Source organism: Paenibacillus sp. FSL H8-0261 (assembly GCF_045040645.1).
In the GTDB taxonomy this organism is placed as follows: Bacteria; Bacillota; Bacilli; order Paenibacillales; family Paenibacillaceae; genus Paenibacillus_AQ.
This window is the reverse complement of sequence record NZ_CP150297.1, coordinates 3,517,955-3,633,297: the sequence shown is the minus strand read 5'-3', so window position 1 is coordinate 3,633,297 and position 115,343 is coordinate 3,517,955. Positions and strand designations below refer to the sequence as shown.

Annotated in this window: 90 protein-coding genes (2 of these 90 running past the window's edge); 11 read left to right on the top strand and 79 right to left on the bottom strand. The window is 43.2% G+C overall.

What is annotated here, in order from left to right; all coding sequences use genetic code 11:
- From MHI27_RS16050 to MHI27_RS16005, 10 genes are all read right to left on the bottom strand, one after another.
- Positions 1 to 939, bottom strand: the start of a protein-coding gene (locus tag MHI27_RS16050) for a stalk domain-containing protein (protein WP_405174173.1). It extends 5,835 nt beyond the left edge of the window; only the first 939 of its 6,774 coding nucleotides appear in the window; its start codon is at positions 937 to 939; its stop codon lies beyond the left edge, outside the window.
- Between the two features lie 108 nt (positions 940 to 1,047).
- On the bottom strand, positions 1,048 to 1,989 hold the full coding sequence (locus MHI27_RS16045; protein ID WP_405174172.1) for a hypothetical protein: 942 nt from the start codon (positions 1,987 to 1,989) through the stop codon (positions 1,048 to 1,050).
- A 423-nt stretch (positions 1,990 to 2,412) separates the two neighbouring features.
- Complete coding sequence (locus tag MHI27_RS16040; protein WP_405174171.1) at positions 2,413 to 3,369, bottom strand: alpha/beta fold hydrolase; 957 nt, start codon at positions 3,367 to 3,369, stop codon at positions 2,413 to 2,415.
- An 18-nt stretch (positions 3,370 to 3,387) separates the two neighbouring features.
- A complete protein-coding gene (locus tag MHI27_RS16035) occupies positions 3,388 to 6,687 on the bottom strand; it encodes a sugar-binding protein (protein WP_405174170.1) in 3,300 nt (1,099 codons plus the stop codon).
- Positions 6,688 to 6,796: 109 nt separating this feature from the next.
- The gene (locus MHI27_RS16030) at positions 6,797 to 7,645 is read right to left on the bottom strand and encodes a carbohydrate ABC transporter permease (RefSeq protein ID WP_076283675.1); all 849 of its coding nucleotides are present in this window, start codon (positions 7,643 to 7,645) and stop codon (positions 6,797 to 6,799) included.
- Positions 7,646 to 7,662: 17 nt separating this feature from the next.
- On the bottom strand, positions 7,663 to 8,532 hold the full coding sequence (locus MHI27_RS16025; protein WP_076283800.1) for a carbohydrate ABC transporter permease: 870 nt from the start codon (positions 8,530 to 8,532) through the stop codon (positions 7,663 to 7,665).
- 118 nt (positions 8,533 to 8,650) lie between these two features.
- Entirely contained in the window at positions 8,651 to 9,988 is a 1,338-nt protein-coding gene (locus MHI27_RS16020) for an ABC transporter substrate-binding protein (protein ID WP_405174169.1), read from the bottom strand.
- A gap of 105 nt (positions 9,989 to 10,093) precedes the next feature.
- Positions 10,094 to 11,530, bottom strand: coding sequence for a response regulator (locus tag MHI27_RS16015; protein ID WP_405174168.1), 1,437 nt, complete (start codon positions 11,528 to 11,530; stop codon positions 10,094 to 10,096).
- A complete protein-coding gene (locus MHI27_RS16010) occupies positions 11,502 to 13,298 on the bottom strand; it encodes a sensor histidine kinase (RefSeq protein WP_405174167.1) in 1,797 nt (598 codons plus the stop codon). The genes MHI27_RS16015 and MHI27_RS16010 overlap by 29 nt, the downstream gene beginning before the upstream one ends.
- Before the next feature lie 330 nt (positions 13,299 to 13,628).
- The gene (locus MHI27_RS16005; RefSeq protein ID WP_405174166.1) at positions 13,629 to 15,878 is read right to left on the bottom strand and encodes an FAD-dependent oxidoreductase; all 2,250 of its coding nucleotides are present in this window, start codon (positions 15,876 to 15,878) and stop codon (positions 13,629 to 13,631) included.
- A gap of 125 nt (positions 15,879 to 16,003) precedes the next feature.
- Between MHI27_RS16005 and MHI27_RS16000 the strand changes: the two genes are divergently transcribed.
- Positions 16,004 to 16,795: a helix-turn-helix domain-containing protein gene (locus tag MHI27_RS16000; RefSeq protein ID WP_405174165.1), complete on the top strand. Its 792-nt coding sequence runs from the start codon at positions 16,004 to 16,006 to the stop codon at positions 16,793 to 16,795.
- Between the two features lie 540 nt (positions 16,796 to 17,335).
- On the opposite strand, the gene MHI27_RS15995 is transcribed toward MHI27_RS16000, so the two are convergent.
- The 11 genes from MHI27_RS15995 to MHI27_RS15945 all read right to left on the bottom strand — a co-directional run bounded on the left by MHI27_RS15995 (position 17,336) and on the right by MHI27_RS15945 (position 36,119).
- The gene (locus MHI27_RS15995) at positions 17,336 to 22,942 is read right to left on the bottom strand and encodes a hypothetical protein (protein WP_405174164.1); all 5,607 of its coding nucleotides are present in this window, start codon (positions 22,940 to 22,942) and stop codon (positions 17,336 to 17,338) included.
- A 297-nt stretch (positions 22,943 to 23,239) separates the two neighbouring features.
- The gene (locus MHI27_RS15990; RefSeq protein WP_341128298.1) at positions 23,240 to 24,448 is read right to left on the bottom strand and encodes a GDSL-type esterase/lipase family protein; all 1,209 of its coding nucleotides are present in this window, start codon (positions 24,446 to 24,448) and stop codon (positions 23,240 to 23,242) included.
- 17 nt (positions 24,449 to 24,465) lie between these two features.
- On the bottom strand, positions 24,466 to 26,682 hold the full coding sequence (locus tag MHI27_RS15985) for an FAD-dependent oxidoreductase (protein WP_405174163.1): 2,217 nt from the start codon (positions 26,680 to 26,682) through the stop codon (positions 24,466 to 24,468).
- Between the two features lie 99 nt (positions 26,683 to 26,781).
- Entirely contained in the window at positions 26,782 to 28,407 is a 1,626-nt protein-coding gene (locus tag MHI27_RS15980) for a response regulator (protein WP_405174162.1), read from the bottom strand.
- A complete protein-coding gene (locus tag MHI27_RS15975; protein ID WP_405174161.1) occupies positions 28,404 to 30,143 on the bottom strand; it encodes a histidine kinase in 1,740 nt (579 codons plus the stop codon). Before MHI27_RS15975 ends, MHI27_RS15980 begins: the two co-directional genes overlap by 4 nt.
- A 288-nt stretch (positions 30,144 to 30,431) precedes the next feature.
- Positions 30,432 to 32,018 (bottom strand): extracellular solute-binding protein, encoded by a 1,587-nt coding sequence (locus MHI27_RS15970; protein ID WP_339795881.1) that lies wholly within the window; start codon positions 32,016 to 32,018, stop codon positions 30,432 to 30,434.
- Positions 32,019 to 32,084: 66 nt separating this feature from the next.
- The gene (locus tag MHI27_RS15965; RefSeq protein ID WP_042188438.1) at positions 32,085 to 32,954 is read right to left on the bottom strand and encodes a carbohydrate ABC transporter permease; all 870 of its coding nucleotides are present in this window, start codon (positions 32,952 to 32,954) and stop codon (positions 32,085 to 32,087) included.
- Positions 32,955 to 32,967: 13 nt separating this feature from the next.
- Positions 32,968 to 33,915, bottom strand: a complete 948-nt coding sequence (locus MHI27_RS15960) for a sugar ABC transporter permease (RefSeq protein WP_042188436.1) — start codon at positions 33,913 to 33,915, stop codon at positions 32,968 to 32,970.
- Between the two features lie 350 nt (positions 33,916 to 34,265).
- On the bottom strand, positions 34,266 to 34,415 hold the full coding sequence (locus tag MHI27_RS15955; RefSeq protein WP_231573272.1) for a hypothetical protein: 150 nt from the start codon (positions 34,413 to 34,415) through the stop codon (positions 34,266 to 34,268).
- 18 nt (positions 34,416 to 34,433) lie between these two features.
- Positions 34,434 to 35,015: a TetR/AcrR family transcriptional regulator gene (locus MHI27_RS15950; protein ID WP_076299839.1), complete on the bottom strand. Its 582-nt coding sequence runs from the start codon at positions 35,013 to 35,015 to the stop codon at positions 34,434 to 34,436.
- A gap of 93 nt (positions 35,016 to 35,108) precedes the next feature.
- A complete protein-coding gene (locus MHI27_RS15945; RefSeq protein WP_405174160.1) occupies positions 35,109 to 36,119 on the bottom strand; it encodes a fumarylacetoacetate hydrolase family protein in 1,011 nt (336 codons plus the stop codon).
- Positions 36,120 to 36,274: 155 nt separating this feature from the next.
- On the opposite strand from MHI27_RS15945, the gene MHI27_RS15940 reads away from it, so the two are divergent.
- Positions 36,275 to 37,297: an MBL fold metallo-hydrolase gene (locus MHI27_RS15940; RefSeq protein ID WP_405174159.1), complete on the top strand. Its 1,023-nt coding sequence runs from the start codon at positions 36,275 to 36,277 to the stop codon at positions 37,295 to 37,297.
- A 163-nt stretch (positions 37,298 to 37,460) separates the two neighbouring features.
- Here the strand turns inward: MHI27_RS15940 and MHI27_RS15935 are convergent, their stop codons facing one another.
- The 3 genes from MHI27_RS15935 to MHI27_RS15925 form a co-directional block, all read right to left on the bottom strand.
- Positions 37,461 to 38,285, bottom strand: a complete 825-nt coding sequence (locus MHI27_RS15935) for a hypothetical protein (protein ID WP_076283690.1) — start codon at positions 38,283 to 38,285, stop codon at positions 37,461 to 37,463.
- A gap of 85 nt (positions 38,286 to 38,370) precedes the next feature.
- Positions 38,371 to 38,964 (bottom strand): RNA polymerase sigma factor, encoded by a 594-nt coding sequence (locus MHI27_RS15930; protein WP_405174158.1) that lies wholly within the window; start codon positions 38,962 to 38,964, stop codon positions 38,371 to 38,373.
- Between the two features lie 351 nt (positions 38,965 to 39,315).
- A complete protein-coding gene (locus tag MHI27_RS15925; protein WP_179085726.1) occupies positions 39,316 to 39,462 on the bottom strand; it encodes a hypothetical protein in 147 nt (48 codons plus the stop codon).
- A 58-nt stretch (positions 39,463 to 39,520) separates the two neighbouring features.
- Between MHI27_RS15925 and MHI27_RS15920 the strand changes: the two genes are divergently transcribed.
- A complete protein-coding gene (locus tag MHI27_RS15920; protein WP_405174157.1) occupies positions 39,521 to 40,048 on the top strand; it encodes a DUF1036 domain-containing protein in 528 nt (175 codons plus the stop codon).
- Positions 40,049 to 40,116: 68 nt separating this feature from the next.
- On the opposite strand, the gene cydC is transcribed toward MHI27_RS15920, so the two are convergent.
- From cydC to MHI27_RS15890, 6 genes are all read right to left on the bottom strand, one after another.
- On the bottom strand, positions 40,117 to 41,844 hold the full coding sequence (gene cydC, locus MHI27_RS15915) for a thiol reductant ABC exporter subunit CydC (protein ID WP_405174156.1): 1,728 nt from the start codon (positions 41,842 to 41,844) through the stop codon (positions 40,117 to 40,119).
- Complete coding sequence (cydD, locus tag MHI27_RS15910) at positions 41,841 to 43,673, bottom strand: thiol reductant ABC exporter subunit CydD (RefSeq protein WP_405174155.1); 1,833 nt, start codon at positions 43,671 to 43,673, stop codon at positions 41,841 to 41,843. Before cydD ends, cydC begins: the two co-directional genes overlap by 4 nt.
- A 68-nt stretch (positions 43,674 to 43,741) precedes the next feature.
- Positions 43,742 to 44,758 carry a cytochrome d ubiquinol oxidase subunit II gene (locus MHI27_RS15905; protein ID WP_042188427.1) on the bottom strand — a complete coding sequence of 339 codons (1,017 nt, stop codon included), beginning with the start codon at positions 44,756 to 44,758 and terminating at the stop codon, positions 43,742 to 43,744.
- Positions 44,755 to 46,119, bottom strand: coding sequence for a cytochrome ubiquinol oxidase subunit I (locus tag MHI27_RS15900; protein ID WP_149645730.1), 1,365 nt, complete (start codon positions 46,117 to 46,119; stop codon positions 44,755 to 44,757). Before MHI27_RS15900 ends, MHI27_RS15905 begins: the two co-directional genes overlap by 4 nt.
- Before the next feature lie 540 nt (positions 46,120 to 46,659).
- Positions 46,660 to 47,511, bottom strand: coding sequence for a GNAT family N-acetyltransferase (locus MHI27_RS15895; protein WP_076283694.1), 852 nt, complete (start codon positions 47,509 to 47,511; stop codon positions 46,660 to 46,662).
- 62 nt (positions 47,512 to 47,573) lie between these two features.
- On the bottom strand, positions 47,574 to 49,421 hold the full coding sequence (locus MHI27_RS15890; RefSeq protein ID WP_405174154.1) for a hypothetical protein: 1,848 nt from the start codon (positions 49,419 to 49,421) through the stop codon (positions 47,574 to 47,576).
- Positions 49,422 to 49,500: 79 nt separating this feature from the next.
- On the opposite strand from MHI27_RS15890, the gene MHI27_RS15885 reads away from it, so the two are divergent.
- Positions 49,501 to 50,136, top strand: a complete 636-nt coding sequence (locus tag MHI27_RS15885; protein ID WP_405174153.1) for a TetR/AcrR family transcriptional regulator — start codon at positions 49,501 to 49,503, stop codon at positions 50,134 to 50,136.
- 82 nt (positions 50,137 to 50,218) lie between these two features.
- Here the strand turns inward: MHI27_RS15885 and MHI27_RS15880 are convergent, their stop codons facing one another.
- The 6 genes from MHI27_RS15880 to MHI27_RS15855 all read right to left on the bottom strand — a co-directional run bounded on the left by MHI27_RS15880 (position 50,219) and on the right by MHI27_RS15855 (position 60,901).
- Entirely contained in the window at positions 50,219 to 51,205 is a 987-nt protein-coding gene (locus tag MHI27_RS15880; protein ID WP_405174152.1) for an alpha/beta fold hydrolase, read from the bottom strand.
- 232 nt (positions 51,206 to 51,437) lie between these two features.
- Complete coding sequence (locus MHI27_RS15875; protein ID WP_405174151.1) at positions 51,438 to 54,734, bottom strand: chitinase N-terminal domain-containing protein; 3,297 nt, start codon at positions 54,732 to 54,734, stop codon at positions 51,438 to 51,440.
- A 409-nt stretch (positions 54,735 to 55,143) separates the two neighbouring features.
- The gene (locus MHI27_RS15870) at positions 55,144 to 55,632 is read right to left on the bottom strand and encodes a YfbM family protein (protein WP_076299813.1); all 489 of its coding nucleotides are present in this window, start codon (positions 55,630 to 55,632) and stop codon (positions 55,144 to 55,146) included.
- A gap of 333 nt (positions 55,633 to 55,965) precedes the next feature.
- Complete coding sequence (locus tag MHI27_RS15865; protein WP_042188420.1) at positions 55,966 to 57,234, bottom strand: cytosine deaminase; 1,269 nt, start codon at positions 57,232 to 57,234, stop codon at positions 55,966 to 55,968.
- Positions 57,203 to 58,480: a cytosine permease gene (gene codB / locus MHI27_RS15860; RefSeq protein ID WP_405174150.1), complete on the bottom strand. Its 1,278-nt coding sequence runs from the start codon at positions 58,478 to 58,480 to the stop codon at positions 57,203 to 57,205. Before codB ends, MHI27_RS15865 begins: the two co-directional genes overlap by 32 nt.
- A gap of 498 nt (positions 58,481 to 58,978) precedes the next feature.
- A complete protein-coding gene (locus MHI27_RS15855) occupies positions 58,979 to 60,901 on the bottom strand; it encodes an AraC family transcriptional regulator (RefSeq protein WP_405174149.1) in 1,923 nt (640 codons plus the stop codon).
- 159 nt (positions 60,902 to 61,060) lie between these two features.
- Here MHI27_RS15855 and MHI27_RS15850 point away from each other — a divergent pair, with 159 nt between their 5' ends.
- Positions 61,061 to 61,636: a dihydrofolate reductase family protein gene (locus MHI27_RS15850; RefSeq protein WP_405174148.1), complete on the top strand. Its 576-nt coding sequence runs from the start codon at positions 61,061 to 61,063 to the stop codon at positions 61,634 to 61,636.
- Between the two features lie 161 nt (positions 61,637 to 61,797).
- Here MHI27_RS15850 and MHI27_RS15845 read toward each other — a convergent pair whose 3' ends face one another.
- From MHI27_RS15845 to MHI27_RS15820, 6 genes are all read right to left on the bottom strand, one after another.
- Entirely contained in the window at positions 61,798 to 62,745 is a 948-nt protein-coding gene (locus MHI27_RS15845; protein ID WP_405174147.1) for an ABC transporter substrate-binding protein, read from the bottom strand.
- A gap of 28 nt (positions 62,746 to 62,773) precedes the next feature.
- Entirely contained in the window at positions 62,774 to 63,820 is a 1,047-nt protein-coding gene (locus tag MHI27_RS15840) for an NAD(P)/FAD-dependent oxidoreductase (protein ID WP_405174146.1), read from the bottom strand.
- Between the two features lie 26 nt (positions 63,821 to 63,846).
- On the bottom strand, positions 63,847 to 65,151 hold the full coding sequence (locus tag MHI27_RS15835) for an NtaA/DmoA family FMN-dependent monooxygenase (RefSeq protein WP_405174145.1): 1,305 nt from the start codon (positions 65,149 to 65,151) through the stop codon (positions 63,847 to 63,849).
- Positions 65,152 to 65,366: 215 nt separating this feature from the next.
- Positions 65,367 to 66,173 (bottom strand): AraC family transcriptional regulator, encoded by an 807-nt coding sequence (locus tag MHI27_RS15830; RefSeq protein ID WP_340969639.1) that lies wholly within the window; start codon positions 66,171 to 66,173, stop codon positions 65,367 to 65,369.
- 129 nt (positions 66,174 to 66,302) lie between these two features.
- A complete protein-coding gene (locus MHI27_RS15825; RefSeq protein WP_076299804.1) occupies positions 66,303 to 66,587 on the bottom strand; it encodes a HesB/YadR/YfhF family protein in 285 nt (94 codons plus the stop codon).
- 23 nt (positions 66,588 to 66,610) lie between these two features.
- Positions 66,611 to 66,970: an iron-sulfur cluster assembly accessory protein gene (locus tag MHI27_RS15820; protein WP_370510539.1), complete on the bottom strand. Its 360-nt coding sequence runs from the start codon at positions 66,968 to 66,970 to the stop codon at positions 66,611 to 66,613.
- Positions 66,971 to 67,264: 294 nt separating this feature from the next.
- Here MHI27_RS15820 and MHI27_RS15815 point away from each other — a divergent pair, with 294 nt between their 5' ends.
- On the top strand, positions 67,265 to 67,930 hold the full coding sequence (locus MHI27_RS15815; RefSeq protein ID WP_405174144.1) for a helix-turn-helix transcriptional regulator: 666 nt from the start codon (positions 67,265 to 67,267) through the stop codon (positions 67,928 to 67,930).
- Between the two features lie 488 nt (positions 67,931 to 68,418).
- Here MHI27_RS15815 and MHI27_RS15810 read toward each other — a convergent pair whose 3' ends face one another.
- From MHI27_RS15810 to MHI27_RS15740, 15 genes are all read right to left on the bottom strand, one after another.
- Positions 68,419 to 68,880, bottom strand: coding sequence for a hypothetical protein (locus tag MHI27_RS15810; protein WP_405176751.1), 462 nt, complete (start codon positions 68,878 to 68,880; stop codon positions 68,419 to 68,421).
- 390 nt (positions 68,881 to 69,270) lie between these two features.
- Positions 69,271 to 69,459, bottom strand: a complete 189-nt coding sequence (locus MHI27_RS15805) for a hypothetical protein (RefSeq protein ID WP_042188410.1) — start codon at positions 69,457 to 69,459, stop codon at positions 69,271 to 69,273.
- 71 nt (positions 69,460 to 69,530) lie between these two features.
- Complete coding sequence (locus MHI27_RS15800; RefSeq protein ID WP_149645694.1) at positions 69,531 to 69,800, bottom strand: hypothetical protein; 270 nt, start codon at positions 69,798 to 69,800, stop codon at positions 69,531 to 69,533.
- Positions 69,801 to 69,971: 171 nt separating this feature from the next.
- Positions 69,972 to 70,229: a glutaredoxin family protein gene (locus MHI27_RS15795; RefSeq protein WP_076283733.1), complete on the bottom strand. Its 258-nt coding sequence runs from the start codon at positions 70,227 to 70,229 to the stop codon at positions 69,972 to 69,974.
- Between the two features lie 233 nt (positions 70,230 to 70,462).
- Positions 70,463 to 71,386: a hypothetical protein gene (locus MHI27_RS15790; protein ID WP_405174143.1), complete on the bottom strand. Its 924-nt coding sequence runs from the start codon at positions 71,384 to 71,386 to the stop codon at positions 70,463 to 70,465.
- A gap of 135 nt (positions 71,387 to 71,521) precedes the next feature.
- The gene (locus MHI27_RS15785) at positions 71,522 to 71,872 is read right to left on the bottom strand and encodes a metal-sensitive transcriptional regulator (protein ID WP_405174142.1); all 351 of its coding nucleotides are present in this window, start codon (positions 71,870 to 71,872) and stop codon (positions 71,522 to 71,524) included.
- 116 nt (positions 71,873 to 71,988) lie between these two features.
- Entirely contained in the window at positions 71,989 to 73,434 is a 1,446-nt protein-coding gene (locus tag MHI27_RS15780; protein WP_405174141.1) for an MFS transporter, read from the bottom strand.
- Positions 73,435 to 74,020: 586 nt separating this feature from the next.
- The gene (treR, locus tag MHI27_RS15775; protein ID WP_339795816.1) at positions 74,021 to 74,740 is read right to left on the bottom strand and encodes a trehalose operon repressor; all 720 of its coding nucleotides are present in this window, start codon (positions 74,738 to 74,740) and stop codon (positions 74,021 to 74,023) included.
- A gap of 163 nt (positions 74,741 to 74,903) precedes the next feature.
- Positions 74,904 to 76,874 carry a PTS system trehalose-specific EIIBC component gene (gene treP, locus MHI27_RS15770; RefSeq protein WP_405174140.1) on the bottom strand — a complete coding sequence of 657 codons (1,971 nt, stop codon included), beginning with the start codon at positions 76,872 to 76,874 and terminating at the stop codon, positions 74,904 to 74,906.
- A 50-nt stretch (positions 76,875 to 76,924) separates the two neighbouring features.
- Positions 76,925 to 78,628 (bottom strand): alpha,alpha-phosphotrehalase, encoded by a 1,704-nt coding sequence (treC, locus tag MHI27_RS15765; RefSeq protein ID WP_405174139.1) that lies wholly within the window; start codon positions 78,626 to 78,628, stop codon positions 76,925 to 76,927.
- A 310-nt stretch (positions 78,629 to 78,938) separates the two neighbouring features.
- On the bottom strand, positions 78,939 to 80,120 hold the full coding sequence (locus tag MHI27_RS15760) for a NupC/NupG family nucleoside CNT transporter (RefSeq protein WP_042188403.1): 1,182 nt from the start codon (positions 80,118 to 80,120) through the stop codon (positions 78,939 to 78,941).
- Positions 80,121 to 80,135: 15 nt separating this feature from the next.
- Positions 80,136 to 81,482: a purine/pyrimidine permease gene (locus MHI27_RS15755; protein WP_405174138.1), complete on the bottom strand. Its 1,347-nt coding sequence runs from the start codon at positions 81,480 to 81,482 to the stop codon at positions 80,136 to 80,138.
- A gap of 3 nt (positions 81,483 to 81,485) precedes the next feature.
- Positions 81,486 to 82,193 carry a purine-nucleoside phosphorylase gene (deoD, locus tag MHI27_RS15750; protein WP_405174137.1) on the bottom strand — a complete coding sequence of 236 codons (708 nt, stop codon included), beginning with the start codon at positions 82,191 to 82,193 and terminating at the stop codon, positions 81,486 to 81,488.
- A gap of 161 nt (positions 82,194 to 82,354) precedes the next feature.
- A complete protein-coding gene (locus tag MHI27_RS15745) occupies positions 82,355 to 83,788 on the bottom strand; it encodes a helix-turn-helix domain-containing protein (RefSeq protein WP_405174136.1) in 1,434 nt (477 codons plus the stop codon).
- A 120-nt stretch (positions 83,789 to 83,908) separates the two neighbouring features.
- Complete coding sequence (locus MHI27_RS15740) at positions 83,909 to 84,460, bottom strand: biotin transporter BioY (RefSeq protein ID WP_076283743.1); 552 nt, start codon at positions 84,458 to 84,460, stop codon at positions 83,909 to 83,911.
- A 247-nt stretch (positions 84,461 to 84,707) separates the two neighbouring features.
- Between MHI27_RS15740 and MHI27_RS15735 the strand changes: the two genes are divergently transcribed.
- Positions 84,708 to 85,685, top strand: a complete 978-nt coding sequence (locus tag MHI27_RS15735; RefSeq protein ID WP_339264748.1) for a biotin--[acetyl-CoA-carboxylase] ligase — start codon at positions 84,708 to 84,710, stop codon at positions 85,683 to 85,685.
- A 138-nt stretch (positions 85,686 to 85,823) separates the two neighbouring features.
- Here MHI27_RS15735 and MHI27_RS15730 read toward each other — a convergent pair whose 3' ends face one another.
- The 4 genes from MHI27_RS15730 to MHI27_RS15715 all read right to left on the bottom strand — a co-directional run bounded on the left by MHI27_RS15730 (position 85,824) and on the right by MHI27_RS15715 (position 90,126).
- Positions 85,824 to 86,723, bottom strand: a complete 900-nt coding sequence (locus tag MHI27_RS15730; RefSeq protein ID WP_076283745.1) for an NAD-dependent epimerase/dehydratase family protein — start codon at positions 86,721 to 86,723, stop codon at positions 85,824 to 85,826.
- 169 nt (positions 86,724 to 86,892) lie between these two features.
- Positions 86,893 to 87,771, bottom strand: coding sequence for a LysR family transcriptional regulator (locus MHI27_RS15725; protein ID WP_341125114.1), 879 nt, complete (start codon positions 87,769 to 87,771; stop codon positions 86,893 to 86,895).
- Positions 87,772 to 87,847: 76 nt separating this feature from the next.
- On the bottom strand, positions 87,848 to 89,200 hold the full coding sequence (locus tag MHI27_RS15720; RefSeq protein WP_405174135.1) for an MATE family efflux transporter: 1,353 nt from the start codon (positions 89,198 to 89,200) through the stop codon (positions 87,848 to 87,850).
- A 242-nt stretch (positions 89,201 to 89,442) separates the two neighbouring features.
- Positions 89,443 to 90,126, bottom strand: coding sequence for a MarR family winged helix-turn-helix transcriptional regulator (locus MHI27_RS15715; RefSeq protein WP_081382919.1), 684 nt, complete (start codon positions 90,124 to 90,126; stop codon positions 89,443 to 89,445).
- Positions 90,127 to 90,411: 285 nt separating this feature from the next.
- On the opposite strand from MHI27_RS15715, the gene MHI27_RS15710 reads away from it, so the two are divergent.
- Entirely contained in the window at positions 90,412 to 91,254 is an 843-nt protein-coding gene (locus MHI27_RS15710; RefSeq protein ID WP_340969595.1) for a copper amine oxidase N-terminal domain-containing protein, read from the top strand.
- Between the two features lie 437 nt (positions 91,255 to 91,691).
- On the opposite strand, the gene MHI27_RS15705 is transcribed toward MHI27_RS15710, so the two are convergent.
- From MHI27_RS15705 to MHI27_RS15695, 3 genes are all read right to left on the bottom strand, one after another.
- Complete coding sequence (locus MHI27_RS15705) at positions 91,692 to 92,213, bottom strand: helix-turn-helix transcriptional regulator (RefSeq protein ID WP_341060846.1); 522 nt, start codon at positions 92,211 to 92,213, stop codon at positions 91,692 to 91,694.
- 30 nt (positions 92,214 to 92,243) lie between these two features.
- Positions 92,244 to 93,092: a sialate O-acetylesterase gene (locus tag MHI27_RS15700; protein ID WP_405174134.1), complete on the bottom strand. Its 849-nt coding sequence runs from the start codon at positions 93,090 to 93,092 to the stop codon at positions 92,244 to 92,246.
- Between the two features lie 177 nt (positions 93,093 to 93,269).
- Positions 93,270 to 94,784, bottom strand: a complete 1,515-nt coding sequence (locus tag MHI27_RS15695; RefSeq protein WP_405174133.1) for an NAD-dependent epimerase/dehydratase family protein — start codon at positions 94,782 to 94,784, stop codon at positions 93,270 to 93,272.
- A 171-nt stretch (positions 94,785 to 94,955) separates the two neighbouring features.
- Here MHI27_RS15695 and MHI27_RS15690 point away from each other — a divergent pair, with 171 nt between their 5' ends.
- On the top strand, positions 94,956 to 95,513 hold the full coding sequence (locus MHI27_RS15690; protein ID WP_405174132.1) for a TetR/AcrR family transcriptional regulator: 558 nt from the start codon (positions 94,956 to 94,958) through the stop codon (positions 95,511 to 95,513).
- On the opposite strand, the gene MHI27_RS15685 is transcribed toward MHI27_RS15690, so the two are convergent.
- Complete coding sequence (locus MHI27_RS15685) at positions 95,494 to 98,154, bottom strand: family 78 glycoside hydrolase catalytic domain (RefSeq protein WP_405174131.1); 2,661 nt, start codon at positions 98,152 to 98,154, stop codon at positions 95,494 to 95,496. The two genes, MHI27_RS15690 and MHI27_RS15685, sit on opposite strands and share 20 nt — an antisense overlap.
- Positions 98,155 to 98,364: 210 nt before the next feature.
- On the opposite strand from MHI27_RS15685, the gene MHI27_RS15680 reads away from it, so the two are divergent.
- Positions 98,365 to 99,243 carry a helix-turn-helix domain-containing protein gene (locus tag MHI27_RS15680; protein ID WP_405174130.1) on the top strand — a complete coding sequence of 293 codons (879 nt, stop codon included), beginning with the start codon at positions 98,365 to 98,367 and terminating at the stop codon, positions 99,241 to 99,243.
- A gap of 53 nt (positions 99,244 to 99,296) precedes the next feature.
- Here MHI27_RS15680 and MHI27_RS15675 read toward each other — a convergent pair whose 3' ends face one another.
- From MHI27_RS15675 to MHI27_RS15640, 8 genes are all read right to left on the bottom strand, one after another.
- Entirely contained in the window at positions 99,297 to 100,079 is a 783-nt protein-coding gene (locus MHI27_RS15675) for an ABC transporter ATP-binding protein (protein ID WP_149645671.1), read from the bottom strand.
- 38 nt (positions 100,080 to 100,117) lie between these two features.
- On the bottom strand, positions 100,118 to 100,804 hold the full coding sequence (locus MHI27_RS15670) for a FadR/GntR family transcriptional regulator (protein ID WP_149645670.1): 687 nt from the start codon (positions 100,802 to 100,804) through the stop codon (positions 100,118 to 100,120).
- Between the two features lie 164 nt (positions 100,805 to 100,968).
- Positions 100,969 to 101,346: a VOC family protein gene (locus MHI27_RS15665; RefSeq protein WP_042188380.1), complete on the bottom strand. Its 378-nt coding sequence runs from the start codon at positions 101,344 to 101,346 to the stop codon at positions 100,969 to 100,971.
- 231 nt (positions 101,347 to 101,577) lie between these two features.
- Entirely contained in the window at positions 101,578 to 104,190 is a 2,613-nt protein-coding gene (ppsA, locus tag MHI27_RS15660) for a phosphoenolpyruvate synthase (protein ID WP_405174129.1), read from the bottom strand.
- Between the two features lie 229 nt (positions 104,191 to 104,419).
- Positions 104,420 to 107,071, bottom strand: a complete 2,652-nt coding sequence (locus tag MHI27_RS15655; protein WP_405174128.1) for an endo-beta-N-acetylglucosaminidase — start codon at positions 107,069 to 107,071, stop codon at positions 104,420 to 104,422.
- Between the two features lie 247 nt (positions 107,072 to 107,318).
- Positions 107,319 to 108,245 carry an aminoglycoside phosphotransferase family protein gene (locus tag MHI27_RS15650; protein ID WP_405174127.1) on the bottom strand — a complete coding sequence of 309 codons (927 nt, stop codon included), beginning with the start codon at positions 108,243 to 108,245 and terminating at the stop codon, positions 107,319 to 107,321.
- A 243-nt stretch (positions 108,246 to 108,488) separates the two neighbouring features.
- On the bottom strand, positions 108,489 to 108,821 hold the full coding sequence (gene csaA / locus MHI27_RS15645) for a chaperone CsaA (RefSeq protein WP_405174126.1): 333 nt from the start codon (positions 108,819 to 108,821) through the stop codon (positions 108,489 to 108,491).
- 42 nt (positions 108,822 to 108,863) lie between these two features.
- Complete coding sequence (locus MHI27_RS15640) at positions 108,864 to 109,772, bottom strand: DMT family transporter (RefSeq protein ID WP_405174125.1); 909 nt, start codon at positions 109,770 to 109,772, stop codon at positions 108,864 to 108,866.
- 151 nt (positions 109,773 to 109,923) lie between these two features.
- Here MHI27_RS15640 and MHI27_RS15635 point away from each other — a divergent pair, with 151 nt between their 5' ends.
- Entirely contained in the window at positions 109,924 to 110,865 is a 942-nt protein-coding gene (locus tag MHI27_RS15635; protein ID WP_405174124.1) for a helix-turn-helix domain-containing protein, read from the top strand.
- Positions 110,866 to 110,927: 62 nt separating this feature from the next.
- Here the strand turns inward: MHI27_RS15635 and MHI27_RS15630 are convergent, their stop codons facing one another.
- The 6 genes from MHI27_RS15630 to MHI27_RS15605 all read right to left on the bottom strand — a co-directional run.
- Positions 110,928 to 111,407 (bottom strand): DUF6530 family protein, encoded by a 480-nt coding sequence (locus MHI27_RS15630; protein ID WP_042188373.1) that lies wholly within the window; start codon positions 111,405 to 111,407, stop codon positions 110,928 to 110,930.
- A gap of 75 nt (positions 111,408 to 111,482) precedes the next feature.
- Complete coding sequence (locus MHI27_RS15625) at positions 111,483 to 111,842, bottom strand: GIY-YIG nuclease family protein (RefSeq protein ID WP_042188371.1); 360 nt, start codon at positions 111,840 to 111,842, stop codon at positions 111,483 to 111,485.
- Positions 111,843 to 111,895: 53 nt separating this feature from the next.
- A complete protein-coding gene (locus tag MHI27_RS15620) occupies positions 111,896 to 113,107 on the bottom strand; it encodes an MFS transporter (RefSeq protein WP_405174123.1) in 1,212 nt (403 codons plus the stop codon).
- 291 nt (positions 113,108 to 113,398) lie between these two features.
- Positions 113,399 to 113,923 carry a GNAT family N-acetyltransferase gene (locus tag MHI27_RS15615; RefSeq protein WP_405174122.1) on the bottom strand — a complete coding sequence of 175 codons (525 nt, stop codon included), beginning with the start codon at positions 113,921 to 113,923 and terminating at the stop codon, positions 113,399 to 113,401.
- Positions 113,923 to 114,591, bottom strand: a complete 669-nt coding sequence (locus tag MHI27_RS15610; protein ID WP_405174121.1) for an NAD-dependent epimerase/dehydratase family protein — start codon at positions 114,589 to 114,591, stop codon at positions 113,923 to 113,925. Before MHI27_RS15610 ends, MHI27_RS15615 begins: the two co-directional genes overlap by 1 nt.
- 180 nt (positions 114,592 to 114,771) lie before the next feature.
- On the bottom strand, positions 114,772 to 115,343 hold the 3' portion of the coding sequence (locus MHI27_RS15605) for a BclA C-terminal domain-containing protein (protein ID WP_405174120.1). 523 nt of this gene lie beyond the right edge of the window; only the last 572 of its 1,095 coding nucleotides appear in the window; the start codon falls outside the window, past its right edge; its stop codon occupies positions 114,772 to 114,774.

Here is a 115,343-nt window from a genome sequence, read left to right as displayed (position 1 = left end):
TGCTATTTTAGGCTGAATGGTTGTACCGCTCTTCATAGCTTTGTAAATATTACTTTGCGCTGAATCGGATATTAATGTTCCGTCTATTTGTAAAGTCGCACCATTCGGTGTAATGAGCCACTCGAATTTATGCCAGCCTGTGGAACGTAAAGCCCCGCTATCTTTCCAACGGTTGCCTGCTGTACCCGCTGATGATGGTGCATATGCCCAAGTATATCTAGTCGGGTTATGAATAACATCAGCCTCTGAACTTTGATAGAATGTCCCGGCAAAGGTGGCATTTTTGCCATCTACAATAGCAAATTGAGTTCTATCCGTCGCTGTCTTCTCCTCATCAGGATACGGGTCAAAATACCATGCCGTCATCTTATAATTGCTACCTGCCGGCAATGCCACGTCTTGGGCTACATTTTCATTATTCGTATCACTCGAAGGTGTAATCGCTTTCATTCCAGAACGGGACTGAGCATCGGAAAGCGTGTATGACGAACCTAATTTGCCAGTTGATGTCATTGGACCATTGTTGTTCTCGAAATCCTCCATGAATAATACATCTGAGTCATGGTAATAACTCGCCGCGGCCGTGATTGTCACCGGGATGCCCGGAGCACCTGGCAACGCAAATGTATAACCGCTAGCTAAAGTAATGTTACCCTGATTATTAACAGTTAAAAGATTCGCATTGCTGGAATCATAATTAACCTCGTCAATAACCGGTCCTTTCACGAGACTGCTTAAAGGCGAACCTTTATAGGTAAGATTCACCCTGCCTGCCTGACCTGCCGCTTGTGTCAATTCTAGTACAACAGAGTCAAAAGATTCGCCCCCTCCCGCAGCTGACACTTCAGATGAAGGTGCCAAGCCGAACAGACCAGGGAACACCAACGAAGTTGCCGTAATCATCGACAAAGCTTTTTGCATCCATTTCGATCGTATCATCCAAAAACTTCCTCCCTTTGAAATTAATAAATTAATCATTATAAAAAATCTGCATCTATGGAAGCCTCAATAGACATAGATTTTTATAAACTTAAAAGCATAACTATTCTAGTTCACTACTAATTCACTGAATCGATTACCGTTATATACAATCTTCAACTTATTCGTATTTGCAATTAACGCTCGCAAGTCAGACTCCGCCGATCCGTATAGAATGGAATCTTTCACTTCTTCCAGTTTAAGCTTGGTGATTTCCGGTTTTGTGGTTAATGTTGCAACGACATCCTCGCCCATATATTTACCGATTACTGTCTCACCTACAGAAGCAGCAGCTAAAGACTCCCAGAACTTAAGAGACTCGGTTTCTTCTTTGGATATATCCAAACGGTTTAGCACTTTCTCTTCCTTGGCCTGTCCCGCTGTCGCTAACGCAGCCGTCAATTCATTTGCAACACGAACATATTCCGCACTTTTTGATGCATACTCAACTTGCAACTCTGCTTCGCTCATTTTCGTTTTTTTAACCTGCGTTTCTACCAAATCCGGCCAACGGGCGCCACTTAAATATTGCATGTATTGATTTAAATCAAACTGAGGCAATCCATAGTAAGTCCCTTCTGAATCATCCATCTTAGCTCGCTTAACATTTTCATCTTCCATGTCGGATTTTAGCTCATCAAAGCTTTTGTAAGGGGCGATCCCCCGCTCATCTGCAATAAATTGCTCCTGCTTGGTCTTTAGCAATGCAGTCATTGCAGATTTTTTGGCGTATTCAGTTGGGGTTTCATGATTTTCTCCGTATTGACGTGTCCAGAAGCCCTCATCTACTTGGACCCCATAAGTTCTGAAGAAATAGTCTGCCGTTATAGCTCTATGCTCCTTGACATAAAATTGAAATTCTTCCTCTGTTACGGCGTATCCATCTACTGTAAATATCCAATCTTCAGGTAGCTCCGCCTTTTTGTTAGTTAAGCTCAACACGAGTAGAGCAAGAACAATCAGAGTGGTAAACAAGATAATCACGGTTGCTTTTCGTTTTGTAATCCCCATGACGCCCCCCCTTTTCAAATATTCAACCTAGCTTTGCAAATAAACCTATGACAGTGAAATTCATCGCCGTTGTTGGAGAAGTTCCTAAATTTAAATGGTTAGACATAATTGTAAGTTTAGCTGCCCTCTAATGTAAGCGCTTATTTAGACTGAATTAAAACAAATTTGACTTATAAAAAAACAGTTCTAGTTCGCAATTATTTGTGTGCTAGGGGATCAATAGCTTATAAAGGAACTGTCGTTTTGACAAAGTAACATTTCAATTTTGGTTTTCAAAAGACAGCCTAAAGCGAGCTGTCCGTTATAATCCACAAAAACACTAATGGCTTCGCCCTCTGAAAACAAAGGACGAAGCCATTAGATATCAACGTTTAAATGTAATTATGGGTGATTATTTTAATGTTGATGTCTCGTTCTGATTCATTAATCCAGGAAAAATTGCATCGTCCGGTCGGACGAACCCGGTAAATACTCATGTCCAAAGTCAGGATAAATAACAAGCTGCTTCATCGTGTTCATTTTATTGTATGCTGCAAATTGCGTAGATGGCGGGCATATGGTATCCATTAGCCCGACGCTCATCATGACCTCGCCACGAATTCGCTCAGCTAGAAATTGTATGTCAATGTAGCCGAGCTTCTTAAATACATCATGTTCGCGTTCATGAAGCACATCATAGTAGCGAAAATACGTACGCAGCTCGCCATAAGCTTCTTGATCTAAATCCATGTCCCATGTACGCTTGTAATCACTAAGAAAAGGGAAAATCGGTGCAAGCTTCTTCACTCTCGGCTCCAATGCAGCACAAGCTATCGTAAGTCCACCTCCCTGAGATCCCCCTGCAGCGTAAACGCGTTCAGGATCGACTTCAGGCAGCTTCATCGCTATTCCGGCAAGCTGTGCAGTATCTAAAAAAATGTGACGAAATAGCAGTTCATCCGGGTGATCATTTAACCCGCGGATAATATGTCCGTGATGCGTATTTCCCTTTACCCCTCCTACATCCTCCGAGGTTCCCCCCTGGCCGCGGCAATCCATGGCAAGCACAGAGAAGCCTAACGATACATAAGCCAGTTTCTCGCTCCAATCCCCGGCATGGCCGGAATAGCCGTGAAACATAACGACAGCCGGATGAGGGGTTTCCATATTCTTGGGGCGCACGTACTTCACATGAATTCGCGCTCCCTTCACGCCCGTGAAATACAGGTCAAAGCATTCGGCATGGGGTACTTGAAAGCTGCTAGGCACCAGCTCAAGCTGCTGATCAACAGTCCGCATCTCTGCCAGAGCACGCTCCCAATATTCATCGAAATCCGCTGGGCGTGGATTCGTTCCTTCATAGGTTTTCAATTGTTCTAACGGCATATCAACAAGTGGCATAGTTCTTCTCCTTATTGCTTATTGGGTCGGCATCATCCACTGCATGGAGCGGAATAAACTCGGTCTTTTCTCGGAACCGATGCCCCTTGCCCATTCGATCCAGCCTCGTCGTCCCTGTCCGTCATTCTCATTCACGAGCAGCGAAAAGCTCATCACATCTCCATGCTGAGGTGCAATCGGTGTCAGCTCCGACCAAGGCAGAGCTAGCTTATAAATCGTCAGCTTCTGTTCCTCATTCCTGGTTACCGATGCTTCACCATGTTGCACCAGCCCTACTGGCAATCCCCCCAACGCCGTCCAGCGATAGACTTGCGGACCATTAGGCGAATCCGATATGCCATACTCATACCATCCCCGGCTCTCACCCGGAATTCCCGGAGATAACGCAAACTGAATGCTGTCATTATTCCATATATTAGCATCGGAAGCTGCAGCCGAATGAACATTATCATTAATTTTGGCCGTCAGGTACAGGTGATCCTGATCAAAGTGAAGCCAGGCTTGACCGCTCACGCCAATGGTTCCGCTATGGCCGGAGAGCAAGACAGGCTTACCCTGCGACAAATCGATTGTAGGCGCCAAAGCTTCAATTTCCGGTTCGATATGGTCATTGACCGCAATCGTCCCCCGGTTGACCGGATTAAAACTAAAATTCCCTTTATAGACGTATGGCTCCTGCTCCGCAAACTCGACGCGGATGGACGTCGGCTGATCTCCTCCTAGCGCGATCGGACTAAGCGGGATACTAAATTGCTGTTTGCTGCCTGGGAGTACGACCGTGTTGATAAGCTCTTGATCGGACTGTTCCCCAACCTGCCAAGTCACCCTGTCGACAGTAAGGCCGGCGGCCTTTCTGAAGTTTTCTACATCGATATTTAGCGTTTGACTGTACTGTCCTTCCTTCTGTTGCATCGCAGGTCTGACCGTAACCTTGTGTGGTACGCCGGTTGCAACGCTATGCTGTAGCTTGCCTATCTTGTTGCCAGCCTCGTCCAACAAGTGAATGATTACCGAACGGAAACCTTCTCGCGTCTCGTTAATGCTTAGAGTAAGCGCTTCTGTTTGACCTTGCACCGCTTCAATCGGATAGCTATTCTCCTCCATCTTCGCTGTTATAGTCAGGTTAGGCAGATCATCGTTATTAATCGTTAAGTTGAACGCATGCGGATCTCCTACTGCTGTTTGCCCTCCAGCGATTGTAAATGTGCCGTCCGTAACGATCCGGTTGATGCTTCCTTTGATATAGAATGGCTCTCCCGTTATCGTTATATAGATCTTGCCATGATGCGGGGAGTAAATTTCTGTATTTCCCATAAAATCAGTAATTTCTAGGTTGTTATCCGTTTCGATAGCGGCTTGAGTGTCACTCTGCGCCCAGACAATTCTAAGATTTTCGCCACCTTTTGTGAATAAATTGCTTCTGATCGGATCTCCGAATTGCTCAATTTCCTCAAATACTGCACCGGCAAGTTGTCTGCTCATTGCGGCATAACTCGCATAGGCCGGCTTCGGTGTATAGGCCCCCATCGGGTCATTCTTATGTCGGACCAGTCCGAAATTATCCTCATTAAAATCATCTCGAAGTCCGTCATTCATAAAATCATACCAAGACATCCGCTCTACGCCGAGACTCAATCCCGATACAAAACCACGCGGCAAATAATTGGCCTGGGTCTTCTCATCGACGCCTTTTGCAGATTGATGTGTCGGTGATCCGAATTCTGTTACCCAGATCGGTACCAGATTGCCGTTATTGTATTGCTTAATCAAGGTTTTCAGACCTTTCAATTTTGCAAATACGTCGTCAGGTGCGTTCGGGTCCATATAGGTCTGTACAGAGACAGCATCCAGATATTTCAGTCCTGCGTTTTTGTCCTCGCCTTCCCCTACGCCTTTCAGTACACCTTCAATCCAGTTCAGGTCGACGCCTCCTGAGACGATACCGACAACCGGCACATTCGGATGGACCGGTTTAACGACATTATAGGTCTCTTTCATCAGATTGAAGTAATAGTTCGGCTGCGAATTGGCAGGACTGTTGCCCCTCTTGCCGAACCCGCCATTGAATTCATTGTATACATTGAAACCGATGAGCTGATCCTTGTACTGCTCTATATAAGCTTTAGCGTATTTCGCAAGTCCCCTTCTTCCTATATCCGTGTAGGGTGTTGCATTATTATCGTAGAATGGGTTGTTAAATGCCGCCACAAAAAGCAGCTTAAGATCATTCTCCGCAAGCTTCTGCATATAATCATCCGGTGAAGGGGCGAAGGTATAGACGCCTTTTTGTTTCTCGATGCTGCTCCATTCCATGCCATCCCGAACGAAGGATGCGCCCATATAACGGATCAGTTTACTCAGCTCTTTGCTCCATCCGGAGGCAGTCCAGTTCAAATGCGTGCTGACACCAAACGGTGACTCCCCATTACCGGGTGGCAATGCTGAAGAAACAACGGCGTAAGCTGTACTTCGGACCAGTGGTTCACTGCCGGGTCTCTCCGCAGTAACTTCAAGCGTAAAATAGCCCAATTTGCTGAAAGGCACCGTGATCTGAGCTTTCCCGGCGACCGGACTCTCGCTTCCCGAAGTAATCTGTGCGCCATAAATATCATATGTGGCCCAACTTACTGATGGTCTGCTTGTTCTTACAATAAAAACGTTCGGTTCAGAATCCAGGAAAATATTTCCAAGTGCTGTTTGCTGAATTTTCAGCTCTGGCTGCCAATCACCCATCTGAGCCGTCATGTGGTCAACCAGGATAGTGGCCGGTAACGCGGCGTTCTTCATATCAAATCGGTCGAAAAGGATTGTGATGGCGTTTGCCGGTTTATGCCATACACCGTCATTTGCTCCATTCCAGTAAGTAAATGTGTTCGATCCCATCTGACTTACGACAACTTGCTGCCAATCCGATGTATTTTGCAATGTAATGCGCTGTTGGAATGTTTGCCCTGTCGAATCTGTCGTTCGGATTCGCAGTGATTTCAAGTCCGAGGTTTTGACCCAGAACGCCAGTTGTTCAATATCTAGCTCATCCACCTCTTTTTTTATGGATGCAAATGGCGATCCCGTTGGTCTTAGGCTGAAATCTGCTTTTATTTGTCCCATATGGGCTCCGTTATAACTCTCAGCTGATTCGATCCGATTGAAGCTTCCCTTCACTTCAGGCGAATCCCCCATAGCAAAAATCCAGTTATCGTCTCCTTGCTCAAAATCACTCAGTACATGATTGAAATCCGATGCTGCATGCGCAGGACTGTAGAACAATACCAGATTGGACAATAAAACCACGACAATCACAATCGATATCCTCTTCATACAGACGAAATTCCTCCTAAAACATTTTTGTATGCGCTATCATAAATCATTTTGAATGGACCCCGAGGCGTCTTTAATCTCCGTCTATCTCTATTGTTCGTATCGTTGTTTATCCTTTGACAGCAGAGCTTGAGAAGCCTTGAATAATATACTTTTGGCCCATGAAGAAGACAATGAGAAGCGGCACGACTCCCGCTGTAGCGGCAGCCATCATCATGTTATAATCCACTCCCGCTTCCAGCATGAAATTCTGCATGCCTAGCGGTACCGTGAACAATCTTTTGTCTAACAGGAAGATCAAGGAATTCTCGTAATCGTTCCACGTCCATGTAAAATCAATAATTGCGAAGGTTGCAAGCACTGGTTTGGATAGCGGCAGAAACAGTTGAAAGAATATCCGGAAATGACCGGCTCCGTCAATGAAAGCCGCTTCCGATATTTCATGGGGAATGCTCATGAAAAATTGCCGAATCATGAAGACGCCGAATACCGTAAATAAGCCTGGGAGGATGAGCGCCCAATGGGTATTATAAATTTTCATCCAATCAAACATGATGAATTTCGGGACAAACAACACTTGCTGTGGAATCATCATCAGACACAGATACAGCAAAAAGATGGCGTTCCTTCCCTTAAATGGAATCCGACTGAAACCATATGCGGCAAAAGCGGCCAACAAAGGAGCTCCAATCATCAAAATCAAAGATATTTTCAAGGAATTGAAATAAAAAAGCGAAAATCCGTCTCCAGTCGTCCAAACCTTAAAATGGTTGGTCCATACAGGATCGTGCGGAATCCACTGAATCGGATAGTTAAAAACGTCCTTCGGCTTCTTAAACGAAGTGCTGATCATCCAGATCATTGGTGACAGCAGCAGCAGACTGGCAAGCGCCATGATGATCGTATTGAAGGTTCTCATCACCCGTGTTCTGATTACTCTTACATTTCTCCTAGCCATTGTGCGTCTCCCCTCTGTTAGTAATGGACCCATTTTTTCTGACCAACCCATTGAATAAGCGTGATGCACAGGATGATCAGGAACATAGTCCACGAGACAGCCGACGCGTACCCCATTTCATAGAAGTTGAAGGCTTTTTTATATGCAAAAATCGAGAAAACCGTCGTACTATTGCCCGGCCCGCCTTGGGTAATCGCATAAATCATGCCAAATCCCTTGATCGAGCCGATAAAACCAGTAATCATTAAGAAAAACGTCGTTGGACTCACTAATGGAAAAATAATGAGATGCAGCAGTTGCCCAAATGTTGCTCCGTCTATCTTCGCGGCTTCCAGTTGCTCGGCGGACAATTCCTGCAAGGCAGCTAAATAAATGATCATGTTATAGCCAATGCCACCTGCGGTCATCATAATCAGCACTGCATACATTGCTGTATCCGGGGAAGCAAACCATTGTGGAGGATCAGTTATACCAATGGAGTGCAGAAAGGCATTTATCGGACCACTACTAGGCTGAAATAGTACCATCCAGACAAAAGCAATGGCTATGCCACTGGTAAAATACGGAGCGAAAAAGAACGCTCTGAGTGTCTTTTGAAAATACGTCCGATTATTTAGCATGACAGCAATCAGAAACCCAAGCATGATAGAGATCGGTACAGGGATCAGTAGCAGCAAGGTGTTTTTGACCGATACTAGGAATAAATCGTCTCTCACCAGCATCCTGAAATTATCCAATCCAACGTAGTGCGGGGCTTCCCCACTAGCGAATACCCAATCCGTAAACATTAAATAAAAGGAGAACAGGGCTGGAATGAGCATAAACACGGTCATTCCGATAAGATTGGGAGCGATAAACACATAACCAATCAGCCTCTGTCGCTTCATCCAGCTCACGATCGGTCACCGCCTTTCTCTCTAAATAAGGTAACTTGCATCATCAGGCAGCTAGCGGTGTATAGAGGGATACGGTACGAATCACCCGCCCCTCCTTGGCCAGGTTGTGCTATTTGGATGATGCCTGCAAATTCTTGTTATGCACCCGCGCTAATTCTTTCGCGCCATTTTCAGCTGTCAGCTTCCGAGAAAACACGTTGTCATAGATAGCTTGTTGCTCGCTTCCCGTCTTCCGGTCCAGACGGCTCAGACCCAGTGGCAGATCACCAAACATGACCCGTTTGATTGAATCCAGATCATACGTGTCTTCCACGCCTTTGAACATAAGCGCGACAGCCTCATCGACCGGGAAGTCCTTGGAGGAAGGTACTCTTCCACCCGCCGCCATCGGCAGCATCCCTTCATCCGCATACCACTGTATAAATTTCCAGGCAGCTTCCTGATGCTTGGAGCTCGGATTGATGGAAATCACATCTCCCAGGCCACCGGCGTTAATATAATCGGTCTGATCCTTGTTCACTTTGGGAGCTGGTGCCGCTGCCACCTTGAACGACCGGGGAAATTCAGCTATATTATTCGTCGTGCGGAAGATCTGGTTCGTGGAGAACAACATTGCGGCTTCTCCTTTCACGAACATCTGGTCCAAGGCAGGCTTCGAAGTGATCTGCTCCGTATGAGGCATCAGGCTCTTATCGGTGAACATCATGTCCGAATAGACCTGAAGCGTCTTGACCGTTAGCGGGTTATCAAAAGCGGAAGTTCCATCGTCTTTGGTCAGTTGCAAACTTTGCTTCTGTAAGGACCCGTTGATAGGCACGGTGAAGTAATAATCGCTCTGTGCCAATCCCCATACCTTGTCACTCTTCAGCTTGGCAGCGTAATCTCTGAACTCTTCCAGCCCCCAATCCGTCGGAACCGGCAGTCCTTTTGCATCGAGCATATCCTTGTTCAGCCAGACAAAAGACAAGCCTTTTTGGGTAGGCAGACCATAATACTTGTCGTCTACTTTCCATAGCGCAGCGCCTTCCCCCATCTTATCGTCCACGTTGTAATCGGAGAATTTGCCCAAATCAAGTGCGTTGCCTGCTTTAATCCGCTTCTCGTAAAGGCTGAAATCATAGTTGACGTACATGTCCACGGGCTGATTAGAGATGAGAGCTGTATCCAGCTTCAGGTTCCCAGCATCGTCATTGACGAACCGCACATACTCCACCTGAACATCCGGATGTTGCTTATTCCAGTTGTCTACGACCTCTTGTGGGCCATTCTCTGATGGTACCGCTCCCCACAGGGTAAGTTTGATCGGCTCACTGCTGGTCTTAGTTGCCCCAGGAGAAGTAGCTCCCTCCGCTTGCTTCCCGCCCCCGCTTCCACCACAGGCGGCGAGTGCCAGAGGCACGGTCATAAACAGAGCAAACCCTGTCATCATCCATTTTCTGTTTCTCATCTTCCCTGCAACCTCCCTTTGATTGGATTGTTTGATTCCACCCAACTATACCAATCAATCCCTTGCCTCATCAGGGTTGAAACTTACAGATGAATAGTACAAAACTTAGGTATTATTCTCACGCCTGAAGGAGCTAGGCGTTTGTCCAACCATGCGCTTGAACACCTTAATGAAGTATGCATCATCGGCAAAGCCTGTCTGAAAAGCGATCTCCTCCACATTCAGTTTGGAATGCAGCAGAAGACGCTTCGCCTGCTCGATCCGGATGTTTTGCAAATAGGCGATCGGTGTCAGTCCGGTTTTTTTACCAAAAACGGTGCTTAGATAGTCGACGTTAATGGATACCAGCTTGGCTAAATCCGCAATCTTGATATTTTCTTTGAAATGCTCCAGCATATATTGAATCACCCGATTCACCTCAGGATGATCTGTAAAACTTACATGTTCTTCCTTCAATTGCTGGATTAGCTTATGTATGACTTGCTGTACATGAACAAGCAGCGACGCATGGCTGATGGCTGAGTCAAGTTCCTGCCGGTACTCCGATTTTCGTCCTGCCAGCATGGCTAGCATATGAACAAGATGGGCAGCCAGTATCTTCACTTCTACATGGGAGAACAAAGAGGCTTCCATGCTCTTCCACATTAAAGCTGTCACCTCGGTGCATTGGCGTTCGTCGCGTGCTTCGAAACGCCGGATCAGCTCTGCTTCCAGCTCTGCGATCGGCGGCAGTTCATGCCGCTCCTTCACCTGACCTCCCATTGAGCCGTACCAATATCCGTTCAACTGATTCAGTGCTAAGCGCCAATCCTGGGACAACTGGCTCAGACTGCTGCCGTAAGCCATTCCAATCGAAAGGTTATGTTTATGTCTGTTTGCACACGCTGCCTTCTTCCCAAAGCTCCAGCAAAAGAAAGTTGTCTGTCCTCCTTCATGGAAGGGTTGAACCAACAGATATTCCTCTGTCTGAATATTCATCTTTTCCGCTGCAGCGGGTACAGCTCCACTCAGTATGGTATAAATTTCAAGTTCTAAGTCGTGGAATTTCTCCGTTATCGCAATTGTTCCGGTCTGATCTTGATCGGACGCTGCGACCGTTCCCCGGATACCCGACCAAATACGGTGATAATAAGGATAAAGTGCCTCACCAGCTACGCTAAGCTCCTCAAGCAGTTCTCCCTTAATCCGTGCCAGATTCTCGAGCAGAACTTCATCATTCAAGGAAAGTTTCAAGAGATAGTTGAAGGCCCCGTATTGAAGGGCATCCCGGGCATATTCAAAATCGCTCATAGCCGTCAGCATAATAAACCGGCTGCGGATTCCCGCTTTCCGTGTCTCCTTCAACAGTTCAATCCCGTCCATCCCCGGCATAACAATATCCGCGATCACGACGTCAGGCTTAAGCTCCAGAATAGCCGTAAGAGCTTCCTTACCGTTCCCAGCCTCACCCACAACGTAAAATCCGTGCCGTTCCCATTCCACCGTATCTCGTAGGGTCTCCCGGACAAATGCCTCATCTTCCACTAGTAAAATCGCCCACATGCCCATCGCCTCCTTCCTGTGAATAAGGTGTTGCTATCAGTAAAGGCAGCCGGAGCCGGACAAGGGTCCCTTCCGCGCCTGAAATAATCTCCATGGAACCTTCCCGCTTAAAAAGCAATTGTAGCCTTTCTCTCAGATTACTCAGTCCGATGCCATGACCGCTACGTCTTCCCGGTTTTAGTGCGGCCGCTTCCATGCCGATACCATTATCCTCCACCTCCAGGATAAGTTCTCTACCCTCCGCTCTCACCCTCACCCAAATCGTGCCACACCCGTCCGTCATGTCAAAGCCATGGACGATAGCATTCTCCACCAGAGGCTGAAGACTAAGTTTGGGAACGAGAGCATGTTGAACCGGCTCATCCAATTCATAGCGGACGATGAAATGATCCCTGAAGCGAAAGGACTGAATGGATTCGTAGGAACGCAGCAGCTTCATTTCTTCTTTAAGGGGAATCAGCTCAATTTCCGAGTTCAGGCTGGCCTCCAGGATTAGCCCCAAAGAAGTGCAGATGCCAGCGATCGCTTCCTGCTTTTCTTTTCTGGCGATCCATTTGACCGTATTCAAGGTGTTCAACAAAAAATGCGGGTTCATTTGGGAGAGCAGCATTTGAAAACGTACCGCCTGCTTCTGCCGCTCCTCCAGCTTAAGCTTGTTAATGAGTGCGATGACATCATCTATCATGTGGTTAAAGCTGTCACCAAGGGAACGCACCTCGTCAGTTGCCCCCTTTCCGATACTGATTTTGACATTCAGCTTCTTGTCCAATGCCTCCTCCATGCTCCGCTCTAAGACAACCAACGGCTTCGTCATACGAGCAGATAGGATGATGGTTACTAGTACGTAGACGATGACCAGAATCGTCAAAAAGAGGAATGCGATAAACCTTAATTGCCGGATGTCCTGCTGCAGTTCGCTTAACGGCATTTGACTGACCACATACCAATCCAGATCTTCAAGATAGCTGTAATTGACTAGGGATGAGGAACGTTTATCCTCATAGTGTCCTTCCTTTGCCTGTAGCGACGTAATTCTATGTAACATATCCATACTGAAGGTTGTTTTCTTACTTTGGAGAATAGTCTCTCCTTGTCCCGTAAAGATGGTCAAATCCTGGTTAGCCGGACTATCCTTTAATGTGCTCAGGAACCATTCCTGAATATTGATGCTGATGCGAGCCAGTCCGAAGTTTCCACGCAGTGGGTCATCCAGGACTATGTACAGGCTTAAAACCTTGCTTCCTTTACTGCCTATTACGTCATTCCAATCATCAGCCACCCATCGGTATGAATGTGTCCCGCTATGTAGCTTATCCTGCCAATCTTGTAAGGTTTTGAGCTCGTTAGTCAACCGGCCGGCAGGTGCATAGGAGGTGTATACATTGCCCTTCAGGTCGATGAATCTAAAATACAGTTCTGTCTGATGGAAGAAGAAACTGTTGTTGATGCCAAACATCTTACTCTCGATGACTTTCTTTCGCTCAAGGGGATCGTACTTGTCCGGATCGTGCATAATTTGGATCAGGCTCTCGTCCTGGCTCAGCATAATATTCGCCTTATAGGCGAATGCCATCATATCTGTCAAGGACACATGAACCTGCTGCATGTGCTCGGACATCCGATCCATCATATCCTTCTGACGAATCGATTCAAAATGCTGGAACAGATAAAAAATAGCTATGCACAAAGGAATCATTAGAAGGGTGATATAAGCCATGATTAGCCTGTACTTCAATTTGTTCGGAAGCAAATAGCGCCAGTTGAACATCGTGTAGGATCCACTCCCAAAAATGTAGTTGAATGTTCTTATCGTCTGAAGAGTTTCCAGATTTCTCGAATAGGCAAAAAAAACCTCTGTTTCAAGAGGTTTTTTTCCACAGTCAATCGTGGGTATTGGTTTATGGAGTATGGTTAACAATACTAGCCTTGCAGAGCCAGTTCCGATACTTAAGTCAGGCTCATTCATTGATCTTGTGATGAATCTTTCTTTATTCATTCGATTATATCATCTTAAAACGAATCCAGAAGATATAAAACTTGTTGATTCATATAACGATTCTTGGGAGTTGCAGAACTGCAGACAGGTCTTTGTTGTCTGCTATTCGTATACGCGAATCTCGAAGATCTCGGCTCTCGGGCAACCGTTCGTCGCTTCTACCACAACGCGGAGACGATCAGAGGAAACCAGCTGATCTAATGAATGGACAACTCTTCGTTTACGGTTGTTTTTGCCTTCGGCAACGGTAATCCATTCGCCATCCACATCAACCTGCAAAAGGTAATCCTTGACCAGTTCAGGAATTGTTTCGAACGGTGTACGGTGATGATGAAGATTGATCAGATCCTCGTTCACATCGTCGTTAAATGTGATATGCACCGTGCTAATGTTAACTGGTGCTGGCCAATTGAGCTCCAGCCACTCCGGAGAGTCTTTCCGAAGCGAGTCTGACGACCACAGATGCGGCCCAGTAAACGGTCGGTGATATCCGTCGATTACCTTTTCCGCTGCGTATGCTTGCGTTGGCGAGAGGAGGCGGAAGCAGATCGGTTTGCGGTTAAATGGACGCATATTCCACTGCACGACCGGCTGACTTGGCTGTTGATCCCCGAGATTAGGGGAAACAATGGGGCGCTGCCCTTTCGCAAACGCAAGTACACCAAATTGTTGCTCATTAGACAGATGTAAGGCAAGCCGTTCGTTGGCTTTGACCACGAGGAATGCGTTTTGTGGGGTGGCCGGCTTCCAATGGAGGTTCACGCTCACATATTGTCCTGTGCCTTTTGCTACCGGAGTCAATGTCGCCAGTTGTTTCGTATGCGGGACATAGTTTTCACCGCGACCGGTGTCCCATAGCTCCAGTTCCAATGTCGTGTTCTCTGCCGCATCGACGAGTAGAGCGATTCCTTTCAGCTCCGGGTCGACCGGCAAAATCAGGCCGGTGTCGGAAGCAAGTGGATAGGTTTCGATCGGCTTCTCCACAACTAGTTGCGTCAATGTACTGGAAGCTTTTAATTTCGCGCTCCGTGCCAAATCGGTCACATCATCATTGCGTAGACCGATGATGGACGCACCTTGGTGAAGCAGTGTTTGCTGAAGTTCACGTAGATGAGTCTGGTATAGCTCACGTGGGACGACCCCTTTCTCAGCGCATAATGCAGCCCCAGTGCCGGCAGCCTCGCCGATGACGGCACATGTAGCCATGACACGGGTCGTTCCGAAAGCCACGTGCGATGCGCTGATGTTGCGGCCGGCCATGATCAAATTGTTCACGTTGACAGAATACAGGGAACGGAACGGAATATGATAGACTCCGTCTGCATGCAAATGCTTGGAGCCACTTTCAGTCGAATACATCCCTTGTGGCGGGTGCAAATCGATAGACCAACCACCGAAGGCCACACCGTCTTCAAACTCGCGCTGAGCAACGATATCGTTCTGGTTGAGCATATAATCACCAATGAAACGACGGTACTCCCGCTTGCCTGGAATCGAGCCCACCCACTCCAGCGTCATGTTGTCGGCATTGAAGTTGCCGGAATTTTTAATATAGTCCCATAAGCCATAGATCACCGCCCATAACTCGTCACGGATACGTTCGTTGTCGAGAACCGTATCCATTTCACCGCCCCACTCGATCCACCAATAAGCGCATCCATTATCGCCACTACGGATGACGCGCGTCATCGGAATGGTCGTCTTCGTGATATCCTTCGCAAAACTTGGCGGTATAAACTTGACCTGATGGCCTGCATCCTTCGTATAGAAGAACATTGTACTTCCCAGTGTAATGTCATCCGCAACGGGCGGTGCCCAATCCTCGTTGTACTCTTCCCTCGCTTCTCGGCCGATACGATGCTTGGCCCCGGCCAGAAATCCAACCAGTCCGTCGCCCGAGCAGTCTAGAAACATGCCACTTTCAAAACGAATACGCTGCTCTGACCCCATCATCCAACCGGTAACTGAACGGATGACCCTATTGTCTGTATCGCCGTCAGCTTCCACCTCATGAACATCGGTATTCAAAAACAAGCGGATATTGGGCTCTGCGCGAACCGTTTCAAGGAGAACCATATCCCAAATATAAGGATTCCCGTCGATATTGCAGTACTGGTTTTCAAGAAAAAGCTCACCCATTATGCCGGTTTCTCGCGCATACCGATTCGTTCCGTGAGCGGTAGCTCCGCACACCCATACACGTACCTCGCTGCTTGAATTTCCGCCTAGCACAGGACGATTCTGAATAAGTGATACGGACCTTCCCAAACGGGCTGCAGCAACAGCTGCACTTACTCCCGCCAAGCCGCCGCCGACAACTGTAATATCTGATATGATAACTTCCTGCCTCATGATTGAACATCTCCTTTTAAAGAACTAATATCCATGATTTCATCGTATGCTATCAACTTTTCAATTTCCATACACCATGTTACGATAAGGCATATACTTTATTTCATAACATTGGTGGCGATAAAATGCGAAGTGACTTTGCGATCCGGCTAGTGACTCACTTTTATTGGGACAAGAAAGAGTCGTTTGCTCTCGACCGGGATATTTATTCCTATTGGACAATATTGGCTGTGGAAGAAGGCCGATTCACTTACCGCATTGAAGATCAAGAAGGCGAAGCAGGGTTCGGCAGCTTGGTGGTCTGTCCTCCAAACACCTGGTTTCATAGGAAGACACTTGAGCCTTTGACCTTTCACTTTATTCATTTCACATGGAACACGGAGCCTTCGCTTGAAGAGAAGCGCTCGTTGACTGGCAATCTGATGATCGCGGACATCGAACGCCTTTGCTCCGACTACCGCTACTTGCGACTAATTGCGTTGGAACAGGATAAGGCCGCAATAGAGCGAAAACAACACCTCGTAAGCGATATGTGGCGTTTGTACGAGCTGGAGAGGAACGTGCCGAAGGAAATAGGGTTAACAGTGGTGATTGCCGATGAGGAGATGCGGAAGGCGGCCCACTTCATCACCGCCAATATTTTCGGTCCGGTCGATATGAAGAGCTTAGCGCTCTCGCTACAGCTTACCCCGGTGCAGTTGACGAGACGTTTTCGTGCGGCTTACGGAATGACCCCCTCTGAATATATGACTCGGCTACGGCTGGACAGGGCTAGCAAATTGCTGCTAGAAACAGAGTTTAGTATCGACAAAATTGCGCAGCTGTGCGGATATGAGAACGGCTTCTATTTGAGTCGTATATTCCGGAACAAACGGGGGATGCCCCCTTCACAGTATCGTAGCCTGCCTCGCGTCTAGGCTTAGATCCGACGGATGAATTCTCTTGCACAAGCAATTTAGGGTATATGGGGATAATGAATACAATGCAGTGGTAACATCAGTTAATATAAGAACGACAATCGGAGCATACTCTTGGCTCTTTTCGATTGAATAGAAAACCGCGATTTACGCGGAAATTAATCGGTATATGTTGTTGTCGCTCGACACTCGGATCTTGTTAGGTTGTTTCTCTTTCAACTATCCTGCCCTTGGGACTTGATCCCGAGCACCATAATGTTCACCTCTACTTCTCATGACCATAAATAAAACGGACCGCCTTCAGTAGACAACACTGGAGTTGGTCCGTTCTCCATCTAATATCCGACGCCTTCTCCCTCATCCGGGTGCAATCCTGCTTGTTTCAATTCCTTAGCTAGGATTTCTGAAGCACTACTACCTGTTCGTGTAAATATCACTCAGTTGAGAGTCTTGAAAGATTAGCATTTTGCATAGTTCAATACTAAATTCCAAGAAATAAAAAAGCCGAATGGATCGTTCTCATCCACTCAGCTCATAGGTTTATTTTACAATAATCTGTATAGTATCACTTTCCGTTGTTCCACTTCCATTCATAAACTCACAGCGATATTGATAGATGCCAGGCGATTTCCCTGAAATTTGTGTAGTGGCCGATTGAGCACTTGGTGTTTGTGAAGATAAAGATTGCGTTTCAATAAGTTCGCCATTTTCATATAATCGATACTGTGTTGCGTTCGTGCCCCACCACATATTAGCAGTAATGTTATAGTCCCCATCTTGATCCCAGTTGTCACTAGACAAAACAGGTTTGCCGGGCTTCGCATCAGTCACGGTGACGGTGTGTGGATCACATGAAGTCGTTCCATACAAATTCGATAACTCACATGTATACACATAGGTTCCATTCGGCTTTCCTTGAATAGGCATAATGGAAGTCTGAGCAGCTGGCGAAACATCGGCGAGTGACTTCGTTTGGATCAATTGGCCATTCTCGTACAGCTTATACAGTGTGCCATTGTTTCCCCACCACATATTCATCGTAACCTCATAATTGCCATCATGTAAGCCTGTCGCAACACCGCTATTATTCGATAGTGTCGGTTTACCTGGCACCCCATTTGCAAGCAACGGCAGACTACTGGAATGCCGTTCGAACTTGACTGCATCAGCCCTGGTATAAATCATATCGGCAGGTAGAGTTGGCGGATCTACCGTTGTCGGAGTAACCCTTGTTAAACGAACATACTCGCTGCCGTCTCCAGTAAAGTCGAACGTTCCTAGATTAACCCAACCCGACGAGCCAACGGTTGCATCGATATACGTGACCTCGGTAACCGACTGATGCTTCACTTCCACTTTGACATAATTGTCATTTGCCGTCGTATGGACGAGCTTGTAGATGGAGACCGTATATTTCCCCTCTGGAAACTGGCCTTTCCACGTCGCTGAGGATCCTTGAACGGTAGAGTAACGGGACTTCACACCAATTTTGTATCCGGCTAAATTGCTTTGGCTCCAAGACCCTTCTGTCGTGTACAACCCAGTCGTATTCGTGCTGTCGACAATAACCGTTAATTCCCTGATCGCAATGGTCAAAGGCGGTGTTGTTAAGGTCACCCCGTCAATCGTTACAGTGGCCCATACCTCAATGTGATCCTTTTCCCCGTCGAGACTTAGAAGGGTCAACAAACCGCTACTGTCCACTTCAGCCAGATCGGTTCGATCAACGAAATACTGCACATTTGCCAGTGATAGATCACCAATCAGACCATTATCCAAATAGCCGGTTACGCTTAGTTGTGCGGTTTGAGTCATCTGCAGTTCGTTCCGATCCGACAGGATCACCGCAGACTCCAATTGCGGTATCTTGTTCGGGTCCACCCACATCATCGCATCGGCGACTACCCGTGACTTATTGGCCTTATTGGTTAATTCCACGTACCCACTATCGCCTGCTGCAAAAGGATAAGCACCCAGGTACACCCAAGTCCCATTGGCCGCTGTCTCATCTACGGTAACCGTCTCGGAGCCTCCGCTATAATAAACGGTAAATGAGGCATTCGTTGCCCAATTTTCACTGGCAGCGGTTATTTGCGGAAGCTTATAGTACACACTGTAAGTAACACTTTCCGGCAGATCAGGTCGCCAAACAATTCTGCTTGTCGCTGTGCCGGCAGTCGATTTGGCATACACATAGTTATCATAATAATAGTCGTTAGCCGTTGTATCCCGTATCCAGACGCCTTCTGTCTCTGCCTCCGTATTATCCACAATGATAGATGAACCCTCCTGCCAATCCGGTTGAACTGGAGTTTCGGTTACCTGATCAGGCAGATAGAGTGTCCGCTTGCGAGTCTGTTTCCCGTCCGATTCCACATAATAAGTGAAGGTTTGGGATAAATCGTTTACCCGTATCGACCATTCCATCGGATAGATCTTATCTGGAATGGTTGTATACGTAGCCCCGCCATCCAAGGAATAATGGATCGTCGCTGGTTTCGTCGTTTTTGCCTGCACATAAGCATCGTAGGCCGTTTTGTCGGGCTTGACGATCAGCATGCCTTTAACCGCATCTATTGGACTGTGGATATCGAAGAAATAGCTTGCATCCGATGTATCAGTAGTTCTGACCTGGTGCAGCGGCACTTCAATGTTGAGTCCTTCCACAATGATAGCGGTTATTCCCTTGCTTGAAACTGTGGCTTGAATGATTCCGCCACTCATAACCGCTTGCTCTGGTGTGCCATTGTCGCGGATGATGGTTACGGTATAATCTTGTGCCGGGTTGAACCCAATGATTTGCGCATTCAATTCGATCGGAGTCTGGACTTCAGCTGAGGATTCGTTGCTTAACCCGATGTAGAATTTATTCCCGCTCTCTCCCGTTATCCAGTTCAATTGAGGATGGTTGGTCTGAATTATCCCCTTAGGCATCCAGAGCCAAACGTCGGAATTACCGTAAAAATTCCCTGGTTTATTTCCATAGAGGTGATATTTGAACCATAAAAAATTAGTTTCAAATACAGAAGGAAATGTAATACTTCCATTCGATTTCAACGATTGTTCGCTGATCAAATAATCCATCGTTTGCCCGAGCTGTCCCGGTATATGGTGATAATAGATGGATGTAGCCCCGCTTGGGCCTTCCAGAGGAAACTCCGGTTCAAGTTGACTAACGGCGAAGCCCTTATAGTAATAACCTGGATAGCTGGAATATCGTCCGATGACTGCATTATGAGCAATATCCTGCAGCAATTTATCGCCTGTATAGAGCGACAATCTCAGCATGAATGGAGCTTCCTGAGCATTCATCCGATAATAACCAGTTGTACTTCCCGCTTCAAACGTCAATCCATTGGGAGAGACAAGCCAACTATCCGCTTGTACGCCTCCGGCTACATCTTCTGGGAGCTTGATCCGAGGATATTGATATTTACCACTTTCCGGCCAATGGAACGACTCCGCGTAATTATACGTCTCAGGCTGCGGAATCGTAACGGCACCTTCAAGAACCGGACGAGCAACGAACATCGTTGCATACCGTTTGGCTTCTTTATAAGCTGCATTCAAGTATTTGGGTTCCTGAGTTTCCTCGTAAAGCTCCAAGATCTCCATCCACAGCTTGCTATAATAATAAATGAACTCATTTTTACTCACATTTACGGATGCAGGCGTATCAATATGCTGCATGATATAGCTGTCGGCTGCATCCTTGGCAGCCTGTAAATACTGCGCATCTCCCGTCATACGATACATCATCAGGGGCTGAATGACAGGACCTCGGTCTTTCTGGTCAGGATCACGCACGAGGTACTCTTCCTGTGCCAGCGCCCCAATTCCTGCCGAAGTCCCCATCATCTGATTGACAGCGGCTACGCTTGAAAAATCAAACGGCAAGGTTGCCATTTTCCATAACGACGGCACACCGTATACTGGCTTCTGCGTCGGCGACCAACCTATACCATTTCGCGATAAGCCGTACTGGACGGACGGCAATGCTCTCGTATCGTAAAGCTGGTCATCCCCAGTCAAATAGTAAGCCCCCAAAAGAACCGCATTCGAGCTTGTTCGAATACTATCCTCGTTTTCGATGTCAATAAAGCCCTTGGCACGGCTCCACCATCCGCTGGGTGACGGGACATAATCAACAGAGTCATCCCCTTGCGGCTCTATCTTAAGTAAATCGATCATATTGAACATCGCGTCAGTAAGCGACTGATCTGATACATTTTCCCGGTATGCGGAATAACCATACTCATTGCGAAGAATATCCGCGTAGGACTCATACAAATTGATTTTTTGAGCGATTAGTCCCATATGAAATTGATAAGTGCTTTCTGCGGCCATTTGCGAATAAGTCCCTAATTGAGGAGCATACAAGATTGGCTGCACGCTGCCTTCATTGTTGACAAGACTCATGCCAAGCCTTTGTTTCGTAACACCTCCCGTCGGTTCAAATTCAACCGGAAGCTCATCCGAAGGTACAAATACCCCATACGTCAATGGATTGCCCGAACCGTCATTCTTTTCAACCAGACTCATTGGAGCGCTTAGCTCCCTTAAGCTTGTTGATTCCACCGAACCTACCATTTTGGCGTGTGACCTGAAACCATTTAATACTTCATTGACGCCAGAGATCTGCTCTGTTGTGAAAGACTGATAGCCGATCACGTAATTGCCATCCCGGCGGGGTGTAAAAGCGAAGGAAACATCAGGTTTGTCCCCTGACATGGACCAGTTCACTTGTAAATCGTAATCGCTTCCATGTGAAGAATCGGTTAATATCGCCGTATGGCTGTCAGGGAAATCAATCTCGTCGAATGTAATCCAGCGTTTGTTCATCGTATCGTAGTAATTGGTTAGACTCCCCGAATTCCCATCCAATAAGACCCATTGCTCTTCAAGTCTTTCCGCCACATTATTGACAGGCACCCAGTTCCCCGTATCCGTGTCCTTGTAGAACATATCACGAACGATGGATTTGCCACCATCCCAAGCTGCTTCATAGAAGGTTACTTTGTAGCTGGCATTCTCGATGCTGCCTTTTTCCGTGTAACTGAGATTCGCCAATGTACGGCTGCGCAGCGGAGGCAACGGCGGAGCTTGCTGCCGGATATTCCCTTCAAACTTGACCGCATCGGCCCGCGTAACGATCTTTCCGGTCGTAGGTTGCGTTCGAGTCAGTCTGACAAATTCGCTATCATCACCACTGAAATAATAGGACCCCAAATCAACCCATCCGGCCGATGGGCCTGACGAGGGCCTCAGATCCATAAACATGACATCCGTAATCCCATTGTGAACAATTTCAATTTTAACATTACTGTCTGCTTTATCCGCCCAATCAAGCTTGTTGAATGAAATTTTCGCCGTCCCTGCTTCCAATCGCGGATTCCATGTGATGCTTCTTCCTACTGCATCGGTAAATTTGGAACTGGAATTATTATATCCCTTCACTCCCGTACTTGTAGTCCAATAAGGAGCGGAGAACCCGTTATTTGCGTTATCTACATCAGTGGTGACGACATCATCAATCGTGATGCTTCCATCATCAATGATGATCGTCTTATGCGGCTCTTTTTGCTGAATATTCCCTTCGAACTTGACCGCATCTGCACGAGTAATTATCGTGCTGGTTGTGCTGGTAGATCGAGTTAATCTAACGAATTCTTTACCAACTCCGGAAAAATAGTACTCTCCCAAATCAACCCATCCCGCAGGAGCACCAAATGAAGGCCGCAAATCCATATAGAGAACATCGGTCGTTCCATTGTGGACGATTTCAATTTTTACATTGCTATCTGCTTTATCTTCCCAATTAAGTTTGTATAACGAAATTTTCGCCGTTCCCGCTTCCAATCGTGGATTCCAGGATATCGCTCTGCCTGCTGTACTCGTATATTTAGAACTGGAGTTATCATATCCCTTCACCCCTGTACTTGTGGTCCAATTCGGAGCTGAATATCCGTTGTTCTCGTTACCCACATCAGGTGTCACAACATCATTGATCGTGATGCTCCCGTCATCGATGATAATCGTCTTATACGGTAAGGGCTCCGCGTATGCGGTCCTTATTCCGACTAGGCTGAAAGGAACTAATATCGTCACGATGAAAACGATTAAGAAAAACAGCTTCCTTTTTATCATACAACTCACAGCCTCCCTTGTGTTGATAACGCTTTCAAAATAATGTTGCCCTCCTTTGTTCGAAGATCGTATAGAAGCAATTAGCCTTATCCTTCTGGCTAAGCCTGCTCTGTCGGTTTTATCATAGCATGTTACAGAACTGTGAAATTTCTTTAATTTTAAGAATTTCTTATAAGATTTTAAGCAAGAAGAAACGACTTTGTCGTCCTTTAAAAAAGAGACCTACATCATAACTGCCCGCTCAACTGCAGTCAGTTATGATGTAGGTCTACCAATTGTACAAAGCCTAATGATTAATTATAATGGCGGCTGCACTAATAACAACTTCCCAAGCTGAATCACCGTTTGATCATACCAATCTGGATGCTGCCTAACGTGCTCTCTACTTCGTTCATTGCCGCATGCTTCAAACACGGCCGCTTTGTCTGTCTTCTCGGTATCGATTTCAAAGCGAACCGTATGTTTTCCATTCGGGAGCTCCGGCAAGAATACATACTGATTTCGATTATGATCGTTGTGTAGTGTGAATCGATCGATAATAAAGGGTTCCCCACCATCCACTGACACCTTCAATCTGCCAGAATCAGGCCCACCGATATCGAATAACCCGATATGGGTGCCCTCGAACTGCACCGTGATAGCCTCTCCAGGATCGACTGCTCGCCATAGGCCGGGGAACAACCAATTGTACTCGCGCACTAAAGCAAAATCATCGGGCGTCATGTAAGACCATCCTGCGGAAAAAGTAGTAAGACTATCCAGTGACAGCATGGTCGCATACTCCCAAGGATTAGCCGGAACCAACGGATTCTGAGGTAAGTGATGTACTAACCTTCCCTGATGACCTCTGAGTTCGATAATTACCTCAAATGACCGGGTGATCGTATCCGTGTAAATCTGGTGTCCTTCGGGAATAGTCGGATGGATCGAATCATGCGTAAAAACAACGGCACCAGAAATGGACACGTCTTCCCTTGAGGTAAAAACGAGTTTTCCCTCCGACACCAAGTGACTGACCGCTACGCCCAGATGAATCGAAGGAATACCATAATAGTCGGCCACTTCCTCTTGCATTAGAGCCCCCTTCTGGTATTCCCCAGACTGAAATAAGGCCACATCCCGCTCCTTCAGCGTATAAACGAACAGGATATCGGTAAACCGGCTCCGCTTGCGGATCTGACGGACAATCCCTTCGATCCGCGCCTTGGATTCGGGATCTCCGCCATCGTTACCGACAAATTCAACAAATACTAGATCAGGCCGATGACGCAGTACATCTGTCTCCAAACGGGCACAACCCAAATCCGATCCTGTCCCATTAATGCCTGCATTCACAGAGCGGATATCCGCCTTAGGATATTTCTCACGAAGCCAATCCGCCGTCATGACCCTGTAGCCTTCAGAACGGGTATTACTGCCGCCGAAATAGACGATTGTTACGGTATCCCCATTTTCCAATTTCTGAATTATATTGGGGAGCCCATTACGTGGGAATAATTCCTTCATCGTTACTTCACCTGACCTCATTTATCAATTTTAGGAGCAAACAATTTTACTGCAAACACTTCAAAATAAGGCGAACCATACGTTGCGCAGAAATTAATCCGGATTCGGGTTACATGTTTCGCATCCACCTTATGTTTATTCAACGTGAGATAATTCCCACGAGTTATGATTGTCCTCTCGGTTCCGTCTTCTAAGGTCAAGGTCATATCATAATCTTGGATAAGGGACTCGATCGGGTCGTTGAAATGCTCCAAATCCAACTGTGAATTGAAAACAAGATGGATTTCGTCTACATTTTTGGGGCTTGCAAAACAGAATTCCAACCATTCCTGTTCTTCCGTACGTTCAGAAATCCAGCCGTTCGGTAGACCATAAGGTCTGGAGAAGCCGTTGACGACATTCTCGGGATTATACATACTCTGGGACGGTAACAGATCCTTGAAGCAAATGCTCTTATTGAATTTCTTCAGCCTGGACGGCTCTTCCGGCCTATAATGGAAGCTGACCGCTCCTGTTATTTTTTCTTCATTACCGTAGACGGCAAGGCTCGCCGTACCTTCCAATACGATGTAGATTTTGTCGTCAGCCGGTTTCTTGCAGCCCAAATTTAGCGTAATCCAGTCGTCATGACCGGCTGCAATATCCAAGCGGTAATCTTTCAACTCGCTAGTGGGAATGTAGTTTTCCTTCCGTTCCCCGGCAAACAGCTTTACATGCAAAGTTTCCGAATGCTCGGACCTATTTTTAATTTTGATCCGTACACTTTCAGCCACGGATGTCTGAATCGGCAAGACCAAACATAACTCTTTCTCCAAGGGAATCTCTTCAGTTGGATGAGGATTATCATAGCTGCGCTGAGACGAGGAACGAATAGTTAATCCGTCAGCGAAGTAAGGATTCAATTCCTCTTGAAGCCCTACAATCGTTTGGCCATCTCGAAGCAGCAGCGCCTGCAGCTCCTCCATATGAGATTCGACTATGGCCGCAGGGTCTATCTCATATTTCAAGCATAACGAAGCTGCCGTTCCAACCGCCTGCCCCATACAACCGCAGGTTGCCATTACCCTAGTAGATCCGAAAGCCACATGGGTAGCACTTATATTGCGACCAGCGAACATGAGATTAGGAATATTTCGTGAATATAAACTGCGGAAAGGGATATTGTACAATCCAGGCACGAAATTCCATGCTGTAGCTGGCCCCTCATCGTAGATGCCCTTATTCGCATGTAAATCCATATACCATCCACCGACGGATACAGCATCTTCGAAATGCGGCTTTGCTGTAAGATCTTTCTGAGACAACATGTGGTCCCCTATGAACCGCCTCGACTCCCGCTTTCCAGGAATCGGGCATACATAATCCAAGATGAGATTGTCTACATCATCAAATTCGCCGCTATTTTTGATATAATCCCAAATCCCGTACACCAATTTCCGCAGTTCCAATGCGATGTCTTCATTATTCTTGATAATATCCATATGTCCACCATATTCCAGCCACCACAATCCGCCAAGCCCATTGATTTTTCTTGGTAAAGCCCGATGGTTTAAGCCTTTTCTGATACTATCGAAAAAAGCCAACTTCGTAATATCATACGCAAAGCCAGGCCTTTTGAATGGAACGGAATATTCTACGTCACGGGCTTGAAACAGGATCGTATCGCCCATGGTGTAATGGTCCGCCACTTCAGGAGCCAATTCTTCCATGTATTCATGCTTCGCTTCTCTCCCCCAGCGGAAGAGAGCACCTGCTTGATATCCGACAACTCCATCTCCGGAGCAATCAATGTAGGTTCTGCTTTCGAAGCGAAATTTTCTTTCGGAAGCCAATTGAAGGCCCTCAACCCATTTAATTCTGCCGTTCTCCATGCCCGTTTCATGCACGCATGTATTCAGAAATAGAGAAATGTTAGGCTCAGCATAAACCATATCCAACAAGACCGTATCCGAAAGCGAAAGCATAAGCTTCTTGTTGTATAACGGATTATAGTGAAAAATCTTCAACTTGAGTTCTTCCACCAATCCGCCCTCGCGTGCATAATAGGATGGACTGTTTCCGAGATATGCTGACCCGTTGATATGAACCCGGACCTCGCTGCTCGCATTTCCTCCAAGAACCGGCCGATCATTAATAAGTGAAACCTGCAGCCCTTGGCGTGCGGCAGCAATGGCAGCGCATATCCCAGCAATACCTCCGCCTACGACGGTTACATCTGCTTTAATAAGCTCCATTTTGATAACCTCCATGATTAGATCCTTCTATCATGGTAAGCCTTTTGATGCTCTTTTTTTTACATGATTTCGCGAGAAATTTATACATTTTTTGCAACCTTATTTGGATTCATACCGTGTCATTTTTATCCGATATTGCTTAGGCGTATCACCCGTATATTCTTTAAATAGTTTACAAAAATAACCTTCATTCACAATTCCTACTTCCTCACACAATTCCAATAAAGAATAATCCTGAACATTTAACAGCTCGAGAGCTAAGTGAATTTTTTTGCGGTTGATGTAGCTGATAACGCCCTCGTTCATTGTTTTTTTGAATAAGCTGCTAAAATAAGATGGAGCTAAATTCACTTCCTCGGCAATAGCCTCCAGCGTTAATCTCTGTTTCAGGTTTTTCTCTATAAACCGCATAGCACTCATGATTTCTATACGATGTAAAAGTTGGCCAGCGTGTACATATTCGAATGTGAAGTCGCCAATATAGGCAAGCTGCTCCCGAAATGTCATGAATTTTATGGGAAACTCTGATGCATCCGTGGTCAACGAGTTCCCCGATTTAAATTTCGCAGTAATGTCTCTGTACAAGCCTTGAAGCATAGGTGCCATGATGGACTTATGAATTTTATAATCTGTCACAAATTGGTTTAAAGCAGAGAGTTCTTTCTCCAGCGCTTCCTTGGAAACTTTCCTTTGTATCCATGTGAGAAAATCAGCCAGTTTCAGCTGAAAGTCCTCCTTTTTGTCATTACGGTAATGGAACCGATGCATGGGTGTTTTGACTACTTTCTCTTCATGATAGTAGAAATCCTCACTCACGTTATTAGCTTCCATGTAAGCTTGTTTGATGGATTCCCAGCCTCGGTGGGGACCTCCAAAAGCTACGGACACCCTTTGATTCAAATATTGATGTAAATGGGATACGATCTGACTGCCCAATGAATGGCAAGCATATTCCGTGTCCATATCGCTGCGATTATTTTCCCAGGAAAGAAAGCCAATAAAACGATTATCGGATAGATCCGCAGCTACACCTCTGCCACCGTTCACCACAGTTTCTTCGATTATATTCGTAATCGCATATTTCAAGATGTTTTGATCAGACGCTGAATAATCGTTTCGGAAACTTTCATACAGATTCATTTCAACAATGAAGCAGCAATAGTTGGCTTGAAAGAAATGGAATTGCATGCGATTGGCAAAATCCGATGCCCGATGAGAAGGAATTTCGCCTCTGATAAGCTCGTTAAAAAATTGCTTGCGGACTCTATATTTATTTTCAAGCACGGATACGTTTAACGATTGAAATTCCGCTTCTTTTTTCTTAACCTCATTTAAAATCCCGGCTGCCTTATCTAAAGCGCGATCTAAATCCTTTTCCCTGAGCGGAACCTTAACAATGTACTCCAAGACGTTGGCTTGAATAGCTCTCTGGGCGTATTCAAAGGATGAATAAGCGGTCAAAAGAATGTATTGGGTATTGGGAAGCTTTGGTTTTAGTTGCTCAATCATGGAAATTCCATCCATTCGCGGCATAACGATATCAGATATCACGATATCCGGCTTAAGCTTTACGATCTCCTCTATCCCCTCCAGACCATTATTTGCTTTTCCCACTAAATGAAATCGCTTATCCCTATGGGAGAGCTCGTTAAAAAACAATTCCAATCTCTGAATGATTAGATCTTCATCGTCAACAATGAAGCAGGTGTAGTCTCTCACCATCATGCATCTCCTTTAAACGAGCCTGCTGGAAATAAGGCTTGAACACGGGTTATTTCCTTAGGTATGCTTATAATTTGGAGCCCGAACTGTTCTCCGTAGTGAAGTCTGATTCGGTCATGAATATTATTTAACCCGATCCTTTTCCTTTTCACTTCCACATCACTCGGTTCTGAAATCAAAATATGCTTTATTTTATCAGTTGGAATTCCCTCGCCTTGATCCACTACTTCTATGATGACGTTGCCCCCCTCCCTGTACGCATGAATAGTAATAGGGCCTTCGATCCCCCCTCCGTTATAACCATGGAAGATACTATTCTCCACAAGGGGCTGCAGCAGCATTCGAAAAACTGGGAAATCTATTAAATCTGCTTCGATATTTTCAATCAAGTGGAAGTTCCTGTTATAGCGGATGTTCTGGATCGCGATATAGTCCGATACATTTTGCAATTCCTGACGCAGTGATACCTTCTCCGAAGCATCAGCTATCCCATATTCCAATATTGAAATGAGAGACTCGATCACCACATCTACTTTCTCAATTTGTCCTAGTCGTATGACATTACTGATAGAACCAAGCGTGTTATACAGAAAATGAGGGTTTATTTGAGACTGAAGCACTTGAATTTCCAGCTTCCGCTCAAGTTCATTATGTAGCTCCGCTCCCCGTATCAATTCCACAATTTGTTGCAGCATACGATCGAATGCTCGGGAGAGATCTCCAAACTCATCGTTTCGGTTAATCGATATTGTAGTTGTGAGGAGGCCTTGCTCCACCCGCTTCATTTTTGTTTTGAGCGCATAGAGAGGGGTCCTTATATATTTGGCAATAAAAAAGGAAATGAACAGACTTAAGAGAAGACCTGCAGCTAGAAGCCCGATATAATAGGTTTCCAATCTGGACAAAGCAGCTTTCAAGCGTGATTCATCGTTGATCGAGATGATGGTCCAGTTGAATTTCTCCGTCGGTTTTTTCAGAAGGGAGACTGGAATACCATCCTTGGAATGTAGTTGAAGGCTTGTTTCTGTAGTATCCAGAATTTGTTCCGCTGACGTTTCACCGATTGAAAAAGTATGATCTTGAATATTCATGGGTCCTTTATTTTCCGAAAATCCGGCAATGATTTTTCCCGATGCGGTGATTAGAGCCAAATCCATTTGTTCTTTTTTATTAATCTTGAACAAGGTTTCTTCAATGGCATTTAGATCCAAATCTACCGCAATGGCCATAGGAAACGGAGCATTGTTCAGATATCGAACCATCGTAACTGTCCAGCCGGAATATTTAGATTTGTAAGGATCACTGACAAATGTAGTCCTTCTGTTCTTGTCAGCCGCATCAAACAAAGGTTCTCTTTCAGCTAAAGGTTCATCGAATATTCGGGTAGGTGTACTCCCACCTAAAATGGATAAATCGCTTTTGATCAAATAAATATTACTGACGTAATTACTGTTGAGTTCATACAGCTCTCTTAATTGCTTTTTAATCACTTCTGTATTGTCAATGTTGGCTTTCACCGATGTTTCGACCGAGAACAGGATCGTCTGAAAGGAGGAAAAATTAACTGTGAAATACTGATCTACCTTGTCTAGTATTTGGTTAGTGTAATAAATGTCAGTTTTTCTTATTTCCTTTTGGACATAGTGATAAGACAATTGACTTATCAAGATTATGCAGCTTAATACAAATGCAAAAACGATAAAAAATAATTTTAAAGGCAAGCTGATTCTTCTTCGCATCTATCATCTTCCTTTTAAATCTGTATTAAACAAATAATAGCATATGATAAGAAGAAACGCCTTCGGCGTCCTTTTTAAGGACGATAAGCGTTTCTTCGAAAAATAGAAGGAGAAAGTATAAAGTAAAACTTATACTTTCTTATATTTCAATAAAGAGAGGGGCTATTTATAGCCTCTCTCTTTATTTAAAAGATAAGAATTTATATGCTTCGCGCATAAATGTTCCTTATCTTTCTCGCTGAAACGGTACCGTCCTTTAAAAGGACGGCGAAGCCGTTTCTACTTGATTTACTTAATTAAGCCCGCTTCTTTAAATTGCTTGATTACTGTGTCCTTATATTTCTGCATGTCAAACTTGGTATCCAACGTATTGAGGAAATTCTCCCAGTTAGAAAGAGGATCTTTGCCGGTCATAAATTTGACCAAACTTTCATTAATGAAACGTTGGCGGTCAGCTGCCAATGTATCGTTCGGGTCTTCAGTCAATAAATTCCCGGGCAAAGTAGGCGCCACGTATTTCTGATTGTTCTCAAAAGCTTCTGCCGTCTTAGGATTCTGGAAGCTGAAGTACTCAGCATCATCACCACGACGCGGCATTCTATAATGGTCAACCCATAGGTACTTTTCTTTCATTTCCTTTGATAATTCGGAGGTTTTATTCTTGATCTTGCCGTCCACTAAATCCCAATGAATTCCTTTAATTCCGTATGCAAAATTCGGATATGCTTCTTTGTCCGTAAAGAGATAATTCAGCATGGACAAGATCCGAATGATTTTGTCCTTATCCGCTTTCTTGGATATGGCCCATGAATTGCCTTGGAACGATTTTCTCTCTACAATTTGATCGCCATAAGGACCTATCATTGGAGGAATGACGATCCATTCCGGTACCTCTCCACTGATTTCTTTCATTTTCTGCTGATAATCCGGTTCCAGCCTGCGTGCATCTCTTATCATGAAGCCAACTTTACCCTTAAATAACTTTTGGTCCAACAAATCGGGAGTATTCATCGTCACCCAGTCTGGATCTACAACTTTGGCTTCCATCATTTTATTGATATAAGTGAGCGCCTCTTTCATTTTTGGGTCGGTATACAGGAACACCGGTTCATTGTCTTTCACATCGATGGCTGATGGAGGATTGACACCAAACATCCACATCAAACTATCGAAGCCGTAGGTTTGCAGATTGCCTTCTTTATTCATGCCGCCTATGAATCCGTAAGTATCGTTTTTGCCATTACCGTCCGGGTCTTTCTCTGTAAAGGCTTTCATAACTTCGAATAACTCGTCAGGTGTCGTTGGCACTTCCATATTCAGCTTTTTCAGCCAATCATTGCGAATGAAGAAGCTTCGACTGATACCATTTACATTATCATAACCTGGAACCCCAATGGTTTTTCCTTGATAGGACATCGCCTCCCAGGAGTCGTTGCTAAAACGTTTCTGTAATTCAGGAAATTGATCCAGATACGGTGTCAAATCCGCAAGAACGCCTTGGTCATAATATTGCGCGAGATCAGCCCGGCTTTTCAAGAAAATCAAATCTGGAATATCTCCTCCAGCAATGAGCGTATTTAATTTAGTCGTTGCTTGACCTGATTGAGGAATCATCATTTCCAAGTCGATATTTACTGCTTTCTCCAACATTTGTCGTTGGATATCTTCTTCACGGGGAGGAATCGGAGCAGCAGCATTGAAAGTGCCTTGGTTAAACATCGAAATTTTCAATTTTTTTTCAAAGGGACTAGACTGGCCTTGTGAATTACCCGTAGCTGACGATGTAACCTCTTTTTTGTCCCCACATCCTGACAATACCGTTCCCACACCGACCATTGCTGTCAGAATAGCAAATGTAATCGCTTTACGTTGCATAATGACCTCTCCTTTGCTTCTATATTATCACGGTTTCCCCGTAACAACTCAGGTTGGAATTTCTTTTTAACCTTTAACCGATCCCAAGAGTACACCTTTGGTAAAATGCTTTTGCATAAATGGGTAAACGATCAAAATCGGAACTGTAGTCACGACAACTGCTGCCATTTGTATAGCGAACGTACTAACAGCTCCGGTATTGGCAAGCGAATCAGCACTTTGGGTTGCGACGTTAAGCAGGATGTTGCGCAAGATCACTTGAAGCGGCATTAAGTTTGAATCATTGATATAAACAATAGCATCGAAATAACTATTCCAATGCCCGACTGCGTAAAATAAGGAAATTGTGGAAAGGACGGGCAAGGACAAGGGTAAAATGATCCGCCATAACGACTGAAGCTCACTTGCACCGTCTACCCTCGCTGATTCCTCGATTTCAGCAGGCAATTGCTCGAAAAAGCCTTTAATGATCACCAGATTAAATGCACTAATGAGATTTGGAATAATCAATACCCACGGACTGTTTAGCAATCCCAGAGAGCGGACTAGTAAATAAGTCGGAATTAATCCTCCCCCAAACATCATGGTGAAGACAATGAATAGTAAAAATGGGCTTCGACCCGGCAAATATTTTTTGGATAATGGATATGCCGCTATTACCGTAAAGAACACATTAAGAGCAGTGCCTACTATCGTTCGAAACAATGTAATTTTATACGCCTGCCCGATACCATGAGAAATGAATACTTCTTTATAGGCTAGAAAGGTAAAGGATTCTGGTATAATAACAATTCCTCTTCTTAACACTTCCGATTCTGGCGTCACTGAAACAGCAACCACATATAGAAAGGGTAGTAAGCAAAGTAGAGCTAGCAAAATAAGAATAAAATAAACGACTGCTTGCCAGACTTTCTCTCCGATTGTCAAATTGATCATATTGATAACCACCTCACCAAATTTGCCCATCGAATTTTTTGGCGAGCTTATTCGCTGCCAACACTAAAACAAATCCGATGACCGCTTTAAACAATCCCACAGCAGTAGCCAAGCCAATCTTAAGTCGCTCGAGCCCTTCACGGTATACCCATGTGTCGATAATGTCGATCTTCTCCTGATTAAAGCTGTTGGCAAACATGAATATTTGGTCAAAACCAGCATCCAGAATATGGCTTAATTTAAGGATCAGCATCAGAATCATCACGCCTCGAATGCCGGGAAGTGTTACATGCCATAGCTGTCTCCATTTGGAAGCGCCATCAATTCTAGCCGCTTCATATAAGCTTGGATCGATTCCTGCTAATGCTGCAAGGTACAATATCGCTCCCCATCCAATATCCTTCCATATTTCAGATAAGATGATCAGCAGTCTGCCCCAGGCAGGTTCCGTTAGGAATGAGATGGGTTCAACTCCAGCTTCCTTCAAAATCATGTTAAAAAGACCATCCCCTGGGGCTAATAATGCCACCATCATTCCATAAACAATGACCCATGATAGAAAGTGGGGTAAATAAGTGATCGTTTGTACGATTTTCTTAAACCATTGGGTATAAACTTCATTGAGCAGCAAAGCAAGTATGATAGGAGCTGAGAAACCGAACAATAGCTTATACAGCGATATGATTATCGTATTTCTCATGATGTCCCAGAAATAAACGCCGTTCATAAAATCTGTAAAATTTCTAAATCCCACCCATGGACTATCCCATAGTCCCAATGCTAGGTTATAGTTTTTAAAAGCAATAATGATTCCCGCCATAGGAACGTATTTGAAAACGGCAAAGTAAAGTAATGCCGGGAACAAGAGAGCGTACATCACTTTATACTTTTTTATCGTTCTTATCCATGAATTTCGCTTTTTGGTGAGGGGAATGGCGTCCGCTGCCAATTTTGCTTGCATATCATCACCTCGTCTTTATTTATATTTGTATAATAGCATCCCACTACCCCAATAAATTTCTGTGATTTCAAGAATTTCTTATAAGATTTTAAGTAAGTACAGCCTTGGATAATTCCAATACAATAGGCATGATTGTCTTGATTTAAAGCTGTACAATAACTCTGACTCGAAAGTTTGAGTATAGACCAAATACAATCCTGAGGTCCCAAACAAAAAAAGCCCTAGAAAAAATTGGGCTTAATTTAATGAGACATGTTTTTTATATAATGCATCCACGTATTTTATTTTCCATTACTAAAAACTACATTCATGAGCAAAAAAGGCATCCTCCAGCGTGGAAGGATTACCTTTTACTTCTCCAATGTTCCATCTGCAACGATTGTTCCATGCTTAATAATCATCACATCATCAACCGTCGCTGCATGCTCTTCCATTAGATGAATGGATAGTAACACCGAGTTTCCAGCCTCAGCCCGTTCTCGTAAGTTTAGACTTCTCATTAAATAAATCAATAGTGCTTATGACTGAGCCAAAATTCCTTTAACAAACAATGAGACACTGTGCTTGTAGAACTCTTCCTCGGTGACGAGTTGGGATTGATATTGCCGGTGAATCAGCTCGCTCATCTGAAATCCGTAGCACATCGAGAGAAAAGACATTGCGACAAGGCGCTCATCCTGTCTGGCTATAACTTTTTTATTCTGCAAGCGTTGAAAATATTCAACCAGCAAGGAGTGAAGCTTCGCCGGCGGATCGGCTAGCACTCTGTCTAATTCGGGAAGCATTCCTTTGTCGCGGATGCCAATCAAAATGATGTCCGCATTTTTATGGAAAAACAAACGGTACTGCTGGCTTACATTCAGCAGATCAACTTCCGGATTATCGGTCGCGTCCTCTTTTAACAGCTTCTCAAATTGCGGGATATCCGAATGTCTTTCAATGATGGCTTCCAATATGCCTTGCTTGCTTCCAAATTGCCGAAAAATCGTAGATTCATTGACTTTAGCTTCCGTTGCAATGGCTTTGGTGCTTACTCCCCGATAGCCATTCTTTTTGATGAGCTGTGTCGCGGCTTCAATGATTCTGTCTGAAGTTTGCATTGTACTTCTCCTTTTGCATATGTTAATCCTATTCTACTACAAGTTTTGCATATGCAGCAGGGTCGGGGTTCATCATTTTGATAAACGTTTTTTTTAAGGCAAATCACTTCTTTTTTCCCAGCGGCTTGGTTCCGTAATCTTGACATGATCAGGCACCAATTGCGTGAGCGTGCCTAATTTATCAAATGTAATCTGGATTCGGTCAGAGGGCAACAGCCATTCTTCGGTCTCGATTGCGCAGCAATCCGGTATCGTCCCCATTCCTATAATTGTGCCCGGGAGTGGCGTGAAAACTTTGAGAACCTCCTCCATCACTTTTGCAGGGTGTGCAGAATACTCGGATGTGCTTCCCTTCCAGTGCAGTCTCTCCCCGATGCGTACATCCACATCCAGTGCCAGCGGGTTGTCGATTTCATCCGGCGTTACCAGAAATGGTCCTATTCCTTTGCTGCGATCGAAATCTTTGCAGCGCGTCGGTCCGGTCATCGCCTGGAAATCCGGCCACTGCACATCGCGGACAGTACTGTCGTTAAAAATAACATAACCTGCAATGCAGTTCCCCTTCCCTGTAACAAAGGCCAGCTCCGGCTCGATATCCAGGTAGGAAGAGTACGAAGGCCAATGAATCGTATCCCCATCGCCAATTAATGCATTATGGTTACACTTATAATAACTGAAAGTTACTTTATTCAGATCTTGCTGGAATTTTTCGGAAATTTTACGTGTAAGCTCTTCTCTTTCCGGCCCTGTATATTCTCTTTGCAGCAGATTTACGCCAGCATTTCTCAGATGTCTTGGCGTCAGCCCGAAATCGATAAGCGCAGCCGGATTCGGAACCGGCGGTAGCAGGTTTACCGCTGCAATCGGGCTGATTTCATTTTCATTGAATTGATGCAACTGTTCGACAGCATATTGCATCATTTCCTTAGCGGCATCATAACTTGCCGGCAAATAATGAAGATAGCTGTCCATACTTTCAAGACTGTCAACGAATGTTCCCTGCTTTTTCATGATTGCGGCAAAAGACACGACAAATTTCTCGTTAATTACAAGCCCAAACAAAGGTTCCTGGGATGTATTGGTTTGAAAGGTTACTAGTTTCATGGTTAAGCGCCTCCATCCATGTAGTGTGATGTTGTTCTGTTACATCATATTACATGGAGCAAATGCATGCAAGTACATGCTTGCAATTATGTTTTCCACTCTCTATAATAAAGGCATGCTTTACCCCAAAAACATATACGCAAAGGAGAATTTTCATGAAGTATGGACGTATTATCCAAAAACCTCGCGTTAAATTTTTTGAAGTCGCAGATGGCGTCTTTGCCGGTATTTCGCCGTATCGCGGCATCAGTTGGGCCAATGCCGGGTTCATCAACAAGGGTGAAGGGCTGGTGTATGACACGTTCTTCGATTTGTTCCATGCACGGGAAATGCGGGAGGCTTTTAAGGAAGTAAGTAACGGTGGCTCTCCCGCATATGTGGTGAACTCGCACTATAACAGTGATCATGCCTGGGGAAACAAAGTGTTTGAAGATGCTTGCATTATTATGCACAAGGAAGCGTCCAGAGAGCGTCTCACCGAAAATATCGCCTGGATGGATAACGTCATCAGAAGAGGAAAGGATTCTCCGGAATCGACTTCGGGCGAGCAGTTTTTTGCAGCGGAATTTGAAGGATTCGACCTAGAAGGCGTAGAATGGGTGCACCCGAATATTGAGATAAAGGACGATATCAACATCCGTCTTGGCGATACGGAAGTTATGATTTACAACGTAGCACCAGCCCACTCTGATAGTGACTTGCTGTTGTGGATGCCAAAAGAAAAAGTGCTGTTCGCTGGCGATGTCGTGTTTAACGGATGTACGGCATACAGTGAAGAGGGAACCCTCAATTGGGTTAAAGTGCTTGATCGCATTATTGATGAAATTAAACCCGAAATCGTTGTTCCAGGACATGGCGCCATCTGCGGCCTGGACTTCGTGAAGGAGCAGAGAGACTACCTCCTGAACTTGATCAGCGAGTTCAACAAGCATTACAATGACGAAATTGATGCCTTGTCCCTGACCAAGCAAATTGATATTTCCCGCTTCCTTCATTGGATTCAGCCAGAACGCTTGTATGTTACAGTGGATATCCTATTGAAAAGCAAACGAGGGTTACCCCCCTTTCCAATTTGGAACGAAGTGCCTGCTAAGCTGGAAGACATGAAAGCTTTTTTGGCTGGAAAATATGGCAATCAGATCAAGCCATGGGACCCTATGAGTGTTTGGCAAGAATAGCAATTTACAGCTAACCTATGAAAAACAAAAAACGGCCCTGTCGCAAACGATGCGAACAGCGGCCGTTTTTTTGAATTGTTCAACGGAATTAAATGGGCGCTTAGAACCGATTATGATCAACCCCAACTAGATTTGGAGAAGATTCCCGTTGTTTTAATATTTATTATTCCAAATAGCCTTTTGCAATTTTCATCAAAGTTTCTTTGCTTACTTTATTTATGTCTCCACGTAAAGTATAGGCGTATTTCACCTTTTTGTCTGGGCTCTCGTATACCCATTTCAGCTCGTGCGTCTGCGAAGGAGCAAATTCTGTATGCAGCATTTCTACTCCCTTCACTTGAACCTTCTCCTGCTTAAATTCAACCTTCTCGTCAATATACATTGTAGGATCGCTCTTTCCACTCAGATTAGTGATATTAACCCCGATTTTATCTTCGCCATTTTGATACGTAGCAAAGAGAAGGAAAAACTGATCTGTCATTTCAACCGGCATCATGGCATATCCCTGATTGGATTCTTCCGCCTGCTTTCTCAGCTTTTCTGCCATTTTCTTTTTTTCTTCCGAAGAAGGAGGATTCACTTCCTGAGCATTTTTAAAGATTACGTCCGCCTTTTGGAATGTATAATTTCCATTGACTTTGTCTGCGATCTTAATGGATTTATCCGTAATCTTATCTCTCAATTGAGAAAGATCTTGGAAGATAGTCACCTTCGTTCCAAGAATTGTTTCATGATTCGGATTATTGGCAACCATATAGAACAGCCCAGCTTCCCCGTTCTTTAGCGCCTTATCCTTAAGTTCATAAAATGCCTTGTAACGCTCTATCTCATCTTTCGATTCTGTTTTTCCGTAATCTTTCGTCGATTTAGTCTCATATACGACTTCGCCATCCTTATTCGTCAAAGAATGATATTGAACTGCCGCATAACCTGTGGAGGCCATTAACATCATCCCTACACACGCAGTCAAAACAACTTTATATTTCATAAAAAACCTCTCCTTTTCTTTTGGCTTAGCATGTAATATTCTCATTACTTTTCCTGTCAAGTCGGCGTCGGGAATGCGCGGGTCATCAAACAGTCTTTTCAAATCCCGATCCCTGTCCATATTCATACACTCCCACTCCCTTCACTTGAGCATAATACTTTCGAAATTTTGCAGATGCACGTTCGTACTTTTTACGAAGGCTGGCACTGTTTTTGCCGAGAATCAATCCGATCTCCTGGTAGCTTTTATCCTCGACACAACGTAAGATTAACAAATTACGCTCTTCCGCCGATAATTTTGCCATGGCCTGATGTACGGATTCATCAAAATAGTTGGCTTCAATATGCAAGTCGACTTCATTATTTTCTTTCTCATCCTGGTAAAAGAAAGGTAAATATTTCACCAACTTTCGCTTACGGATGATGTCGATACATTGATGGTAGGCAATCTTGTATACCCAGGCGCCAAAATCCATCTGATATTGGGTATATTTCTTCAAGGTGCGGAAGGTCTTCAAAAATACCTCCTGTGCGTTTTCCTCGGCTTCGGCATAATTGCCCAGCATGTGATAACAGTAGAGAAAAATCGGTTTTTGATAAACCTCCATGATTTTCTCGAATTTTTCTATCTCCCCATTCAACACATCTGCAATGATCTGACTTAACTCCGTATCATTCAAGCTGTCTCCCCCCCTTTCACTCTATACAACGAACAGCTCGACCCAAAATGTGACAGCAATTGTTTATGTATTAAGCCATAGTTACTTACTTTAAATATTTTTTTCTTTTGTTGTATGTGAAAATTCATAGTCAGTTAGAGCCGCATCATAGACAAAGCCTGCAACCCCCCTACACAGCATAAATGCGTTCATCTTCTTCATAAACCTTAGGAATATCAAGACTATGTATCATCACATTTTCTGTAGTAGATTCAAAGAAAAAACGGATTTTGGTGTTTACCTAAATCTTATATAAAAAACGAAAGGTGCCCTAAACAGCCATAAAATGGCTTTCTGGACACCGCAAGAGAATTAATCAGTCTTTTGTTTTAGATATTCATCTTGGTACGATTGTTGAAATAAAACTGTAATAAGTAGTGCTAGAACTTCATAAATCCAAATCGTCAGTTTACTCATGAGCAGCCCAATCGATTCGAAATTGTTTCTCTTGCTGTCCATTTCCTTCTCCTATTAAACTGCATACTTTATTCTATTAACAAGAAGGGAGCTGAATGCAATGGGACTTAGTTTTCGTAACAATACGAGTTTAACTGTATATGTTGCCTTCGCATATTACTCCTCTGCAAGCTGTAATCAGGACTCTAACCCCTTGATACCTTGGCCCAGCTGGTATGAAGCGGTAGGTTGGTACACAATAAATCCAGGTCAAACGGTAGAGGTATTGAGTGGGGCAGTCAACAATCGAGAGATATATTACTATGCTGAATCTACAGATAGGAGTCTTGTATGGTCAGGTGTTAACTATCTTACTCTACCGCAAAATGCTTTCAAACTTTGTGGTGGCGCAGGTTACTGTGATGCTCCGCTTTGTAGAAGGCTAGGATTGAGAAAAATCAGTATTGGTAACTTCAGAAATTATACAGTTAATATTGTATCTAGTAATATTCAAAGTCAATCTAAGTTTTTAAATGTCAACACGGCAGTTCCTGGTAAAAAGAAGAATGTTGGCCGGAGTACCTCTCCTATTAAAGGTCTTCGAGTTGTACGGCCTGCTGCTGGCAGAAAATCTATCTCGAAACGTTAAGCGAAAAAATGCAGAAACAGTCTTGGACTTTCCTATTCAGTCCAAGACTGTTTCTACTTTTCAAATCATCACACTCCAACTTCTCCGATCATTTGCTGTTCGATTTGTTTCATCTCATAAAAATAGCCTTTTTGCCCCATCAACTCCGAATAGGACCCCGTTTCGACTACCCTGCCTTGGTCCATGACCACAATTCGGTCCATCTCTTCCAATCCGGTTAGCCGATGACAAATCAGGAGAAGCGTATCATTAGCCGCCTGTGCGTAGAGATGCTTCAAAACGTGATGCTCTGTCACATAATCCAGCGATGAAGTGGGTTCGTCCAGAAGCCATACCCGTCCTTTGCGGAGCATCACTCGCGCTAGAGCCAGCCGCTGCTTCTCGCCGTCTGACAGATTCTCCCCTTTTTCATACACCATATCGGTCAACGATTTATCGGGCAGCTGCATTTTAGCTAGCACATCCAACAATTGTTCATCAGTATATTCTTCTCCATTCAGCAGCAGGTTGTCCCGGATCGTTCCCCGGAAAAAATGACTTTGTTGAAATACCACATTAGCCGTTTGCCAAATGCTCGTCTCATCCAGTTCCTTCATCGAAATGCCGTTTAATCGTATATCTCCAGCCGTTGGCGTTCGCAGTTTGAGCAGCAATTCGATAATCGTTGATTTTCCTGACCCACTCGGCCCGACAATCGCCGTTTTGGAGCCAGGTAAAATGTGCAGGGACACATCCCTGAGCGCCGGTCTCCACTCCCCTTCATATTGAAACCTAACATCAGATAGTTCCATCGTAACAGCATGATTAACAGACAATGTGCCACTTGGCTGCGGAGACTGCTTATCAAAGGTCTGAACTGTTTCCGTCAGTCGTTTGGCTGCGTGTTCGCTATCCTCTTTATACGCGGGTAATGTGGCCATAGCCGTCGCTTCTTCAAATACGGTTTGTGATGCCATGACCAACATGGCAAGAAATACGCCTGCAAGCGCTCCTTCCATAATTAAATAGGCACCGAGCGTCAGCACTCCCCAGGAAACGAGAAACGTAACAAAAGTGTGCATCGATTGACCGCGTAGCAAGTGTCCGGCTGCTCGTTGCTGTTCAGTTGCCAATACAGCGGAAGCGTGCTGAAGCTGCTCCTCCCGCTGTGCCAATTGACCGTATAGTTTCAAATCCCGGAAACCGTACAACACTTCGGTAACTTCCGTGGACAGCTGCGCCCTCTGCACACGAACGCGTCCATGTATTCTCCGCTGCCCGAGTAACACAATTCCCGGTACAACGAATGCCGTTATCAGCATACCTAGTACAAACAAAATGGCAATCCAGATCGAAAAGGTAGAAGTAAACAGCACCGTAGCCAAAAACACCATGACGACCATGATCGGAGGATAAGCGACTCGCAAAAAATAATTTTGTAAACTTTCTACATCCCCAACGATCCGCGCAAGCAGATCCCCGCTTCGATTTTTGTTCAATATACCAGGCGTTAAAGGAATTAGCTTGGCAAAAAAGGATGTACGCAAACGGCTAAGCATGGAGAACGTCGCCCGGTGAGAATACAAGCGTTCTCCATAACGACTTGCCGCCCGAAGCAAACCAAGCAGTTTGACCATCGAGGTGAGTACAATTAAAGTATAAAGAGGCGGCGCAAATACCGTTTGCGAAATTAGATACCCGCTCGCAGAAAAGAGTGCCACACCGGCTATGCCGGCGATAAATCCGCCCAAAATCGAAAGAATGATATCCTTACGCTCCTGAATCATCGCCTTTGACAGAACGGCCAGTTCATTCATGAGGATATCCCCCCTTTCCGCTCTACATCAATCATCTCGGCATATTGAGGCAGGCGCCCCAGAAGCTCTTCATGCCGTCCGAAGTCCACCAACACTCCATTGTCCATAAACAAAATCTTGTCGGCTTGTTGAATCGTATATAATCTGTGAGCCACCGTAATCATCGTAGCCGTTTTTGCCAGTTTGGCTATGGAGCGTTGCAGTACCCGCTCGGTGTGCAAATCCAGTCCAACTGTGGGTTCATCAAACAAAATGATAGCAGGACGCTTCAAAAAAGCGCGTGCTAAGGCAAGCCGCTGCTTTTCCCCACCAGACAGTCCCCTGCCTCCTTCACCAACAAAGGTATCAAATCCATGCTCTAATTGGGCTGTAAGCGCAGTGAGTCCTGCTTCCTCACCCGCCCGCTCAATTTCTGCCCTGGAGATGCTCCCACGAGCACCAATCGCAATATTTTCAGAAAATGTGCCTGCAAAAATATACGGATGCTGTGTAATGTAGCTAACATGTTCGAACCATTCGGTTTCATCGTATTGCGAGAGTGGACTTCCATTCACCAGAAGCGTTCCAGATTCTGGTTTCAGCAGACCGGCAATGAGATGGAGCAAAGTCGTTTTACCGGAACCACTTTTACCTACAATCGCAATATGTTCTCCCGGTTTAAACTGGATCCGACCCGTCTCAAGCTTGAATGAATCTGGAGCATATTGAAACTGAAGATGATCTATTTCCATGGATGGCGGTACTGAAAGATCATTGGAATTTCCAATTTCTAATTTGCTTCCCCTGTCGACCCTATCCATGCTGTCGATCTCGTTGATTCCATCGGTTGTTAATGCTCCTTCAATGCTATTCGCGTCCCTACTCTCCCCTGCCGGTTCTTCAAGCATCTGTTCCACCTTACGAACCGCACCCATACTTGTCCTGCCACTGTGAAAGGCCGTTCCCGTATTCTTTAACAGGTTGTAAAACTCGGGAACGAGCAACAACACGAGAAAGGCGGTGTGGAACGTCATAGATTTGAAAACGAGCAACTGGATGGCCAGTTCAAGAGCGACAATGCCAATGCTTAGCATCACGATCGATTCCAGCATGAAGGTATTCGTAAACGCAATCTTCAAAATGCCCATTGTGGCATCACGGTAACTCAGGCTACTGTGTTCAATTTTCTGTTGCTGACGGTGTGCCCGTCCAAATATTTTCAACGTCACTAGCCCTTGAAGAGAATCCAGAAACGTACCTGAAAACTCGGCCAGCTGCGCATATTTTTCTTCGGATTTGTTCTTCGTTTTCAGTCCTACCAAAATCATGAACAGTGGGATAAAAGGAGCTGTAAACAAAAGAATGAAACCTGTGTTGGCATGTTGGATAAATGTAACGACCAAAATCAGAATCGGGATGATAGCAGCTTCCATCATACGTGGCATGTACTGACTGAAATAACTATCAGCCTCATCCACAGCATCAAGAGCAATACTGACCTTGCCTCCCGTCTGTCCACGAAGGGTGGAAGGCATGGAAGCATGGGTTAAGTTTTGCAGCACGGCTGCGCGCATATTTGTCTTGGCAGTGGCAGCCATTCGCAAGCCAACTTTACCGTTTCCATATGACAACAATGTGCGTACAGCCATAACAGCCAGAAGAATGCCGAGCAACATGATAACCGATGAAAATGAAGCTCTCTCCACAAAAATCCGTTGGACTGCTTCAGCAAGCAGTCCAGCCTGACTCACAATAGCTGTACCAAGCGCGAGCGAAAGGATCGCGAGGAGGGCCATATTTTTTCTTTGTGAAGACATTTGTTGAGAAATCAGACTGGATTTCCTCGGCACAGATCACACCTCCTTTATATATAGGCTTGTAGAGAAACCTCATACACGCCGTAATGGATCAATTAGCTTTATTTTTTCCCTTTTACATAATCCGCATCAAACAGGAAGAGCTTGAAGACCAGAATAAGGGATGGGATCAACAGGCACAGACCGCCGATAAACACAACAACTAAGGCTAAGCCCATTGCTGGTGAAGTTGCACTGCTCTGAATCGTGATATACGGATCGAGAATATAAGGGTATTGCCCAATCCCATAAGCGAAAAAGGCACAGAAAAATTGCAGCATGATGCATATGAAAGCTAATCCGTAACGGCGTCCGTTATATAACAGCCACATCGCGATCATGAAGAAAGCAACGGAAAGTGCCAAGAGCCACCATAAATCCATCATATTTTGAAAATGCCGCTCATTGTGTTGACCCAAATAGATAAATGCTGTCAGTGCGAGAATTATCGTCGGTGTGCTCCAAAACAGGGCGTAGTTCCGCATCAGCTTCAACGCGGAATGATCCTCTGCACGAGATGCGTAAAAAGTCAGAAATGAGCCGCTTATGAACAAAACGGACACGATTGCCAGTCCAACGATGCTCCACGATAACGGATTGGTAAACAGCGCCCAGTAATCCAGAGAAACCGTCTCAGCCTGCTTCACAATAAAGCCGCCTTCAGACAAAGTAAGTGCCACTGACAACGAAGCCGGAATAAGCAGACCTGTAGCTCCGTACAAAAAAAGATATACTATGTTTTTCTTGGAACCATAATTTTCAAAAGCGTAGAACGAACCGCGAATCGCAAGAAGAATAACTGCAATACTTCCCGGAACAAGCAGCGCAGAGCCATAATAATAGGCTGTGTCCGGAAAAAATCCGACGATGCCAATATAGAAAAAGATGAAAAACACATTTGTGATCTCCCAAACGGGTGATAAATAACGGGAAATCAGACGATTAATGAGATGATCCTGCTTCGTCAAACGTGCATAAAAGGCGAAGAATCCCGCTCCGAAATCAATGGAAGCTATAATTAAATAGCCGTACAAGAACAGCCAGAGCACCGAGATGCCAATTATTTCGTAACTCATCATTCAGTGCCCCCCTTTTCCACAGATTGATTAGGATGTTCCTTCATCCATTTCTCCATCTCAGCTTCTGCCGGATTATTGTTGAACAAACGTCTTAGCACGATTACACACATACTGCCGAGTACGATGTACAAGAGTAATAAGGCGAAGAATATAATTCTTACATTCGGTGAAGTCGTGGCAGCCTCCTCTACACGCATATATCCGCGGATAATCCACGGCTGTCGCCCAACTTCTGCATAAAACCAGCCCAGCTCTACAGCTAGAAAAGCGAGCGGTGCGATCAGTGCGATGATGCCAAGCATCCACTTGTTAAGCACATTGCGTTTTTTCCAGAACACAAACAGGAAGTACAGGACCGAAATCGCGAGCAGAGCAAATCCGATTCCAGCCATTAAATCAAACAGGTAGTGAACAAGAAGCGGTGGCCATTCTTCCTTGGGGAATTCCTCCAGCCCCGTTACCTCCGCATTAAAGTCTCCAAAGGCCAGGAAGCTGAGCACTTTCGGCAAATGAAGAGCCCCTATCACTTCATGCTCTGCATTCAGCCATCCCATTAGAACCAAGTCCACACCGCTACCCGTCTCAAAATGCCACTCTGCCGCTGCAAGCTTCTCTGGCTGATGCTCGGCCAAAAACTTGGCGGACACATCACCAGCTAACGTGTTCAGCAAGCTGAACAGCAAAACGACCGCCATCATGAGATTCAAGGATTTTTTGTGGTATGCGGACACTCCTTTTCTCAGCATCGCAAAGGCTGCAATCCCGGCTAACAAGGCAGCTCCTGTCAAATAGGCCGAGCTTAATACATGGAACACCTTGGAGAAGGTCGCCGTATTCAGCATCGCTTGCACCGGGTCAATCGCTGTGAATTGGCCCGCTTCCATGACAAAGCCTCCAGGCTGGTTCATGAATCCGTTCACCGTCGTAATAAAAACGGCAGACATGCCTGCCCCGGCGACAATCGGAATCGTCAACAGCCAATGGATATACGGATTTTTAAACCGATCCCACGTATACAAATAAATGCCCAGGAAGATGGCCTCAAAAAAGAACGCGAACACTTCCATGAATAACGGAAGTGCAATAACATTCCCAGCCAGTTTCATAAAATTCGGCCATACCAGGGCTAATTGTAGTGATATGGCTGTACCGGTCACGACACCAACCGCTACAGAAATGACAAATCCCCGAGACCATCTCTTTGCCATAAGTGTATAATGGGGATCCTTTTTGCGGATCCCGATGAACTCTGCAATAGCGATCATTAGCGGTATACCGACGCCAATCGTCGCAAAAATAACGTGGAACCCGAGAGTCAAGCCTGTCACCAGCCTGCTCCATAGCACCGTATCAATTGCCATTCTTTACTGCTCCCTTCAAACGCTGTTCATTTTTCGTCATAACTTGATGCTTATGATTAGGCCGGCTAATTCTGGGGCTGCATTCAATATCAGGTTTAGCAGGGCTCAGCGACATCGTTGCCTGTTCGTTTTAGTATGACGTTCCTCGTTCTTTGCTATGTAAAAAGAGAAAAATTTCACAAAGCAAGAGTTGGCGAGCCTGATTTACCTGATACTGAGCAGTCAAATTAATAACGTGACCTAATGATTAAAATCATCTTATCTTAAATTGCAAGTAATTCAATCACAGATATCTCTTAATCCCTAAATGTTCAAGAAAGGGTCAAATCTTTCTGACAACTCAGTGAATAACATAAAAAGAACCCAAAAGAGCTATTGATTCAATAGCGTATATATGATTTCACAAGTCTCCTCCTACTTCGATGTTAGAAAAAAACAATATTTCCTCATTTTAACCTCTAATATATACCCCCTTCTGCAACAAAAAAAACACTGACTCAAATCATCAGTGTTTTTGAATTAAAGCTAATGTCATCTTCGTCATGACAAATCTTTCTCCATTTCATATTGCTCGATGTATACGTCAAGACCAACACTTTGAAGGAAACGTATAGAATTTGTATCTCTTTTGTCTACATTATTGACGGTGATGATAGAATGTCTCTCTCCCATCCAATGAAATAAGGAACGCCCAAATCCCTGGTTTCTTTCTTCTCGCAAAATACCGAACTGTACAACTGCTCCGTTGGCCGATTTTATTACCGCGTATCCACAAATCTTATTCTCTTCCCTTATCGTGACCACATCGTATAAATGCGGATTTCGTAAAATTGCATGAACAGATTGTTCCCAAGAAGGTTCAAAATTCCAATAAGAATGTACCGATGTCCAATCGAATTCTTCCAGTCGAACCATAGTAATGAATGTATGTCTATGATCGTCCGGAAGGGTGACATCAATACGCCCCTTGAAACAAGCCAATTCTCTATGAATTTGAAATCCTATGGCGGTATACGCTTTTATAGCTTTATCATTCGTTTGAATCACTTCAAGCAAACACTTTTGAATATGAGCTTCTTTAAGGATGGGAAGAGCATGACGATAAATTTGTTCGACTAGCCGTCTCCCTCTATATAAAGGAACGACTCCTGTACCAGTATTAAATGCAGTACTTTCGCCGTTACGATCCCCGATGCCATGCATAACAAATGCAACCAGCTTCTCTTGATCAAAAGCACCAAACGACATCTGATAATTAACTCCCGCACCTGCAAATTTATCAGCTAAATACTCCGAAGAAACATGAAATGGAATTACATAATCGGAGAAGGCTTCGTTAAAGCAAGTTGTAAACTCTTGTAATTCAAGATCCTTAACACTTTTGATCAACATGTAGTTTTTTTCTCCTTTTCTTTTGGTACTATGTTCTTAATCATCAGCCAATCTCCAATTCATCATTTAGTACGGCCATAGAAAAAAGAATACCCATCTGACTTTCCAAGCTTAGTCGTCTCCGTTCCGTCCACTATCTTGACCGCCTTCAGTAACGATATAATTTGTGTATGCATAAGCTTTGCATCAAATTTGTCCATCTCTCTGTTTTCACTATCTACGAGCAGATAGTCGGGCATTGGGATGAAGCCAATTACCGGTATCCCAACTTCAAATAAGGGCTGACTTTCTCCAAACTCAAACTTGTTATGTCCACGCAATAATACAGTCCGTGTGCCGTCGGTGTTTTCAATAGCCTTCAACCAAATGGCCGCCATCATTTCATTGCCCGCATAGGTATATTCTGTACTTATTTTTCCAGTTGGTCTATAGTGACCCGTATCATCGTCCTTCCACTCCATACTGCCTAAATGCTCAACCGTAATTCCAGCTACAGCTTTTATATGGCCTTTCTTGCCATCCCAGAGCTCTCGATGCCCCTCCATCCAAGTGGAAGTCGCCTGAGAAGATCCTTTGAAATCAGGTAATCTAAAATGGCCTGTCACAAAAGCGAAAATCATCGTACGTTCCGGCTGCTCCTGCTGTAAGTAACGAATCATGGACAGCATGCCCACAGCACCATTTTCCTCCACCACATTTATCCCATCCGTATGGGTATTTATGATAATCGCTTCATCTTTATTTTTCCCGTCAATTTTCACATAAAAGGATTCTGTTGGAGCATTTTTTTGTATTTCCGCTTCTAAAATAACCGTACCTTCTTTGTGCTTCTGGGCTGCATTGATCACCTTTTTCCCTTCCGTTTCATTGACCCAGATCGCAGGAATTCCAGCATAATCGGTAGTAAAAGGCACATACTGCTTTTCAACCTTATCGTCGGATACCCCTTTCCAGACAACAACAACAGCTTTCACACCCATTTCCTTCGCTTGCTCCAATTTAGCTTCTTTTAAAGCTGTAGTGAGGACTAGATCGCCTTCATTTGGGGCAATTTGGCTTTCCATTGGAGATGAATCCCGCATGTTCATAACGATCCCACTTGGGAAATTTCTGAAATTCTCAATTTCAATGACAGCAATTTTTCCGCTGGCCTGGTCATACTCACCACGCTTCGTATATACCAGCTCCCCTGTTACCCCATTTTCGTCAGTTTCCCCGGAATAAGGAAAAGCTGAAGAGACATGAATTGACTGCTGATCAATCATTAAAGAGCTGCTCTTTTCTTCCCATCGGTCAAAAGTATAGTGATCACGATAAACTTTCAGCCCCATATCTGTTACCTGTTGCTCCAGCCATGAAATAAATTGATTATGACCCTCAGAGCCGGTTGTACGGCTTCCAAAAGAATTCATTACTTCAATATCCTTCAGCATCACTGCTGCAGAATCCAATTTACGTTCATCGATCGTCACAGCCGCATCAGCTGCTAATGCCACAGGTGTTGTAATAGGTTTTGCATAGATTCCAATACCCCAAAGTGCAGTAACGATAAGAGCAGCAATGCTGATTAACACTTTACGAACCACTACCAATGGAGTGACTCTTCTGCGCACCTTTTGTCCAAAGAGTCCTCTCCATATGCCCGCTACGATCAGCAGCAAGATAGAAAGCGCAAGCAGCCAAAATTCTCTTGTTAGTAAGAACAACCCTTCTGCCACCATCGCACTAATTAACACTACATGTAACTTCTCACGCTTCTTTAAAAGTAAAAAGGAGATGACTAATTCCGCTAACAAAAGGATAATGGTCACTATCGAGATAACCGTTTCTTTTCCAATAAATACCGTAGCACAGAGTGCTAGGATCAAAAGCAGCACCGCTGACAATCGTCTATATAAGTTTTCTAACATGACGCCCTCCCATTGTATCTACTACTATTTTGACATTACATTTGTAATGCCTTATGGTTTTAGCATATTGAAAATACTCATGAAAAACAATAAAACGAACACCAGAATGTACAAACGGAGGGGAAATGTCATCTCAAATCATGAATTATACAGTCCGAATACCTCTCAGCATCGTTCCAATAAAGAAACCAACCGTTTGACAAGAGAAGCCATCTGCACGGCATTAGTCTACTTGATCCAGGAACAGCCTTTTAACAAAATCACCATCACCGATATTGTGAAGCGTGCAGGGGTCTCTCGAACGGCCTATTACAACAACTATTCCTCCAAGCAAGAGATCCTGGTGGATTTGGTCGATTCGCTTATTTTCGAAATTAATCAAAAACTCTTACCTTACACCAATGAATTAACAGGCAAAGCTAAAGAACCTCAAAAATTTATTAAAGTGCTTTTTGAAGTGATTTTTCAGCAGCGGAACATCTACAAAGCACTTCAAAGTGCAAAGTTTGATGATGTAATTCTGGATTGCTTGAATGAAATGATGCTCTCTACTGCTCACGACAAAAGCGATGAAAATGTGTACCGAATATACTTTAAAGCGGGGGCCCTCTATAATGTTCTCCTCAAATGGATACAATCCGACTTTGCAAAATCCATTGATGAGATGACCAAGATTTGTCTCGATGTATACCAAACTCCAATGTCCCAGGAATAAGGTTTGAAAAATTGTTTTTTTTAAAATGGAAAAAGAAAGAAACTACGGAACCAAGTTCGGCTCCGCAGTTCAATTATCAACCCTACAATTGGATTTGTTTCATGTAAGCTTTGAATTCCTCAGCGATTTCTTTGTATTTTGTATGATGCAGGTAATGAGAACCTTCCATCGGAATCATTTTTCCCTGTGCGGATTGTTTGACTTGCTCTTCATGAAGCGGAATCCACTGTTTATTGTGCTCATTATTCGATTGAACGAAGAGAAGCAACGGCAAGTCTTTTGGCATTGTGAGTTTTTCTCCATTTTTAAAATTGGAACCGAGGTGGCTCAGTTCATTCATCAACGTTGGATTGGTCGCGACTTGATTCGAAATCAAACGCATCTGTTCTTTGGTATGCTCATCGAATGCAAGCGATTTATACGCATCTCCGCTCACTTTTTGGAACAATCTCATCAGACCTGATTTTTGAAGAAATTGCATGGATTTCAAAGGTAATTTGACATCCATCCCGGGTTGACTGGGAACGCTGCTATCGATGCCGACAAAAGCAAGAACTTCATCCGGATAAGTGTTCACATAGGTCGCTCCGTAAAGTCCCGCGATGGAATGTCCCATTAGAATGTAACTGTCAACACCCAGTTGCTGCAGAGCTTCGTGAACCTCACTTACTATATTCTCCGTCGTTCTTTCCTTCTCGGTTTCATCGCTCAAACCATAACCGAAAGGCTCGACCAACACGACTTTATAATTAGGGGTAATTTCATCGATCAGCAATTTGAAATCAAGTGCAGGCGACGGGGTTCCTTGTCCTGGTAGAAGTACAACGGTTTGTTCTCCGCTGCCTTGAATGAGCACATTCATCTTTTTCCCATCCACATTGACATACTGGCCATAGGATTCGATTTTCTTTTTCTCTACCCCATCGCTGATTGCATCAACGATAAAAACGATGCCCATGAACAGCACGAGCGCCCCTACAATACCTCCGATTATTTTTAACCATAGGTTCCGTTTCTTGTGGCTCTTAGTCCCAGTTGTTTTTATTTCTACCTTATTTGCCACGTTCATCTCTTCCCTTCCTTGTCTCTGTATCTGAAGTGCCGCCTTGACGACATATTCAAAGTGTAATCAACAAAGATGTACTCATCGTGACGACAATATGAACGGAATATGAACAAGTCAAAAAGGAGGCGTTATATCTGAAAGATATAAGCACCTCCTGGAGACATATTTAGATCAACAGCAAATCGGAATGCAACACCTTGGAATACTTCTTACAAGATTTAAAACGCTCATCGTATTATTTGTTGACGGTTACCTTGATGATATCACTTATGGTCTCTCCCGCTGCATTAACCAGCTCCGCCCGGTATTCATAATTGCCGGAAGCGCGGCCAGTGACTTCAGTCGTAGCGCTCTGCGCCGAAGGCGTGTTGGCGTTTAGCGCTTGCGTGTCGATCAGTTGCCCGTTCTCATAAAGGCGGTACTCTGTGGCATTAGTGCCCCACCACAAATTCATAGTTACTTTATAAGAGCCATCTCCGTCCCAGTTGTCATGGGTCAGGACCGGCTTGCCCGGTGCGGCATCGCGGATCGTCACCGTGAGCGGCTGGCTCTTGCTTGTGCCGTATTTGTTGGTAAGCTCCACTGTGTATATATAGGTGCCATTCGGCATACCGTGAAGCGCTGTGCTTGCCGTCTGCGCGGAAGGAGATACATCCTTCAGAGACTTGGAGTCGATCAGTGTGCCATTCTCATATAGCTTGTAGCTGGTAGCGTTATTGCCCCACCAGAGGTTCATGGTGACGGTAAAGTTGCCGTCACTGAGTCCATAACCGTAGCCGCTGTTCGAGGACAACACAGGCTGTCCAGGCTTGTCAGTTGCAAGTGCCGCTCCGCCAGTAATTTGGAACATGTAGCTCTTTTCGGCAGTATTGCCTGCGGCATCGGTCACGACGTAGTTTACAGTATGGGACCCGGCACCCAGCTCCGCAGCGTTCAGGATCTGTCCGTCGGCTATGGGCTGTCCATCCAGCAGAAGCTGCTTGGAGGCGACGCCAGACAGATTATCTTCGGCAGCCAATACAAACTTAAGCTGGGCTTCCTCCTCCACATCGCCGACCGCATGACCGGACTCTGTCAGCTCCGCTGTCGGTGAAACCGTGTCGATATTAAGGCTCAGTGTCTTAGCTTCTTCCGCCTTTCCCTTGCCCGAAACCGCATGATAAGACAGGGTATGCCGTCCATCTTTGCTTACGGCCAACGGAGTGCTGTATACGGCTTCCGCACCGCCGTTCAGCGAGTAATAAACCTTAGCTGTATCGGAGTCGGCCTTCAGGGTCACTTCGGTGGGCTGATTCAACCAGCCGGCAGCGTTCGGATTTGCCGACAGGGTTGCCGTCGTTACCGGAGCCCCCACTTCTTCCACAATGCTGAAGTCTCCGAGACTTCTAGGTTTGAGTTGGTATACGTCTTTGAATATCGCGGCTACGCCCGTAATATCGAGCTTCTGTCCTTCCGCATAAGGGAAGCTGTCTTTCGTGATGCCCGTCCGTGCATCCACCCGGATGTGATTGCTTGTCCCGCCATCGGCGATGGCGTCAAATTCAAAGGAACCGCTTGGAGTGGCGGTGATAATATTTGTCACTTTCACGTCTTTAAGCTTGAGCAGCTGACCTTGATTGGTAACGTTCACTGCCGTTACGTCAACGGACTCGGGCAGCTTCGCAGTGCCGGTCTTCTCGATCTGCACAACTTCGGTCAACTCTAGCTCCGAATTGTACAGCGCCGTGGACGCTGTTACCTTGACCGTGTCGCCGGCATGGAAGCCACTTTGGCTCTGGTAGACATAAAGTCCGCCGGTCTCATCCTGCAGATAAAAGGTTTGCCCGCCGAAAATACCCGGCTCAGTCGTTACGATCCCCTCAACCGTCACCAAGGATCCAACAATCTTGGTCCGGGCTTCGCCGATGGAAACGGTCGCTGGAATCGGATCTTCCTCGTCCGGAAGCGGTTCTGCTGGGACGTTACCGAGCGTTACTGATTCGGTCTTCAGGTTCGTTCCGTTCTGGCGCAGACGCAGATTGGATGCAGCTGTGGTGCCCGGTTTGATCTGCACGGTCAGATCTTTGTAGGCATGGCCGTTCAAGTCTGAAGTCAGGCTAAAGTTGGCGCTGTAAGCATAGCTACTCGGCCAAGTGCCGTCACTGTTCTGGATCTTGGCGATCTGGGCACCGCTACTCACCTGGTAGATACCCAATTGGAAGCCTGATACGCTCGTATTGGCAGGGAGATTATCTGCGCTGACACGAATCTGGAAATCCTGAGAGTTCGGCAGCACCGTTTGGTGTGTGAAATTGTACACCGCACTTGCAGTAGCCGCCGGTCCACCGTAAGAGCCCGCCTTGTAGCTGGTGCGGTCAAACCATTTGTAGCCGGCATTCGGAGCGGCCCATGGCTCTGGCTGAGGCTCTGTGGAAAGCGCCGGCTCTTCGAACGGCAGCAGCTGCGTCGGCTGATCCAGCGTCAGGCCACTTACCTTGGTGAAATCCGTATAGCTCTCTTGTTCGGCGAGCCAGTTAACGGTGTTCACCAGGAGCTCAGCATCGTCAGCCTCCTTGAAGCCATCGTAAGTCGTTTTTTTGGCACCGGTATCCTCGCGCAAATACTTCGGTGTGGCATCCTCGACTGGGGAGGAGTCGCCGAGAAAGGCGGCTTTGCCGGCACCTTTTTTCGCCACGGCCACATAAGGACCTTCCGCTACGCCGCCGCCATTGTAGACACCTTGGTCCACCGCGTTGCCCCAAGCATTGTTGGTTTTCGGTAGATAGACGATGCCCTTCGCCCGGGTCGGGTCGAGGATTGCCAGCGTGGAGCCGGCATGCATGGCTACACTTGATACTCCTGATGTAATACCGAAGGCCTGATCGGGAGCCACGATGTTGGTGGCGTTAATGTCACCGAGCGCATTGAAGCGGAACCGGACACCGAACTCTTCCGCCAGCCAGTCGGAGCTGACCACGCCTTGCATTGCCGCGGAACCGGCCTCTTCAGTGCTCATGCCTTTGGCCGGGTTGTCCCAAGCTCCGCGGCGGTAACCGTTGAATGCCTCATTGCCGTCCCAGCGGTTCTTATTGCGGTCCGCATTGTAATGATCGCCGATGAAGAAGATGCTGCCGCCGTTCTCCACGTATTCCGCCATAGCTGCCTGCTCGCTGGATTTATATGGAATGTTAGATTCGGCCACGACGAAGACGTCATAGCTGGAAAGATCGCCTAGCGTAATCGGAGTGGTCTTACGAAGCTCTTTGACGTAATAGCCTTCTTGCGCAAGCGCATTACCAAAATCGGAAAAAGCGCCATCAATAACCCAGTCGGCCGCTCCGGCCGTCTGCGCGTGGGTATTGTCAAACAGAATTTTCTGGCCTGCATGCTCGTTGACCACTTTGGCTTCAATGAATGGGGCGGGGTCGCTTGGCCCCTCAGCGTATATTGCCGAGCCGGCTCCGAATGCGAACAAATGCAGGGGTACGGCAACAGATGCAACCAGCATGCTTTTTAGCAGCTTCTTATTCCAACCTGAACGCTTCTCCTTCATATTCTTCCTCCTTAAGATATAGATCGGTGGATTTTTCCATAATTGTCCACCGCTTTCGTCTAATATGCTATCTCATAAGGATTAGGAAAAACATAGATTTTTGTAAAGTGTTGTAAATTTATACTTTCGGCCTATACAGTGGGTGAAAACTAGGTCGAATCTTGGAAATAAGCTATGAAAAAAGTCTTAGTGATACTGGAGTTTAGGTCCGGAACGTCCTAAGTGATTCTACAAAAATATAACAACTTTCAGCGGCAAGTAAAGTAATAGACTGACCCTAGAATTAAAACAGCGACAGCAAAGGACGAAAAATATAGTCCTAGACTGTCGCTGTTTAATTGAACTAACGTTTCACGTTAGTTTAGCACTATTTGATATATTAGCCCCTGAATGATTCAAATTATTGGAATCAGAAAATATAGAAGATGAGACCTTTGCCCTTCGCTACAGTTTGACTGTAGAAACGCCGGATTTCGTTAAAATGCTGAAGCATGTAAGCAAAGAACTCGTCCTTATCCTCGTCTGAAACAGTATCAGGATCTAGAGGATATACCTCGTTCTTGACCATGGCCGGGAAATTATACCGCAAACGGAGCTGTGCTTCAACCAGCGTAGACATAGCCTGAAGCGCTTCTGCAACTTGCTCGGCACGTAAGGAAAAAGCCCCGTATGAGCCAAAATCGATGGCTCTTTCTGACGTCAGTGGAACAACATAGCCAAGAGGCGCATCTCCATCGGAGATATCTCCACAAAGCAAGTAGTGAATCGCCTCCCAGGATCTATCAATGTCCAGTCCGGGATAATCGTCTATTTTCAAACTCTTCAATGCAATGTCTCCTACTGCGATTTTCTGCACCAGATTGTCATCCATTGCAAAGTAATAACCACGCATTCCCATGTTCTCAACCTTCTTTCCATTTTTAACCCCATAAATTTCCATGCACTGTTATTGTAAACTGCCTGTTAGCTGAGTGAAACATCGTCTATTGAAAAACGGTTATCACAACCAATATATAAAATCCCACTTTTTTCTCTTTTGAATGTACTTATAACAAATTTTACTGTGCTGAAGTACTGATTCATGAACTGTGTCCTACACTAGAAACTAAAAAATCCCCCCATGTATACAGGAAGAGTTCACAATCACGTGATCTCATATATTCCTGACTATCATGAGGGGATTTTTGGCTAAAAAGCAGGCGCTGCTTGATGGAGCACATAGTTCATTCGATTATTTATTGAAAGTAATCTTCTCCGAACCGTTCTCAAGAATGATCGAAGTGTCCCGCGGCTTTGTTTCCGCGATTTTGCGGCCGGCTCTGAACGAATAAAGTACTCCGGCCTGTTTACGAATGGTCTCATACTCGTTCTCTGCTTCAAGAACGATGAAGTTGGCAGGTTTACCTACTTCAATGCCATACATATCCTCGATATTCAACGTTCTTGCGCTATTTTTCGTAATAAGATCGATTGAATTTACGATTTGATCGTATCCGAGCAACTGAGAAGCATGAATACCCATGTGCAGCACCTGAAGCATGTTGCCTGTGCCAAGCGGATACCATGGATCAAAAATGTCATCGTGACCGAAGCATACATTAAGTCCCGCTTCCAGCAGTTCTTTGACGCGAGTTAACCCTCTTCTTTTCGGATAAGTGTCAAAGCGTCCCTGCAGATGGATGTTAACCAGAGGATTGGAGACGAAATTTAGGTCAGCCATCTTCAGTAATCTAAACAATTTGTACGTATATGCATCATTGTATGACCCCATCGCCGTCGTGTGGCTTGCTGTCGTACGGGAACCAAGCCCGCGTTCGTAAGCTTCTTTGGCTACAACTTCCAAGAAACGGGATTGCTCGTCATCGATTTCGTCGCAATGGATATCGATCAGACGGTCGTATTTTTCAGCGAGGTCAAACGCAACCTTCATCGAATCAACGCCATATTCTCTTGTGAATTCGAAGTGTGGAATACCACCCACCACGTCAACACCCATTTTCAGCGACTCTTCTAGTAATTCCACGCCGTTCGGGAAGGAGTGAATACCTTCCTGTGGAAAAGCGACAAGCTGGATGTCAATGAACGGTGCCATTTCTTCTTTTACTTCAAGCATCGCTTTTACGGCGGTCAAGCTTGGATCAGTAACGTCTACATGTGTTCGTACATGCTGGATACCCTGCGCGATCTGCCACTTCAATGCAGTTTTGGAACGCGTTTTGACGTCTTCATGCGTCAGGAAGGCCTTGCGTTCTGACCAACGCTGGATGCCTTCAAACAGTGTTCCGCTCAAATTCCATTCCGGCTCACCTGCTGTTAACGTTGTATCTAAGTGAATATGAGGTTCAATGAACGGTGGCAGCACAAGTGAGCCGTTAACATCAATTACTTCCTCATTCGCAGTTAGCTCCATTGACTGCGTGATAAGCTCAAACTTCCCATCTTTCACAACAATATTCCATAAACCTTCTTTACCCCGCAATTTTGCGTTCTGTATAATCATTTTTATTCCCCATTTCTTTGGATTCTTTCTTAGCAACGATCAGCATTATCACGGTGTATACAACCGCTGTTCCAATCAGTGCATTAAGTGGTGTTATTCCTGGAGCCAGCTGGGCGAAGGCCACTCCTATAACCCAAGCTACCATCGCGATCCAGTTTACATTTTTGAAAGTCATGTCGGCAAATGGTTGGTAGTTTCTGCGCTTCACAATAAAATAGTCTGCGATGATGATCGCCCCGATGGACGGGATCGCCGCGCCCAGCACATTCAGGAAACCAACGAAATTGTTGTACATCCACATGGCAAATACGGTACCCACGATGCCGTTAACGATAACGAAAAACTTTTTCGAAATTTTAGTGATATTGGCAAAGCCCAGCCCGGAAGCGTAAAGTGCGTTATCGTTAGTTGTCCAGATGTTCAGCCCCAGTACGATGATCGCAGGAATGAGCAATCCTTGCAAGAACATGACCTCCGAGATATCTGCCAAATTATAAGCCATTGCGCCGACTGCACCGAAGAGAAACATAAGTGAGTTCCCTAAAAAGAACGAAATGACCGTTGCAGTAACCGCCTGCCGGGATGTTCTGGCAAACCGGGCAAAATCGGGCGTCAACGTTCCGCCGCTAATGAATGACCCGATACAAATGGTCAATGCTGCTGCTGCGGTGAGCGACTCTGTTGGTGAGTAATCGAGCAACCCTTGCAGACCACCCAGCGTGGTTACTCCTTCGAACACAGAGTAACCACCGAGAACAGCAATGGCCGGAACTGCTATATAACCCAGAATGACGAGCGACTTCATGCCGAAGATGGCTGATGCCGTCATTGCAAGACCAAACACGAAGATTAAAAGGTACACATTCCAGTCCATCGCTCTGGCGACAGGTACCGCGAACATGGCTACACCGACACCGAACCATCCGACCTGTGTGAAGCCAAGCAGGAAAGAAGGAAGGTACGAGCCTTTTTCACCGAACGCATATTTTGCAAGCAAATGCGTGGAAAGACCTGTTTTGGCAGCGATATGTGCCAGTGCTCCGGTATAGATGCCGAGTGCCAGATTACCGGCAAGCACGATTCCAATGAACTCCATGAATGTCAAACTGACCCCTAACGTTCCCCCTGCCAACATGCTTGCGGAAAAGAAAGTGAATGCTAACATGACGGAGAACGTCTTTCCAAAATGATTTCTCTGCGTTTTCGGCACCGCTTGCCACGAAAACTCTTGATCTTGTTTACTCATCAGAATACCCCCAGTATAAAGTGTCCTGATACCAAAAAAGCAGAAACAAAAGAGGCTACTCGTCAGATCAAACTGACAAGTAGCCTCTTTTGTTCATCACAATCCGCGCTAAGACACAGAGCATCCCTTGACGGAATATGCCCTGCTTCTCACGTGATTATAAAAATCCGCTGTCCTTGTCAGCCTCTCTGGACTGAATTAAAGGTACCAGTATTTAATTACATTCTATTATTTTAGAAAAACCTGTAGATGTCAATGTCATTAATATCCATTGATATAAATCCTCTTTTGAATGCTGCGCTTGGAATTTTTATGTGGATGATGCCGACCAAGGCACTTGCTCATAGGACAAAGCCTTATGTGGTACCGGACAACCTCACTCTCGGAGTTCCTCCACTTCCTATCAGGAACGGCCTGATCCACAGTCCAAACGGAGCGTTTTTTTTATTTATTCAGGAGGTGAATTCCGTTTCGTTCAGATGTGCCATATCTATTAAATTATTTAGTAGTGTCAAGTAATAAATTAACAATCGTATCCAGCTGAAGCTCTAATGAAAAAGGGTCCTCCATTACGAATTCATCATGATAGTTATCACCATACAAATAAACTTTGCCATTTTTCACTGCAGGGATGCCTTTCCATATGTTACTTTCCATTGCTTTATTTGTTGCATCAGCATCGCCATTATAAACAAAAACATAATCCCCTAAGTATTCTGGGAGCACTTCAAGTGAAATCGATTCAAACCCCTCCGCCATATTTTTTGCACTTTCTGTTGGAGGCAGCTGCAGCATATTGTATATAGTGGAAGAACCATAGTTTCCTCCCTTTGCCGCTAAGACGTATACCGCTTTTTCTGAAAATGAAACAACCGAAACGGTTTCCCCTTCCTTGATAACACCGGCGAGTTTCGACTTTGCTTCAGCTACTTTCTGTTCGTATTCCGTAATCCATTCTTCTGCTTCTTTTTCTTTTCCGAATATCTTGCTTACACCCCTGAATTTATCAAGCGGCCCTGCGGTTGTTAACCCCTCCCAATAAGGCAGAAAAACAGTCGTTCCAATCTTCTCATATTGTTCTATGTTCTCATCGATTGAACCGATAATTAAGTCCGGATCTAGCATCGTTAATTTTTCCAGGTTTAAAGGAAAATCCCCTAAATCTTCAATTTTCTCGATCGTTTCTTTCGGTATGTCCGCCTTTTCCATCCAGCCTTCATCCAGCATAAATGTTCTTGCACCGATTGGAACAATTCCTAATTTCAATAAATGCCCCATATATTGGTCAGCCGCTACTCTTTTCGGCTCTGCAGGTACTTCCACATCTCCCTTTGGCGTTGATACTATTCGAGTCTTCGAACTTTCTTCTAATACTGTTTGATTAACGGTTCCATTCCCAGTACTCTGCTCCTTCGCAGCTGTGCCCGTCCCGCTTGAGCAAGCGCCTAATAATAGAGAACCGCAAAGCAGCAAAGCTGCCGTCGTCTGAGATTTTGTCATTTTAAACATATGTAATTCCCCTTTTTCCATATTATGATAATGATTATCATTATTAATATACTGTTGAACGATGTGTTCAAAAATAGAGGATGTGGGGAAGTTTGATGGACTTTCAGCAACTTTATGTGCCTGTAACTCTCTTGTTCTAAAATGTGCAGGGGATACACCTTTTCTTTTCTTAAAAATTCGGCTGAAATAATAAACGTCTTTATAACCAACGCTTCCTGCAATTTCCCCGACAGAAGCCTCTGTTGTCATTAAAAGCTCTGTTGCCCGTTCAAGCCTAAAACGAATTAAGTAATCAATCGGACTCATACCTGTGTACTCTTTAAACAATGATGACAAATGATAAGCACTGAAATTAAATACTTCCGCAAGAGAATCTAATGTAATTGGCTCCGCATAGTATTCCTGGATATAGGTGATTACTTGGACTGCAACACTTGTTTGTTTCACCTCAGTCTCTTTTCTATGTAATTCTTTTAAAACCTGATCAATGAATTGATAAAACAGTGATTTAACATGGAGTCTCTCTTCTTGCCTGTTCCATTTTTGATGCATCATTTGAAATTTGTTATAAAGTAAAATAGGTGCATTAGGGGAAAAACAATATTGTATTTGGAAGGGATCCTCTTCATGAATCCATGCACGGTAGTAAATGATATAGTAAACAAATTTCTTGCTTGTCGGAACAATATTGAGGGTCGCCCCTTTCCCGCTATGGAGGATTTGAAATCCTGTAAAAGAAAATTCGGCCTGATCTAACTGAACTTGAGCGCTCCCATGTACCGAAAGTAAAAATATACTGGCAGGAATCTTATATTTTTGAAGAATTTCGCTTTGAACCATTTCAATTTGGCGTACATCCAATAACTTGACGGTCGCTTGATCCCAAAGAAAGATTTGATTGTTTATGTGCATAATGACTACCCCTTCGTTATCTGTCTAATGATCATCATAAATGATAACCATTATCAATAACAGTTGTCTAAAGATAATAAAGGTCTAGACTGAAGAAAACTGCTAAAATGTAGTTAATGTATAATGTAAATATCCCTCATGAACAAAGGAGAACTGAAAATGAGAAAACTCGTTCTATTTCTTCACACATCGCTTGACGGTTTTGTAGAAGGGCCGAATGGTGAAATGGACATTGGTTGGGTTTCCTACGATGCTGATTTGGAGAAACATGCGAAAGAAATTCTGAGTACTGCCGACACTGTCCTTTGGGGACGTGGGACTTATCAGATGATGCATAGTTACTGGCCATCTGTGCCTTCGAACCCATCAGCTTCGCAGCATGAACGGAATCATGCCGAGTGGATCGAAAAGACAGCCAAAATCGTTTTTTCCACGACGCTGGAGAAAGTCGAATGGAATAATTCCAGACTCGTGAAAGAAGATGTCGAGAAAGAGATCAATAACCTCAAACAGCAGCCAGGCAAGGATATGGTCATCCTCGGCAGTCCTAGGTTCGCACACCACCTCATGCAGCTTGATTTAATTGATGAGTATAAAATTACGGTTTCTCCCGTTCTGATCGGTAAGGGATTGCCGTTATTCCAAGGTCTCAAGGAGAAGATCAATCTTAAGCTAATCGAAAACAAGACCTTTGATTCTGGAGCCATAGGCCTCGTTTACCAGACGGTAAGATGACCTTGTCACTTAAGGTGATTATGCTAACGGGGAACGTTATTGGAACGACAACAGCTGCAGTCTAATACTTTATTTTCGCCAAACAACAGGACAAGATATTTATCTAAATAACGAAAATCCGATTGCGCCCAGCAGCGTCAATCGGATTTTTGTATAATAAATTATTGTTCAGCCGCCAATTGCAGGAAATGATCTGCAGCCAAACGGACAGCCAGGATACTTGCGCTGTTTAGTGAATTATCAAAGATAAGAACATGATTGTTTTTTACTGCTTCCAGTGAGTTCCACGCTTTTGAAGTTTCCTTCTCCTTGATGGCCGCCTTTGCGATATCCATATCATGCTGGATAATAATATAATCGGGATTCATGCTGTATAGACCCTCCAGAGAAAGCGCCCCGCCCTCCTCGGGATATCCCTTTGGTGGCAACAACCCAAAGCCCACTGTTTGATTGTAGTACATCGTGTTTTTAGAGCCTTGAGCATTAAAATTGGCTTTTCCATCGACCCGTAGCAAGGCAAAGGTCTTATTTTCAAGACTATTTAACTTTTTTTTCGTATTGGCTATCATTTCTTGTGTTTCTTTAATGGCTTGTTCTGCTAACGTCTCTTTTCCAACAATCTGAGCACACAGCATCGTCGTTTTTTCCCAAGTATCGGTGTAGTCAATTAAGATGACAGGTGCAATCTTATTCAACTCATCATAATTGCTATCAACAGAACCCTTGAAGGTTACAATCACATCAGGCTTTGCATCCATGATCATTTCCAAATTCGCATTGCTATTGCCCAAATCAATAATCTCAGCAGTTCCGGCATAAGGCTGTAAAGTAGCGAAATCTTTCATTGCTTCAGCTGCGTTAGTTGATGCGATTGGAGGCGTATCTAGAGCAAAAAAGTAATCCAAATACAAAGGATGAAGAACCGCTATCCGCTCAGGTCGTGTCTTGAGCACCACTCCATTGTCGCTGGCATCTGCAATTGTTCTTGGCCATCCCGCTTCCTCGATCTTGCCGACTTCAGGTGCAGGTGTGACTGAAGTTTCGGAACATCCAGCCAGTAATCCTACAAGTATAATTAAGGATGCAATCCATCCAAATAGTCTATTCATTTGGCTCCCCCTTGAGTTGTTATCATTACTATCTGTATAAATGCTTCATTAAATCACGGTTTTTCTGTATGAACAGGTCATTATGCGAAGACACCATCCCGGTCGAATTTGCCTCTGGCGTGATGTATTGTTTGGCCTGGTTTACTGCATTGGCAGAATCCTGGAACGCTCCCGCTATCAGGTGCAGCTTACCTTCATGATGCAGAACATCACCTGCCGCATAAATGCCCGGCACGGATGTCCCGCTCATTGCTGATCCTGAAATCCGATGTTCCCACAGATCAATTTTAATTTCACTGTTTACCAGTAGTTCCTTGTCGCGTTCATAACCGTGATTAATGATGACCTCATCAACGGACAGCTCAAATGCTTCTCCGTTGTCATTGCTTTTTAGCAGTACTGTCCCTATTCTTTCGTGATCCGGTGTGGCAATCAATTTTTCGATTGAAGTATTTAATAAGCACACTACGCCATTGTTCGCCAAGCGTGAAATATCTGCTTCATGCCCCTTTAAGTTCTCTTTCCGGTACGTTAAATACACCTTTTTGGCAATCGGGGCCAGTTCGTTCGCCCAGTCAACAGCAGAATGTCCGCCACCCGATATTAGAATAGACTTCTCTTTGAAGCGGGCAAGTGACTTCACCGTATAATGCAAATTTGTGATTTCAAATCTTTCGGCACCCTCGATTTCAAGCTTGATCGGCTTCAGAATGCCTCCTCCAATGGCCAATATTACAGTTCTAGTGAAATGCTTCCGGTTTGCGGACGTGTGCAATATAAAGTAACCTGCTTCATCTTTCGAGATGGATGTGACCTTTTCATTAAAAGCAACATCCGGCTGGAACGTCATCCCTTGCGCAACCATTTGTTCAATAAGCTGCGAGCCAAGAATAGGTTGTAAGCCTCCCACATCCCATATCATCTTTTCCGGATAGACATGCACCTTACCGCCAAGTACAGGCTGAAATTCAATGATTTTGGTCTTCATTTCGCGGAGCCCACTATAAAATGCTGCAAATAATCCGGCCGGACCGCCGCCAATAATCGTAACATCAAACATTTCCTCTTCATGCATCGTTCAATCGCCTCAACTCTCTTTTTTTAAATCCCTAGATGCTCACGAAAAGTGCACCCCGTATATTCACTTCGGAACAAGCCTCTCTCAACCAGCTTCGGTACCAGCTTCTCAAAAAACAGTTCCATAGATTGTTCTGAACCGCCCGGCAAGGCGATGAAGCCATCCATAGCCCCCGCTTCAAACCGCTCAATAATATCGTTCAGTACATCCTCGACTGTCCCGACAGATACCCAATGAGCAGATCCGACAACCTCCGGCCTGTCCAGGATCTCTTTCACTGTAGGCTGGTTTTTGATAATATACCGCCGCAATAGTTCGGCATGTGTCCGGCTGCGGACGGCCTGATTTGGATCGGGTAACATATCGGCAGTTACGCGCCTATCTATGGAATAATCGGTTAAATCAAGACCTAAAACCGATTTAAGCGAGGCATGTCTGCGCTCAAGACTTAAATTCGCATGTGCGGTCTTATGTAATTCAAGCGCTTCTTCGCGCGTATCAGCCAGGAAAAAATATAAGCCCGGCAAAACTCTGATTGCATCCGGATCACGTCCCTGCTCTGCCGCTCTTTTTCTCAGATCATTTCTTAGCTCCACTCCTGATTCGATATCCGGCATTGCTGCAAAAATAGCATCTGCAACGGAAGAAGCGAAATTCCGTCCAATATCCGAAGCGCCGGCTTGAAATAGCGGAGGCGTTCCTGACCTGTGAGCAGGCAAAGTAAGCGCTCCTTTTACACTGAAAAATTCACCGGAATGATTTATAGCAGTTACTTTATCCTTATCCGAGAACATACCCGACTGACGATCGATAACAATCGCTTCATTCGGAAAACTCTCCCACAGCTTGCATACAACATCCGTGAACTCTTTTGCCTTGGCATATCTCTCTTCCGGTGAAGGCATAGGTGAATCGCTGAAATTATCGGCGCCTTCAATAGAAGTGACAATATTCCAGCCGGCACGTCCATTGCTTAGCCAGTGTAAAGACTGAAGCTGTCTTGCTACAACATAAGGCGGATTAAAAGTGGTAGAAATCGTCGTCACTAGTCCGATCCGCTCGGTTTCACGGGCTATCGCTGCAAAAAACAATGCAGGGTCCGGACTGCCGAAATTAGAGGAATCCCCTAACATCTGCGGGCTAACATACAGATAATCAGCCCTGAATAGAAAATCGAGCTTAGAATTCTCCGCCATTTTTGCCAAATCAATATAATATTCGATAGACCCCATCTTTTCGACTCCGCTATCCGGGTGCCGCCAGCCGTCTCCTTTCATCCAGGTTGCATTTAAGGACAACCCAATACATAATTGTCTGTTTCCTGTCATAGCTACCAGCCTTTCATTTATAAATCAATTTACTGATAATGATTCTCAGTTACAAGGGTGAGTTTATCAAAAAATTAAATAAATTCAAATGTACAAATCTCAAATTCTACATGCATCATTATTTAATCTAAATAAAAAAGTCTGCACTTCTGGTTCATCACCAGTAGCTGCAGACTTAATTCAAGTATAAGAAACTCGATATGTATATTATCTAATTATCTATAGGCAGATGGAGCAACACCGAATTTCTTTTTAAATAATCGGCTGAAATAGAGCGGATTGTCATAACCGACACGGTCCGCAATCTCGTGAATAGGAAAATTGCCTGCTTTGAGTAAGTCACAGGCTCGTTCCATACGATAATTAACGACATAGTCGATTGGACGCAGCCCCGTGTATTTGTGAAAGAAGTAAGAGAAGCGGTTCGTACTCATTGCATGCCGTTCCGCTAACTCACCGAGTGTAAGTGAATTCATATAATGGAGTTTAATGTATGCAAGGGCTTCATCAACCATCTTTTGATTCGGTGAACTGTCGTTCTCTCTGTAACTGCAAGCAATCAGAACCTGATGCATTAGGCTTAAGAACAGCTCTTTGATACGCAGCTTTCCAATTTCTCCGGATGGATGGGTATTCTGATGAAGCATGATTAGTAATTCAATAATTTTTAGATTGGCTCCTGGCTCCAGCTTGAAATGAGAGTCAAATTCGGTAGTACAATTCATTTCTTCTGGCATATCCAATTTATAAAAAAGGGAGTAATACTCAAGCTCTGATTGTCCTATAACCTGCGAATCCATTTGCATACCTGGAGCCGCATGAAAAACTGACCCTGGCCGTAATTCATATACGGTTCCATTCACACGTATTCTGGCTCCTCCGCGAATGATAAACAGAAATCCATGCTTAACGGTGGTAAATTCACTTAATAAACTTTTGGGCTGGATGACTAATCTGCTTCTATCTTCTATATCATAGACACCTTTAGTAAATGCCTTTGCTAATTTGTCCAAATTTATCAATGTTCTGCACCTGCTTCTGTTAAAATCAGATCCCATTCTGATATTTATTTAAAATAGTATAGACAAAAGCGTGCGAAATTGCTAGAAGTGTAGTAGATATTCTACTGTACATTGCACTCAAGAAGATGCTCAGGAGATTTTGGTTGAAAATATGCCGTCTTCATTACAATCAATTTGAAGAAGTTCATCCTGTAAAATCCAAACATCAGTGTTTTCAACAAAGAAATGAAATCCGCTAATGGATTGAACCCATGCGGGATCGATCGGTGTAGCACTTGCATTAATTCCAACAGTGAAGGCATCTGAGCCTCCACCGGAATATTTTGCATAAATTCTTACATATTGGCCCTCTTCCAAATCCCATTCATTCTTAAATGAATCCAATGCTTTTTCGGATACTGCAAATGATATCATTCCTCTTCTCTCCTTTCTGCTGTTTAATCACATTTTTTTATTTCGCCACGATAATTGGCCATTCTGAAACTGGCTCCGCATCCACATGAAGCTTTTGCATTAGGGTTATTCATAGTGAATCCGCCTACCATTCCACTCTCTTCATAGTCAATTTCAAGCCCGTCAATATATGGGATACTATTCGGGTGAACCAATATACTAAAATCCTTTTTATTTAATACAATGTCCTCTTCTGCCTGCTGTTCATCTACGACTAGGGTGTAGGATAATCCACTGCATCCCCCTTCATCAACACCCACTCTAAGGAATGGATTTCGGATATTCGCACTTAATAAGATTTCGGCGATTTTTTCTGATGCCTTATCACTGACCTCGATGATCATTGTAAACTCCTCCTTCAGTTATTTGTTTTTCAAACCTAAAGATTGGATACCCTTTCCTATCTTGATATACGTCCTATGGATAGTACAAAATAACGTGGGCTGAAAATGCTTTGATGATTAGACGGCATGAAATGTGACTTCCAAGAAAATTGGTATGTATACATCGTATCCGGAAACTTAGTAAACATTTTTGTTTATAATGTCTAAGCTACAGTTCAGCTTTGACTTTGTCAACATTTTTGTTTAAAATGTAGTCTGTGATGTAGATTTAGTTGCTTCAAAAGGAGGTGCACCTTGAGCCGAAATCATACCAAAAAGGATGTCTCAACCAAGACCCGAAGAGCGATCATTGATCTGTTAAAGCAGCAAGGGGGAATGGATGTTATGGCACTCTCCTCCCAGTTTTCGCTATCTGGAATGGCTATTCGTCAACATTTGAATGCGCTGAAAGAAGAAGGGTTGGTAACTAACAAAGAAGAGTCCCGTCCCATGGGTCGACCCACCAAGCTATGGATCTTAACTCCCGCGGCTGATCGGTTTTTTCCAAGCGGATATTCGGATTTATCCATCAGTTTGATCAATTCCATGAAAGAAGCTTTCGGAAATGAGGGGCTGGACAAGCTGCTGGCTGTTCGAAATAAGAATATGCAAGAACAATATCTTCAGCATCTTGGTGATACAACAGACGTTAGAGAGAAACTGGAGAAGCTGGCCGAGATTCGAACAAATGAAGGTTATATGGCCGAGGTTAAGAAGCAGGAAGATGGCAGTCTTTTATTCATTGAGAAACATTGCCCGATCTGTGAAGCTGCTGCTGTGTGTACCGGGTTATGCAAGAATGAGTTGCATCTATTTAAAACTGTTCTAGGAAATAATGTTCATATTGAACGAGGGGAGTACATTTTAGCGGGAGGAAGAAACTGTGTATATACGGTTAGGCAAAATAAGCTGCCGTTTTAGCGACTTTTAAAGGGACTATGTTCTTGTCCCTCGATCTTAAAACTGGCGGTGCGACGGATGAAAGAACCAGCCGCCTATGAGATTTATGGGAAGTAGCTAATTTTTTCAGATTATCGAATACACTAGTCCATTCCCAATACCTTGAAAATCTACAAGCTCACAGCCTATCTCCCCCCATACACATAGTTAGTAAGAACAACCCTTCTGCACCATCGCACTATTACATACAACGGTAACTTCTCACGCTTCTTAAAAAGTAAAAAGAAGATGCCTAATTCAGCTAACAAAATGGTAATGTTCATTATCGAGATCTTGAAGTATACCATACCCCAATCCCAGGAATAAGGTGTATAATCAGCAATCACGACCCATGCTCGACAACAGGATCATGATTTCTTCTGCCGATGTTATTTCCATCGTATAATTCACCCCCTGCGGTAATATGAAGAACAGAATTTAGAGTGTACTAAATTCTTTGTCCTTGCCTTCTACGGATTTACACTGATTAAGAACGGACGTGCACCTACAGGAATAACACTAATCACAGCCTGGGTAACCATATTCGTAACCCCGTCAATGACGGTAACAATATCCGAGTTGAATTCAGCTACATAAATAGAATTGTTTAAGGAATTCACACCTATCCCCGTTGGAAAAGGAGAACCGCCGGCGGGAATAATGGTAGTCACCACAGTGTTGGTTAATCCGTCAATGACAGTAACAGTATTATCATTAAAGTTGGCAACATAGATAGCATTGGTAGAGGTATTGACCGCTCCGTCCATAACGGATACGTTGTTGCTGTTCAAATTAGCAACATAAATACGATTGGTTAACGGGTTTATGGCTACTCCCGCAGGATTCACGCCTACAGGGATGACTACTATCACCGCACCTGTTACTCCGTTGATCACAGAAACATCATTGCTATTGAAATTGGAAACATAAATGCGGTTAACGGAGCCTGTGTGTCTATACAGAAAATGAAATTCTAGTTTTTAAAAATTGTTATTTCGATGAATCTTGGTATTCAGTATCTCTTGACGAAAGTACGCTAACATAATCGGATCCGATAGTAAATTATCAACCTATGTGAATGCACTCACTAAAGTGGGATTTGTCATTGAGCAAATGATTGAGCAATCTGATGATAACTTATGTAGTCGCGGGACGATAAAAGCGATTTTTCAAAAAAAGCAAAAATGCTTCCTGTAACTTCTGAAATTAAAGCAAGAAAACTCTAGCATCCGATACCTATTGAAACAACACCTTACAACGTATTAATTATATAAAATAAGCCGATCCAGAAAAGATCGGCTTATTTTATAATTTTTTCATGGTCAATCTTGTCTGTTCTCAACAGATTTCATGCGGTTTTGATCGTCAGGCACTCGATCATTACTGAATTCCTGGCCTGCTTCTACTTCACCATGACCGGAAGCACTTCGGGCAAAATTTGTGAACTGCCTTTTTTGCTCATCTAGCTTGTGTTTACTCTTAAGAAGCTCCTGCGGATCCTGATTTGTCATAATGCTATCCTCCCAAAATGGAATCATGCAGTTTATTCGCACTACAGAAGTTTTCCATAATAGAGCAGAGCTTATGCAAGAATTTCAAATACTTTATTCAAAACAAGGTATTCTAAAACAATGATCCCAACGCAAAGAATAATAAAAAACTGAAGTCTTGCCGTATTCATTCTATCCTTCCAATACTCTCCTCGGAATAATGAAACGATGTTAGGTGTAAAAGTATGTCTAATCGTTTCGTTATAATCATCATTATCCACAAAGAACACGCGAAACAATACTTTATATACTGGAATATTTAAGAACAGTAGAAAAATGATCATCACAAGATCGAGACTCAATTTACTCGCCTCCCAAGATTCACTTATCCTAATTTTACCACATAAATAACTCTAGACATTGTAGGTCGATGACATTTTTATAATTGCTCTATTCAAAAAAGCCCTTCCTTATATAGGAAGGGCACTCATCGCTAATCTCCTTTGTCTACCATACTTCCATCATTTTAGCAGTCAAGTTTGCAGAAGATTGCTTATCTCGTTCAAGTTTTCAGAGAAACCAACGAACACCTTGTCTTGAATGACAATGGTCGGTACGATCTGCTTACCTGTCAGCTCCAGCACTTCCTTCGCATAATTCACATCTTCTTCGCAGTTGAATTCGATGTAGGGAATTTGATGCTCATTTAAATAGCGCTTGGCAAATCGGCAATCGCTGCAAGTTGGAATCGTGTAAATTTTGATCGGTGTTTTCGAATCGATTTTCAGCATAAATGTCCGCTCCTTTACGCGTTAATTTGTTTTCACCGCTCGATTTAATTCGGTCCACAACATGCTAAACTTTTCTTTCCCTTTCTCCTGCTCCTTGTATAAATCGATCGCGTGGATACGACAGGAACAAATCATACCTATCTTGGTAAGCAGATTCGGCGTAAAGCGACTTCCCCCGACTTGAATAGCAGATGATACCGCCAGCATCGTCTTTTATCCCATGTTCATTCGTCTTACCTCACATCAACGACGAATGGTATGGTGAACACTTCCCCGTTATGCTGAAATTGTCCCCATAATTTATACGTCCCGCTTTGCGGAAAAGAAGTCGCGAATTTCGCATCCGGTCCCATAGCTTTCTCATCGATTGGATGAACATGAAGATATTGATTCGCATCTTTCGATAGAATCACAACATGGCCGACCGCTCCTAAATAAGGCTGCAGGTTATCAATCCCCTTCTTCGTCTTCGCATCGCGAATGTTGAAGGTCAATGTCACTTCTTCGTTTGGTTTCGTACCACTTAAGGCCAGTTCAATTTCCTTGCCACCCACTTCTTTCACCAGTTTCCCTTCGGGCGTAATCGCGGCATGTTTACTTTCCTTGCCTTCCACCTTCACCCACTTGCTAAGCGTGGAATTGGCACCGCCAGTAGGAATAAAGTCCGCAAACACCTTGTACTCACCTCCAGCCGGGAACGAAGTGTTCACTGTAAATGTGCCGTCTCCCTTAAACTCGGGATGAATGTGGTTAAAGAATGACAAATCGTGATTGACGATGATGAGATGAAGCAATTTCTCGTGATTGGTATCATACTTATTGATCGTTTTCCCGTCCTTATCCGTAATTTGAATAGTCAATTCCGTTTCTTCGTTTGCTTTTGCGGCGCCTGTGGGGAAGGTAAACGATACGTTAAGATCCTCCAATACAGGCTTCGCAGCTGCGCTATGATTGCCGTGGCTGCCTCTGTGATCCATGTCTCCCGCCTCCTCTTTCTCATTTCCTGTATGCTTCTCGGCGTTCTCTTGCCCGCTGCTTGCTGCATGCCCGGCATGGTTATTTCCGTTTGCTGGCTTCTTGTCCTCCGCTTTGCCGCATGCAGCCAATACGCTAAAAGCGACCACCGCAGCAGCGATGAGGAGTATCTTCTTCTTCATGGTTATAGCAACTCCGTTTCAATCTAAATTCGAAGATGCAGAGCGCATCTTGACACGCTGCAGCCGCAAAGCCTCCCCTTACCCTATAATAATGATGGCATAAAAGCCGTATCATTACTGAAAGCGGTCCGACCTTTATTTCATCAGTTTATTGATCGTCTTCATGAATTCCGTTAATACTTCCGTATCCCCTACTTGAATCCGTTCGATGACACAACTTTTCATATGATATTCAAGTACTAGCTTCCCGACATCATTCAATGATGCTTGCATCGAAGAGATCTGATTCAACATATCGTCACAGTAAATATCTTTCTCAATCATGTCTTTAATGCCACGGACCTGTCCTTCGATTCGATTCAATCGGTTGAGCAGATCGCTATTGGCTTGATCGGAATGATGGCTCTTGCGCTTATCCTCTCCAGGTGAGCAAAAGCCCGGATCTTGCTGTATCACTTGTTCAAAGAGTATCGATTCTTTGCTCATCGGAATCTCCTTTCTTTTAAAATACTCCACACCCCTATATACATAAAATATAAGTTTGTTAATTCGATGGAGTCCTGTCAACTCCGTTGATTAGGCACTGGTGCTCGATTCATTGGTTACATAGCTACCTTGTCACTTGCTTCACCCTGCTTAGGTGAACGGATAAATAGAAACGCTAGCACAGCACCTGCAAGAGCGACGATACCTGACCACATAAAAGCTTGTTGAAAGCCTTCGTTTAGCACGGAGACCGGGTCAATACCGGTTTGGGAAGCAGTTGTTGAGCCCGCAATCGCAACCATGATGGCCAAACTGATAGCTGACCCAATCTGGTAGCTCGTATTGGCGAGACCCGATGCAAGCCCTGCTTCCTCGGGTTTAGCCCCCGACATGGCGGACATCGTAGCCGGAATATAGGCAAGTGACATGCCAAGTGCACCAAGCAAGGAAGCTGGAAGCACGTTGGCGATAAAGTTTCCATCAACCGGCGTATTGCTAGCGAACAGAAGCATCGAACCCCCGAGTGCAATCAATCCAATGACCAAGTTTGCTTTTATTCCGAATTTTCCGATTAATTTACCGGTAATCAAAATCATGAAGATAGTAATTAGGACCGTCATCGGCAGTAAGCCGACTCCGCCGGCGAAAGCAGAAAACTTTAGCACCTGCTGCATATAGAGATTGAGGAAATACCACAGCGGAATCCAACTCCCAGCCAGCATAATGAGCGCGATATTGCCTGCAGCCAGATTGGGTGTTTTAAAAATCTTCAGTGGAACAAGCGGTTCTTTTTTAGTTGCCTGAACGATCAGGAACAGGATAAATAACACGATTCCTGAAATAAGCGTCCACAACGTGGATGGCGCTCCCCATCCATTGTGTTCTGCAGTAACAATGCCATATACCACCAAAACCAAAGCCGCTGTGACGAAGATGGAGCCAATGACGTCAATGCTGCCTTTTCTTCGCATTCCCTTGGCTAAAAGTCCAGGCGACAGGAGTAATGCAATAATGCCAACGGGTACATTGATGAGGAAGGTCCATTGCCAGCTGAGCCACTCGGTAATGACCCCGCCAAGAAACACGCCGGCTGAACCGCCAGCAGCAGCTGATGCGCCCCAGAAGCCTAATGCTTTCCCTAGTTCTTTGGGGTTGCCACCGAAGAGCATCATAACAATCGTTAACGCGGATGGGGCTATTAACGCGGAACCAAATCCTTGTAGGGCGCGACCAACATTAAGCGCTTCCTCGTTCCAAGCGAGTCCTGCCAGCAAGGAAGCTAACGTTAGAATGGAAAATCCCCACATGAATATGCGGCGCTGACCAAATAGATCGGACAATCGACCACCAAGTAACAATAATCCGCCAAAGAATATGACATACGCATTAAACACCCACTGTAAACTTGCCTGCGTATAGCCGAGCGCTTCTTTGATGGCTGGCAGTGCAACGCCGATAATGGATGTGTCCATGATCACCATAAAATTGGCAAGACATAGTAAGGCCAACGCCATCCAGCGTTTGGGATCGGCTTGCGGTAAAGTCTGTGCTTGATTATTCATAACTTTCTTTCTCCTCCTTTGGTAACCAATAATTAAAATTTTTAATACCAACGTAGCAATACTATACCCCCCTACCCTATAATGTCAAGAGTGGATTTTCGTATTCTCCTCAGTACCAGAAGAATTTCAAAACTGAACTATGAAAATGTTCATTACAAGGCTGTTTATTGGCACCCAGGAGAGGATTCATGGTTTTGCCTTCAACCATAAGAAAATTGAAATCAACTTTCCTTATCCACGTCATTACGATTTAGGCGTTTTGTTGTCTCTATCCCTCTACCTCATTAAGAGAAAGACTGAAATAAATCTCTCTTCCTCTTATTTTTCACAGAAGCGATTAACTATAATTATCATATAAAAATATGAGAGATGCTTTATGAGTAATGAGGAATGAGGAATCGACAGGGGTAGCTTGTTTTTTAGAACGCCATATAAAAAAGCTGCCTCTGAGGGCAACCTTTTTCTTAATATATCGTTATTTGCGAACGTAGGAATAAACTTCTCAAGCCTTCTTGTATCGGTAATATAGTGCCTTTTTGGAAAAAAAGGCGTATCCCAAACTGGGACACCCCTCTTTAAGCTTAGCTTAACGTTTCACTCTTCGAGCAAAATCCACGAACTGAAATTTATCCAGTCGATGCCTGGACTCGGTATATTGGAAAAGCACCGTGTTCTCCAAATAAACATAGTTTCGTACTACTACAATATGCGTGTAACTCTTCAAATCAAGCAGTCTATGATCCTCCTCAGTAGAAGGCTCAACGGATATCAGCTTCTTCGCATAACTAATTTTAAGACCCAACTCCTGCTCCAGATAATCATAGAGTGAGCCTTCCGCGATTTCCTCGCTTAAGAATGGAACAATATCCGCCCGGAAATAATCCTTATCCAAAATGATCCGATCGCCTTCAATCTCTCTGGCACGAATAACTTTCCAAACTAGGGTTTCAGGCGGAATCTGTAGATGTCTGGCGAGCGCGGAGCCTGCCGGCTCACTTATCGTCCGCTCTACCAGTGTCCGCGAGGCAGTACCCAATGTATCGGCCATCTCTTTAAATGAAATCAGACCGGTAACGGGGAAATCCATTCTCGTCATATCAAGCACAAAGGAGCCTCTGCCCTTAATTTTGTGAATGTATCCTTCACGGAACAGCAGGTTCAGCGCTTTGCGAACGGTCTCTCGTGAAGTGCTGTAAGCTTCAGCAAGTTCACTTTCAGAGGGCAGCTTGGTTCCCGGTACCAGTTGTCCAGAAAGAATTTGGTTGCTGTACTCATTATAAATTTGCAAATATTTATTTTCTCTCAATTTTGATCACCGCCCTTTATTGTATCACGTCATGTCTTTGGAAGCATCGATTCAATTGGAGGGAAATTTATAGCGTGGAACATATGAATTCTTATATTTACAGAAAAACAGCCCCCAGGGGCTGTCTTTCTGTAATATAAAGTCTTTGCCAATATAGCCTGTATCAACCCTTGAGATGAATAGTCAAGATGCTAGATTGTCTAGCTGTAGCTGGTCCAGTCTTCTCCTCAATCTTATCCACCATATCCTGACCTGCAGGAATGATGATTGGAGTAATCAAAGGGTATCCTGCTGCGCGGATAGCTTCCATATCAAATTCTAGCAGAAGCTCGCCTGCCTGCACCTTGTCGCCAATATTCTTATGGGTGGTAAAACCACTGCCTTTAAGCGACACCGTATTAATCCCAACGTGGATGAGTACTTGTACACCACTGGCATGCTCCAATATAAGCGCATGTTTGCTCTTGATCACATGAGCTACTGTAGCATCAAAGGGTGCATATACTTTACCCTCAGAAGGTTCGATTGCAATGCCTTCGCCCATCTGCTTCTCGGCAAAGGCAGGATCAGGCACCTGTTCTAGAGATACTGCAGTACCACTGAGCGGAGAGATAAGCTCCAGAATATTCACGGAGTCCTGTGACTCTTGAACTGAAGGGCGGCTGTTCAAATTGTCTGTCTCGCTCACAGTACTAGTAGCCTTTGTAGCTGAGTTCTTTTCGGAACGCCCCACCACAGAACGGCCGTAGAGTACAGTGGCGACAAATGGCACAATGAGAACAATAAGCATACCAATGAAGAACACGCCCCACTGGTTCGGGAATATCGAAAGGAAGCCGGGAATCCCGCCTACGCCAATGGAAGAAGCGCGAACCTGATTAACGGTAAGAAGCATACCGGCAATCCCTGAGCCGATCATCCCGAAGATGAAAGGATAACGATAGCGGATATTCACTCCGAAGATCGCCGGCTCCGTCACGCCGAGGAATGCAGAGATGGAAGATGTAGCCGCCAAGCCTTTTGCCTTTTGTTCTCTGACTACGAACATCATTGCCAGTGCCGCGGCACCTTGTGCAATATTGGATAACGCTAACATCGGCCAGAGGAAAGTGCCGCCCTCGCTGCCGATGAGCTGCACATCAACCGCCAAGAAGGTATGATGCATACCAGTGATGACCAGAAGCGCATAGAATCCTCCGTAAATCAAGCCACCAAGGAGCGCAAAATGATCAAATACAAAGATCAGGCCAGAGGTGATGGCATTGGCAATGCCAAACGTAACCGGTCCGATAATGGTGAAGGCCAGAAAACCTGTAATCAGTAAAGTCACTGGCGCAACAACCAGCAGTTTAATGGAATCATGCACCCGGCGGTTGAGGAACTTCTCCAGCCTTGCCAGAATATAGGCCGAAACCAGCACTGGCAATACTTGTCCCTGATAACCGATCTTCTCCAAATGCCAGCCGAACAAATTCCAGGTTGGAACAGTACCCTCAGTGGAAGCACTTGCATAGTTATAGGCACTTAATAGATCTGGGTGCACGAGAATGAGACCCAAAACGATCCCGAGCAGAGGACTGCCGCCGAAACGTGTAACAGCTGCCCAACCGATAAGTGCTGGTAAAAAGGTAAAAGCTGTGCTGGCAATCGTATTAATAATCGCAGCAATGTCTTTCCATGCGGGATAGACATCCACCAGCGACTGATTATCAAAGAAGATACCAGGCCCGGTCAAAATATTATTGATCCCAAGCAGCAAACCTGCGGTTACGATAGCTGGAAGAATAGGAATAAATATATCAGCCAGCGTCTTGATCGCACGCTGCAGCGGATTCTGTTTTCGGGCAGCAGCGGATTTCACTTCATCTTTGGAAGAACGAGAACCGCCAGTGATCTGAATCATTTCATCGTATACTTTATCTACAGTTCCCGGTCCGATAACGATCTGAAACTGCCCTTGGCTAGAAAATTGTCCCTTTACTAGTTCGTTGCGGTCCAAGGCTTCCGAATCCACCTTGCTCTCATCATACAGCGAGAATCTCAGCCGGGTTACACAATGTGTCGCAACCTCTATATTCTCCTTGCCCCCAACTGCCCGTACAATATCCTCAACATTTTTGCGGTCTATAGCCATATTTTCACTCCTTACATAATTGATTTGTGCTCCTTCTCAAGTACACCTCGTTAGCGGATTAACCACATGTAGGAAGCATAAGGACTAAGCTGAAGCTCTTGTGTTAATGCAGGTGTTTCTGTTGTATTTCCAATCAGAAGCTCGTCTTTACCACTTGATGATAACTCTGCCCAGTGACTATCTTCAAAGCGGAAGGTAATCTCTTTACTGCTGAAGTTCGAGACCACTACAAGCGCCTCTCCATCACCTGTTCTGGCGTAAGCGAACACTTCAGGATGACCATCATCGAGTCTCTTGAATACACCTTCAATGAATATCCCATAATCCTTGCGTAGTGCAATCAGCTTACGGTAATGATGGAAGATGGAATTGGGATTGGCTAGCTCCTTCTGCACATTGATGTCCGAATACCGCTCATCAACTTTCAGCCATGGAGTACCTGTGGTGAATCCGGCATTTCGGCTGTCATCCCACTGCATCGGCGTACGGGAATTGTCCCGTGAACGTTCCTGAAGAATACTCAGGGCAGTCTCAGGGCTTTTCCCTTGTTCACACAAAATACGGTACATATTCAGTGACTCAATGTCACGGAACTCATCGATGCTCTTCCATACCGGATTTGGCATCCCGATTTCTTCCCCCTGATACACATAAGGTGTTCCCTGAAGGCCATGCAGAGTTGTTGCAAGCAGCTTGGCACTCTCTACACGGTAGACCTTATCATCAGTGAATCTGGAGAGGGCACGCGGTTGATCGTGATTGTTAAAAAATAAGGCGTTCCAGCCCTGACCTTTCTGCATTCCGGTCTGCCACTCTGTGAACAAGCTTTTCATCGCCTCAAAATCATAGGGCATTAGCTCCCACTTCTGTCCATTCGGATAATCGACTTTTAAATGATGAAAATTGAAAGTCATGGAAAATTCCCGCTCTTTAGGACTCGAGTATCGGATGCAATGCTCCAATGTAGTTGAGGACATCTCTCCGACCGTCACCATCTCATACGGACCAAATACCTCTTCGTACATCGCTTTGATGTATTCATGAACCCGTGGACCGTCAGTATAGAACTTGCGTCCATCCCCCGGTGGAACACTCCCGTCATCGTTAGGGAAGCGTTGATCCTTGGAGATTAAATTAATTACATCCATGCGGAAGCCGTCGACACCCTTTTTAGCCCAGAATAGCATCATATCATTCACTGCTCTACGTACCTTCTCGTTCTCCCAATTCAGATCCGCCTGGGTTTTATCGAAGAGAGTAAGATAATATTGTCCCGAAGCTTCATCAAACTGCCAGGCAGGGCCTCCGAACTTCGACTGCCAATTGTTGGGTAAGCCACCGTCCGGAGCCGGGTCCTTCCAGATGTAGTAATCACGATAGGGATTGTTCCTGCTTGAAATGGACTGTTTGAACCACTCATGTTCTGTTGAAGTATGGTTAACCACGATATCGATCATTAGCTTCATTTCACGTCTGTGCAGTTCCTGTACTAACTCGTCGAAATCCTCCATCGTACCAAAATCCGGGTTGATATTTTCATAATCCGCAACATCGTAACCGTTATCATGTTGTGGCGAGACATAGACCGGCTGTAACCAGACAATATCAATTCCAAGCTTCTGCAAATAATCTAATTTTTCAATAAGTCCTTTAATATCTCCTGTTCCGTTGCCTGTAGTGTCCTTAAAGCTCTTCGGGTACACCTGATACACCGTGGACCGGCGCCACCACTCCGAATACTGGGACTGACTCAAGTTGAACACCTCCAAAAGAATTACTTTATGTCAAATATTAAACCTGTATATACAAGTTCAAACACTTCACACAGTTTAAACCTGTATATACAGGTTGTCAATACTTTTGCTATCTGACTCGGAAAAAGAGTAAAAACTGGCGGTTCTTCTTTAATTAACCCATTTGATAATCAATTATTCTTATTCCTATTTCCTATCTTAATAATTGTTCTATAATCACAACAAAAAAAGCCGCTAAGAAAGCGGCTTTTTATATACAAAGATGTCTTGTGCAGAATTCATAACGATGACGAAAATCCGCTAAGTTTAACTAAAAAATGATACCGATGATCAGAGCGGATAAAACGCTTACAAGTGTGGCGCCAAATAACAGTTTTAATCCAAATCGAGCCACAATATTCCCTTGTTTTTCATTTAAGCCTTTCACTGCACCCACAATGGTACCAATGGACCCAAAGTTAGCAAATGAGATTAGAAAAACCGAGACAATGGCTGTAGTACGCCCACTTAAACCATCTTGGATCTTAACAAAGTCAAGCATAGCAACGAATTCATTCGCAACAAGCTTTGTCGCCATGATACTGCCTGCATCAACAGCTTCATGCCATGGGACACCGATAAGAAAGGCAATGGGTGCAAAGACATACCCTAAAATTCCTTGAAACGAGATACCGAATACTCCGCTGAAGACCCCGTTAATTAATGCAATGATCCCAACGAAACCAACCAACATTACACCAACTACTATGGCTACTTTAAAGCCATCCATAATATATTCGCCCAGCATTTCAAAAAACGTTTGTTTTTCTTCTACCTGAACTTCAACAATATCTTCTTCAGGTGTAACTTCATACGGATTAATGATGGATGAAATGATAAATCCGCCAAATAGGTTTAATATCAATGCAGCTACTACATACCGAGGTTCTAGCATCGTCATATATGAACCAACAATTGACATGGATACCGTCGACATTGCAGACGCACATAATGTATACAAGCGATGTTTTGGTAATAATCCAAGCTGGTTTTTCACCGAAATAAACACTTCATTTTGTCCTACAATTGCGGCTGCGACTGCATTATAAGACTCCAATTTGCCCATGCCATTTATTTTACTTAGTACCAAACCAATATACTTGATAATGAACGGGAGAATTTTGTAATGCTGCAATATCCCAATTAATGCCGACATAAAAACAATTGGCATCAAAACATAAAGGAAAAATGTATGGGCCCCTTCATTTGCAATCCCACCAAAAACAAAGTCAGTCCCTTCATTGGCGTATCCAAGTAATTTTGCAAAACTATCGGCAAACCCTTTAATTAAGAATTCACCTATACTTGTTTTTAGTATAATTAATCCCAAACCGATCTGAATAGCAATCATTACAATGATTGGTCGATATTTAATCTTTTTCTTATTGTTACTTCCTAGCCATGCCAGTAATAGAACAATAACCAAACCAGCAATAGAAATTAGATAATGCATTTTTAGCCCTCCAAATTATCGGTTAATTTTTTTGGAATCCTCATATCGAAATGCATCTTTCCACATTAACCCTTGTTCCAAAATAATTGCCAACAGACTTCCGCATATTAATCCATTATTTAAAATGGCTATCACGATCGGAGATAAGTGGGCCGTAGCTGATGAAGGGATAAACATTAATCCCACACCCACTAAAAGGGAAATTCCACTAACGATAAATGTTCGTTCTTCATGAATGACCTTCTTCAATTCCTTTAGCGCTAGTCCGACCATCTTCACAAAAATGACGAAGGTAACGGAATAGCCTATGGGAGCTGGAATCGCTGATATAACATTCATCATTGGCGGAAATAAGGATATTGAGATCACAAAGCAACATCCAATTAAAAATGATCTGCGCTCCTTCATCCCTGTTTGTTCAACATATCCTGCCGCTCCCGAGATAGGGACAGAACCGACCGCTCCTAAACCGCCACTAATAAGATGCGTAATTCCAGAAGTAAACCCGGCGCGTAAATAACGATGATGATCCACTTGCTTTTGTTTCATAACGGTCTCCATCAAACGGATCGACGCAACTGCATTGGTTATTAATAACAGCGTTAATAAAAATGCAGTAGTGATTGTCCCAGCATCGAATTGAGGTCTGCCAAATGGGAATATTTTCGGTAGCTTAAATATAGTATCCGCATGAGAAAACACTGGTATATTACCGCAGATAATAAATAATAGGCAGCCTATCAATATACTGAAAATGATTGAAAACTGGCTGAGTACTACAAAGCGACTTTTTCCTAACCAAAAGGTAATGCAAACCACAATCACACTAAGGATGAATACTTTAACATCTAACGTGGTGTGGGCTATGGTAATCCCCATCATCCCTTTCATAAAAGATCCACTTAATTGAAAGATCAATAAAAGTAAATAAATAAAAGTGATGGTGGGAGTAAATAGACGAGCGATTTTATCCATTAGCTTAAATGCTGAAATTAGGATAAATAACACACCGCTAATGATCATTGCCCCACTTAAAGCTTGTAAAGCACCATTGTTAGAAGAATAAAGTCCCCCCACTAAACTTGCGTAAATCGTAAAAATGCTCCACCATAACCCTGCCGGTCCTTCATGGATAGGGAATTTATGACCCATCAGGCCTTGTAAAAATCCAGCTATCCCCAAAGTAATCATTGTGCTCTGGATAAGCCCGGAAGTTTCTATGGGTGTTAAGTTATATAAATCTGCGATAGCAATGGGTGCAGCAATTGCACCAGCGATCATAAAAATCATCCACTGCAATCCTGACAGTATTACCTTCATTTCTTTCTCACTCTCTTTTCTAACAACACTGCTCTTATCCATAAATCAGCCATCAATGACTGTGTTAAGGGCTATTTCGACCATTTCATAAAAAGATTGTTCACTTTCTTTATGAGTCAGGTGTTCCTGTCTTAGCAATTGACTGCCGACTGTTAAAATCGATAATGCTTTTACACCATATTTAGCGGCTAAAGTGTATAGGGCTGTACTTTCCATTTCTACTGCTAATACACCAAAATCCATAAACTTGTGAAGTCGATCTAAATTTTCACGATAGAATTCATCAGAATTATAAATGTTACCAACTAAAACATTTGCATTTTTAGCTTGTGCTTGTTGATACGCTTTCATTAACAATGAAAAATCTGCTGTAGGTGCAAAATTACAACCATGAAAGATCTTCTCCGTCATATTACTGTCTGAAGACACCGCTTGGGCTATTATAATATCGCGGATATTAATTTCACTTTGCATCGCACCACATGTACCAATGCGAATCAATTTCTTAACTTCATAATCGACGATCAATTCTGTAGCATAGATACTCATCGATGGATTTCCCATCCCTGTCCCCTGAACCGACACCGGTACACCTTTGTATAATCCAGTGTATCCATACATCCCTCTTACTTCGTTATAACAATTAGCCCCCTCTAAAAAGTGTTCTGCTACAAATTTTGCACGTAAAGGATCTCCTGGGAGCAAAACGCGCTCTGCTATTTCTCCCTTATTTGCACCTAAATGCCTACTCATAGTTCTTCCTCCAACTTTTAATAGTAAACTGAGGTTTACCGAAATCGCTTTCCACTTGGCCTCAAGTAAAATCAGTTTCGAAACTAGATTGAGCATAAGGTTTTTTAACATTACAAACTAGACCAAAAACTTACGTAGGTAACGGAAAATAATTGGTCAAATTATAAAAGCAATTCTTTACGGATATTGTCCAAATCTCTTTTAGAAGGGATCGTAGAAATAATAACAACAGGCACGGTCTTTAGTGCAACCGGGATATTACTAATGACAAGATCAATATTATTTTGCTGCATGATCTCGTCGGTTAGCCCTTTCATAATGGAGGTATTAAGGATCAACTGATCCCCTATTTCCTTCTTTATCAAATCTGCTATGTAATGACGAATTGAAAATTCCTCCCCGATCACTAAGAAAGCCCTCTTACTCTTATAACGTAAACTCGAGCGGACAATTAAGGTTAGTTTTGTTAAATGAAAATTATTGAAGAGAACGGAAGGGTAAGTTTTATTCCACGTTTGCATACAGGTTTGCATTTCTTGATAAATCTGCTGGCACTCCTGCTCTACATATGTTGTTAAATGACTTTTCGAAATCATCATCCATTCCGGAATGGCATTTTCGATTAATAACTTGTCAAAGAACCCGTAAATCTCCAAGATAAATCGTTCATGCATATCCAAGTTCGGGTATACCTTTGCCAACAACATTAGAAGCAGATTCCCCATTTGATATTCTTCTTTATTTTTGTGTAGTTCGACTTCTTTAATCGGAGTGATCTCTGACCCTTCATAATAATGATATTGGCTGAGACTAACCATGGATTGCATAAAGAATATTTCACTCTTTGGAAATTCGATAGACAGCTTTTCTTCAAGACGCTCTGCTATGGCTCTCACTGGTATATAAAACATCCCCTTTTCCCAGGGGTATGCATTTTCGTCGATGGTTACACAATTTCCTTTAGCAGCTCTTTCTATTACAATTGCCAACAAAAAGGACAATTTCCTTTTGGAATTGATAAAATATACAATGTTATTCTCATTCTCTATATTTGTGATCAACTGATTTATATAAGCAAAATCGACATTCGCAAAGGGCCATCCTGTAAACTCATACGCATCACAATATAAATTCCAATAAAAATACCGAATATTCATTTCATTCCCTTTGATCACAGGTGTAGAGTAACTAATGCGTAACTTATACGCTTTTAGATCATTATTATTTAATTCCACAATCAGCTTCTTCAAAGACGAGGTACTCATAAACATGGCTTCAGAAAGCTCCTCCACAGACATTCGACCAGCATTCGTAAACAATAAATGCATCAGCCGATAAAAAATGGTTTGTCTGAACATAGAAGAAATCACTTCACTTATCGTACTTTGCCCATCACGTAGAAGAACGATTCCCTTACCTCTAGAAACTTCAATGGTTACAGTAGAGGGTAGTTGCTTGCTGATTTCCTCCACCATCTTCCGTATTGTCTTATCTGAGATCCCTAAACTTTTTTCCACTTCGGCTAAGGTAAACCATCTTTGTTCCGTATCAAGCAGCGTTAATAGTTGGCTAGCTAAATTAAATCCCTTATCCATTGTTATCCACCCTATTTCAATTTCATTTTAATTTTTATAGTATAAACAAATTCACATCTATAACCATATTATTTTTCAATAAAAAAACCCGGGTTTCATTTACCCGAGTTTCACATCACTTTATATTTGTGTTTTTTCTTCAATAGGGCTAATTGCTTTCAGCTGCATCGTTATGACGGCTGCTATAACGGCTTTGATGATGTCCCCCGGAAGAAAGGCTAGCGCTCCGACAAGTCCAGCCCAGATCGACGTATTGGTTATTAATGCCATGACTGGTGCACCAATCAGACTCACTAGTAATACACCAAAGATTATGTTGATCGCTATCAGCTTCCAAGTTCGGACCTTCGGCCAGATTTTTTCAGAATACCAGCCGATAAGGCCGGCCGCGATAGGGAAGCTAAATATGTATCCTGCAGAAGGACCAATGAGCACTGCGATTCCGCCGCGGCCACCAGTCAGTACAGGCAGTCCAATGGCTACCAGAATGATGAAAATGACTAGACTGAGGGCGCCCATCCGTTTCCCCAGAAAACATCCAGCTAACATGACGCCAAGCGTCTGGGCAGTGATCGGAACGGGGATGAAGCCGAGGGGGATGGGTGGAATCATGCCCAGCACCGCGATAAGTGCTGCGAATAATGCAGCATAAATAAGTTCTTTTGTCTTCAAAAAATTGACCTCCATTGGATATAAATAATTGTATTCTGGTTAGTAAATACGTCCAGTAAGCTGAATTATAATGGAGATATTATTGATTGTAAACCATAATATTTTTAAAGGTTTACAATAGAGTGAAATACCAAGCTTGAGTTTTTCCAATTGTTATATAGAATTAGAGTATTCAGTCGCAATCGTTGGATGTTATTATATTCAATGGGTTTTGGTCGGAGAGTTATACTTTTGGAGGTTTAAGTTCATGACAGTAAAAGAACATATTCTTGCCTTGCTCGACAGTAATAAGGGTGAATACTTTTCTGGCGAGGAAATAGCCGTTCAGTTATCCGTGACGCGCAGCGCTGTCTGGAAAGCCATAAAATCGTTACAGACAGACGGATATTCCATACAAGCTGTAACTAATAAAGGATATTCCATGTCACCTCAAACAGATATCCTATCTGCAAGTGCAATTTCAAAATATCTGGATACCCAGGGGAAAAAGTTACGTTTAGAAGTCTTTAAGACACTATCTTCAACGAATGAAGCCGTAAAAAGCCTTGCCTCAAATGGAGAAGCTGAGGGTAAGGTGATCCTTTCCGAAGAACAGACCGCTGGACGCGGGAGAATGGGCCGAAAATTCTTTTCTCCACCGGGAACGGGTATCTATATGAGTATCCTGCTGCGTCCCAAGCTGTCAGCAACAGATTCCGCTCTGCTGACCACTTGCGCCGCTGTTGCAGTCGCCCTTTCCATCGAGAGCGTATCCGGTAAAGAAACGCAGATTAAATGGGTGAATGATGTCTTCATGGAAGGTAAAAAGGTGTGTGGGATTCTTACTGAAGCATCCGTGTCACTGGAAAACGGCTGGCTTGATTATGCCGTTCTTGGTATTGGTATCAATGTAGCGCTACCGTTCGACGGCTTTCCTAACGACCTTACCGAGATTGCAACAACTGTAATTTCTGAAAACAATTCTTATGGTGATCTCCGCAACCGACTGGTAGCAGAAGTACTGAACAATTTCATGAGATATTATGAGCAATTAACGGACAGATTGTTTCTTACCGAATATAGAAAACGGTTAATTTCACTTGGCAAACCCGTAACAGTGATAAAGAATAATGAACAGCTTAAGGCAACAGCCATTGATATCGATAACGATTGCCATCTGAAAGTCAGATATGAAAATGGTGACGAGGAATATCTTTCAAATGGAGAAGTCAGTGTTAAAATTTAGCTATTGTTCTTTTTAAGATAGGCTAGCTTATGACGTTTTTCGCAAAAGAAGCCACCTTGTAGGCGGCTTCTTTTGCGTATATGTTATTCGTGGTAATCGTCAAATTTAAACATGGAGGAATCATTTTTCAGTGGTTTATTATTGCAAATTATTTTTTATCCAGCTAAGCAGCGACTCTTCCTTCGGAGCCCAAGCAAGTAGATTTCTTGCATGGGTGGCACGCACACGGCTGTTCGAGGCGATAGCAAAACGCGCCCAGTCTCCAAGTTCTGCTATCGCTTCGTCTGCGGGCCAGCTTATGGTCTTGCCCCCAAAGCCTAACGCCTCGCTGACAGATTTGGCGATGTCCCCATAAGATTCCTCCCCATTTTCGGCAAAGAAATACGATGCAGACGGTGCTTTTTCAAGTGCCAATACATACAGTTGTACCAAATCTTTGATGTGGACATTAGACCAGCGATTTACGCCTTTACCTACGTGAACGCCTGCCTGCAGCTCTCTCGACTTGCGAATAATCTGCGGCAATTGATCGCTTTCCACAGGCAACGCTAGTGCATCACCATAAATCATAGATGGGACTATCACGATGCTTCTCACCCAATCCTCAATTCCAGCCTTGCGTACGAGGTTGTTTATCGCTACGCGGTTTTCCCTAATATCCATAGGTACAAATGGTGTTTCCTCGTCAAAAATTTGTTCGCTCGCCGTTTCGCCACGGGCATCATCTCCAACCACACTTGAACCCGATGTATGCAAAAATGGTTTTCCACTTCCACGTAGAGCAGCTATAAAAGTTTCAACTGCCAGCAAATGATCTGAATCGGCTGTGTGAATTACTGCATCGCTGAGCTTAGCATATTTCGTTAGCGTATCCGTATCTTCCAACGTGCCGAGTATAGGCTCTATACCAATATCCCTTAATGCTTCCACCTTATCGGGATTGCGAACCAGACCAAAGACAGTATGCCCGGCATCAAGTAAACCTTTAGCCACCGACCCGCCGATATAGCCTGAAGCTCCTGTGATAAACACTTTCATAATAATATTTCCTCCTCATCTATGCTGTTGATGCTTGTCCATTCGACAAACAAAGTGTGGTGCCAGTCTCAATTAATTTTGCTGCTTCTTTATTGTAAGCTCCAAAACATAAATAAAACAAATTATGAAATAATCATTTATTCATAAATTATTTTATAAATAATACTAGCTAATCCATCTTCTTTTCTCTTAGGATAGATATGATCTCATGAATCAGAGGCAAATGCTTATTCTTTAACTGATAAGCGATATATAACTCGTTTTTTACTTTTAAATGCTTAAAAACAACTTTTGATTTGCCTTCTTTTAACGAGTTTAGCAAGAGGTATGTAGGTATGACACTCAAGCCCACCCCGAGCTCAACTGCCTTCAGGATCATGTGTAAATTAGGAATGATATGAATAGGTCTAATTTCAGGACGTTTCTTAAAATGTTCTCTCCAAATTCTTCTTATTATCGGCAATTCCAAGCCATAGCTGATCCATTTCTGTTCAGAGAGCCATTGCTCTTCAAGCTTCAGATTATCAAATTCAAGGATTTCATAATTGCTTGGAGCTACTATAACAAACTCTTCATCCATTAATTTCAAATACTCGATACCGGGAGTTTGGAACCTTTTTGACATAATGAGAATGTCTAGCTTGTCTTCCTTCAGAAGCTCTAGCAATTGCTCGGAGGTTCCAAAATGCGAAATGGTACATGTATTAAATTCAGGAAGCCGTGGCAGTATTTTTTCACTGAAAAACTCATGCGCCGCTCCCAGCTTGATCACACTCAGCGTAGGCAAAGAAGCCGATTTAAAGCTCATTGTCGTATTCTCTAATGATTCTATAAGTGGAGCGAGCTGGGAATATAACTCCTTTCCCCGCTCTGTTGGGGTGATTTTTCTAGTCGACCGAATAAATAAAGTTTCTCCCACCTCCGCCTCCAAGGCGGCTAAGTGCTGACTCATGGCTGGCTGCGTCATCATGCGGGTTTTTGCGGCTTCAGAAATCGATTGATACTTATATATTGTGCAAAAGCTTCTATACCATTCAAAATCAACCATACTCTAGGCTCCACCTTTATACTGTAAAATTTATATTAGAAGATGAACTTAATATATCAACTTAAGACTCTGTATTCTACTGTGCTAAAGCATTTAAATCCGGCTGCATCTTGTTCCGCAGAACATACAGCATGATGGCACCAACAAGGAACGCAACGGCATCCGAAATGACGAGCGACCAGACCACACCATGGAAACCATTCATTCGATTGGCTATATACAACACAGGAATCAGAGTAACTCCTTGAATAATTGACATTATAAATGCAGCAGTTCCTTGCGCTGTAGCTTGGAAGATCCCGGTAAACAACGAAGTCATTCCTGTAATAAACAAGGATAAGAATGTCACATGCAGAATGTAGCTGCCCATCTCAATTAATTGCGGGTCATTCGTAAATAAGCCAATTAAGTGGTCGGAAATAAGATAGACGATAACGCCGAACACGACAGCTAAAGCTATTATCGCTTTGATCGTGAATCCGATGGCATGCTTCATGCGTAATTTATTCGCTGTAAAAGAGAAGGCAATGAGCGGCACGACTCCCTCGCATAAACCCATCAGAATACACTCAGGTAATTGCAATAAACGGGATGAAATTCCGAACCCCGCTATGGCTTGATCTCCATATTCGACTAGAAAATGGTTCAATATGAGTGACATTGCACCCAAGAAGATGCTCATAATAAAGACGGGAACTCCGATTTTGAATACATTGCTCAGTATATCCTTGGTAGCTTTGAACCATTTAAAAGAGACAGTTAAGAATTGGCTTTTATAACCCAAATGGTAGGCGTAGAATGCGCTCGCAACCAAGTTAGAGATGACCGTAGCAGTCGCAACGCCAATCACGTCCCAATGGAAGACGAAGATAACTAGCGCATCGAGAATAATATTCACGACAACACTTAGAATCATCCCAATCATCGATGTGATTGCTGAACCTTCCGAGCGAACGATATTCTCCAATGTGAAGCATAATACAACGAATGGTGAACCAATAAGCATAATCGTTACATAGTCCTTTGTAAATCCGAAGGAGTCGGGCGTCGCTCCCAGACCATGAACAATTGGATCAATCAACGGGAGGCCAACAGCCATCACGATAAGACCGATAACTAAACTGCTGTAAAAAGCGAATGAAGATACATGCTTAACATCATCATATTTTTTCTCCCCTAGCAAGCGGGAGATGAATGTACCACTGCCCATGCCAATCAAGTTTCCTAGCGCCATAATGATCGCGAATAACGGCAAGGTTAGTGCAAGTGCGGTTAACATAGCCGTATTGCCCAGTGTGCCAAGGAAATAGGCATTCAAGATGGAATATATGACACTCATTGACATGCCTAACATCATCGGTATACCGAAGTGAGCTACGGCTTTTGAGATGGGTGCTTTTTCAAAGTAATGAAGGTTTTCTGCATCCATGTGGGTCACCACTTTCTTCATCTATTTGGTATTCAAATTACTTAGAATTCTAACTATTTATTGAATATGAATCATGACGCAGCAACAAACAACCCCGTACCGTAACATCGACTTTACGGGGTTGGTGTGCGAAATTAACTGTTCTTCAGTTTCCAAGAAAGTACGTCATTGCGCCGCCTTTGCCGTTCAGCTTTCCTTTGTAAAAGGCACGCCACTGCTACTGTTTGACGAAAAGACTTTGCTTACTTATCGTCCGGATCATGTGACTGGTCTGGTGACGAATTTCTTCCATCTCTGGAAGGCCAGCCGAATCCGCGCATATCACGATGCCCTTCCCCGCCAAAGCCAGGGAACCTTCCGCTAAAGCGTTCGTCCCTAGAATTCCCCCACATTTTTTGCATTTGTCCACGCATGGCCATTAGTTTTTCGAATTCCTCTGTACCCATACGCTCCTTTGCAGCCTCCATCCACATAGCCATTACATCACGTTCTCCGTCCGTTCCAAGCTCTTCTTCTAAAGCCATAATTACGCGGGTTAAGTAATCCCCGAAAGCAACCTGCTCTTCTGAAGATAGGCTAGAAAATATGTTGACGCTGTCTATCTCTTGCCCCTCTTCCTCTTGTCCTTTTTGGGTTAAGTAAATCAACATGATGCGTTTGTCTGTTTCTGATGGCTTACGGGTGATATATTCGGCTTTTTCCAATTTTGCAAGCAATTCATTGAGGGATGATACACGGATGTCCAGCATATAGGATAAATCTTTGGTGCTGATACCATCTTTCATCCGGAGAAATGCCAGTATCCTGCCTTGCCCGCGGGATGTGTCGGCCATAGGGCCAACAGCAGCATGTGTTTTTAAGTGTTGTCGTTGCAGCAGCCATTGCAGTTTCGCGAGTTTTTCATATAATTCAGTATTCATGTCCATATTGGATCCTCCATAAAGTTTGTATGGTACCTGTTAATCTTTGTGACGGTACCTGTTGGTTTTTATTATAACGGTACCTGTTAGATATGTCAAAATATTTTTTACAGGTACCGTTAGTATGTTGTTGATTGTTACCGCAACAATGTAGCGGGCAAAATTACTTACATCCTTATTACATTTTTTATCATATACTTACTGTAAGTTCGCTTGCACGATATTATAATTGGTGTTTATGACAGTAACACTTATTCGGGTTTATTTAAAAAATATCTGGAGGTGACTTGATTGAAATTACTAAAGCTCAGTTTAGCTGTTACTTTAGCGAGTACCCTATTATTTGGTCCTTCGTATCCATCTTTTGCAGCGTCTACTACAATAAACTCCCCTGTTCTATTGCAAATCAATGAGTACAATATTCTCTACACTTATCCAAAGCAACCTTATATTGATAGCAAACAAAGATTAATAGTTCCCCTTCGTGCAGTAAGTGAACTACTAGGAGCTTCAGTGTCGTATAATGCCGAATTAAAACAAGCAATAATTGAAAAGAATGGTAAGAAAATTATTTTAACAGAGAATTCGAATAAGATAATAGTAGATGGTGTAGTGAAAACAATGGATACTGTTCCAGTAGTATACAAACAATCTTTTATGTTACCTATTCGTGTACTGTTGGATAATATGAATTTAAGGGGAACTCACGATAGCCAAACGGGTATTTTGCACTTGGAAGATGAAGCGATCAACGGATTTAATATGGTAAAGTCTATTAAGGAATCGGACATTCCTCCTGATAGAATTGCTAATCAGAACGGAATTTTACCAACCACTTTTGATTTGACGCTGAGTGAACTAAGTGAAAATAAGCTTCAACAGGGAAATATCAATTTAAGCGCAAAAAATATTAGTGGAATTTCTATGCCTAAAGGTAAAGAAGATCTACATGTTTTGGTTATATTTAATAATACCTTTCAAATGGAAGCTGATCTTAACCCAACAACAGAACAACTACGTCCTCGTCCAGCCCTCACAAAAGATCAAGTATTTCAGCAGAAAACGGAGTTTACAGCAGGCAATTATGGCGACTATTTAAAATATATTCTAGTAGTGGGCAGGATTCTAAAATAAGTAAATACAATTCACGAAACGCAAAACGAGCCTAAAAGTGATTTTAGAGGCTCGCTTTTGTCTTATTTTACAAGGAGGGTTATTAATATATGAAACACCCTATTCTAAGTAAAAAATCGCTCATTCTAATAATTTTTTTGATATTCCTTATAGGAATATACTTTTTATTCTTCGGATTACCATGGAAGTCCATAGCCCATAAAAAACAATTCGAAGTCTATTTAGAAGATAAGTATCAAATTGACTTCAAGTTAAAAAAGATGGACTATGATTTTATGCACCGAACATACCTTACTTATGCATATCCCGCGAGTGACCCAACTTTAGTTTTTTTTGTAGGTCAAGATATTGAAAACAAAGAAATTCATGATCTTTATCAATATGAACTAGAAAAACGTATGTTCAAATAGGTTACTAGAATAACAGTTGTGCTGTGATCAGTTTTCTTTTTTTATATCTTCAAGCAAACCTTCAAACCATTGAACATTTACTATATGGTGGGAAAGTGAATTTTCTAACATTTTTTTAAAATAAGCAGTGATATTTTCATCGTTCTCAAGAGATAGCTGTATTAAAGAAATCTTATTTTTAGTTTGTTCGATTTGTATTTCTATTAATTTAGTTAGCTCTTCTTTTTTATATTCATCTGAAAATAACATTGCTACATAAAAAGATAGGTTTATATAGTCTGTCTTAGACCCATATTTGAACATCAACTTTTCAAACTCTTTTTCCCCTAATTCCGTGATGTTATAATTATGTGTCTCTCTGGTGCTGTCTCTTTGGTCAACTTTTACAATATACTTTTTCTCTACTAATTGCCCAAGATTATAATAAAAGGACCCTTTGGTGAAATTCACTATATATTTATAGTGTTTTTCTTCCATTAAGGATAACAATTCATAACCGTGAGCCCCTGGATTTTGTTTTAATAATCCTAAAATTAGTAATATTATCAACTCAACGCCTCCGTCAAAATGCTACTAGGTTTAATCATTGTTGATTTGTATAAACTTGGCTTGAAATTCGTCAAATGATATTTTTCCTAAAGCAAAATCCATACTTAATATATACATTTTTTCCGCTTTAGTGTGTGTTCTTGCATTATGGAGACTTAACAACTCCTGTTCATTAATTAGCGGCTCAAGTACATGTTGCTTATTAATAAAAGCTTCAAAATATCGCAACCCAAATTTTCTTTGAGATATTGCATCGATATGAATACCATCCGGATTAGAAGTTAAACCTGAAGCTGTAACAAAGTAACAATCATCTTGTTCAAAAGCAAATTTTTGTAACTCTTGATTCATCAACTCGTATTCAGTGCAATGTTTCCCAAATCCTTCTTTGCCTAAAAAATCCCCTAAACCACCAATTATAAATGGAATATTTGTAGCATCTAACTCTTTTCTAAGCGTCGTAACCATTATAAGTAATTTCTGATAATAGACTTTATAGTTGCCATTACTACTATCACTTTCTCCTTGATGCCATAAAATCCCCGATAATTCACTATTTTGCATAGCAAATTTAGTTTCTTGTAATGCATGTTTAAAAAGTGCCCCATCTACAGCCCATTCATCAATGGTGCTCCCACCCTCAGCACAAGGAATTAAGCCAATGATGTCTTCTTCATTTTCACGACACCATGCATCCGAAAATGATCCTGCCAGACTTATTCCAGAAACAGGACGGTCATAATTAATAGGTTCATCCATCATTTGCCATCTGCCATTACGTAGCATTTGGATTCTCTCGTTATAAATTGGGGGTACTTCATGTATAAATCCTCGTCCAGCCATATTTGACTGTCCAATCATTAGAAATGATTTGATCATTATTCTCATCCTCTCTTCAATAGTCTAATTAGACTGTTTATATTATTAGTCTAATTAGACTATTTGTCAACAAATACGCTTTTATTCTCTCCCTCTTTATGAAATCAAAAAAGCTGATCTTCAAAAAGATCAACCTTTGTATTAAGTATTAACATATCAGAAGTGAGGTAATACCATCTAATTCTGATACGATTTCATATACTCGCGTCCGTCTGCCTTACTTTGAATAGGGTTCCAAACCTGAGCAAAGAACGGTTCACGCTTCGCACGTTCTTTGTAATTCCAGCTTTCGAGCTCACACTGCGGGCAGAAATGTCCGCCTTCTAGCATAAGCTTGGGGCTAGCCGTAAAGGTATGGTCGAACGCACATTTGAAATCAAGTTTGCCTGCCCAATTCCCCGTTTCCATATCTGTTGAAAGACATTCACCACCACGAAATTTCGCAGCACCCTTGATATCTTCAAGATTTAATTGCGATGTTGGCTTATTCTCATCATACCCGTGGTCAAGTTTGATGACTTTATCCCAATCCGCGAATTTCTTCATTTCAGACACCTTTGCAGGAATCGCCTCCCAGTTGTTCTTGCTGCCCCAATAAGCGTCTATTTTCTCAATGTCATTTTCCTCGATAAAACGTATCGTTCCTCGCTCTTTTACTGCTTGCTTTTTCATCGTCCGCTTAATCATCGCACCCATCAATTTTTGACCTCCGGGCAATTTAGTGATGACTTTCGCAACAGGCACAAGTGCGCCTAGATTATCGAGGTAGCTTTGATAGAAATAATCTATTGAATCTCGGCGAAAGTGAAAATAGTCCTCCAGCTTATCAGAGTCCAGATAATATTGTCCGTGAAAATTCCGTGTTGCATACCATTTAGGATCTATCACATAATCAAGATTTGTTAAACCTAACTTACCATAAAGCACCTGATACATCTCAAGCGTGCTGACTCGACAGCTCTCACCCCCGCCAATGTTGTAAATATGTTGCCAAAATCCTTCATTTAGTTCTCCGTCTATATCCGAGATGCAGAGGTTTCGCATTAAACGTCCTGAATCCCGATCTGATACGTATTCAAGCACATTTTCTAGACAGTTATGGAACATAATAGGGTCTTCTATCTTGCTCATCGCTGGCCCCATAATACCTGTTTGGCGGAGGCTCACCCAATAGCTTAGTCCTGATTCAATTACCATACGCTCGGCGGCAATTTTCGAAACGGCATAGTAGTCATAAACACTTGGTTTGAGAGGGTCGCCCACACGTCCCCAATGGATCGGCGGCATACGGTCACCCGTTTCCGCAATTGTACCGATATTTACGAAACGCGTTACATGGGCACGATCGCTTTTCTTGATGGAATCGACGATGTTCTTCGCTGAACCATAATTAATCTGCATCGTTCGTTCGGGAAACTCATCTGCAGCAGGAGATACAAAGGCTGCTATATGAAGCACAATGTCGGCATCTTTCACACATTCATAGACAAGGTCGCAGTCTAGTAAATCGCCATAGACTACTTTAACGCCACTTAGTCTCTCATATTTTTTCAGCTTTTGGCGGCTGGTTGAATTGTCTAAATCAAAGAGTAACAGCTCGCATTTCGCTAAATCGTTTCTAAGAAATTTCAATGTTTCCCCACCCATATTGCCCGCTGCACCTGTTATCATGACTCGTTTTTTCTTTACCATATTCTTCACCTGCATTATAAGATTATTGACAAGTCATTCGTCTCCCTTCAGAATACAGACACAGTGTCTATTTCACAACCACCAGTTGATTATCAAACTGATGTAATATAGACAGTCGAAGCTATTTTGTCGATTAGTTTTAAAAAATTTTTTATAGGGGGTGAATCAACAATGAATCAACGTGAACGGTTAACCAAATTGCTGCTGAAGCAAAGCTTGATTCGTCTGCTCAAAGAAAAAAACATAAGCCAAATCAGCGTAAAAGAATTATGCGCTTCAGCAGGCATCAATCGCTCTACCTTTTATTTGCATTATGCAAATGCATACGATCTGCTTGAACATGTTGAGCAGGAGATTATTGATAACACAAATGCATATCTAGAAAAAATCGAAGCTAATGACAATGGCATCACTTATATATTGACCTTCTTAGACTACATCAAAAAGAATGATGATTTATTTACCATCATGCTACTCAAATCAAATGAAAACGAGTTGTTTTCAAAACGTTTGCTTAATGAAGTACTGATGAATATTGACACTTTCCTTCAGCTTGACGTTCCCGAAAATATGAAGCGTTTTACTTACGCTTATTTGGTTAATGGAAGCTTAGCAATTATACAGGAATGGATATTAGAAAATTTCATTATATCAAGCGATGAATTGGCTCAACTTATTTTCTCTTTGGCGGATCATTCCTTATTAACGTTTAAGTCATCGGAAACTTGAAGTAATAGTCACCAGATCCAACTAGTAGTTTAAGGCCTTCTGACATATGTTCCACACTGGATAGACCTACGACTTGTTCTATTGGTGTCCCAGACTCCAAAATACTGTCCTGATTCATCGTTGGAATAATAATCTCAGCTGTTGTATTGGATGGAATCAGCACTTGCATTTCTACTGAATCTTCGTTCTGTTTTTTCCAAGTTACCTTGATCATTCCATGGACAGATTCAAGCGAAGCATCAACCCACGTCAAATGTTCCTCGATCTGCGGCTGGATCCGTATTTTTTTGTAGCCTGGTTCTAATAGTTCGATGCCACCGGCAGTGCGATAGAGCCAATCTCCAATAGCACCGTAAGCATAATGGTTATAGGAGTTCATATCATCGCTCCAGAACGAACCGTCCTGTTTTATTCCATCCCAATGTTCCCAAATGGTTGTAGCCCCTTGGATTACAGAATATAACCAGGAAGGATACTCTTTCTGCAGTACCAATTGGTAGGCTACATCCGTATAACCGAATCTAGAGAGGACTAGACACAGATAGGGAGTTCCCACAAAGCCGGTCGTTAGGTGCACTCCATTTTCTTCGATGTGGTCAACTAGCATCTTGGCCGTCCGATGACGATCCTTTTCCTCTAATAAGTCAAACATAAGGGCAAGTGTATACGCAGTTTGTGTCGGTGAGGCCACCCGACCATTTGGTGTTACGAACTCTTGGCGGAATGCCAGAACAATCTTCTCATGCAATGCTTCATATTTTAAGGCATCTTCGGGTTTTCCAATGACAGCCGCTGTCTTAGCTAGCAATTCCGTTGAATAAGCATAGAACGCGGTAGCGATCAACTCTTTTGGTGTTGCTCCGACGTAGCTGTTTTCTTTGGCATCCAGACCTAACCAATCTCCGAAGTGAAAACCTGTATTCCATAAATATTCGTCTTCACCTTGCGCCCGAATATACTCGACCCATGCTTTCATACTTGGATATTGCGTTTTCAGCACACGAATGTCCCCATAACATTGATAAAGCGTCCAAGGACAAATCACCGCGGCGTCTCCCCAAGCAGAAGAGCCGTATCCTGCCGCTGGCACATCAGGAATAACATGCGGAACTCTTCCGTCCTCTTCTTGGTCCGCGGCCAAATCCTTTAGCCACTTTTCAAAGAACGGAACGACATTCATGTTGTAGGCAGACGTGCGAATAAAAACTTGAGCATCCCCCGTCCATCCCAATCTTTCGTCTCGTTGAGGGCAATCTGTTGGGATATCTAGAAAATTCCCCTTTTGTCCCCATAAGATGTTGTGCTGAAGCTGATTCAAGAGTTCATCTGAACAGTTGAAGTTTCCCGTTTGCTCCAAGTCCGTATGGATGACGCAGCCGATAAATTGTTCCAATAATTGATCTAGCGGTATGCCAGTCACTTTTACATAACGGAATCCTTGGAAGGATAAATACGGTTCAAACGTTTCTGCCTCCCCGCCATGGCATATATAAGTAACAGTCTGCTTTGCAGATCGTAAATTTCCGATGTAGAAATTCCCCTCGCGGTCCAACACCTCAGCATGTTCTAAAGTAATTATCGTTCCAGCTTCAGCATGAACCGTAAATCTTACCCATCCAACCATATTTTGTCCCATATCCAGCACGTGTTCGCCTTTAGGTGTAGTAATGACTGCAATAGGCTTGATGGTTTCTATAACCCTGGTCGGTTCGTTTTCCTGAGCAACCAATGAAGTCTCTGGACGGTCCTTGAGAATAGTCTTTTGCCACTTTACATCCTCAAAACCGGGAGAAGACCAACCTTCTACCTCGAGCCTCGCATCATACGTTTCGCCATGATACAATTCTGACATCAAGAGTGGACCTACAGAAGTACGCCAGTTGTCATCCGATACAATGATTTGTTCAGAACCATCAGATAATGTGACGTGTAGCTGGATAAGCACAGCACGATCCTCACCAAAGATGTCTTTCTTTCCTTCCCAAGCTAAATATCCTTTATACCACCCGTTTCCCACCATGCAACCAAGAGCGTTATTGCCAGCAGCAATCAAAGAAGTCACGTCGTAGGTCTGATATTGAAGCCGTTTATTATAACTGGTCCAGCCAGGGTTGAATAACGTGTTATCTGCTGGTTTACCGTTTATATATAAGCGGTACATCCCAAGAGCCGTTGCATACACACGCGCTGATACAACATTATCAGGGATTGAAAATTCCGTACGAGTATAGTCGCAAGGATCAGCCCCATTCTCTTGGTGATTCGGAGGTGCTGCTATCCATTTTGCCTGCCACTCATCTACCGATAACAATGCCGTTTCCCAGTACGCAGGTTCACTCCATTCTGAAACTATCCCATGATCGTCCCAAGCTCGAACTCTAAAGTAATACCGAGTGCGGGATTGTAAGGCGGAACCTTCGTATTCAATATGCACATTGCTATCCGACTCTACCTTTTCAGAATCCCATATGATTTTTGAAAAGAATTTGTGATCATTTGCGACTTGAACTTGATAGGCTGATTGGATAAATCCCCGTATTTCTGTGCTGATCCACCAACTAAGCCGCGGATGTAAATCATCAATCCCCAACGGATTCTTTCTATAGTTCACTTTAAGATTTGTAACTTCAAAATTGGACATTTGTATCAACCTCCTATATTCATCCAGTAACCTGCCGGAACACTTTGAACTGTATTCATAGATCTTTGATCCGGCAGCTCTTTCTATTGTATGAGTTGAGAGAATTTAGAATTGGGGGTGTTTCAGACATTTTTATAGGTGGATCTAGACATTCATTCATTAGTTTCGTACGATATGTCTAGCCTTAGCAATTTGAAAGGGGCCACGATTATGAGTATCAGACGCAGCACTTTTGTCATGTCTGGAGATAGCTTTTTCGAGCCTGGTGTGCCAATTTATGTGAACAGGGCTTACGAAACGTTCGAATTGAATGCGCATTCCCATGAGTTTATCGAAATTACTTATATCAGTGAAGGAGCAGGCGTTCACTACATTGACGATGAGGCTGTTCCTGTCGAGCACGGTACGTTATTTTTTATCCCCATTGGGCGCAGTCATGTATTTCGACCTAAGACCCCGATGAAAGACCGCCCGCTCATCGTTTATAACTGTTTATTTCCAGTAGAGTATTTATCAGAACTTCAGGCTACCTTTCCTCACGCTACAGATATTTGTGAATTTTTCACAGACATGCAATTGCTATGGTTCTCTATGAAAGATGTCAATGGCGCATACCATATAATGTTTCGTGAACTGTTTCGTGAATTCTCGGCAAAACCGCCAGGATATCTAGCTGTCCTCGATGCTCTTGTTGTACAAATATTAACAGGCTTGTTTAGACACCGGTTGCAGATTGTTGCGCCATCAGGGGATAAGCCGCAATGGATGGCAGTGGATGATGCGATTGCATTTATAAATTACAACTATGTCAATGGGCTTAAACTTAGCGATATCGCCAGTAAAGCGAACCTTAGCGAACGGCAATTCAGTCGCCTTTTTCAGCATCAGACTGGAATGAGCTTTACAGATTATACGCAAAGTATTCGAATGGATGCTGCATGTCGTATGCTTTCAGGAGGTCATAGAAGTGTAAGCGAAATTGCCGCTGCAGTTGGATATGCTGACCTTAAATTTTTTCACCAAACATTTAAAAAAAAGATAGGAATGAGTCCCCGACAATATAGTAATTCTATTCGAAGTGAGCACTAGCTTCTAACATTCAAGATAACAAAAGCTGCCTAGCAATTGCTAGGCAGCTTATCCTACTTATCACCGGCAAGTGTAAGCCACTTGCGATTGTGATGCTCCTGAACTTCAACGGGGGTATCAAAGAAATCACTCAACACATCCGACTGCAAGCAGTTTTCTGTCTCATCCCCTTTGTAGATTTCTCCGTTCTTCACCAGCAAAGTATGTGTAAAGCATGGTGTTATCTCCTCGATATGATGCGTTACATACAGCAAAGTTGGTCCGTTGGGTTGCTTCGTAATCTTCTCAATCATTTGCAACAGCTGTTCTCGGGCAAAAATATCGAGTCCTGTGCAAGGCTCATCAAGGATCAATAGATCTGGATTGGCCATAAGTGCGCGTGCAATGAGGACTTTCTGACGCTGACCTTGCGACAAGGTATCGTATGTACGAGCGGCTAAGGAAGAGCAGTCTAGAAATTCCATCAGCTCCTCGGCTTGCTTTTGATCCTCTTCATTCGTCTTGTCGTATAAACCGATAGTTGCGAATTTTCCGCTGAGGACGATGGTCAGCGCAGTCTGGTGGCCGTATAGCTTCTGTTGCAGCGAGGTGCTGACCCAACCGATTCGCTTCCGTAACTCTCTAAGATCCACATCGCCAAAGCGGTGGTCTAACACTTCAACTTGCCCAGTCGTCGGCCATATATAGCCGTTCACTACGTTCAGCATCGTCGTCTTGCCTGAACCGTTTAGTCCGACGATACACCAGTGTTGCCCTTGTTTCACTTCCCAATTCATATCGCGTAAGATCATTGTTGTATCACGTTGCCATGATACATTTTTGAGTGATATAATCATGCCCAAATTCCTCCTCTACATGAATGTCTATATTGAACTTAAAGCTCAGAAAGTGTTCCATTTAAAATTTTGAGCGTCGATTGTACTGCTTGATCTGAATCCCCATTTTTAATAGATTCATACACTTGTTCATGGTAATCGGATTGAGGATCATGGGAACTATAATTACGGTTTAATTTACTCATTGCATCTGACAAAATGTGAGTAAACGTTCTATATAAGTCAATGATTACAGCGTTTTTACTTGCCATTGCTACAGCCATGTGGAATTCTATATCCGATTTGGCATACAGTTCACGATCATTCTGCTTTAGAGCCATATCTCTTGTATCCAAATGTTTTCGCATGTTGAATAAGTCAGTGTCATCATGCCGTAGAGCTGCTAATCTTGCGATTTCTAATTCAATCATTTTTCGAGCTTCAAAGACCTCAATCAATTCTGCACGAAGTAAACGATGGGTAAGTGGTTCTTGAATAATAGGACTGGATTTTAAGTAAGTTCCAAAACCCTGCTTTTTCTCCAATAGACCAGCATGAACTAACACACGGACTGCTTCTCTTATCGTTGATCGCCCTACATTAAATAATTGCATTAATTCAGGTTCTGGAGGTAATTTGTCTCCTGGCAGGATTGTTCCTGTTGAAATTTTTTGTTGTATTTGATTAACAACATCGTCCACTAACTTAGTGGCTTGAACGGGTTGGAACGACCCCTTTTCAAACATCTGATCATCTCCTCTTTTTGCAGAATAACATGATATTCTTTACTTAACAAGTAAGATATTGAAGTTTATAACGGTCATTATGGGAATGAAAAAGCAGCTAATCATTTTGATTAGCTGCTGACGTAATTTATTTAACTATAGCCTTATTGCATGTTCATTCAATTTTATTGTCCTTTTTCCATTACAGCAAAGTAGTTATTTTCACCGTCTGCGAAATTGAATACTCTTCCACCGGGAATTTCTACAATATCTCCAACCGTAACATTTTTGTCCTTCAACTCTCGATTCAATTGATCAAAATTATCCGAAAAGAACATTAAAGAAGGTGTTCCGAGATTCATTTCAGGATTCATTTGGGCAACCAACTCTTTATTATGAAGAACAATGCTAGTCGCTGCACCTTTCGGAGCAAGCTCGATAAATCTCATAGGGCCATTTGTTTCGTCTAAAATCACCTCGAATCCTAGCTTTTCTGTCCAGAATTTTTTGGATTCCTCTTGGTTATTTACATATAACATAATTTGTCCAATTTTATTAATCATAAGTTATACTCTCCTTCTTAGTCGGGATAATTTATTGCTTTTACAATATACCTCATGAAGAATATTCACGTCAAGGAATATTAATTCGAACTCCCCTTTTGCAAATATAAGTTGGCTTTGTTTCACTAGGTTGTCCATATCCCCATATTATTTACTTTCTTTTCCTACATTAAACCGAATTTCAGATCAGCGAAAGAGAACATCGATAATTATTTTTATTTTTATATACCTCTACAATATTTCAATATAACCTTCTGTTCCATTCACACGAATTCGTTGCCCGTCTTTTATCAGCTTGGTGGCATTTTCCACTCCGACAACTGCTGGCAAGCCATATTCACGAGCGATAACGGCTCCATGGGTCATCAGTCCGCCAACTTCGGTGACCAGGCCTTTAATAGATACAAACAATGATGTCCAGCCAGGGTCAGTAAAGGCGGTGACTAATATATCGCCATCTTCCAGATCTGCCTCTTCCATGTTTAAGATGACACGAGCTCGCCCCTCTATTACTCCAGTAGAAACAGGGAGACCTATAATCGCTTTGTCTGGCAGATTTTCTCGTTTGTATTCACCTGTAATAATTTCACCATCAGATGTGATTACACGTGGCGGAGTAAGTTTTTCAAAAAAATTGTAATCGTCTTTTCGTTTACTGATAATCTGATCATCCAGTTTATTTGTGCGTACGACTTCGTGAAGTTCTTCAAAAGTGAGATAGAATATATCTTCTTTTTCATGAATAACGCTAGCTTGTACAAGTTGTTCGGCTTCTTTCAGTAAAGCCTGCTTATAAATGAAGTAGCGGTTAATCATTCCGTATTTTGGATATTCACGGTAACCGATATAATTCCGGATAAAACTGATTACTCGTTTTGTCTCTTCAGCTTTTAGTTCTCCATCCGGTAATTGCTTCAATCGATCTAATAACTCTTGTTCTTTTTCTAAAGCCTCCTGTCGGCCTTGCTCAAATTTCCGATTGCCAGCATTAGGCTCAAAGTTTTTGATATTACTGAGAATCATGGGGACAAGTGTAATCGGCTTTTCACTCCAACGAGTTCTCGAAATATCGATTTCACCGGCACATCGCATTCCGAATTTGTTGAGATAAGCATAGATTGCGTCTTGAGTTGCTTGTCCACCATCAGACTTAACCAGTTTATCCAAAAAATCATCATCTTTTACGTGTTGTAAATAATCAACTATTTCCGGGAAAGGACGAATCACATCTGCAACATCCAAAAGCGCCAGACCCATTTCCGAGGTAATGTTGTTTGATACAGATTGAGAAAGCATATCTGCTGCGTTTTTTTCACCTAACCACTCGTACATTTTTTCATTAATCCATGACGAAGCGTTCATAGCAGTCATAAAAACCTTTGTACTTTGTGGGTCAGATAAGAACTTCTTTAATTCCTGGAGATCTTCAAGAATAAAATCAAATAGATCTGCTCCTGATTTCGTTCGGATGTTTTGTCTTAATTCTTCTATCGACGTTTGACTGTTCTTAATCAAATCAGAAACGATTGCCGGATCATTTTCGATTAATGCTTGAAAACCTTCTGACGAACTATCTTTACTGCTATTAACGGGACTCCGTTCTTTTCTATCATCTGGTAACGATTTTATATATTCTCGTTCTATTAAGGTCATAAATGCGTCTTTTATGAGCGGATCGGATTTCCCAAGGGTATTTATGAAATTTTCTCTGCTCACAGGTGAAGCCAGCATATGTGTAACATCAACAAACAACCTTCCACCGGCCTTACGCATGGGTGCAGGAGTGATTAACAGGTAAAAAGACAATCCTAGTGGTTTCATGGGATCCGTCATCATTTGTTGATGACCGACAGATACGTAAACGTGATTTTCTTGATCATTTACTTCAGGGATCGGGTATAAAGTAGTGATTGGCCGACTCTGAACAATATAAAAAGTATCATGATCCAAACACCATTCGATATCTTGTGGACAACCAAAATAAGCTTCAATCTCTCTACCTAAACGTGCCAGTTGTAAAATTTGTTGTTCGGAAAGGGTTTGAGTCTTTTGCTGATCGAGATCGATTTTCAGGGTCTCTGTTCCACCTTCTTTTAATCCATAGATAGCCAATTTTTTGGTTGCTATCATCATATCGACGATTTCCTCTTCCTGTACTTTATAACAATCGGCAGATACCAAGCCAGAGACCAGAGCTTCTCCGAGCCCAAAACTGGCATTAATAGATAGCAGCTTTCGATTAGAAGTCATCGGATCAGCTGTGAATAAAATCCCTGAAGCCTGAGGGGAAACCATCTTTTGCACGATAACAGATAAATATACCTGTCTGTGGTTAAATCCATTTTGCATGCGGTAGATTACCGCGCGATCCGTAAATAGAGATGCCCAGCATTTGCTGATGTGCTGCATGATTGCTTCTCTTCCGATGATATTTAAATAGGTGTCCTGTTGACCGGCAAATGAGGCATGTGGTAAATCTTCAGCAGTTGCACTAGAGCGTACTGCATAAGCCTGTTCTTCACCAAGTTGGGAGAGATAGTGAGTAACTGCTGTCACAACATCGGAAGGAATTTCTACTTCCATAAGGAGTTGTCGAAGCTTCTTACTGATTTCACCAATTTGCTCTCGATCGTCTATGTTTAATATGGATAGTTGATCCAATAAAATATGATACTTTTCGTTCTTTTCGATGGCTTTTTGGTAGCCCACTGTTGTAACACAAAATCCTTCTGGTACTTTTATTCCTTCGATAGTTGATAATCGCCCTAAATTCAACCCTTTTCCGCCCACGAGCAAAAGCTGTGTGGTTTCTATTTCCTGAAAACCAAGAACCAATGAACGCATACAAAATCTCTCCTAACCATTAAAATGAGAAAAAATTTGACAAGAGTTTAGCTGCATGGTATATTATAAATATAAGATGCATTATCTATGCCTTTATATTTTTTATAGTCGTGATCCGATTATATCATCGTGTCTTTTTATATGCAATATAAAAGAACCTGAAAGCTATTCAGGTTCTTTTTTGTGTTTCCCGCTATTTTGTTATTCAAAAACCATGGTTCGAACCGAACTACAACCCATAGACTTCAAACTCGTAAATTCGTGCTGCTGTATCGGCTCCTTGTGTGGGCTTAAGAGTTATTAATTTTACATAGCGAGCTTTCACCAAAGCAATCGCGTCTGTCGACTCAGCTGCCGAGTTTCCTTGCACGTTTACAACATCCGTCCAGTTCGTTCCGTCGTTACTCACCTGAATGGTATAATCGCTTGTATTAAACCCGGACCATTCTCCTCCACTCTGAGCATGCTTGATGATAAAAGTGCTGATTTGATGCTCGGCTCCTAGATCGATTTGTAGCCAATGAGGCAGATTTCCAAGTGCGCACCATTTGCTATTATCCGTCACTTTACCGTCAACTGCGTTTGGCGCGCCTTCCTTGTCTCCGCATGCATGATCGGCTGTTGCAGGTTTTCCAAGTGCTAAATTCTTCACCGCACCAGCTTCCTTACTCACTGTAATGAGCGCCTTTTTCATAATTGTGTCTTGGCCCGAACTGTTGGTTGCAGTTAGTGATACGTTATATATGCCCTCCTGATTGAACGTTACAACCGGGTTTTTCGATGTGCTGACAGCTGGGCTACCGCTTTCGAAGCTCCATGACCATTCTTCTGTCACTTCGGTCGCCAGGTCGGTGAAGTTTACGCTCTCACCTGGAGCTACCAAGGTCCGATCTGCCTTGAACTCTGCAATCGGCTTCGGATAAGCTGGCCAGCTGATCTTCACGCTGGAGGCCTGACCTTGCTCGTATCTCCCATTGATTGCAACGACCTTTAATGCTGTGAGCGTTTCTTTGTCTATTCTTCTCATCTCAGGAACGTAAAACACATGATTTGGCGTTGCGCCCAATAACACCTCACTGCCATCTGGCAGTACTCGATAGATTTCGTATTGCTTCACCTGCTGGTCAAGTGGTTTCCACTCCAATCTAGCATCTCCATAAATTCCATCGCGGAAATCGGATTGAGTAACCTTCAGATCGCGAACCGCCGGCAGCGTTTTGATCGGGTCGTTGGCATTTTGGATGGAGAGCTGGCCAATTTGAATACTATAATTACTAATCGTATCCTTGGTATCAAAATAAAGTGACAATGCTATGATTCGTTTCCCTTTGTATGGGGTCAAATTCAAAGTTTCGGTAGTCCAGCCTGGTGCTGTCTTATCCTTCACGTTAAGAAAGATAAATTGGTCTGGTTGGTCTGCAAAAGCTAGACCTACCTTCAAGCTAGGCTTGTTCAGTGTTTTATAAGTAACCGATAGCTTTGTGCTTGCTTCGATTTTAAGGTCTGTCTTGTAGAGCTTCAGATGTGTTGCATTGTTATGGCTCAGATCACCTGAGACCTTCAGCGAACTGCCACCGTAATATGCATCAGACCAATCGAGCTCTGGAGTAAGTGAAGTTCCTTTGCTGTCTGCGATCCAGCGCCATGTTGGCAGGATATCCTGCAGGCTCCGGTTATTCCATCCCTTATCTCGTACCTGCTGCCCTCGGACATAATATTTCTGCCCGCTTCCTGTATTGAAATTGGTGATGAAAGGTAGCTTATTTACAGGGGATGATTCTACCACATTGTTCGCGATTCCTTTCCAGGCCTGATCGCTCACGGTGTTACCCGGATTCCCGTTTGGCCCCACCCAGAATTTGTTCTCGCGTGCGAAGAAATCCTCCATGCTTTCTGCGCTGTTGAAAGCCCAGTCTGGACGGTAGATACCAAGGGAAGTGACGGCAGGTTGACCATCCGGAAACAGCAGATTCCAGTTCACATTCGTATCGTAGCCCTTGGCTTCAACATCTATCCCTGCATACAGGTCATACGGACTTCTATCTAAACTTTTGGCCTTCTCTGCCGAGCTTTTAAGATCTTTCCACCAGAAGTTCAGGAACATATTGTCTGTTATTTTCTTATTATTGTCTTGCAGGAACATTGCATTCTTGTCATTTAGCGCATTTTGCCAACTGATACTGCCCTCCTTGGTCATGGAGTCGTACCATACGATTTGCATAGATGCAGATTTGTGCGATTCTAGATAACTTAGGAAAGCTTTCATTTTCTGGGCATCAGCTGGTGTTCCACCCTCAGTCTCCTGGTTAATAAACCAACCGTCAAATCCGTAATACTTCGCAACCTGGATCAGCTTATCTGCGGCAGGAAAGGAACCGTCGCTGTTCTGCTGAAGCATTTGCTTCACCCATTCAAATTTCCCTCCATAAACAGTTGGCGGGAAGAACACCGTTCCGACGATCGGTACGCCATTTTTATGTGCTGCGTCGATCGTATCAGCGCTTGGTGGTACGATAATTCCTTCCCCGGCAGATCCGCCCCAATAGACCAGCTTGTCAACATATTGCCAATAAGTAAACGTATTAGCTCCAAATTTGTCTGATCCCTGTGATGGCACACCACTTGTTCCCGAGTTCAGTGCTGATAAAGCCATAACTTTTGGCGCTTTTGTCGCATGAGCATTGACTCCATCTGTCACAAAGCGGTCTTGCAGCGGAATTGTACTTCGGTTGAATACCGCATCCGGGTCGGATGCAGGACTCCACTGAAGCAATTGCTCTGGAAACCAGTAGGATGAATAAGGCTGTTTAGCGAACACAGTAGTGGATAATGCTACGAACATCACAAATAAGAATATAAAACCTGCACCAATCTTTTTCATGCCGTACTCCTCCAATCGATTATTTTATGATTGCGCTTACATTTTATCAAGTTGGACAAAGCTCTAGATAGTGGATTAATGACAAGTCCAGGTGCAAATATTACAGATTGTAAGTCTGAAGCTAGTATCAGACAGCACTCCATAAATAAAAGAGCCCTCATTTAAACAAATGGGGGCTCTCAATCTTTTTATGTCATTTAGAATCAATACTGGACTTGTTTGGGATTTCAAGTTATGTATCCTGACGTTAAGCATTCAGATTTAAAAGAAATTGCCGTGTGTTCTGATAAGCATCGTTCCATCCCATTTTAGCATAGAAGCGTAGTCCGTCGAGCCCCTTGAAATAATAAGCTCCCATTAGCCGCTCTTTAAAATAAGGTATCTTTATGCTGGCTTTCTCTTGATTGATTTGATATGTCTTAATGACATCACTCCACGGCATATGCCGATCGAGAATCGCAAGGTCTATGAGAGAATCACCGTACATGCAATTCCCATCGATGATGCCGGTAATTCGTGTTCCATCGGACAAAATATTCCACTGTTGAAAATCTCCGTGTATAAAGCTTCTGTACGATTCATTATAGGGTACGTAGTCCATCAACCGACCGTATATTTCTTCATATACATCTCTCTCCAAGCAAGAAGTACGGAAGAGATCATGCCAGTTCTCCCAGAATGTTCCCCTTTGATCCTCTGCATTTACGGCAACGACGAAGTCTTTCCATGATACATAGGATCCGTTGCCGTCAGCAGCGATCCACCCATAGCCGTTAGTTGACCCAATATCTGCTTCAGCCATTTTTTTCAAAATACTAATAATCTCAGGCAACTGATGAGTTTGTTCCTCTGCTGTGAAATCGGATAGATTCCGTCCTTCTATTCGTTCCATGATTATATAGGTTAACTGGTTAATTCTCCCTAACGCCAAACATTTGGGGAAAGGGATGTTTTGACCTGAGAGCAAATTGGATACATAGTGTTCCGTTTCATATGCTCCTTCCAGATCACTGAATTTCACAACATACCCCTTCCCTTCGTAGTTGAATGAAAACACATTACTTATGTTGCCGCCAGAAAGCGGTTTAATCTCAGTTGAACCAGGCCCAAGATGATTTTCTAATACTTTTTCAATTTCACTTATGGCCAATTTCGGTTTCTCATACATCACCATTGCTTCAACTCCTATAAATCGAATAGTCTCAGATCTGTATCCTTTGAGGACTACTTCAAAATTTTCTTAGCCTTTCGTTTCCTAATACGATCAATTTACGTACAGCTTACCAGATAGTATTGATAAACTGGATAGTAAAAACAATTATAATTGAATTATCCGCAACTGAGCATTATTGAACAGAGGGGACATTTTTAGGGGACCAACTAGTTAAGTATTAGACTTAATTATATTTCTGGAAAATCATCCTATGGGTGTTCCATTAGGCAGTTTCATATCTGGCTTCAATAGAATTACGTCACCCTTTTCAGGTACACCTCCAAGGACTAATACCTCTGAATTAAAGCCTGCAATTCGTCGAGGAGGAAAATTGACTACCGCAATTACTTGTTCTCCCATGATATCTTCAGCCACATATCTTCTAGTAATTTGTGCACTAGATTTCTTTATTCCGATCTCATCTCCAAAATCAATCTCAAGCTTGATCGCAGGAACTTTTGCTTCGGCGAAGAATTCAGAGTTAATTATTGTTCCAACACGAATATCCAGTTTCAAAAAATCATCAATAATAGCCATATAGCATTCTCCCTTTAAATGATATTTTTTTAATTTATTTGCTTATCTACTTTGATTCTGATATTTAACAGTAGTGTAATTGAAGGCTTTTACCCAGAAATACATCCCCATGCCGAGTAGAGTCATCATCCCTCCTATAAATTGAAAGCTAGTGATTGTTTCTCCCAAGAATAGATAAGCTAGTATTATGGCGAGAACAGGCTCACCAATAATCCCTACAGAAATAGTAGTTGCACCTAAAGATTTCAATAACATATTAATAATAGATTGTCCCAAAATAGTTGGGATTAATGCGAGTAAAAAGAAATAGATCCAGTCCGAAGAGTTATAATCTATCAAAGAGAAATGGTTTGACAAATTGTAGATTAACAAGACGCTTCCGCCAAGGAAAAAAACAATAACACTGTATAAACTTGCTCCTATTTTATGACTTACTTTTTGTCCTGCCAGCATATACGCTGATACAAAAACGGTTCCTAATAATGATAAGCCATCTCCTATTAACGCCACTTTAGAAACTCCAAAGTCTCCCCAAGCGATAACTATTGAACCCAGAAGTGCAATCACTAAACAAAGAATGTTTACCACATTTACCCGTTCTCTGAAGATGAAGTATGAACCAATCATTACAAATAAAGGCTGCAATGATAATATCACCATGGAGCTTGCAACTGAAGTATAAACTAAAGACTCCATCCAAAATAAGAAGTGTAACCCAAGAAAGAGACCCGCTAAGAAAACAATACTCCTGTCTTTTTTACTCATCTCCAGACAGCGAAGCTTTTTCCATGATACAAAAGGAAGCAATAAAATTACAGAAGCAAACAATCTATACATGCCGGCTACAGAGGTGGGAGTATTTGAAAATTTTATCATGATGGAAGAGATCGAAATAGATAAAATACTAATAAAAAGCAAAATGTACGGATATGACGGTTTATTTGATTTCACATATAATCCTCCAAAATGTTCTATCTACTTCCTGTGCACAGAGTGATAAAATCAAGATTGGATATAATAATATCATCATCATTGTTTAAATTGTGTCATTATATCGTTGTATTATATATAAATATCATCATTTTAGAAGGGACGTCATTAGATGTCAAAACTGCTGCACGAGAAAATTCTTTTTCCTGATGCTTCATTTCCATACATTATGTACACAGCTAACTCTCGGAAAATTATCCCTGAAGGACGAGGATTTAATGACTTACATTGGCACGAAGAACTTCAGATCACTTTGGTTACTCAAGGTAAACTAGTTATACAAGTGAATGGTATTGATTATGAATTGAAAAATGGCCAAGCCATTTTCATCAATAAAGGTGCCCTTCATGTTACGACGCACCTGACTCCTGACGGTCAGTATGTGAGTTTCAATTTTCCTGAAAAGCTGTTGGTCTTTTATGCAGATAGTGCTATGGAAAAAAATTATGTATCACCTTATACGAACTCTTCCTTACTGTCTCTAGTAATTAAAGGAGATGCTGAATGGCAAAGAGATGTACTAAACATGCTTTTGGAGCTGAAGAATAGATTTGATATGCCAAAGAAATGGGGATGGGAATATGAGGTTTCTATCAGAACCGTACAACTCTGGTTAACCTTGATATCTAATATTTCTCTCTCCTTTGAGGACACAGCTAAATACGTAAAAAGGCAGCAAGAACGACTTCAACTCATGCTTTCTTTCATCCATCAGCACTACGCAACTAATATAACTTTGCAAGATATTTCTGATGCTGCTCATTTAAGTGTTTCAGAATGTACCCGTAGTTTCAAAAAGACCCTTCATATCACACCGTATGAATATTTAATAAAGTACCGGATTAAGAAAAGTATGGAGCTATTAATTTCAACTGATTATACAGTAACTGAAATTGCCCATAGAGTTGGTTTTAATCATGTTAACAACTTCATTCAGTCCTTTAAAAAACATCAAACAAGAACACCTAAAGATTTCCGGAAATTAAGAAATGAAATCAAAATCCAAGATACTTTGCCAATAGATACTCCTGGACGGGGGCCGGAATTGTTTTAAACTATATAAAAAAAGTGGCAGTCACGAAGGCTTTTTTGCCCTGTTTGACTACCACTCACTGTTTAATATCCCATATCCTTTAATATTTTGGATAACGTGCTCAGACGCTCACCGATCATTTCATCGTCATCGCTAAGAGCTTGATTAAATAGCTTAATATCTTCATTAATTCGCTCATTATCTGTACATACCGCTACAGTCATCGCATCCCCTTGCAAGCCAACTCTGTCGATGACGGGCTGCTCCGGGTCATATAAATTCTCATATCGATACGCTTCGCGGAAATGTTCTAACGACCGGCAAATTAGAATGGACAAATCAAGCACGCGATGAAGAGGCAGTTCCTCTGATTGTCTTGACCATTTTTCTCCGGTATATCTCCATACCTTAGCAGAAATATCAACCTTTCCTCGATCATTCCACTGCGCCAATCCTAAGGAAAGACCTTTCGCATCTGTGTTTCCAGCCATTCGGCCGTCAACCTTCTCATAATTCTCCGATACGACAACAGGCTTATGTTTTAAAGTAGTAGGTATTTTCATGTTTTTTTTCTTCCTTCCAGTTACTATTTTACTAATTTACTAAACGACGGTTTCATCTTATCTTGGATTTCATCGTTAGTCAATTCGTGGTTTGTTATAACCTTTATCTCCGTAGGGCTGTAACTTCTCTAACCATGGCTTTAAGATTTTCTTCCGTTCCCAGCGCATATCAGTTACCTTATCTATCTCCTTCTGTTCTAGTACCTCATAAGTGAACGCATCCGCACCGAATTCTTTCCAATCCTTCTGGAGCTGGGCATTTGCAAATCTCCCTGAATCCAACTGCATTTGCAGGGTAAGCCATTTGTTTTTCAAATTAGGATAGCTGTCGATAAATATTTTGCCGTTGATTTGGTTTTTGATTTGAGCAACACCCATATAAATCTTAATCTGTTTGTACTCCTCGATCAGCTCTTTGCGTTTATTCATATCCATATCTTTCTCTCCTTATCTTAGATAATAAATTCATGGAAATTGTAGTTGGATTTTCATTTTCCCAGCGATTCCAGCTCCACATTACTTCTTATCTTAACCACAATAGGAAGCAGAAAAAGCGCACCGATAATCACAAATACACCACTCGCCATAAATACGCCCATCAAGGAGAACGTATCCTTTAGGTAGCCGGAAATGAACATTCCGACCACCATCATTCCCATAAAAATAGGCATGATTGCTCCTGAAACTCGGCCAATAAAGGCCCCTTCGGTATTTCGCACAAGAAGTGTCTGAATCCCTCCTTGAATGCAAGGGTAAAACAAACCACTGATCACCAAGAAAATAATCGTCAGCCAAATTTGCTTAGAAGCTCCCATTCCAACCGTACAGACGGCATTGACGAGTAAGCCTATCAAAAGCAATAGCTGTGGCCTTACTTTTTTGGCTATCCCGATTATTGCAGCTCCGCCTACTAACATGGCTGCCCCACTAGCCATCACAAGCCACTGAAGAAATTGTTTGTCCTTACCTAAGTTCTCGATGACAAGAAAAATCTGAAGCGGCTGAGTTAGTCCTGATGCCAAACCCACCGCCGAGAAAGTTAAACTAAGTGTTCTTAAGGGTTTACTCGATCCGATGTATCGCAAGCCAGCCGTTAACTCTTTGATGAAGCCGCTGGCTTTACCTGACTTGGGTTCTTCTTCATCCCGAGGAAGGGAAGACAATATAAGCGAAGAGCCCAGAAACATAACGGCTGTCAGGATCAGAGATACGTGAATTCCAAACTTAATAAAAATAAACGTACCAATAACGGGTCCCAAAACCGTAAAGATAGCGACAAGGGTTTGGGACATCGCCATAACGCCTTGCAGCTGTTCAGCTTGCACATGTCTCTTGTACAGTTTCATCGCCGAAGGCTGAGAAAATTGAGATAAGCTGGCAGATACAAAAGATCCGATAAGAAGCGCAATCCATTCGCCATTCATGACCGCAATCAGCACCACCCCGACGGACAAGCCAGATAACAAATCGCTCCATACCATGGTTCTCTTCGGCCGCCATCGGTCGGCAAAGGTCCCACCAATAAGACCAAAAATAAAGATCGGTGCAAATTCGGCAACCGATATCAGAGATACATCTACCGGATTATTATTCGTCAATTCAGATACATAAAGAAGGACGGCATAATTCCGGATCCATATTCCGAGCTGCAATAACACACGGGAGAGGATAATTGTTCGAACATAATGATTAGAAAACATTTTAATTCCCCATATCCTTTACTATTTTTTGCACCTTCTCAAAACTCTCCAACATGACAACAGGATTATGTTTAAACGTTGTTGATATTTTCATTGCACCACTCCTATTTACTAATTTACTCATTTACTAATTTACTAAATCACTGCTTCATTTTATACAGGATAGTGTCGTTCGTCAAGCCGTTTTCAGTCTCGATATTCCACAATCCTTTTTTTAAAGGTGTTAATTGATTCTGTAAACAAATAAAAAAGTGGAGCAACTGCCGTAGCATTTGCTCCACTTTTTTACGTTTATCTAATTTCAAAAAATTCTTTAGCGTATTCGACAACGCCATGGACATCTGAGAGACCGTCATCTATAAGCTCAACGGCCATAAAATTATCGTCTGAAACTTCGAAAGGTGCATCTATTCCAAATTGACTAGCTTTTTTATAACCAAACTTCGGATAATACTTATCATGACCCAAAACGACAGAGCCTTTATATCCAAGCTGTGTTGCGATTTTGTGGCCTTCAGTAATCAGTAGCTTCCCTATACCCTTGCTTTGCATTTCTGGTAGTACTGCAACAGGTGCAAGCGCAACGAGAGTTTGATCACCCACTAGAATTTCTGTAAAAAGGATATGACCGACGATCTTATTCTCATATTCAGCTACAAGAGATAACTCCGGAATAAACTTTGTCGAGCTCCTTAGTCTATTTACCAAATTGTGCTCATCATGATCTGAATGTTCCGCATTTTCAAATGATTTTTGGACTACATGGTAGACTTCGTTAATATCTTGAGCTTTTTCTTGTCTAATGATAATGTTCATTAAATTAACCTCCTGATCATGGATTTGAGCTCATTGCTTTCTATTCTGGGTCTTGGATAACCGTTAATCGTTACCTGAATCATAGCTCGTCCCAATTGTTCCGATGTAATGACACTGTTTAACTTCTTTAGCATGGGATAAAGTGGCTTCATCACATCATAAAAAATCTGATACACTTTTGTTTTGGATTGTATGCCATATAGGGGTAGAATTACACCTGGTCTGAACATATAAGCGTCCTTAAAAGGTAGCTTCAACAGATCGTTTTCTGTCTTCCCTTTCACTCTTGCCCACATAGAGCGTCCTTTTTCCGAACTATCCGTCCCACTTCCAGAAACATATACAAAGGTCATTTGAGGGTTCAATCTTGCTAATGTTGTTCCGGCGGATAGCGCGATATCATATGTTACTCTTTTATATTCCTCTTCCTTCATACCAGCAGAGGAAACCCCAAGGCAGAAAAAGCATGCATCATAACCTGTGATTTCATGTTCTATACTTGATAATTCAGCTACATTGGAAAGTTGAATTTGTCTTAGTTTTGTATGTTGATGCTCTGTCTTTTTACGCCCAATCGTAAGTATTTCTTGAACTCTATCATCCATCAAACATTCACGCAACGCGCTTTGACCAACCATACCTGTAGCTCCAAAAATAATGACCTTCATATCATTGACTCTCCAATCTAAGAGATGATTCTATTTCCAATATTAACAGGCATTTCCGAAGCCAACAATCTTTTGGCGTAATCATGGCTTGTAACAAAGTACTTGCAACGCAAAGTTAACACTTAACTATAAAAAAGCACTCCCCAAGTTGAGAAGTGCTGCTCGTTATAGCATTAACATTTAATTTAAACGGATGATATTAAGTGCCGCTCCGGTTGAACCTCCCCCAGTTAAAGTAACAACACCAGCGGCTCCAAAAAATTGAACGCTGACTGTAGTGGCCGCAGCCACATTAACAATAACGTCGTTATTGTATGCTGAAACGCTAAGGACAGGCGATACTACTGATCCCGCAGCTTGTGCCCCATTGATCAGTAAACGTGTGCTCAGGAGTATTCCGGCGGTTGTATTTGCCTGGTAGGAGATGTAATAAGTTCCTGCGTTGGCGAGCGTTATAACATCGTTGGTACCATTAATAGTGATCCCAGCGCTGAGTACTTGAGGTGGTCCAGGGAAGGCAATATTTGTTCCTCCCAATAGAACAGTGATCAGCCCACCCGTTGTATTTGCCACAAATGCATTAGTAGCCGTAATATTAATGCCTGTGACTCCTGTCACTCCCGTTACTCCTGTAGCCCCAGTAATCCCAGCGATTCCTGTTGCACCGGTAATTCCAATTCCGGTTGCACCCGTTGCTCCTGTTCCTCCTGCTGGACCAACTGGACCAACTGCACCCACAGAACCCGGATCCC

Excerpts from the sequence above, each read along its gene's own strand:
- MHI27_RS16045 (WP_405174172.1), bottom strand. The coding sequence starts at position 1,989 with ATGGGGATTACAAAACGAAAAGCAACCGTGATTATCTTGTTTACCACT.
- MHI27_RS16040 (WP_405174171.1), bottom strand. The coding sequence starts at position 3,369 with ATGCCACTTGTTGATATGCCGTTAGAACAATTGAAAACCTATGAAGGA.
- MHI27_RS16035 (WP_405174170.1), bottom strand. The coding sequence starts at position 6,687 with ATGAAGAGGATATCGATTGTGATTGTCGTGGTTTTATTGTCCAATCTG.
- MHI27_RS16030 (WP_076283675.1), bottom strand. The coding sequence starts at position 7,645 with ATGGCTAGGAGAAATGTAAGAGTAATCAGAACACGGGTGATGAGAACC.
- MHI27_RS16025 (WP_076283800.1), bottom strand. The coding sequence starts at position 8,532 with ATGAAGCGACAGAGGCTGATTGGTTATGTGTTTATCGCTCCCAATCTT.
- MHI27_RS16020 (WP_405174169.1), bottom strand. The coding sequence starts at position 9,988 with ATGAGAAACAGAAAATGGATGATGACAGGGTTTGCTCTGTTTATGACC.
- MHI27_RS16015 (WP_405174168.1), bottom strand. The coding sequence starts at position 11,530 with ATGTGGGCGATTTTACTAGTGGAAGATGAGGCATTTGTCCGGGAGACC.
- MHI27_RS16010 (WP_405174167.1), bottom strand. The coding sequence starts at position 13,298 with ATGTTCAACTGGCGCTATTTGCTTCCGAACAAATTGAAGTACAGGCTA.
- MHI27_RS16005 (WP_405174166.1), bottom strand. The coding sequence starts at position 15,878 with ATGAGGCAGGAAGTTATCATATCAGATATTACAGTTGTCGGCGGCGGC.
- MHI27_RS16000 (WP_405174165.1), top strand. The coding sequence starts at position 16,004 with ATGCGAAGTGACTTTGCGATCCGGCTAGTGACTCACTTTTATTGGGAC.
- MHI27_RS15995 (WP_405174164.1), bottom strand. The coding sequence starts at position 22,942 with ATGATAAAAAGGAAGCTGTTTTTCTTAATCGTTTTCATCGTGACGATA.
- MHI27_RS15990 (WP_341128298.1), bottom strand. The coding sequence starts at position 24,448 with ATGAAGGAATTATTCCCACGTAATGGGCTCCCCAATATAATTCAGAAA.
- MHI27_RS15985 (WP_405174163.1), bottom strand. The coding sequence starts at position 26,682 with ATGGAGCTTATTAAAGCAGATGTAACCGTCGTAGGCGGAGGTATTGCT.
- MHI27_RS15980 (WP_405174162.1), bottom strand. The coding sequence starts at position 28,407 with ATGATGGTGAGAGACTACACCTGCTTCATTGTTGACGATGAAGATCTA.
- MHI27_RS15975 (WP_405174161.1), bottom strand. The coding sequence starts at position 30,143 with ATGCGAAGAAGAATCAGCTTGCCTTTAAAATTATTTTTTATCGTTTTT.
- MHI27_RS15970 (WP_339795881.1), bottom strand. The coding sequence starts at position 32,018 with ATGCAACGTAAAGCGATTACATTTGCTATTCTGACAGCAATGGTCGGT.
- MHI27_RS15965 (WP_042188438.1), bottom strand. The coding sequence starts at position 32,954 with ATGATCAATTTGACAATCGGAGAGAAAGTCTGGCAAGCAGTCGTTTAT.
- MHI27_RS15960 (WP_042188436.1), bottom strand. The coding sequence starts at position 33,915 with ATGCAAGCAAAATTGGCAGCGGACGCCATTCCCCTCACCAAAAAGCGA.
- MHI27_RS15955 (WP_231573272.1), bottom strand. The coding sequence starts at position 34,415 with ATGAGAAGTCTAAACTTACGAGAACGGGCTGAGGCTGGAAACTCGGTG.
- MHI27_RS15950 (WP_076299839.1), bottom strand. The coding sequence starts at position 35,015 with ATGCAAACTTCAGACAGAATCATTGAAGCCGCGACACAGCTCATCAAA.
- MHI27_RS15945 (WP_405174160.1), bottom strand. The coding sequence starts at position 36,119 with ATGAAACTAGTAACCTTTCAAACCAATACATCCCAGGAACCTTTGTTT.
- MHI27_RS15940 (WP_405174159.1), top strand. The coding sequence starts at position 36,275 with ATGAAGTATGGACGTATTATCCAAAAACCTCGCGTTAAATTTTTTGAA.
- MHI27_RS15935 (WP_076283690.1), bottom strand. The coding sequence starts at position 38,285 with ATGAAATATAAAGTTGTTTTGACTGCGTGTGTAGGGATGATGTTAATG.
- MHI27_RS15925 (WP_179085726.1), bottom strand. The coding sequence starts at position 39,462 with ATGGACAGCAAGAGAAACAATTTCGAATCGATTGGGCTGCTCATGAGT.
- MHI27_RS15920 (WP_405174157.1), top strand. The coding sequence starts at position 39,521 with ATGGGACTTAGTTTTCGTAACAATACGAGTTTAACTGTATATGTTGCC.
- cydC (WP_405174156.1), bottom strand. The coding sequence starts at position 41,844 with ATGAATGAACTGGCCGTTCTGTCAAAGGCGATGATTCAGGAGCGTAAG.
- MHI27_RS15905 (WP_042188427.1), bottom strand. The coding sequence starts at position 44,758 with ATGATGAGTTACGAAATAATTGGCATCTCGGTGCTCTGGCTGTTCTTG.
- MHI27_RS15900 (WP_149645730.1), bottom strand. The coding sequence starts at position 46,119 with ATGGCAATTGATACGGTGCTATGGAGCAGGCTGGTGACAGGCTTGACT.
- MHI27_RS15895 (WP_076283694.1), bottom strand. The coding sequence starts at position 47,511 with ATGTTGATCAAAAGTGTTAAGGATCTTGAATTACAAGAGTTTACAACT.
- MHI27_RS15890 (WP_405174154.1), bottom strand. The coding sequence starts at position 49,421 with ATGTTAGAAAACTTATATAGACGATTGTCAGCGGTGCTGCTTTTGATC.
- MHI27_RS15885 (WP_405174153.1), top strand. The coding sequence starts at position 49,501 with ATGAAAAACAATAAAACGAACACCAGAATGTACAAACGGAGGGGAAAT.
- MHI27_RS15880 (WP_405174152.1), bottom strand. The coding sequence starts at position 51,205 with ATGAACGTGGCAAATAAGGTAGAAATAAAAACAACTGGGACTAAGAGC.
- MHI27_RS15875 (WP_405174151.1), bottom strand. The coding sequence starts at position 54,734 with ATGAAGGAGAAGCGTTCAGGTTGGAATAAGAAGCTGCTAAAAAGCATG.
- MHI27_RS15870 (WP_076299813.1), bottom strand. The coding sequence starts at position 55,632 with ATGGGAATGCGTGGTTATTACTTTGCAATGGATGACAATCTGGTGCAG.
- MHI27_RS15865 (WP_042188420.1), bottom strand. The coding sequence starts at position 57,234 with ATGATTATACAGAACGCAAAATTGCGGGGTAAAGAAGGTTTATGGAAT.
- codB (WP_405174150.1), bottom strand. The coding sequence starts at position 58,480 with ATGAGTAAACAAGATCAAGAGTTTTCGTGGCAAGCGGTGCCGAAAACG.
- MHI27_RS15855 (WP_405174149.1), bottom strand. The coding sequence starts at position 60,901 with ATGCACATAAACAATCAAATCTTTCTTTGGGATCAAGCGACCGTCAAG.
- MHI27_RS15850 (WP_405174148.1), top strand. The coding sequence starts at position 61,061 with ATGAGAAAACTCGTTCTATTTCTTCACACATCGCTTGACGGTTTTGTA.
- MHI27_RS15845 (WP_405174147.1), bottom strand. The coding sequence starts at position 62,745 with ATGAATAGACTATTTGGATGGATTGCATCCTTAATTATACTTGTAGGA.
- MHI27_RS15840 (WP_405174146.1), bottom strand. The coding sequence starts at position 63,820 with ATGCATGAAGAGGAAATGTTTGATGTTACGATTATTGGCGGCGGTCCG.
- MHI27_RS15835 (WP_405174145.1), bottom strand. The coding sequence starts at position 65,151 with ATGACAGGAAACAGACAATTATGTATTGGGTTGTCCTTAAATGCAACC.
- MHI27_RS15825 (WP_076299804.1), bottom strand. The coding sequence starts at position 66,587 with ATGATATCATTTGCAGTATCCGAAAAAGCATTGGATTCATTTAAGAAT.
- MHI27_RS15820 (WP_370510539.1), bottom strand. The coding sequence starts at position 66,970 with ATGATCATCGAGGTCAGTGATAAGGCATCAGAAAAAATCGCCGAAATC.
- MHI27_RS15805 (WP_042188410.1), bottom strand. The coding sequence starts at position 69,459 with ATGACAAATCAGGATCCGCAGGAGCTTCTTAAGAGTAAACACAAGCTA.
- MHI27_RS15795 (WP_076283733.1), bottom strand. The coding sequence starts at position 70,229 with ATGCTGAAAATCGATTCGAAAACACCGATCAAAATTTACACGATTCCA.
- MHI27_RS15790 (WP_405174143.1), bottom strand. The coding sequence starts at position 71,386 with ATGAAGAAGAAGATACTCCTCATCGCTGCTGCGGTGGTCGCTTTTAGC.
- MHI27_RS15785 (WP_405174142.1), bottom strand. The coding sequence starts at position 71,872 with ATGAGCAAAGAATCGATACTCTTTGAACAAGTGATACAGCAAGATCCG.
- MHI27_RS15780 (WP_405174141.1), bottom strand. The coding sequence starts at position 73,434 with ATGAATAATCAAGCACAGACTTTACCGCAAGCCGATCCCAAACGCTGG.
- treP (WP_405174140.1), bottom strand. The coding sequence starts at position 76,874 with ATGGCTATAGACCGCAAAAATGTTGAGGATATTGTACGGGCAGTTGGG.
- MHI27_RS15760 (WP_042188403.1), bottom strand. The coding sequence starts at position 80,120 with ATGCATTATCTAATTTCTATTGCTGGTTTGGTTATTGTTCTATTACTG.
- MHI27_RS15755 (WP_405174138.1), bottom strand. The coding sequence starts at position 81,482 with ATGGATAAGAGCAGTGTTGTTAGAAAAGAGAGTGAGAAAGAAATGAAG.
- deoD (WP_405174137.1), bottom strand. The coding sequence starts at position 82,193 with ATGAGTAGGCATTTAGGTGCAAATAAGGGAGAAATAGCAGAGCGCGTT.
- MHI27_RS15745 (WP_405174136.1), bottom strand. The coding sequence starts at position 83,788 with ATGGATAAGGGATTTAATTTAGCTAGCCAACTATTAACGCTGCTTGAT.
- MHI27_RS15735 (WP_339264748.1), top strand. The coding sequence starts at position 84,708 with ATGACAGTAAAAGAACATATTCTTGCCTTGCTCGACAGTAATAAGGGT.
- MHI27_RS15730 (WP_076283745.1), bottom strand. The coding sequence starts at position 86,723 with ATGAAAGTGTTTATCACAGGAGCTTCAGGCTATATCGGCGGGTCGGTG.
- MHI27_RS15725 (WP_341125114.1), bottom strand. The coding sequence starts at position 87,771 with ATGGTTGATTTTGAATGGTATAGAAGCTTTTGCACAATATATAAGTAT.
- MHI27_RS15720 (WP_405174135.1), bottom strand. The coding sequence starts at position 89,200 with ATGGATGCAGAAAACCTTCATTACTTTGAAAAAGCACCCATCTCAAAA.
- MHI27_RS15715 (WP_081382919.1), bottom strand. The coding sequence starts at position 90,126 with ATGGACATGAATACTGAATTATATGAAAAACTCGCGAAACTGCAATGG.
- MHI27_RS15700 (WP_405174134.1), bottom strand. The coding sequence starts at position 93,092 with ATGATCAAATCATTTCTAATGATTGGACAGTCAAATATGGCTGGACGA.
- MHI27_RS15695 (WP_405174133.1), bottom strand. The coding sequence starts at position 94,784 with ATGGTAAAGAAAAAACGAGTCATGATAACAGGTGCAGCGGGCAATATG.
- MHI27_RS15690 (WP_405174132.1), top strand. The coding sequence starts at position 94,956 with ATGAATCAACGTGAACGGTTAACCAAATTGCTGCTGAAGCAAAGCTTG.
- MHI27_RS15685 (WP_405174131.1), bottom strand. The coding sequence starts at position 98,154 with ATGTCCAATTTTGAAGTTACAAATCTTAAAGTGAACTATAGAAAGAAT.
- MHI27_RS15680 (WP_405174130.1), top strand. The coding sequence starts at position 98,365 with ATGAGTATCAGACGCAGCACTTTTGTCATGTCTGGAGATAGCTTTTTC.
- MHI27_RS15675 (WP_149645671.1), bottom strand. The coding sequence starts at position 100,079 with ATGATTATATCACTCAAAAATGTATCATGGCAACGTGATACAACAATG.
- MHI27_RS15670 (WP_149645670.1), bottom strand. The coding sequence starts at position 100,804 with ATGTTTGAAAAGGGGTCGTTCCAACCCGTTCAAGCCACTAAGTTAGTG.
- MHI27_RS15665 (WP_042188380.1), bottom strand. The coding sequence starts at position 101,346 with ATGATTAATAAAATTGGACAAATTATGTTATATGTAAATAACCAAGAG.
- ppsA (WP_405174129.1), bottom strand. The coding sequence starts at position 104,190 with ATGCGTTCATTGGTTCTTGGTTTTCAGGAAATAGAAACCACACAGCTT.
- MHI27_RS15655 (WP_405174128.1), bottom strand. The coding sequence starts at position 107,071 with ATGAAAAAGATTGGTGCAGGTTTTATATTCTTATTTGTGATGTTCGTA.
- MHI27_RS15650 (WP_405174127.1), bottom strand. The coding sequence starts at position 108,245 with ATGGTGATGTATGAGAAACCGAAATTGGCCATAAGTGAAATTGAAAAA.
- csaA (WP_405174126.1), bottom strand. The coding sequence starts at position 108,821 with ATGGCTATTATTGATGATTTTTTGAAACTGGATATTCGTGTTGGAACA.
- MHI27_RS15635 (WP_405174124.1), top strand. The coding sequence starts at position 109,924 with ATGTCAAAACTGCTGCACGAGAAAATTCTTTTTCCTGATGCTTCATTT.
- MHI27_RS15630 (WP_042188373.1), bottom strand. The coding sequence starts at position 111,407 with ATGAAAATACCTACTACTTTAAAACATAAGCCTGTTGTCGTATCGGAG.
- MHI27_RS15625 (WP_042188371.1), bottom strand. The coding sequence starts at position 111,842 with ATGGATATGAATAAACGCAAAGAGCTGATCGAGGAGTACAAACAGATT.
- MHI27_RS15620 (WP_405174123.1), bottom strand. The coding sequence starts at position 113,107 with ATGTTTTCTAATCATTATGTTCGAACAATTATCCTCTCCCGTGTGTTA.
- MHI27_RS15615 (WP_405174122.1), bottom strand. The coding sequence starts at position 113,923 with ATGAACATTATCATTAGACAAGAAAAAGCTCAAGATATTAACGAAGTC.
- MHI27_RS15610 (WP_405174121.1), bottom strand. The coding sequence starts at position 114,591 with ATGAAGGTCATTATTTTTGGAGCTACAGGTATGGTTGGTCAAAGCGCG.